Below are 95,986 nucleotides of genomic sequence, written 5' to 3'. Positions count from 1 at the left end.
GCTGGCCGGGGTCGGCGCGGCAGGGGGCGCACGCAACGCAGGTGGCGCCGGGGCGGGGCAAAAACGCACCGGCAATCGGCGCGGGCGGCCTTTGCCATCGCGGCCCGGCAAACTGGACGGGCGCAACCGTATCGATCTGGTCGCGACCCTGCGTGTGGCGGCCCCCTGGCAACCGATGCGGCAGCGCACCCAGCCCAACGCCAAGGGGCTTTTGATCCGGCCCTCGGATATCCGCGTCAAGCGGTATCAGGATCAATCCGACAGGGTGCTGATCTTTGCGGTGGATGCCTCTGGATCTGCTGCCGTGTCACGATTGAACGAGGCCAAAGGGGCGGTCGAACTGTTGCTGACGCAGGCCTATGCCGCCCGTGATCACGTGGCGCTTGTGACATTTCGCGGCACCCAAGCAGATCTGTTGCTGCCCCCCACACGCTCGTTGGTACAGACCAAACGACGGCTGGCAGGATTGCCCGGCGGCGGCGGCACGCCATTGGCGACAGGCTTACAACACGCGGCCCAATTGGCGATGCAAAGCCGCGCCAAGGGACTAACCCCAACCTTGGTGGTCTTAACCGACGGGCGCGCCAATATCGCATTGGATGGCAGCGCGGACCGCGCCCGCGCCGCCAGCGATGCCGACACCGTGGCGCGCATGGTCCGCGCCCAAGGGATTGATGCTGTGCTGATCGACACGGGCAAACGCCCGCATGCCGCGTTGCAGGCGCTCTCGGTTCAGCTGGGCGGACAATACATGCCCCTGCCGCGCGCCGATGCACGCACCCTCACCGGTGCCGTCAGCGCCGCATTGGCGCAGTAATCCATGCGTTGGCCACCCCCCCACGATTGGCCCCACGCAGCGCTATCGCGGCAAGTGATGTGCCGCCCGCATCGGTGGCATGTTCAGGAAACGGGGCGCGGCCCAACCATCTTGTTGTTGCACGGCGCCGGGGGCAGCACCCATACGTACCGCGGACTAATACCGCATCTGGCGCGCACCTATCATATCGTCGCACTGGATCTGCCGGGGCAAGGTTTCACCCAATTGGGGGCCCGCCACCGTTGCGGGCTGGACGCGATTACCGAAGATATCTGCCGCCTGTGTCAACAAGAGGGCTGGCATCCGCATGCTATCGTTGGGCATTCTGCCGGGGGCGCGCTTGCGCTAACCCTTGCGCAAGCGCTGCGTTCGGATCAAGGAGAACCGCCCCTGATCGTCGGCATTAACCCCGCCCTCGATACGTTTGACGGCATCGCGGGGGTCTTGTTTCCTGCCATTGCCAAACTGCTTGCGGCGGTGCCGTTTAGTGCCGGGGTCTTTTCAACGATCTCGTCCTCGCCGACACGGGTGCAGGCCTTGATCCGCAGCACCGGGTCTGAATTGGACACCACCGGGTTGGCCCAGTACCGTAAATTGGTCGCTGACCGCGACCACGTGGACGGCACGCTGCTGATGATGGCGCAATGGTCATTGACCGACCTGATAAGCGCCCTGCCCGATATCACCGCCAAGACATGTTTCATCACAGGCGAGAAAGACGGCACCGTGCCCCCGCGTGTTGCCCATGACGCCGCACAAAAGATGCCCAATGCGACCGTGGTTAACCTGGCAAGATACGGCCACCTGGTGCATGAAGAAGACCCCGCAACCGTCGCCAAACACATCTTGGATGTCCTGCTCCCGTGATCAAGTCGATAGTGTCGCCAGTTACTGAACGGTTGTTGCGATTGATCAACCCATGATCCAATGAACGACCCGTGTAGCACAGCCCGGAGGTGGCAAATCGAACAGTTTCAAAGGCGCGCATTATCCGACTTCTGTCGTCCTCCACGCGGATCATTGCTACGTGGGCTTGGTATCTCGTGTCGAGGTCTCGAAAAGCTCATGACCAAACGCGGCGTCGCCGTGGATCATGCGACACTCAATTGATGGGTTGAAATTGCGTAGGCGCCATCACCGACCATCTGCTGGTGTCAGTTGATTGATGTTCAGCAAATGCACTATCTCGATACCATTTTCGCGCAAGGCCGCCGTTTAAAAAAATGAAATGGTCCCACTAATTCGGACAGTTTTACGGCTCAGCTAAGATGTAATATGGTTTGCTTCATGCCGCTTTTTGGCTTCTTTCTAGGTCGAAGAGTGCGTCGTCTAGTGACCGTTTATCGAGGGCCGTGTGCGGTCGCTCAGAGTTGTAGAGCTCAATCCAGTCCTTGATCGGTATTCATGGTCTCGGGCTTGCCGTATTTGACGATGGCCTCGTTCAATGCCTCAACGCAAAAGCCGCCAGGCCAGCACCTTGCGCGTCACCCAATCGATGATCGCGACCAGATACAGGAACCCGCGCCGGACCGGAATATAGGCAATGTCGCTGCACCAAACATGGTTTGGTCGCGTGATCGGTAACTTTCTCAGCAAGTAGGCGGCAATCTGGCGGCTGCCAAAGAACGGGTAGTTCATAAACACACGGTCAATTTCACTTATCAAAGCCGACGTCTCCGCATTCACACCAAATGGCACGTAATACAGCGATGACCGGCTGATCTTCAGCAGCTTGCATTGCTTGGTCAGGCTCAGGTCGGTGCGGTCTCGGTTGATCATCGTCTTGCGTTCACTCGGGCTCATCGCTTCAGCCCTTGTGACAAAAAAAACAATTTCGACCTCCAACTTGCCAATCTTGGCGTGAAGTTCTTTGACCTAAGCCTCGCTGTCTTCCAATCGCCGTACCTTGTCAGAGAACACGTCAGTCAGCCCCCTCTCGGGATCATGCTTCGCATAACCCTGCCAGGCAGCGATCAATCGCCTGCCGTTTCCATGTCGTTACCTACGTTGGATGAGCTTTCTGCTTAGCCGCAATCCCCTGCGCCGTCTTGTCTTCACGAAGTGCTTCAAGCGCCACCGTAACTTTGAACTTGTCTAAAAAACTGCGTCTCTGCATCATTCGTGCATCCCGTCGTCAATGTTGGATACATCTTAGCACGCTGTCCAGTTTTGCCAGACACTTCAGATTTTGGGCTCAACTTTGTCGGTTTCGTCCTATCTGGATTGTCAAAAATGTCGTTTAACACGGTCTTTCTTGCTTAGAAAAAGAACTCTCAACGTTTTGATATTTCTGCCATTGCCAGTCGGTTAACAATTCAGAAATCGATTTTGACGGCAATGGTTTGCTAAATAAGAAACCTTGTACTTCTTTACACCCCTGATTTCGCAGCAGGTTTGCCTGCTCGACTGTCTCTACGCCTTCCGCATTTGACGTCATACCCATAGAGGCGCCAAGCTTAATAACTGCTTCGATAATGTTGTCAGCATCCGCGCAGAGACCCAGATCCATTGTGAACGACTTGTCGATCTTGATTTTGTCGAACGGGAACCGACGCAAATAGCTGAGACTTGAATACCCGGTGCCAAAATCGTCCATCGCTATTTTGACGCCCATGGCCTGCAAACCGGCCAAAACGGCTATGGTTTCATCTGTATGGCTCAAGAGCACCCCTTCCGTAATCTCTATTTCCAGACGACTGGGGTCTATGCCTTCGCGTTCGAGCGCATTTTTCACCGTGGCAACCAAATCACCCTGCCGGAATTGGGCCGGTGAAACATTCACCGCGAACGTCAGATCTGGCCACTCTTTGGCCTGCCTACACGCCTCGCCGATGACCCAATCCCCCAGTGGAACTATCAAACCGCACTCTTCGGCCAGTGGAACGAACGCATCGGGTGGGATCATCCCATCGTCCTTCTGGTTCCACCTCAACAACGCCTCAACGCCCTTTATCGTATTTGTGCTCAGATCGATCTGCGGCTGATAGTGCAATTCCAGCTCATTTTGGGTGATGGCCGTTCTTAGGTTTGCTTCAATCCGTTTGCGCGCGATCAACGCCTCATTCATATCGTTTTCGAAATATCGAAATGCGCCGCGGCCTTCCTCTTTTGCACGGTAAAGCGCCATGTCCGCCTGACGCAGCATCGTTTGGCCGTCCAACTTGTCGCCCGCGTTCCGAATTGAGATACCCACGCTAGCCCCGACGACAACTTCACCTGTTTCGAGAGCATACGGTTCCGAAAGTGACGCCAGAACACATTCGGCAAGGGCGGATGGCGCGCTTGTGACATCCACAAGTTTCTGGATAATCGCAAACTCATCCCCCCCCAGCCGCGCAAGCATATCGCCGCTATCTACACAGGCCATCATGCGGTCGGTTGCCTGTCGCAACAACATATCGCCCGCAGCATGGCCATGCACATCATTGACCTCTTTGAAATGATCAAGATCAAGACACAACACAGCCAACGCACCTTGCTGGCGGTCCATATCGTACAAAGAATGCACCAGCCATTCGTTGAACAACGCGCGGTTCGGCAGGTTGGTCAAAGGGTCATGACTTGCAAGAAACTTAGCTTGATTGGTTGCGCGCGCCAGCAGACTTAACGGAAAGGTGCGCAAAAAGAAAAACGTCACAAACGCGACGATCGACGTCGCCCCAAGGACAATCGCAGATGAATTGGTCAATTCAGCCAGACTATGGTTGATGGTGATCGCGCCCACCACACGCCCCGCATCATAGATTGGTTGCGTGGTTGTTATCATCGGGCTTCGAAGATGCTCTGGCCCCGATTGCGTGACGATTTCGCCATTGGCGTCGGATACCACCACCTGGTGGCGCGGCGCCGAATTTTGAAGGACCTCATCGATTCGAAGCGTTTCGAACTGCCACATAGACGGGTTGCGCCCGACCATCTGCGACAATGTGCCAGAATGTTGTTCCGCCTCGGATTCAACGTGGCCCTTTTCATATTGAACGCCATAGTAAAAACGCAACAAAGGCGGCGATAGCGCGACGATTAACGCAACAAACAAAGCCGCGAGCGTGGCACAACGCACCACCGCAGGCGTGATCTGCGCGCTCATAATTTCGGGGGAACCATTCACAGCGGGCTCACCGGGCAGGCAGATAGTCATGGGCGGCAAGAATGGTTTGCGCCTCTTGTGAAAAGATAAAGTCATAAAACTGCGCTGCAAGAGGCCTCGGATTGGAAGGCATCACAACAAACAACGTTTTGTCGAACAGCCCTGTTCCACCCGCGGGCTTTGATGCGGCACCTTCAACGGCAAGCCGTTTTAAACGCCTCTTTTCGGTCGCGATCTGGCCCAACGCCACCGCACCCAAAGAGCCCTCCAACTGCTCTAGCAGGTCGGCGTTCTCTTGGTCGGTGGACGCGACCACTGCCCCCGGTCTTTCGTATGCTTGGTCAATCGCCCGCGCCACGCTATCCGACAGGTTTTTCAACACTTTGGTGTCGGTTTCAGACTTTGGTCTCAGGACCGGTCTGACAGGTTGACCAGACGGCCATTGAACCACCTCACCAGCGTACATCCGTGCGAGATCTTCGGTGGATATTGCATCCGCATTGGTCTGCGACGACGTCACAATAACCAAGGACGTCGTGGCGTAAAGCCGCGCTTTGACACCTGTTTCGACCTCGGCCTCTTTCAATGCACGCGCGCTTAGCGACAGATCAATCGCGCCTGCGACCAAGGCCTTAACACCCCCCGAGCTCCCAAGGCTGGGCAATACGTCCACAGTAACGCCCGGGTTTTGTTGTTCAAAAGCCGCACCAAGCAGCGTCATGCCACCCAAGGCAACGCCGGTTCCACCGATGCGCAAAGTGTCGGCCTGCGCCATACCCTCCGTGCCCACCAATAAAGATGAAACAATCGCACCTAACATCGCAGCGCGGCATTTTTTTAACATGTATTTTCCCAGAGTTCTAATTGAACGACACTATGACCTATCTTCTCTTTACCGGTCCTTAAGCCCCCCAAATTTCGTCATAAAATACAGACAGTTTCTGTCAACAATTTATGACAGCTTGATCAATTTGTCCATGAACTGTTCATGCGCGCGTACTCGAAAAATGGGTGGTTGATCCGATTTTCCTTGGGACGCAAACAAGGAACGCGGCGCCGTTACGCCCTTTGTCGCCATTTTCCACCGTATCGTGCCCAACGACACGCAACAGGGCGGTGGGCAACGCCACGTTACCAACGACTGTCGCGGGCTGTGCCTGATGTAGCCCTTGTAGCACCAGTCGCATTCGACCTGGGTTGCGCCCTTACGGATAAGGGCGCAACATAAGCGCATAATCGCGCCCCAACACCGCAGCACAAAACAGCGCCACGGATGCGGCTATATCAAAATTCCACAACTGCGCGGATGGATTTGCCTGCGTGCATCAGGTCAAACCCGTGGTTGATTTCGTCCAATGTCAACTTGTGGGTGATCATCGGGTCGATCTCGACCTTACCTTCCATGTACCAATCAACGATTTTAGGAACGTCTGTGCGCCCTTTGGCCCCACCAAACGCTGTGCCACGCCAAACACGCCCGGTGACCAATTGGAACGGCCGCGTCGAAATCTCAGCACCTGCGGCAGCCACACCGATGATGATGCTTTCACCCCATCCCTTATGCGCGGCCTCTAAGGCCTGACGCATGACGGTGGTGTTGCCGGTGGCATCAAATGTGTAATCCGCACCGCCGCCTGTCAGCTCAACCAAATGAGCAACCAGATCACCATCCACCTTGGTTGGGTTCACAAAATCCGTCAGACCGAAGTGGCGGCTCATTTCTTCTTTGTCGTCGTTCAGGTCAACGCCCACAATCTGGTCCGCACCCGCCATGCGCAACCCTTGGATCACGTTCAAACCGATGCCGCCCAAACCAAACACCACACACCGCGCGCCGATCTCGACCTTGGCCGTGTTGATCACAGCGCCAATGCCTGTCGTCACACCGCAGCCGATATAACAGATCTTGTCGAAAGGCGCATCCTTGCGCACCTTCGCCAGCGCGATTTCGGGCACAACTGTGTGGTTCGCAAAGGTCGAGCACCCCATATAATGGTAGATCGGCGTCCCATCCAGCATCGAGAACCGCGTCGTGCCGTCAGGCAACAACCCCTGTCCCTGCGTGACACGGATCGCCTGGCAAAGGTTGGTTTTCCCCGACAGACAATATTCGCATTGGCGACATTCGGGGGTATAAAGCGGGATCACATGGTCGCCCGCCTCCAGTGTGGTCACCCCTTCGCCGACTTCAAGCACAATACCCGCACCTTCGTGGCCCAAGATAGCCGGGAATATCCCCTCTGGGTCATCGCCAGACCGGGTGAATTCATCGGTGTGGCATAGACCGGTCGCTTTGATTTCAATCAAAACCTCGCCGCGCTTTGGACCCTCTAAATTCACATCCATAATTTCAAGCGGCTTGCCTGCGGCAACAGCAACAGCGGCGCGGGTTCTCATCATTACAGGCATCCTTCTGGGTTATGTATAGGCGTATTACCTGAACTTTCCCTAAGGTTTGGGTATGATCGGGTCAAGCGGCCTGTTCTAACCGTTCGGAAATTGACTAAAAGTAATATCAAAATTGGGCTGGGTCGTCGGCCGGGCAACATTGGGGGCTACGATATCCGGCACCCACCGGGGCGGCATGGACAGAAACACGTGATGTTCCCCCAACCGCGCACCGTCAAATATGGCCACGTTTATCACCCCCGCAGGTCATACCACTGACACACATCATACCTTGGTCGCATGTCTTCAAACAGGTTCCGATACTACGCTTTGCCCATGCGACCTCAATCATTCACCAGCGCCGTAGTGACCGCCCTTGTCTGTTGGGTTTTCACCACATTGAGCGCTATGCCCGAGACCCTGCCAAGGGACATGTTGGCCCCTTACATCGTGCCACCCATGTCTTTAGGCGAGCCGTTGAATGATCAAGGCGTCTGGCAACTTTTAAACTCTGGCGGCGCCGATGCAGGCTATGTGTTCGAGACCGAACATATGGCGCCCTTGCCCGGCTTTTCCGGCGCTGCGATCAACCTGTTGGTGGTGCTTGATCTGGACGGGCGGTTCTTGGACGTGCAGTTGATATCGCACAACGAACCGATCTTTGTGTCAGGTCTGCCTGAAAAGCTATTTTATGATTTTTTCAAACAATATCGCGGCCATTCTATCTCTGATAGCCTCGTGGTTGGGTCGCCCTACGGCGGGGCCAGTGACGGGTCCGCGCTTGTGTATCTTGATGGGGTCACAAAGGGCACGGCTTCGGTGCGCATCGCCCATGAAAGCATCCTTGCTGCCACGCTGAAAGTCGCCCGCGAAAAGATGAGCGGGATCGCGGCCGGCCCCCCCGCGTTTCCCAATGAAACCTACCACGAAGACCTGACATGGGACGATCTGGTGACCCAGGGCATCGTGACCCGCAAAGTGGTCAGCAACCGCGATATTGATGCGGCATTTGCCGGAACCTTGTGGGAAGACGACGACCCAGAGGCCAAGGCCAACCCCGATGACCCCTATCTGGATCTGTGGGTCGTGGATCTGGGTGCGCCCTCAATCGCCGCTGCGGTGCTCAGCGAGGACGGCCTCAAAGAGCTGCGCGACTTTATGGCGATCTCCACCACCGACGAACCGGTTTTGGTGGTCGAAACAGCGCGTCACGGTTTGATCACCGCAGATTTCGTGCGCAACACAGCGCCCGATTTGATCAGCGCACAACAGGGTGGCTTTCCCATCGCGTTTCGGGATTCTGACATTTATATCGACCTCCATAAGGGCCTGCCCGATGCCTTGCACGATGGCACAGCCCTGATCTTGCGCACCGACCGGCGGTTGGGGTTTGACCCGACATCGCCGTGGGACCTGCGCATCAAAGCCCTGCGTGCGCACGGCTCGTTCCACCCCGAAATCGGGTCCATCACCGTGGATATCCCCCATGTCACGCCCGAACGGTTCTATGACCGGGTTGTGCCCGTCACACCCGCGCCGCCATGGGTGGATGCCCTGCGCAATCGCCAAAGTGACCTGATCATTCTGGGCCTGTTTCTGGCGGCGTTGATCGCGGTTTTGGGCCTGCGGTTGAACCGGTTGGCCGGTCACCGACATTTCACCGCGATCCGGCTGGGGGTGCTTGCGTTCGTGCTGGGGTTCGTTGGCTGGTGGGGTCAGGGGCAGCTTTCGATCGCGACGCCCTTGGCCGTGATCCGCACCGCACTCGAAGGCGGCTCCTATGCGTTTTTGCTCTATGATCCCTTTTCGCTGGCGATCTGGGCGGCGACGATACTGGGGTTTGTGCTGTGGGGGCGGGGCCTGTTTTGCGGATGGTTGTGCCCATTTGGGGCAATGCAAGAACTGGCCCACCACATCGGCCGCGCCCTACGTTTGCCGCAGATCGAACCCACCGCCCAATGGGATAACCGGTTGAAATGGCTGAAATACGTGGTGCTTGGTGCGATGATCGTGTTGTTGGTAACAGCGCCCGCGCGGTTGGACAAAGCGATAGAAATCGAACCTTTCAAGACCGCGATCACCACGTTTTTCATACGCGAATGGTATTACGTGGCCTATGCGGTTGGCCTGCTGATGTCGTCGATGGTGGTGTTCAAAGGGTTCTGCCGCTATATTTGCCCGCTGGGCGCGGTGATGGCTATTGGGGGCCTGTTGCGGGGGCGCCAATGGATTGAACGGCGCGCCGAATGCGGATCACCTTGCCAATTGTGCAAGGTAAAATGCAGCTATGGTGCGATCAAGAAAACCGGAGAAATCCAGTATTCAGAGTGCTTTCAATGCCTTGAATGCGTCACCATCCACGACGATAAAACCCAATGCGTGCCATTGGTCCTGGCCGCCAAGGGGCGCAATCTGGGGTTTGCGGCACAATGACACTGTCTCGGCGACGCTTCATGACGATATCGGCGGCATGTGCTGCGGCTCCGGGGCTGGCATATGCGCAAAACTGGCGCGGCCACGCCTTTGGCGCAGACATTTCGCTAACGCTCCACGGGCCGCAAGACCAAGCCGCCGACGCCGTGGAACAGGCCCGCGCCCTGATCATCCAGATGGAACGTTTGTTTAGCCTGTATGACCCAACGTCCACCCTTGTTGGCCTAAACACGACAGGTGTGTTGCATGCCCCCCCCGCTGCGTTTTTATCCCTGATGGGGGCCTGCGACGTGGCATTTGGACAGACGGGGGGGCTGTTTGACCCAACGGTGCAACCGGTATGGGCCGCGCTGGCCTCTGGTCGCGACCCGGCGCGGGCCCGTGATGATATCGGGTGGCACCGGGTGCGGTTTGACACCCGCAAAGTGGCGTTGGGTGCGGGGCAGGCGCTGACCTTTAACGGCATCGCCCAAGGGTTTGCCACCGACATGGTGACCAATATGCTAACGACGCTGGGGTTCACGCAGGCTTTGGTCAACATCGGTGAATTTCGCGGCATCGGCGGGCCGTGGACGTTGGGGCTCGACGACCCCATTCATGGGCGATTGGGCACCCGCCAGCTGCACAACGGGGCGATTGCCACATCAAGCCCCGCAGCAACGCAAGTGGGCGGGCACGGCCATATCCTGCACGCGCATGCGACCCCACAATGGTCTTCGGTGTCGGTTGAGGCGCCGTCTGCTACGGTCGCCGATGCGCTATCCACGGCGCTGGTTTTGGCCGACCGCGACCAGATCGCAGAGATCAAAGACCGCACACCAACCCAACGGGTTATTTTGGTCGATTTTGACGGAAACCTCAGCACCCTTTAGCGACAGCATTGGGCAGCAAAGGCCCGCGAAACACCGCGGGATTTCACTGCCCAATGGTCGATATTCACGCGGCGTGTTGAACAGCCCGGCCCGTCAGCACCTTGATCAAATGCGCGCGGTATTCCCCACAGCCATGCAGATCAGAGATCATATTGTCGGACGGAACAGATAGACCTTCCAACGCGGCGGCTGAAAAATCAGCGCCAAGCGCGGCTTCGGCCGCGCTCCAACGGTACACCCCTTCGTTAGACGCCCCCGTGACAGCCACCCGCACGCCGCGCGCATATTTTGCAACGAAAACGCCAACCAACGCGAACCGCGAAGCAGGTTGCGCAAACTTTTGGTAATTTGCCTTTTCAGGGATAGGAAACCTGACGGCGGTGACGATCTCATCTTCTTCGAGGGCGGTTTCAAACAGGCCCACAAAAAAATCATCCGCAGCAATTTCGCGCGTATTGGTAACAATGGTCGCGCCAGACCCCAATACGGCCGCCGGATAGCAAGCCGCAGGGTCGTTGTTGGCCACCGACCCGCCGATGGTACCACGGTTGCGCACCGCAGGATCCCCGATGCCAGCGGCCAATTTCGACACGGCGCCATAGGTGCGGTCGGTGGCGACATCAGCATGCACGGTTGCGCCGCCAATGGTCAAAACACCGCCTGTGGTTGAAATGCCCTGCATCTCGGCCACGCGCGCCAACGACACCAACGTAGACGGGCTTGCGAGCCGTGATTTTAGCGTGGGGATCAACGTCTGCCCGCCCCCCATCACCACCGCGTCACCGCCCAAGGCGCTTGCGGCATCAGCGAGTGTTGTGGGCCGCTCTATGTCAAATGCATACATGTGCTTATTCCTTTCAAGCGTTCTTCATGGCCGACCACACCCGGTGCGGGGTCAACGGCATATCAATATGAGCGACGTTTTTGCCTCCCGATTGCAGCGCATCCAGCACCGCATTGACCACCGTTGGGGGTGACCCAATCGCGCCGGCCTCGCCACACCCTTTGACGCCAAGCGGGTTGTGCGTGCACGGGGTGCCTTGGCTGTGATCCACGTTGTAAAACGGCAGGTCATCTGCACGCGGCATGGCGTAATCCATGTAGGATGCGCTTAGCAATTGGCCGGTGTCATCATAGGTCGTGTGCTCCAGCAACGCCTGCCCAATGCCTTGACCCAACCCGCCATGCACCTGCCCGGTTACGATCATTGGGTTGATAACATTGCCAAAATCGTCAACCGCAGTGAACCTGTCCACGCGGACCTTTCCGGTGTCGGGGTCGATCTCGACCTCGCAGGCATAGGCCCCGGAGGGGTAGGTGAAATTGGCCGGGTCGTAAAACGCGGTTTCTTCCAAGCCGGGTTCAATGTCTTCAAGCGGGAATTCATGCGGGATGTAGGCCTTTAGCGCGACCTCCCCGAACGACACGCTTTTGTCGGTGCCTGCGACGCAGAAAACACCGTCTTTTAGCTCGATATCCGTGTCGGAGGCTTCGAGCATATGCCCCGCGATTTTCTTGGCCTTGTCGATCACCTTCTCGGTGGCGCGCACCACCGCTGATCCACACACCGCCAAGGACCGCGACCCATAGGTGCCCATGCCAAACGGGATTTTTGACGTGTCACCATGCACAATGTCGATGGACGCCGCATCAATGCCCAACATCTCGGCGACCACCTGCGGAAAGGCCGTCTCGTGACCCTGCCCGTGACTGTGGGCCCCGACCATCACCGACAAATTGCCCGTCGCGTTCACCCGCACGGTGGCGGCATCATATAGCCCGACACGCGACCCCAAAACCCCCACAAGGTTCGATGGCGCGATGCCGCACGCCTCGATATAGGCGTTCACGCCGAACCCGCGCAGCAGACCTTTGGCCTCTGATGTGCTGCGCCGCGCCGCGAAACCCGCAACGTCGGCGATCTCTTCCATCTTATCCATCAGTGCGTCGTAATTGCCGCTGTCGTATTCAAGCCCTGCCGCCGAGGCAAAAGGGTATTGGTCCGGCTTCACGAAGTTTTTGCGCCGCAACGCAATCGGGTCCATCCCGATTTCCCGCGCCGCCTTATCAATGACCCGTTCGAGCGAATACGTCGCCTCTGGCCGCCCTGCCCCACGGTACGCATCCACGGGGGCGGTGTTGGTAAACACGGCCTTAACGTTCACATAAACATTCGGAACTGTGTAATTTCCCGCCATCAAGGTGCCATGCAAAAAGGTCGGCGTCGCGGTCGAAAAGTTCGACAGATAGGCACCCACATTGGCCATGGTTTCGGTGCGGAACGCAAGAAAGTTACCTTCGGCATCCAACGCCAGTTCGATCTTGGTCACATGGTCGCGGCCATGTGCGTCGGTCAAAAACGCCTCAGTGCGATCCGCTGTCCATTTAACCGGACGGCCTAGCTTTTTGGCAGCCGCCAGCACCAGCGCCTCTTCGCCGTAGTGGTAGATTTTCGAGCCAAATCCCCCCCCAACATCAGGCGCAATCACCGTCAGTTTGTTCTCTGGGATACCCAACACAAACGCCGAAATCAGCAACCGCGTCAGGTGCGGGTTTTGCGATGTCGTGTGCAACACGTAGTCATCGGTGGATTTATTGTATTGCGCGAGAGAACACCGTGGTTCCATTGCGTTGGGCACCAGCCGATTGTTGACCAAGTTCAACGTGGTGACATGGTGCGCGCCCTTGATGGCGGCGTCCGTGGCGGCGCGGTTGTCTTCGATCCACCCCCAATCGAAACACTGGTTCGTGCCTATCTCATCATGCACAAAATTCGTACCCGACAGCGCGTCTGCCATGTTGGTGACCGCGGGCAGTTCCTCAATATCAGCCTCAATCGCCTCGACGGCATTGCGCGCTTGCTCTACGGTTTCGGCAATCACGGCGGCATATGCATCGCCGACATGGCGCACTTTGCCATGGGCCAACACCGGGCGCTTGGGCTCTTTCATCGGTTCGCCATCGCGCGAATTGATCAGCCAGCCCGCAGGGTTCCCCCCCACTTCGACAAAATCCTCACCGGTGAAGATCGCCAACACACCCGGCATCGCGGCTGCGGCACCGGTGTCGATGCTTTTGATCACACCATTGGCCACGGTCGAGCGGGCAAACACCGCAGCCGTTTGGCCAAATAGTTTGATATCGTCGGTGTACTGGCCATCCCCTGCCAAAAATCGAACGTCTTCGCGGCGCAGCGTTGCGGCACCAATGCCATCATCTTTGGGCATGTTATATCCTCCCTTTTGTCTCGTTTTATTCCGCCGCGATGGCAGATACATCTTGCCCGGACGCCGCCAGGATCGCTTTGACAATGTTGTGGTATCCGGTGCAGCGGCAGATGTTGCCCTCCAGGTGTTCGCGCACCTCCGCCTCGGTCGGTTTGGGGTTTTCCTTCAACAACGCGACGGTCGTCATCACCATGCCGGGGGTGCAAAACCCGCATTGCAACCCGTGATGATCCTGAAACGCCTGTTGGACCACATTCAAAGAGCCGTCGCTGTTGGCCTGTCCCTCGATCGTGGCGACATCCGCACCCTCCGCTTCGGCGGCAAACATCGTGCAAGACTTAACCGGCTTGCCATCCACATGCACAACACATGCACCACATTGCGACGTATCACAGCCAATGTGGGTCCCGGTGAGTTGCAGGTCCTCGCGCAAGAATGAGGACAGCAAGGTGTTGCCCTCTATATCGCCTGAAACGGTCTTTCCGTTGATCGTCATCGTCACGGTTGTCATGAAATTCCTCCCTTTGAATTCTGGTCTAGGATGTGTCCAATGGCGCGCATCATTTCGTAAGCCCGCTCAGCCATCCCTTTTTCTTGTTTGGGTCTGTTGGCGCCTCGACGTTGGGCTGCGGCGCACCCACGGTGTCTGAAAAGGTGCTGAAAAACGCGTCGGCCATCTTTTTGGCAAACCCATCGATGATCCGGCTGCCCAACTGGGCCAGTTTACCGCCCACTTTGGCGTCGACATCATAATGCAAAACCGTGGCGTCGCCCTGCGGTTCCAGCCGAACGGCCGCGCCGCCTTTGGCAAACCCCGCAGCGCCCCCTTTGCCTTCACCCGACATTGTTAGGCTGTGAGACGGGGTCACATCGCTCAGCCGGACCGTGCCTTTGAACGTGGCCTTTACCGGGCCAACCTTTTGGACCACCGTTGCGGTAAAGCCCTGCGACGCAGAACCCGCCATCTCGGTGCAACCGGGTACACACGCCCTGAGAACCTCCGGGTCTAGCAATGCCGCCCACACCGTTTGAACATCTGCATTTATCGTTTTGCTATCGCTCAGGTTCATCGCGGCCCCCCTTGGTCACGCGATCAATCTAGAAAGACGCCATGCAACACACCATTGGACCAAATGTGTAAGACAAAAGTCTTAGATCAACGTTCTGGTGGCTGAAATGTCAGCCCATAGCGCGCGTAAATCTCTGCGATTCGGCCATCTTGCAGGGCAAAATTCACCGCATCATCAACGGCATAGGAAAGCGGACGATACCTGAAATTAACGGCGACACCCAGTGTCCATTTGCTAACCGCGAATCCTGCAAGAGGCGGCTGATGCACGGCGACATCCTCATCCATGGCATGTTCCAACTGCCCGCGCGGGCCCATTGCAGCCATGGTCGCACCACTGCCAAGCGCGGCCATCGCGCCCTTCATATCAGGGAACCGCTGGACCTTGCCCGCCAGTTGACCCCCCGCAAACGACGACAGGTAAAAATCCGCGATTGAATCGTTTTCGACGGCAACCGGGTCAAACCGAAAATACGCAGGTACAGGTTTTTCGTCTGGATAACGGGCCACATCATAGGCAATCGCAATCGATTCCGCAGCGTATTGGCCCGTGAACACAACCTGTTCTACCCGGCATTTGAACGCACTGTTATATGGCACCCGCATCATCACATTCGACACCCGCCCACCGATCAGCGCGCCTTTCCAGATGTTGTTGCGCAGATCCGCTTCTAGGTTCTCGCCCGACGCGACAAAATTGAACCGCGCCTCAACACCCAGATCCTCCGCAATAAGACGTGCGATTTCAATATCTACGCCGCGCGGGTGACCGGCGTCTTGCCAACTGTAGGGCGGGTAGTCTTCGTAAACCGCGAACAACATGTGCCCCTGATCCTGAAGGGTGTCCATGTCTTGGCCGACACTATCACGGCCCACATTTTGCGGTTTGGGTTGCGGCACGTGGTCGACGCACGGGTCCGCCGCCTGCACCTGTGTTGCAACAAACAGGCCCAACAGGCCGCCAAGAAGGGGTCGAAAATAGCGCAGCGTTCTGATCCTATTGAGTGGCGGAAAGCCCGACCGTCAGGGTTTCGGCGGCCGATTTATAGGCGGCCGGTGTCCCGTCTATTTGTTTGGCCGCACGAAACGCAACGGAATCGGCGACAGGCGCGCCTGACAGCGTATCGATCCCTTCGGCGATGTCTGCCAACCGCGCCACCAGCGCGTCAGGGTCGGCACCCGTTGCGTCGGTGGCATAGCCCGCCAATGCGTCACGTATCTCTTTTAGCTCTTGGGACACCTGCGCCATCGCGTCGCCGTCGGGGCGGGTTTCGATGTAGGTGCGGATGGCCCATGCCGCATCTTGCCCCAGCAAATCACCAAAAGCTGGCATCTTTGTTGTCCCATTTTGGGTGTACCCAACGCGGAACCGTTCTGCGTACCATTCGTCACCGTATTCCTCGGCCTCTAGGTATCGCAAATCCGGGGCCAACCCCCCTGAGACAACCTCAAGCCCATGACATCGCGCGCAATTTTGGTTGTAGCCAGATGCCCCAATCTCGATCGCTTTGGTCCAGATCTCATCGCCAACCTTGTCGGCGCGGTACGGATTTTCGATCAACCAATCCTCACCCGTGACCGGCAAACCCGCGGTATCCACAGGCTGCGGTGCGACGTCCCCATGCGCCAAAACACCCGAGCCGGATCCCAACATGACCCCCGCCGTCAACAAGGCCCCGATAGATTTGCGTGACATGCGTGCCCTCCCTAGGTGCTGTGTTGTCTCGTTTGTAGTCCAGCAGTCTTGGCGCGGGGTATTGGACTTTGGTTGCGGTCACCCCCCGTTTCCGACCAAAGTCTAATTCGACGCTATGCGCCGCGCTTGTTAGCCTCGCGCTATGATTGGGCCTGACATACTCCGAACCCTCGCGATGATGGCACTGTGTCTGACGTGCACAATGGCGCGGGCCGATATCTCCCTTGATGTCGGGTACCTACGTGTCACGGCCCCCGTGGCCCCGACCCTGTCGAACCTTGACCCAATTCCGCAAAACAACGGGTTGGCCGGCGCGCAGACCGGGTTGCAAGACAACCAAACCACCGGCAAATTTCTGGGCCAACGGTATCATTTGGCCACAGCGCACGTGCCCCAAGACGCAGACGTACTAGCCGCCGCTCGCAACATGTTGGCGACCTCGCCGTTTCTCATTCTGGATGCACCGGTGGAGACCCTGCTGGCCATTGCGGATTTGCCCGAAGCCAAGGGCGCGATTGTGTTCAATGTTTCGGCTGGCGATGTGTCCCTGCGCGATACGGCCTGCCGCGCGAATGTGTTGCACAGTCTTCCGTCAGACGCGATGCGCACGGACGCTTTGGCACAGATGTTGGTCAAAAAACGCTGGACCGATCTGGTGATGATCACCGGACCCCACCCCGCAGATACGGCCTATGCCACTGCGATGCGCGCGTCTTTGCGCAAGTTCGGCCTGACGTTGTCTGATGAGAAAGACTGGGATGCAAATGCCGATATGCGGCGCACGGCGTCTCAGGAGATCCCGCTTTTTACCCAGAGCTTTGGGGATTATGACGCCCTGATCATCGCGGATGAGGTGCATGATTTCGGCCGCTATGTTTTGTATAATACATGGGCCGCGCGGCCTGTTGTGGGGTCCGAAGGGGTATCGGCGCGCACCTGGTCGCCGGTGATCGAACAATGGGGCGCCAGCCAATTGCAAAGCCGCTTTGAGCAGCAGCATGCCCGCGATATGACGGGTTTGGATTACGCCGCGTGGGCCGCAATGCGCACCTTGGGCGAAGCCATGACCCGCACCGGTGCAAACGACGCCGCGACCCTGCGCCGTTATATTTTGTCAGACAGGTTTGAACTGGCAGGGTTCAAAGGTCGCCCGCTGACATATCGCACTTGGAACGGGCAATTGCGCCAACCCATCGCCATTGTGCACCCCCGCGCCCTCGTCGCCCAAGCGCCACTTGAGGGGTTTCTGCATCAGATCAACGAGCTCGACAGCCTTGGGCTGGACCGTCCCGAAAGCACATGCGAGGCATTCCAATGACACCTCTTTTCAACGTTTTGGTTTCGGCCACGGCCTGTGCGCTGATCGCATCTGCGGGGCACGCCGGGCAAATCTGGGTGACCAACGAAAAAGACGACACCGTATCAGTGATCGATACCGATACGCTTGAGGTGGTTCACACCTATGCCACTGGCGAACGCCCGCGCGGCATCACGTTTTCCAAGGATTATTCCCGCGTCTATATCTGCGCCTCTGACAGTGACGCGGTGCAAGTGATGGACCCCAACACCGGTGAAATCCTGCATGATCTGCCCTCGGGCGAAGACCCCGAGCAATTCGTGCTGCACCCCGACGACACGCATCTTTATATCGCCAACGAAGACGATGCGATCACCACCGTGGTCAACACCCAAACCCGCAAAGTCGTGGCGCAAATAGACGTGGGTGTTGAACCCGAAGGCATGGCCGTTTCCCCCGATGGTAAAATCGCGATCACCACCTCTGAGACCACCAATATGGCGCATTGGATCGACACCTCCACGCAGGCGCTTTTTGCCAATACCCTTGTCGACAGCCGCCCACGCCACGCCGAATTTGCCAAGGATGGCAGCCAAATGTGGGTCAGTTCTGAGATCGGCGGCACATTGACGGTGTTTGACACCGCGACCCAATCGGAACTGGCCAAGATCGAATTTGACGTGCAAGGCGTGCACCCGGACCGCGTGCAACCGGTGGGGTTTGAATTTTCCGCCGATGACACCCACGCCTTTGTGGCGTTGGGCCCGTCCAACCATATCGCGGTGGTAAACGCGACGACCTACGACGTAGAGACCTATATTCTGGTCGGTCGGCGGGTCTGGCATATGGCGTTCAACGCCGACAAATCGCAGCTCTTTACGACCAACGGCGTGTCGGGGGACGTGACGGTCATCGATGTGGCCACGCGAAAGGCGCTCAAATCCATCAAAGTCGGACGGTTCCCGTGGGGGGCAGCCTTTCGACCCTAACCTACCAAATGAGGTTTTACATGACGGCTGTTGTTTCGAAATATCTGATGCCCTGTGCGTTGGTCGCCTCCTTGGTCTTTGGGGGGGCGGCCAACGCCGATGGGTTTGGTGCGGCGGGGGTGCTATCGGGCAAAAACAAGCAAGATCTGCCCCCCATCACGCTGTCCGCAGGAGAGCCGATTACGCAGGGCCCTTGGACCCTAAAATCAGGTACGTACTACGAATTTGAAATCATTGGCGATGGCTCGCAAGAGCTGGCGTTGGTCGGCCCCGAATTTTTCCGCGCAATCTGGGTGGATGAGATCGTGGTGGAGGGGTTGGAGATCAGACCTCTTGGTCTGGACAGCGTTGAATTTGACGAAGCCGGCGAAATGGAGATCGGGTTTCTGGCGATCAAACCGGGCCGCTATCATATGAAAATACCCGGCTCTACAGGTGAAACGCAACGCATTGAAATCACTATTGAATGATGGGTCTGAGCGTTTCAGACTTGGGGTTTTCTTATGGCGCCAAAACAGCGCTGGACGGGGTTAGTTTTGACGTAAACGCAGGCCGGTTTTGTGCGGTGCTGGGCCCCAACGGCGCGGGGAAATCGACGTTAGTTGCGGTGCTGACACGGCTGTTGACCACACCTAAAGGCCGCATTCACATCGCGGGCCATGATCTGGCGACCCATCCGCGCGCGGCATTGGCCAAACTCGGCATCGTGTTCCAACAAAGCACGCTCGATCTTGACCTCAGCGTCTATCAAAACCTCGCGTATTTTGCGGCGCTTCACGGCATTTCGGGCCGCGATGCCGCGCGGCGTATTGAGGCCGCGCTAGATCGCCTTGGTATGGCCGACCGCGCAGGCGAAAAAGCGCGCGCCCTGAATGGCGGGCACAAACGCCGCGCCGAGATCGCCCGGGCCTTGCTTCACGCGCCCGAGGTGTTGTTGTTGGATGAACCCACCGTGGGTCTGGATGCCGCCGCGCGTGCCGATATTACCGATCATGTGCACCGTTTGGCCGACGCGGGCACAACCGTCGTTTGGGCCACCCATCTGACGGACGAAGTGCAAGACAACGACGACTTGGTGATCTTGCACGACGCCAAAGTACTGGCGGCCGGCACCGCCCACGACATACGCGCGGGCCAGCCCCTAAAAGACACATTCCTTGCCCTGACATCCCCATCGGTCCGGCCCGTATGAACGCCTATCTGACGTCGCTTAGCGCCATCGTGACCCGCGAAGCCTTGCGCTTCATTCACCAACGCGAACGGTTTATCGCAGCCTTGGTTCGCCCGCTTGTTTGGCTTTTGGTGTTTGCTGCGGGGTTTCGGGCCGCCCTTGGCCTTAGCATTATCCCGCCCTATCAAACCTATATCACCTACGAGACCTACATCGTGCCCGGCCTGTGCGGCATGATCGTGTTGTTCAATGGCATGCAGTCTTCGCTGAGCCTTGTCTACGACCGCGAGATGGGCTCGATGAAGGTGCTGCTGACCAGCCCCCTGCCACGGTGGTGGTTGCTGTTTTGCAAGCTCGTGGCGTCGACTATGATCTCTGTTTTGCAGGTGTATGCGTTTTTGGCGATCGCCGCGTGCTTTGGCATTGTGGTGCCGTTGATGGGCTATCTGATGGTGCTGCCTGCGCTTGTTGTGGCAGGGTTGATGTTGGGTGCGTTGGGGTTGGTGTTGTCCAGTTTCATCCGCCAGCTCGAGAATTTCGCAGGGGTGATGAACTTTGTGATCTTCCCGATGTTTTTCATGTCCTCGGCTCTCTATCCCCTGTGGAAAATGGCCGAAAGCTCTGTGCTGTTGTATAAGATTTGCGCGCTCAACCCGTTTACCCATGCGGTCGAACTAATCCGTTTTGCGCTGTATCTGACGTTCAATGGGCCCGCGTTGGTCTGGACAGCGCTGGCGGCAGGGGTGTTCACGCTGGTGGCCGTGTGGGGGTACACTCCCGCGCGCGCGCGCCTGCGTGGAGGGCAAACCCGTTAGACGCTGTGGCGCAAACACCGGGCACATTCAGATGTGCCACGCCTCTTACGACCATTGTTCAATACCGTGAATCCCCGCTTGGCAGAATACTACCCGTGGGGCCCACCGCACAAAATCTGCGTGTGGTGGCCGTTTGAGACATGCCCACCGACAGGGCTCTGGGAGGAGAAAACACCATGAATAGGTTTATCATAGCGGTATCAGCGGGCCTCATGGCAAGCACCGCGTTCACCGGCGCGCAGGCGGGTGGCGTTACAGAAGACATGCTTGCCAATGACGCCGCATCAACGGCAGACGTGCTGACCAACGGAATGGGGCGCCATCTTCAACGCCATTCGCCGCTGGAGATCCTGAACAAAGACAACGTCAAAAACCTGCAACCGGCTTGGGCCTTCAGCCTTGGCGGTGAAAAACAACGCGGTCAGGAAACCCAACCGATTGTGCATGACGGGGTGATGTATATCACCGGGTCTTACAGCCGCATGTACGCTATCGACGTGATGACGGGCAAAGAGCTGTGGCAGTATGACGCCCGCCTGCCCGAAGGGATCTTGCCGTGTTGTGACGTGGTGAACCGCGGTGCTGCGATCTACGGCGATAACATCTATTTCGGTACGCTCGACGCGCGCATCGTCGCGTTGAACCAAAAGACCGGCGACGTGGTCTGGAACAAAAAGATCGCCGATTACAAAGCAGGCTATAGCTATACCGCCGCGCCGTTGATCGTGGACGGGTTGATTATCACGGGCAATTCGGGCGGCGAATTTGGGATCGTTGGCGAAGTGCAGGCGCGCAGTGCCGAAACCGGCGATATGGTCTGGACCCGCCCGGTTATCGAGGGCCACATGGGCACGTTGAACGGTGAAGACAGCACCATGACCGGCACGCTGAACGCCACATGGCCGGGCGATATGTGGAAAACCGGCGGCGGGGCCACATGGTTGGGCGGGTCCTATGACGCCGACACCGACACATTGGTGTTTGGCACTGGCAACCCCGCCCCCTGGAACAGCCACCTGCGGGATGCAGGCACGCCAAAAGAGGGCAACACCGGCGACAACCTTTATGCCGCGTCGCGCATTGGCATTGATCCGGCCACCGGTGAAATCAAGTGGCACTACCAGACCACCCCACGCGAAGGATGGGATTATGACGGCGTGAACGAGGTCGTCGCCTACGCCGACCGCACCGGCAACAAGCGGTTCGCCACAGCTGACCGCAACGGGTTCTTTTATGTCCTGAACCGCGAAGATGGCGCATTTGTTTCGGCGGTGCCCTTTGTCAAAGACATCAACTGGGCCGAAGGCATCGACGAGACCGGCCGACCCATCTTTTCTGAAGGCAACCGCCCCGGTGACCCGACCAACGCCGCAGATGGCAAGAAAGGCGAGATTGTCTTTACGTCGCCGTCGTTCTTGGGTGGCAAGAACTGGATGCCGATGGCCCACAGCCCCAAGACCGGGTTGTTTTACGTGCCCTCCAACGAATGGGGCATGGACATCTGGAACGAGCCGATCTCGTACAAAAAAGGCGCCGCCTATCTGGGGTCGGGGTTCACCATCAAACCAAACTATGACGACCACATCGGCAGCCTAAAGGCGATTGACCCCGATACCGGCACTGTGAAGTGGGAATTCAAGAACAACGCGCCACTTTGGGGCGGTGTCATGACCACGGCGGGGGGGCTTGTCTTTACCGGCACGCCCGAAGGCGAATTTATCGCATTTGACGATGAAACCGGCGAACAACTGTGGTCGTTCCAGACCGGGTCAGGCGTTATTGGCCAGCCCGTCACGTGGGACCAAGACGGCGAACAATACGTCACGGTAATCTCTGGCTGGGGCGGGGCTGTGCCGCTTTGGGGCGGTGAGGTCGCCAAAAAGGTGAACTACCTCAATCAGGGGGGTCTGCTTTGGACCTTCAAGCTGCCCAAACAACTGGCCGCGAACTAAACCGGACCCATCTGTTGGATGACCCCAACGCGCGGCACTCTTTGAGGTGTCGCGCGTTTTTCTGTACCCAAGACCTTTTGACAAGTGACCCAAAGGCCAAAGTCGGCGTAGCATGTCTTTATGATATCAAATCCAGCAAATAAAACCGCGCCCCACGCGCCCATGCCGCCGCAAAGCTGGGCGCTGGTTGTTGATGATCACCCGCTCTTTTGTGATGCGCTAGAGCTGACGCTTAAGTCGATCGTTGACTACCGCACGGTCAAAACCGCCAATTCGCTGGAAAGCGCGCTGGCTCTTTTGCACGAGAACAACGCGCCCGGTTTGGTGATCCTTGATCTGAACTTGCCGGATGTTGATGGGCTAGACGGGTTGATCCGGCTCAAACGGCAGGTCGCAAAAACGCCCGTCGTGATTGTGTCTTCGATGACGGACAACTCCATTATCAGCGCCGCAATTGTGGCGGGTGCGGCCGGGTTCGTGCCCAAACATAGCCCGCGTAGCGTTTTCAAGGACGCGCTCGAGCACATCGAACGGAACGAAATTTACAAGCCAAGCGGGTATGTTGAGGGCAGAGCGCAGAGCGGCCACGACGACACCGTGTCTCGGTTGTCTTCCCTGACCAACCAACAAGCACGCATCCTAGAGCTGATTTGCGAGGGGAAGTTGAACAAACAAATTGCTTTTGATTTGACGATCGCAGAGACTACCGTGAAGGCGCATGTCACGGCTATCATGCGCAAGCTTGGTGTTCAGAGCCGCACACAGGCCGTTTTGGTCGCGCAGAACACCCGCTTTTCGAGCGTTTCGCCAAGCGATACGTAACCGCAATATCCTTTGGGAGGGGGAGTTGCGAACATGTTGACAGATGTCGAACCAAGTCCAACGGAGACTGTGGCGGACCCAGTGGTGCGCCCAATTGTGCTGACAGCACAGGTTCCGGCCACCGATCCCTGCCCGGTTGCGCAGATCAAACGTGACTTTGGCGACCAAGACCTCAGCCTTCTGACGCTGTTCATTTCGCCTGCGGCAGATTTCGACGCCGTGGTCGCCCAAGCGCAGCACGCCTACCCGGATACGGATGTTGTGGCGTGCAGCACCGCGGGCGAAATCGGCGCGTGCGGGTATGACGAAAACCAGATCATCGCGGTGGGTTTTCCGGCGGTGGGGTTTGCCACGACATCGTTGATGATCGAAGATATCGACCAGCTTACCCCGCAGCCGCTTGTGGACCGTCTCGTGCTAGAGCGGGTGAAATTGCAAAAGCAAAACAGGGACATGCCCAATGGATTTGCCCTGCTGGTCGTCGATGGGCTGTCACTGGCCGAAGACGCGCTGACGGCTGCGATATCTCCGGCGCTGCGTGATATGCCGCTTTTTGGCGGGTCGGCGGGGGACGGCATGGGGTTCCAGAAAACACTGGTATCCCTAAACGGCAAAGTCGCAAGAAACGCCGCCGTGTTGACGTTGTTTTGCAGCGCATATCGCACCCATGTGTTCAGCCTCGACCATCTTGTCCCCACCGAAAAACAGATGGTTGTGACAGATGCAGACCCTGCCCGGCGCATCGTCAAATCCATCAATGCAGAACCCGCAGCCCCGGAATACGCGCGGATCATGGGCAAAGACCCAAACCAGCTGGATCGGTTTACTTTTGCGTCGCACCCGGTGGTGGTGCGCATCGGCGGGACCCACCATGTGCGCGCCATTCGACAGGTCAATGATGACGGTGACCTTGTTTTCTTTTCCGCCATCGACGAAGGCATGGTGCTGACGACGGCCACGCCCCAAAACATGGTGGATCACCTGACCCGCAAGATGGCGGAGCTATCGGACAATGGCGCGCCGGCGCATATCATTGGGTGTGACTGTATCCTGCGCCGGATCGAGGCCGAACAAACCCAGATGACCCGCGATTTATCGGATATCCTTGCGCGCCATAACGTTACCGGGTTTTCGACCTACGGCGAACAAATCGGCCCCTTGCATGTGAACCACACAATGAGCGGCGTCGCGATCTATGCCCCTGATAGAAAACGCTAATGTCCCTGATCAATCCCAGTGACACGATTGAACGGCAAAACGAAAAGCTGTTGTTGATCGCCCGCTCGATGATGCGCCGGGTCGAACAAAAGAGCGAACAATCGGGGTTTGCCTACCAACAATTCGAACGTGCGGCATTGTTGGAATCTGAGGTCCGCGAGCGCACCGATGATCTGGAACGCGCGCTGGATCTTTTGCAGGAATCCAACACCCGGTTAGAGATCGCGAACAAAGAAACCGCGACCGCGCAATCAAACCTGACCGAAGCGATTGAGACCATCAACGAAGGGTTTGCGCTGTTTGATGCCGACGATGGGTTGGTCCTGTCCAACAGTCGGTTTTGCCGCGATTTGTCGGATGTCACAGACCGGCTGGTCACTGGGCTCAGCTTTGAGGCCTATGTCGCGCTGATCTCGGGCAGCCGCTATCTTGCGCTGCCCCAAGGTCAGACGCCCGCCGACTGGATCGCGCACCGGTTGAGCCACCACGGCGATGATCACGTGGTCTTTAACGTGCGCCTGAAATGGGACCGGTGGTTGCAGGTCAGCGAACACCGCACCTCGCAGGGCGGCACCGTGATTTTGCAAACAGAAGTCACGACGATCATCCGACGCGAACGGCAAGAACGCGCTAAAATGCGCGACAAACAGGCCGAAATTTTACAAGCCACGCTGGACCACCTGAACCAAGGCGTGTGCATCTTTGACAGCGCGCAGACGTTGGTGGGCTGGAACACCCGGATGGACGGGCTTTTTACATCGGCACCGCAAGCGTCCGCAGCTGGCATGAGCTTTGACACCCTGCTGCAATGGCTCCGCAAGGAGCTAACGTTTGACGCACGCATGGATGCCACCCGACTGCGCGATTGGGCCAACAGCCTCACCAAACGCGCCCCCATTACGTTTGAGGTGCTGCGCGGCGACAGGGAGGTTTTTTCTGTCTTTGCGCAGGAAATGCCCGACAAAGGGTTTGTGATCAGTTTCTCGGATGTAACGGCAGAACGTGCCTCCGCCCGCAGGTTATTTGAAATGAACGAACTCTTGGAGCAACGCGTTGACGACCGCACCCGTGAACTGGGTCTGGCGCTGGCCGAAGCGGAACGTGCGAATGCGTCCAAATCCCGGTTTGTGGCCGCCGCCAGCCATGATTTGTTGCAACCGCTGTCTGCTGCGAAATTGTTCCTGTCCTCACTGGCAGATCAGACCAGCCGCGACAGCGCCAAAAGCATCACCGACAAGGCAGAAATGGCGCTGAGCAGTGTCGAGCATTTCATCGGGTCCCTGTTGGATATTTCCAAACTTGATGCGGGCAAGGCGGTGTTTGACGTGCAGCCGTTGCATTTGTCGCAGATCTTTGTGCCCCTGCGCAACGAGCTGATGCCTTTGACCCAACAAAAGGGTATCGAGCTACGGGTTGTTGACACCGCGTTGATGGTCCAAAGCGATCCAGGGTACCTGCGGCGCATCGTTCAAAACCTGCTGACCAACGCGATCCGTTATACCGATCAGGGCCGGGTTTTGGTGGGGGTGCGCCGGGTCGGGCTGTCGGCCCGGATTGAGGTCTGGGACACCGGATGCGGCATTGCCCATAGCGATCAACAAACCATATTCCGCGAATTTGAACGCCTGTCCCCCACCACCGCCGATACCGGTTTGGGGCTGGGGCTGTCGATCGTCGAGCAAGCCTGCAAAGGTCTCGATCACCCGTTTAGCCTGTGGTCCGAACCGGGGCTGGGCAGCTGTTTTTCCCTGAGCGTGCCGATCCACCACGACGTATCGCCGCAAAAATTCGCCCAAGGCGGCACCCATACCACGCAACCAAAAGGCCTGCCCGATCGCCTGTTGATGTTGGTCGAAGACAACCCGCAGTTGGCCGAGGCCACGATCGCCATGATCGAAGGGTTCGGGACCACGGTCATCCATGCCAACAACGCGCAAGAGGCGCTTGATATTTTGCAAGACATCGAACTGGTGCCCGATGCGTTGTTGATAGACTATCATTTGGGGGCGGGGCACACAGGTACGGCGCTTTACCAAGATATTACAGCGCGTTACGGGGGGGTTCCCACTGCGATTATTTCGGCCGAACGGACAAAATCCCTGCGTGACACCTGCAAAGAACTAGGGTTGGATCTGGTGTCAAAACCCCTTGACAAAAACCGCCTTCGGGCGCTTTTGGGTGACCTTTTCAACGCCGAAACCCGCGACGTTTAGGGGCTTTTGCGGTAGGTAAGATCCGCCGCGTCACCCTGCGCATAGCCGTCTGCTAATTCGATCATCTTTTGATGAAACGGCGATTTGATGCACACCGGGTCGGTCGCAGACGCATCCCCCGCCACCGCCATCGCCTGACATCTGCACCCGCCAAAATCCAACGTCCGACGATCGCATGACCTGCAGGGTTCCTGCATCCAGTCTTCCCCGCGATAGGCCTGAAACGCGGCCCCGTGATACCAAATATCCGACAACGATTTGTCCGCCACAGTGTCGAACACCAACGACGGGATGGTCTGTGCCGCATGGCACGGCAACACCGTACCATCGGGCGTGATATTCAGTCCCGTCGTACCCCAACCTCCCATACATCGTTTGGGGTAATCACTGTGATAATCTGCAGGCACATAGTCGATGACCATCACGCCCTTCAGACGTTCACGGGCCTGCGCAACGATCTCGTTGGCCTCTTGGGCCTGGGCGCGGGTGGGCATCAACCCGGCGCGGTTGAGCAAGGCCCAGCCGTGAAACTGCACCACGGCGACTTCCATCCGGCGTGCTTTCATCGCCACGGCCATTTCAATTGCTTGCGGCAGTTGGTGCAGGTTTTGACGGTGCAACACCGCGTTCAACGTCAGGGGAAAGCCCGCCTCGACGATCCAGTGCGCGGCCTGCATTTTGCGTTGAAAACCGCCCTTATACCCGCCAATGCGGTCTGCCATTTCGGCGTCTGTGCCCTGCAACGACAGCTGAATATGGTCAAGCCCGGCGGCGTCCAGTTCGGCCAAACGCCGTTCAGTCAGCCCAATGGCCGACGTGATCAGGTTGGTATAAAGCCCCGCCTTTCGCGCCGCCCGCACGAGCTCCACCAGATCGCGGCGGGATGCAGGTTCGCCGCCCGACAGATGCAACTGCAACACCCCTAATTTGGCTGCCTGATCAAACACATCCGCCCATGTTTGGGTATTTAGTTCGCTGTCCTTTTTGGCCATCTCCACCGGGTTGGAACAATAGGGGCACGACAGCGGGCAACGGTAGGTCAGCTCTGCGAGCATCGCGATGGGGGGCGGGGGGTGTGCCATTACATCAGATCCAGAAAACGACGGTTCGCCAACCCGGTCAGGAACGTATCAACATCGCCCCTGATCTGCTCTATTGGGGCGTCGTATTTGTCCGCAAGCGCCCCCACCAGCACGCCAAAAGGGCACGCCCCGTCGATTTCCGTCAGGATAGCCAAACCGATGGGATCCAGATCAATGGTGCGTTCAGGGGCCAGCAACACCCACCCGCCGCGCACCTTGTCCTCGTGCAACCGCACCCCACGAGGCAGGACAGGGATGGCGTCTTGCGCAATCATGACGGCACACGCCCGGTGGTCAAATAGGTATCCGGTTGCCAGCCCCCCGGCGAGATCCGGCCCGGTGCGACATAGGCTGCGTGCAACGCATCCAGTTGCGCCCACAACACATCTGTCTTGAATATCAACGCTGCCGCCGCGGCATCTTGTTTTTCGGCGGTGTCTGCGTGGTCCAAGACCCAAGCCAACCCAAAAGCCACATCCTTGGGCGCTTCGGTCAACCGATTGCGAAAATAGGACAGGCTGCTGTCATCGGCAAAATCATAGTTGGCCAGCAGACCTTCGATACGGGCCGCGTGGATTTTTGGCGCAAATAGTTCGGTCAATGACGCCGCAACCGCTTCGAGCAAGGTTTTATCGCGCACAAACCGCACATACGCATCCACCGCGAATTTGGTCGCGGGCAACACACCCTGCGTGCTGGCGACGTAGTGGCGGTCTAGCCCGACCGCATCGGCCAACCGCAACCACCGTGCGATCCCGCCTTCGTTTTCGGTGGTGCCGTCATGATCTTCGATACGCGAACGCCACGCCCGGCGCAGGGCCGGATCTTGGACGCGGCTCATGAAGGCGGCATCTTTGATTGGGATCTGCGCCTGATAATAATAGCGGTTAATCACCCACGCGCGGACTTGATCTGGTGTGCACCCGCCCGAATGCAACAGGTCGTGAAACGGATGTTTGTCGTGATACCGCTCTGCCCCGATTTGGCGCAACCGACGTTCGAATTCTGCGGCGGTGGCTGTCATATCTCTAGCTCCATGCCGTCTTGGGCAATGGTCCAACCCGCCTGCTCTGCAATCGCCTTTTCGGCAGATCCCGGACGTAATACAGGGTTGGTGTTGTTCATATGCACAAAGACCTTCTGCGCGATCTGCACCCCGCCAAACGCGGCAATCGACCCATCGGCGCCGGACATCGACATATGCCCCATGCGTTGGCCGGTCTTTTGGCTTAACCCTGCGCGCACCATTTCATCGTCTTGCCACAAGGTGCCATCAAACAGCACCATATCGGCCCCCTCAACGCGCGCCTTTAGAGCAGGTCGCAGGGCCGCACAGCCGGGAACGTAGAAGACCCGTTTGCCTGCCGCCTCAAGCTGCACGCCCACGGTTTGTTCGCCCACCAGATCCGTTTGCACCGTTGCGCCTTCAAGGTACAGCGGCACCTTGCCCGGCACCGCAATCAGGCGCGCCGACACCCCGGCAACAAGGTCAAAGGGTTCGTCCAGCACAACCGACGTTCGGGTTACAAACGCGGGGTTTAGCGCATTGAAAATAGGGTTATCCGCGATAATCTGATGGATTTCAGCGGTGGCAAACAGTGTAAACGCCTGCTGTTCGCGCAGGGTCAAAAGACCCGCAACATGGTCGATGTCACCATTGGTCAGCAAGACCGACCGCACGGGCGATTTGCGCAAATCCGTCGGGTGCAAAGCCCGCGCTCGCGCCATTTGGTCGCGAATATCGGGCGATGCGTTGATGATCGCCCAGTCGGTGCCGGTGGCCGAAAACGCAACAGACGACTGCGACTGAGCCGGAATATCCCCCGCCCGCGCCAGATTGCAGTTTTGGCACCCACAATTCCACTGCGGCAGACCACCGCCCGCCGCTGCACCTAGAATATGAGCGCGGAATGTCATGCAAACGCTCCGCGCCAAATCGTTTTAGAACAAATCGCCGCCGTCGCTGTCGCGTTCGCCGTCGGGGCCGTACATGTTGATTTCCATGCCACATTCGATTTCACGAATAACCGGTTTTGACCATGCCATCTGAGTTCCTCCCTAAAGGTATAGTTCGCCTAACATACCTAATTTCAGCCCCTCGCGCGCGAATGTCTATGAGACCAAGGTGTTGGTCATGTCAGAAATCTGCCCAATAAAAGGGACGACCTACCGCGCCGTGGCCCCGAGACCTTGAAAAATCACCTCGCCATGATCGCGCAGATAGATCTGCAACCACGGTGTGAATTTGTCAGGCGTGCTGTCGACCTGCGCGCGCAAGTCATCAAACGCAACCCATGACACAGCCATCACCTCGTCGGGATCGGCGTTAACCGTCAGATCATCCGGCGCGTGGGCTACAAAAACATCAACGACCTCATGTTCAGTCAGACCACCGCCCACATCGGCGCGGTATTCAAGGTGGTGCCGGTGTGTGGGCGTCAAACCGGTCACGCCGATCTCTTCGTTGAGCCGGCGAATGGCGCAAGTCAACGGGTCTTCATCCCATTCGGGGTGCGTGCAACAGGTGTTCGCCCACAAACCCGGCGTGTGGTATTTGCCCATGGCGCGCTGCTGCATCAGCACCTCGTCACCGCGCAGCACAAACACCGATACCGCCTTGTGACGCAGCCCTTTGACATGCGCTTCTAGCTTTTCAACCGGTGTTAATGTGCCGTCTACCCAGGCCGGGATCATGATCGTCATACACGCGTCGGTGCCACAAGTCCGCTGAGATGCGCAAGGTTCTTGATGCCGATTTTCAGATGCGCCATGGGCCGGGCGCGCACCAGTTTCTTGTTCATATAGGCCTCGAATGTCAGACGTTGCACGTCGATGTCATGACACAGTGATACAAACCGTTCACGCCGTTCGTCGCTGCGGTAATAGGCGTTTTGCATCGACCCCAGCACCCGGAACACCATTTTGTGTTCTTTCATAAACAGGCTACGGGCCAAACGCAGGTCTTTGGCGCGCCCCGATGCCAACGTAGCAGCACAGGCCGTTGCGGCGACACGCCCGCCGACCATCGCATAATAAATGCCTTCGCCCGACGATGGCGCAACGACCCCTGCGGCATCCCCCGCCAACACCACGTCGCGCCCATTGTCCCACCGATCAAGCGGTTTTAACGGGATGGGCGCGCCTTCACGGCGCAGGGTTTCGCAGTCGGTCAGGCCAGCGCTTGCGCGCAAGGCCGCGGTCGCGCGTTTGAGATCTACCGATGAATTTTCCGTGCCCATTCCGACGCTTGCGCTGTCACCGTGGGGGAAGATCCAACCATAAAAATCGGGCGAAATCTCACCGTCGTAGATCACATCGCACCGCACCGGGTTGTATACCGCCGATTTGGGCGGCGCCTTGATGATCTCGTGGTAGGCCAGAACATACGGGATCTTGTCCCCGCCCGGCACCTCGGCGCGGCCCACCTTGGACCGCGCGCCGTCAGCGCCTATTACCAGTTTTGTTTCCACCCGGCGTTCTTCGCCGGTGGTTTTGTCACGGTAGACCACCGTCGTTGTGCCCCCGTTGCGTTCGATCCGCACAAACGTACCTGTCAGGCCAACGGCCCCGGCGGCCACCGCACGCGCGCGCAAGAACGGGTCAAAATCTTTGCGATCCACCATGCCGACAAACCCGTTTTCGATAGGGATATCAACGTGCCGACCGGTGGGCGAGATCATCCGCGCGGTGTTCACCTTGGCCAGCAATTGCGCATCACTGATGTCAAAATCCTGCATCAAACGCGGGGGGATCGCGCCGCCACAGGGTTTGATCCGCCCGTCCCGGTCAAGCATCGCAACGGTGTGGCCCGAATTCATCAGATCCAGTGCAGCCGTGGCCCCCGACGGGCCGCCCCCTACGATAAAGACATCATACATAGGTTATTCTCCCGGAACCAAAGATCTATGTGGCAGCGGTGGCCGGTCCATGACCCGCACTGCCATGAGAGCAGACGCCACAAAGAGCCCCGCCTCGATGAGAAACACCGTGCCGAAGGCGGCCGCATCCTGGCCGACACCCAGGCGCATAATGTCAACCAGTGCGGCGCCGGTCAGGCCGCCAAACCCTGCAGCCATCGCCTGTGCAGCACCCCACAACCCCATGCGCGTGCCTTCGCGGTCCGTGCGTCCCTGCCCGGCCAGCGCCATCATTGACCCGATCGCCGCGACCGCAAACACACCGTTGAAAAAGCCCAAACCCAGAACCGCAGGCACCAAAAGCGCCGCGCCGCCCGTTTGCCCCAACGCACAAAGCCCGCCCAACATCACCGCAGAGCCCAAGCACCCAAAGACGACCCATGCGCGCAGACTGCCGCGTTTGAACCCGGTGCACATCACGCCCACAAGGACCATGCCCATGAACACCCCACCGTTTTGCGCCCCCGATAAAGACGTGGATTGCCCCGGCGTGAACCCGAACACGAGACCGGCGTAAGGTTCTAAGATGAGTTCTTGCATGAAATAGGCGGTCATCGACAGAAAGACAAAGAACGTGAAATTGCGGGCTTTGCGTTCGGCCCAGATCTCGGCCAGTCCGGCGCGGAACGGCATGGGGGCCGCTTGGGGTGCCGCATCAACGCGGGCTTCGATGCCCAAAACCGCAAGGCACGTCAGCACAAACGCGCCGCCAGTTACGGCTGCGACGATCCGCAACAACAGCTCTGGCGCGTAGGGGTCAAGCAGCGCGCCAACAACGCCTGCGGTGATCGCGATGCCTGCGATCATCATCAGCCAAGTGATCGTGGCCGCGGCGGCCCGGCGCGCCGGTGCCGTCGCCGTGGCCAGCAGCGCCAGCAACGACGTGCCCGACGCCCCAACCCCCAACCCGATCAGCGCATAAGCCACGACCGAAATCACCAACCCCGTGGTGAACCGCGTTTCAAGAACCACAACCCCGTAGGCCGCCCCCATCGCACCCAACGCCAACGCGCCCATGCCCAGAATGATCCACCGGGTGCGGTGGCCGCCCGTATCAGACAGAAACCCCCAGTTGGGTCGCGTGATTTGAATGCCATAGTGAAGCGCCACCAACAGCCCCGGCAACACCGCAGGCAAGGCCAGCTCCACCACCATCAACCGGTTTAGCGTCGAGGTCGTCAGCACGACAATCGCGCCCAGACACATTTGCACCAACCCCAACCGTACAATGGCCAGCCAACCCAACGTCATGACAGCCCCCGCACCGCAAAGGCCGTGATCATCATGCCGCTGACGTATAACAATACACCCGTGCCATTATACCATGGTGCTTTGGCTTTGGGGTCTTTGAACATCACAGTCATCGCCCAAAACTGCACGATCAGCACTGCGGCGACCCCGGCCGCGTGCAACGGTTTGCCCCACAAGATCAGCGCCGCAATCACCGCCATTTGCGGGACGGCCATCACCGTACATGCCACCTTGGCCGCGCGGTCGGGCCCCAGCACAACAGGCAGCGAATTCACCCCCGTATGGCGGTCGCCCTCCAGCGCTTTGAAGTCGTTCAACGTCATGATCCCATGCGCGCCGACCCCATATAACACCGCCACGGTAATAACATAGAACGTAGGCGCGCCCGCGCTGAGGATCGCGGCACCGGTGAACCACGGCAAGGTTTCATAGCTAAACCCAACCAATCCGGGGCCCCAAATGCCGGACCGTTTCAACCGGACCGGTTCGGCGGAATAGGCCCACGCGGCCAGCACCCCGATGATGGTCGCGCCAAAACCCCACGGACCGAATTGCCACCCCACGATCAAGGACACCACCGACATTGCCAGCGCGATCCACAAACCCCACCGTCCCGGAATACGGCCCGACGGGATCGGGCGGTCAGGTTCATTGATGGCGTCGACGTGGCGGTCACACCAGTCATTTGCAGCTTGGCTCATGCCGCAGACGATGGGCCCGGCCAGGATAACGCCCAATATCACCACCCACCACTGCCCCGATGGCGCCACCCCTGAGGAGATCACGCCACATAGATACGCCCACATCGGCGGAAACCAGGTGATCGGCTTGATGAGGCGCAGCGCGGCTGCGGGGTCCGGAAAACGGCGTGAGTGTATGTTTTGCGTGACAATCATGTGTCAACTATGGATGACACATTGAGTCGGCGCAAGAGGACAGCGCAGGTTAGCCGTTTTTGCTCAGCAATCCGTATTTGCGCAGCTTTACGTAAAGGCTTTGCCGCGACAGGCCCAACATCTCGGCGGCAGCTACCCGGTTATTGCTCGTCAGGTTCACCGCTGTTTCTATGCACATCTTTTCAACAACATCCGTGGTTTCAGCCACGATATCCTTGAGCGAAGCAGACCCAACAAGATCCATGACATTGCGGGCGGGCTCCGCCGCAACCGGTGCGCCCGACGCACTATGAGGACGGTTGACCTCGACGTGGCTCACGTCGCGGATGACGCACCCCACGGCGGGCACGCCCTTGTCTTCGAGGTTGGCCGCCGAAATCTCTACCGACAGCCGCGCGCCCAGATCATTGACCAGCTTGGTTGCGTAGGTCCGCATAGGCCCGGACCGTTGCGGCTGATCGGTCAATACCGCCAGATCTATCTGACCCCGGCCCAGAAAATCGCCAAAGCTGCGCCCGATTACATCCGATAAATGCGCCGCGCCGATGATATCCAGAAAGCTGTCGTTGACAGAGGTGACAGCACCCCGGCCGTCCAGAAAAACCATGGCGTCACTGCCGGCACGGAACAGGGCAAGCGCGCGATCGGCGGCGTCATCGACGGGTTTGGCGGCTTCGCCATCGGCCGTGATGCGGCAGATCAGAACGCGCTGACCACCGGCCCGAAAGACCACGGGTTTGATCACCACCGAGCGCGCGGTTTTCTGCGTGCGCAAGGTCACGCGCCCACCGTCTTCGGCCATGGTCGCGTTCATCAGGCTTTCGGTAAGTTCCACCGTCGAGCGTTCAGAGAATTGTTGCGCAAAGGCGCTGCCTTTCAGGGCATCCAGCTTGATCCCCAACAAAGACGCCGCCGCCTCATTGGCATCATCCACGCGGCCAGATTGCACCGACACAAAGACGATCGCATCATCTGTGTTTGCCAACAGCACCCGGAACCGAACGTCGAATTCCCGACGCGCTTCGTAGCCTTGTTCTAGGGCGATCTGGGCCTGCACCAGTTGTTGCTGTGTTTCCGCGATAGGGCGGAGATCACGCCCTAACAAAAGTGCGGCGCCCTCTTGGCCAAACCGGTGAAATGTGTAGCGCACGGGGTACTGCCACACCGCATTGTCGCTGTGGTTCAATTCCAACGGCCTGTGCGGAACCTCGCCCTGCAGGAACCCTGCATGCGCGGCCTCAAACTTGGGAGCGGTCTCGCGGGTCAGGAAGTCAACAACCGGGCGGCCTTCCCAATGCTTGAGATTACCAAAGGAATCGCTGTGCTTGTTCAACACCACCGACAAAATGATGCCTTCGGACGAAATGACGAGCGCGATATCCGATGCCGCACCGATGATGCTGCTCAGAAATTCGGGTTCAATAAGTGGAACAGCACCGCTGCTCCAAAAGGTATTGCCGCTGGTTGTCATATCGAAATCGACGCTTTTCCGCGATGAGCGCAAAAGTTCACCGCATCCGTTGCAGTACTTGTCACTATGTCCACGCCTGTTTGTTCCTTCGGATCATCGATCTCGGCCAGAACAGCGCCCCCAAGCGCGATTACTGGCTGCTGGATCAACAAACTACGGATGACTTGCACCGTCTCGGCGGCAGTTTCAAGGGTTTCGAGGCGTGCGCATGAAATCATGACAAGATTGGGGCTTTCTGCCAACACCCGCGCCTGCAAAGCGCCAAAGGTTTCATCAAAAGACACCGTGACCTCACACCCCAGCCGTCGCAGTTGCGCCGACACGACGCTGGCGCCCAAAAAGTGCTGCTCTCCTTGCGGTAAAACAACCAGCACCCGCAGCCGGGCGTCATCGGGGGTCAGGTCAACATGCAACTGGCCCGAGGCCTCGCCCAACAGCGCCTGCAACCGCAACGCACCAATGGTCACATCCGCGAACCCGATCTCGTCCGCCACCCATTTGTCGCCAAGCGCGCAAGACGCTCGCGGAATATAAAGATCGATGACCGCGTCGAGCCCCAGCCGGTAACCACACAGCTCGTCGAGCAAAAGCACCGGGTCAAACGCCGCGCGCGTCAAAATCGCCCGCAATAAGTGATCCAACACAAACGTGCGCGCGCCATCTTGCCCAACGACTTGCCGGTCGCGCAGCACAGAAATAACCGAGGTGGCGAAGGCCCCCATACCATTTGTTCGATTGCGCTGAAGGCCGCGCATTTGTGATTGATCATCCTGCGACATGGCACCACCTAAACAGCCACTGACACCCGCAGACCGGAGATGGCCCAAAGCAGTGTCACTGCTGTGCATCAAATTTCGGCCTTACACGGCGCATTGTCAAATAAAATTGACACACACCGCTGGTCTTTCCTGTGACAGCCCGCGCCTAAATCAGGCTTTTCGCAACTAAATCAGTCGTATATGCCGTTTTTCAGCGCTGCGCCAATCCGAAGATGTCAATCAAATTTCATAGCAGTGTAAGTTTACGTTGACACTTTTCCAACAATGCCGCTACGCTCAATGAAAGGATTTGGGAGAGGTCTTTAGGGCAATGCACAGCCAAGCCGCAAGAAAATCTGTGCCAGCAGGGCTTTATACCGCAGAGGAACGACTGCGGCGTGATGCGACCGTCTGGACCCTGATCCAAGGCATTCTGGCCCCCCTTCAATTTGCGGTTTTCCTTGTCTCAGTCGCTTTGGTCGTGCGGTACTTGGTCACCGGGTCGGGCTACGACATAGCAACCGCCTCGATTGTGCTGAAAACCGCGCTGCTTTACCTGATCATGATCACCGGCGCGATTTGGGAAAAAACCGTTTTTGGTCAATACCTTTTCGCCCCTGCGTTCTTTTGGGAAGACGTCTTTTCCTTTGCCGTGATCGCGTTGCATACGGCGTATCTTTGGGCGCTGTTCTCAGCCGCCCTGTCGCCCGTATCGTTGATGGGTTTGGCGCTGACCGCATATGCGGCGTATCTGATCAACGCAGTGCAATTTATTCTCAAACTCAAGGCCGCCCGCTTGCAGGCCCAAACCGCACGCCCCCCATTACGCGAGGCCTCCGCATGACCGAATTGCCCCGCGTGCCCCTGTCCGCCGGATGCCGTGACGAGCCGATTCTCAAACAACGCGGCCAACGCGAGGTCTTTTGCGGCCTGACAGGCATCATCTGGCTACATCGCAAAATGCAGGATGCGTTCTTTTTGGTTATCGGCAGCCGGACCTGCGCGCATCTGCTACAATCCGCGGCGGGCGTGATGATCTTTGCCGAACCGCGCTTTGGCACGGCGATTCTCGAAGAGACCGACCTAGCAGGCCTGGCCGATGCGCAGACCGAGCTCGACAAGGTCGTCGATCAACTGTTGGCCCGGCGCACGGACATCAAACAATTGTTCCTTGTCGGGTCCTGCCCGTCCGAGGTTATCAAGCTTGACCTCAGCCGCGCCGCCGAACGGATGACCGAAAAATACGCGCCTTCTGTGCGGGTTCTGAATTTCTCTGGCTCGGGGATCGAAACGACCTTTACCCAAGGCGAAGACGCGTGCCTTGCGTCCATGGTCCCCGTGCTGCCAAACACCGACACCCGCCAATTGTTGCTGGTCGGGGCGCTGCCCGATGTCGTCGAGGAACAGGCCGTGTCGCTGTTGCGCGACATGGGTATCGGCCCCATCAAGGTCTTGCCGGCCCCGCGCGCAGACGCCGATCTTGGGATTGGCGACAATACCGTATTTGCCCTGACGCAACCGTTTCTTGGCGATACACATGCCGCGCTCGAACGTCGCGGCGCCCGCCATCTGCCCGCCCCCTTCCCTTTTGGCGAAGAAGGCACAACCGCATGGCTACGTGTCATCGCCAATGAATTTGGCATCGACGCCGATACATTTGACCGCGTCACCGCCGCGCCGCGCGCCCGGGCCCGCAAGGCCATCGCCCAAGCGTCACAGGCGCTGCACGGCAAATCCATCTTCTTTTTCCCCGACAGCCAGCTGGAAATCCCGCTGGCCCGGTTTCTAACCCGCGAATGTGGCATGCAGGCCATCGAAGTCGGCGCGCCGTTCATTCACAAAGGCATCGTTGGCCGCGATCTGGATATGTTGGCCCAAGGGCCCACCTTGTCCGAAGGCCAAGACGTTGATCTGCAACTTGATCGCTGCCGTGCCGCACGCCCCGATCTGACCGTTTGCGGTTTGGGGCTGGCCAACCCACTTGAGGCAGACGGGCTGTCAACCAAATGGGCGATTGAGTTGGTCTTTACGCCCGTGCATTTCTACGAACAGGCGGGTGATCTTGCCGGGTTGTTCTCGCGCCCTGTGCGCCGCGCGGATCTGCTGCGTCTTGAGGCCAGCGCATGACGTTCCGGTGCCCCCATACTACGTGCACCAGACGCGGGTCATGAAGCTGACCGTCTGGACATACGAGGGCCCGCCCCACGTCGGCGCGATGCGCGTGGCCACCGGCATGACCGGGCTGCACTACGTACTGCACGCGCCCCAAGGCGACACCTACGCCGACCTGTTGTTCACCATGATCGAACGGCGCGACCATCGTCCGCCTGTCACATATACAACATTTCAGGCCCGCGATCTGGGCTCTGATACGGCAAACCTCTTCAAAACATCGCTGCAAGATGCCTATGACCGGTTCAAACCGCAGGCCCTGATTGTGGGTGCGTCTTGCACCGCAGAGCTGATCCAGGATGATCCGGGTGGTATGGCCGAAACCATGGGCATCCCTGTCCCGGTCATCCCGTTGGAACTGCCCAGCTACCAACGCAAAGAAAACTTTGGCGCCGATGAGACGTTATTTCAGATCGTGCGCGCCTTGGCCAAACCCATGGACCGCACCCGCCAGATCAGCTGTAATCTGATTGGGCCCACCGCGTTGGGGTTTCGCCACCGCGATGACATCACCGAAATCACGGCGCTGCTGTCTGACATGGGCATCAGCATCAACGTCGTGGCCCCGATGACAGCATCCCCCGCGGATATCGCCCGCATGGGGGCTGGGCATTTCAACGTGCTGATGTACCCCGAAACAGCCGAAACAGCGGCGCGGTGGTTGGACCGCGAATTGGGCCAACCCTACACCAAAACCGTACCAATCGGCGTGGGCGCCACGCGCGATTTTGTCGCCGAAGTGGCGCAGATCACCGGTGTTGCGCCGCATCTCGATGACAGCCGGTTACGCCTGCCGTGGTATTCAAAATCGGTCGACAGCACCTACCTGACCGGCAAGCGTGTCTTTGTGTTTGGCGATGGCACCCATGTGGCCGCCGCCGCCCGCATTGCCCGAGACGAAATGGGGTTCGAGGTCGTCGGGTTGGGGTGTTACAACCGCGAAATGGCCCGCCCGATCCGCGCATTGGCCAAAGACTACGGCGTCGATGCCACCATCACCGATGACTACCTCGAAGTCGAACGCGTGATCGAAGCCTTACAGCCCGAAATGATCTTGGGCACCCAAATGGAACGCCACATTGGCAAACGTCTGGGCATCCCCTGCGCTGTGATCTCGGCGCCGGTGCATGTGCAGGATTTCCCCGCGCGGTATTCCCCCCAAATGGGCATCGAGGGCGCGAATGTGATCTTTGACACTTGGGTGCATCCGCTGGTGATGGGCCTTGAAGAACACCTGCTGCACATGTTTCGCGATGACTTTGAGTTCAACGATGCGGCGGGCCCGTCCCACCATGGCGGCCACGCGCCCAAACCGGATGCCCCCGCGCAGCCGGTCGAAACCGCGCCTTCGGGTGCAGATGTGATCTGGCTGGATGACGCCGAACGCGAATTGAAAAAAATCCCGTTTTTTGTACGCGGCAAAGCCCGGCGCAACACCGAAACCTTTGCGTCTGAACGCGGCGTTGCCGAGATCAACGTCGATACGCTTTATGAGGCCAAGGCCCATTATGCGCGATGAACAGGGCATAAACGGGCGCTTGCCCGGTTACCGCGTCGTGATCTTGACGTTAGACAATCACGCGGCCGGGCCGGCGGTGCGGGCAATGGATACGTTGGCGCGCGATTATCCGGGCTTGTCGTTGTCGGTGCATGCTGCCGCGGAATGGGGCGAAACCCCCGGCGCGTTTGAAGCGGCGCGTGATGCGGTGGAAACGGGCGATATTATCATCTGTAACCTGCTGTTTCTCGAAGAACATATCTGCCGCATCCTGCCTGCGCTTTCCGCGCGGCGCGACCACTGCGATGCCATGATCGGGGTGATCGCTGATGCCGCTATTGTCAAGCTGACCCGCATGGGCACGCTTGATATGATGGCGCCGCAATCGGGCACCATGAAGCTTATGAAGCGGCTTCGCGGGTCATCCAAACCGTCCAGTTCGTCGGGCGCGCAGAAAATGGCGCTGTTGCGGCGGCTGCCCAAGATCCTGAAATACCTACCGGGCAAAAGTCAGGATTTACGCGCCTGGTTTTTGACGATGCAGTACTGGCTGGGCGGGTCGGATGACAACGTCGAGGCGATGGTGCGGTTTTTGATCAACCGCTATGCCAAAGACACTGGATGGACCGCCGCCCCAGAGGCTGCAGCCCCCATCGAATACCCAGACGCAGGCCTCTATCACCCCGATCTGCCGGGGCGTATTGCCACCGATGCCACGCAGATCCCCCACCCCAAAGGCGCGGAACTGACGGTCGGGTTGTTGATGATGCGGTCTTATGTGCTGTCGTCTGATACGGCCCACTATGATGCGGTGATCCGTGCATTTGAAGCGCGCGGTATACGGGTGCTCGCCGGGTTTTCGGGGGGCTTGGATGGGCGCCCCGCAATCGACGCCTATTTCCGCGACGACAATGGTCCCAAGATCGATGCTTTGGTGTCGCTGACCGGGTTTTCGTTGGTGGGAGGGCCTGCCTACAACGACAACGCCGCCGCAGTTGACGTGTTGCAGGGGCTGGATGTGCCCTATATCGCCGCACACCCGTTGGAATTTCAAACGTTGCAACAATGGGCCGCCTCGGAGCAGGGGCTTGGGCCGATAGAAACCACCATGCTGATCGCTTTGCCGGAATTAGACGGGGCGACAACCCCCACCGTTTTTGCGGGGCGGCACGGCGCACAGGGCTGCACCGGTTGCGCCCATCATTGCGCGGCCCCGTCCGAACACAAAGCCATGGCGCCCTGTCCCGAGCGTATCGATGTATTGGTCGCGCGCGTCGAACGGCAGGCCCGTCTGCGCCGTTCTGACACATTCAACCGCACCGTCGGAATAGTGCTTTTTGGGTTCCCACCCAATGCGGGGGCCGCGGGCACCGCCGCCTACCTCAGCGTTTTTGAAAGCCTGTTCAACACGTTAAACCGCATGAAAACTGAAGGCTACGATGTAGATGTCCCTGATACGGTTGATGCCTTGCGCGCCGCAGTCCTGCAAGGCAGCGCGCAGCAATTCGGCCAAGAGGCCAATGTCGCCGCCCACGTCAGTGCGGATACGATCGTCGCCAACACTCCTTGGCTAAACGAGATCGAGGCGCAATGGGGCCCCGCGCCGGGCCGTGTGCAATCAGACGGGCGCGGCGTGTTTGTGTTGGGGTGCCAGTTTGGCAAGGTGTTTGTTGGGTTACAGCCCGCCTTTGGCTACGAAGGCGACCCAATGCGCCTGTTGTTTGAACGCGGCTTTGCGCCAACGCATGCCTTTGCGACCTTTTATTTATGGTTAAAAAACACATTACGGGCCGATGTTTTGCTGCATTTCGGAATGCATGGGGCGTTGGAATTCATGCCCGGCAAACAGGCAGGCCCAAGCGGCGCAGACTGGCCCGACCGGTTGATCGGAGACCTGCCCAACGTTTATCTTTACGCGGCCAACAACCCGTCCGAGGCGACATTGGCCAAACGCCGCAGCAACGCCGTTACAATCAGCCACCTGACACCGCCTTTGGCAACGGCGGGCCTGTACAAGGGCCTGGCCGAGCTAAAAGACAGCCTGACGCGGTGGCGCGGCACATCCCCCGGCGCATCAGAACGCGCCGAATTGGAAACCCTGATCGCCCAACAAGCCGCAGCGGTGGATATGGATGGCACCCCCGCAGATGCCCTGTGGATCAAGCTGCTGGAAACCCAAGACGCGTTGATCCCCGATGGGTTGCATGTGGTGGGCCAACCGCTGTCTGACGCCGCGCGCGCCGAATACCTGCGGATTTTGCCCGATATCGATGCCGACACCCGCGCGCGCGCGGATCACCTGTTGCAACGCGAAACGGAACTGGATGCGCTGATGGCCGCGCTGGCGGGGCATTTCACGCCGCCGGTTGCGGGCGGCGATCTGATCCGGTCCCCCGAAATCTTGCCCACCGGGCGCAATATTCACGCGTTTGATCCGTTTCGGATGCCCACTGCATTTGCCTGTCAGGATGGCGCCAAACAGGCGCAACTGCTGCTCGATACCCACGACAGCCTGCCGCGTACCGTCGCCTTGGTGCTGTGGGGCAGCGACAACATCAAATCCGACGGCGGCCCGATTGCGCAGGCGCTGGCGTTGATGGGCTGCGTGCCCCGGTTTGACAGTTTCGGCCGGATTTGCGGCGCAGATCTGACACCACTAGATACCCTTGGCCGCCCACGCATTGACGTGATCATGACCCTATCGGGGATCTTCCGCGATCTGCTGCCCTTGCAAACGCGTATGTTGGCCGAAGCGGCACTGAAATGCGCCACCGCCGATGAGCCGCCTGCGCAAAACTATATCCGCGCCCATGCGTTGGCCTACGCAAACAAAACCGGCTGCACCATGGACGAGGCCGCATTGCGGGTCTTTTCCAACGCCGAAGGGGCCTATGGGTCAAACGTAAACGGGTTGGTGGACAGCTCGGCGTTTGGGGACGAAGACGAATTGGCCGACGCCTATGAAGCCCGCAAAAGCTTTGCCTACGGCACCGATGGCAAAGCAACGGCAAATTCGGCGCTGTTGCAGGCGACCTTGGCAGAGGTCGACGTGGCCTATCAAAACCTCGAATCCGTCGAGTTAGGCGTGACCACGGTGGATCACTATTTTGACACGTTGGGCGGCATTGCCCGCGCGGTGAAACGCGCCAAGGGCACAGATGCGGCCGTCTATATTGGCGACCAGACCCGTGGCGCCGGCAAGGTCCGCACCCTGCGTGATCAAGTTGCCCTAGAGACCCGCGCCCGCAGTCTGAACCCCAAGTTCTTTGAAGGGCTGCTGAAACACGGCCCCGAAGGCGTGCGCCAGATCGAGGCAACTGTGACCAACACATTGGGCTGGTCGGCCACCACTGGTCAGGTCGATCCATGGGTGTACCAACGGATTTCCGAAACCTTTGTGTTGGACGCCGAAATGCGCCAGCGGTTGGCAGATCTGAACCCCACCGCATCCAGTCGTATGGCCAACCGTCTGCTGGAAGCCAACGACCGCAACTATTGGTCCCCGGACGCAGAAACATTGGCCGCCCTGCAAGAGGCCGCCGATGCATTGGAAGATCAGCTCGAAGGGGTCGCGGCGCAATGAACATCGCATCACGCGCAGGGGCCTCTGACGGCTATATTTTCGCAACAATCACGGGGTGTGCGCCCCTGGAAGGACGTTTGCTATGAGCCCACTGGACAGAACACCCCCCAGCCTGCGCGGGCAGGACGGCGAAGGATCGGTGCAGGTCCATCAAGACAGCACCGCCAAGATCGAAGGCGCCAAGGTGTTTTCTGTCTATGGCAAGGGCGGCATCGGCAAATCGACGACATCATCCAACCTGTCGGCGGCCTTTTCGATGTTGGGCAAACGGGTGTTGCAGATCGGCTGTGACCCCAAACACGACAGCACATTCACCCTGACGGGCATGTTGCAGCCCACGGTGATCGATATCCTCAAGGAGGTCGATTTCCACCCTGAAGAACTGCGCGCCGAAGATTTCGTGTTTGAGGGGTTCAACGGTGTGAAATGCGTTGAGGCCGGTGGGCCGCCTGCGGGCACCGGGTGTGGCGGATACGTGGTGGGGCAAACGGTCAAATTGCTCAAACAACATCATTTGCTGGAAGACACCGATGTGGTGATCTTTGACGTCTTGGGCGATGTGGTCTGCGGTGGGTTTGCAGCCCCCTTGCAACATGCCGATCGCGCGCTGATCGTCACCGCCAATGATTTCGACAGCATCTACGCGATGAACCGGATCATCGCCGCCGTGCAGGCCAAATCGGCCAACTACAAGGTGCGCCTTGCGGGGTGTGTCGCCAACCGGTCACGCGAAACCGACGAGGTCGACCGGTATTGCAAAACGGTGGGGTTCAACCGCATCGCGCATCTGCCTGATCTGGACGCCATCCGCCGGTCGCGCCTGAAAAAGAAAACACTGTTCGAAATGCCCGACGACGAAGAAATCGTGCACGTGCGCAAGGAATACATCCGGTTGGCCGAAACCCTATGGAACGGCACCGAGCCCTTGGCCCCCGCCCCTCTGCCCGACCGTGATATTTTCGAATTGCTGGGGTTTGATTGATGCGCGACGCTGCTTTCATTCATACGACGGGCGATGATGCCCCCTCGCGGGCGCAACCGGGCTATGACGCCACCCGCGACCGGGTCGAAACCTATTTCGACAAGACCGCGACCCGCACATGGGAACGGTTGACGTCGGATGCGCCTGTCTCAAAAATCCGGCAGACGGTGCGGGCAGGGCGCGACCAAATGCGCGCCTTGCTGTTAAGCAGATTGCCCGCCGATCTGACGGGCCAACGGGTGTTGGACGCAGGATGCGGCGCAGGCCAAATGACCGCCGAATTGGCCGCGCGCGGCGCCGAGGTACTGGCCATTGATATCTCGCCACAACTGGTTGAAATTGCACAACGGCGCCTGCCCGAAAACCTGCGCCACCGGGTGCAATTTTCCTCTGGTGACATGCTAAACCCGGGCCTGGGGCGGTTCGATCACGTGATCGCCATGGACAGCCTGATTTATTACGATGCCGCCGATATTGGCGTGGCTCTGGCCGGGTTAGAAAAACGCACGCGCGGTGCGATTGTCTTTACCGTTGCCCCACGCACCCGGTTGTTGATGGCAATGTGGCATGCAGGCAGGCTCTTTCCCCGGTCAGACCGTAGCCCCGTGATGATTCCCCATGCGCATGGGCCTTTGGCGCAGATCGCGCGCACCAAAGGCGTGCGTGGCCTCATCCGGCCCGTCGACCGGGTGACATCCGGGTTCTACATTTCGCAGGCCATGGAGGTGCGTGGATGACGACGCGCCTGCGATCCCTGTCGCTGCGGGCGATGCCCTTTGCCGATGCGGCCAGCGCGGACTTGCCAATGGCGCAACTGTTGCGGTTGTCGCTGTTTCAGGTGTCGGTGGGGATGGCGTCTGTGCTGCTGCTGGGCACGCTCAACCGCGTGATGATCGTAGAACTAAGCGTGCCGGCGATGATCGTTGCCATGATGATCGCACTGCCGGTGCTGATCGCGCCGTTCCGGGCGCTGCTGGGGTTCCGGTCGGACACGCATAAATCCGCCATTGGGTGGAAACGTGTGCCCTATATCTGGTTTGGGTCGCTGTGGCAGTTCGGTGGCCTTGCGGTGATGCCCTTTGCCTTGCTGGTTCTGGGCGGCGATGTGGTGCATGACGTCCCCTTTGCAGGCGAAGTGCTGGCCGCATTGGCCTTTGTGATGACGGGTTTGGGCATGCATATGACCCAAACGGCGGGTCTGGCGCTGGCGTCTGACCGCGCGACAGATGACACCCGCCCGCGCGTGGTTGCGTTGCTTTATGTGATGTTCTTGGTCGGCATGGGCGTGTCTGCGCTCATCATGGGCGTGTTGCTGACCGATTTCACCGCGCTAAAGCTGATCCGTGTGGTGCAGGGGGCGGCTGTCGCTGGGGTTGTGCTCAACCTGATCGCACTGTGGAAACAAGAATACATCCGCCCGATGACCCGCGCCGAACGCAGCGCGCCACGTCCGTCTTTTTCAGACGCATGGGCCGATTTCATGCAGGGCGGCCGCGCCGGGCGCCTGTTGCTATGTGTCTTTGTCGGCACGATGGCGTTCAATATGCAAGACGTGCTGCTGGAACCCTACGGCGGCGAAATCCTCGGGTTGTCGGTGTCGGCCACGACCCTTTTAACTGCGCTTTGGGCGGCGGGTGCCCTGTTGGGGTTCGCGTTGGCGGGCGGGCGGCTGGCGAAAGGGTCCAACCCCTACCGTCTGGCCGCTGCGGGTATCGTGGCAGGGATCTGGGCGTTTTCGATGGTGATCTTTGCGGCGCCCATGCACACCAATACGCTGTTTTTTGCAGGCGCTGGCCTGATCGGCTTTGGCGGCGGGTTGTTCGCGGTGGCCACACTGACCGCCGCGATGACCATGCCCGCAACAGGCACCGCAGGGCGCGGCCTTGCCTTGGGCGCATGGGGTGCCGCACAGGCCACGGCGGCGGGGCTGTCTATCGCCGTTGGCGGTGGGCTGCGCGACTGGGTTGGTCATGCCGCAACAACCGGCCAGCTGGGCGAGGTGCTCAATACACCCGCGACGGGGTATTCTTTTGTCTACCACGTCGAAATTGGCCTGCTTTTTATGACGCTTGTGATCTTGGGGCCGCTTGTACGTGACAGTGGCCCGCTTACCCCAAAAGAAACCGGCACCCGGCCCATGGGTCTTGCCGATTTCCCAACATGACCCCGTTTCAGAAGGAAACAACATGACTGCAACATTCTTTGGCGAAGTTGACCTGGCCAGTATCGTACTGTGGTTGTTTTACTTTTTCTTTGCGGCCCTGGTGATCTGGATCCAGCGTGAAAATATGCGCGAAGGCTACCCCTTGGAAGACGACGAAGGCAACCCGTCGTCCAACCCCAGCATGTGGCCTCTGCCCGAAGACAAAACGTTCAAATTGCCCCACGGCCGCGGTGAGGTCACCGTGCCCAGCGGTCAGGCCCCTGAACGCGCAGATATCGCGTTGAAACGCACAGGGTCCGGCAATGGGTTCCCGCTGGAACCTACGGGCGATCCAATGTTGGATGGGGTGGGCCCCGCAGCATGGGCGCCGCGCAAGGATCACCCCGAACTGGACGGGCATGGCCACCCCAAAATCGTGCCTATGTCAGGTGCCGAAGGGTTTGTTGTGGCGGCCGGTCGCGACCCGCGCGGGTTGCCCGTGATGGCGGGTGACGGCGAGATCATTGGTAAGATCGTCGACATGTGGCTCGATGAGCCCGAGCAATTGGTGCGCTATCTGGAACTGGAGCTCGATAGCAAATGGGGCGCTGGCACGCGGTTGTTGCCGATTACCTTTGCGCGCATCCGGTCAAACCGGGTGAGCGTGCATGCCCTGCATGGCAAACATTTCGCGACGGTGCCTACCATCGCCAGCCCCCGTCAGGTGACCTTGCTCGAGGAAGATAAGATCTGTGGCTACTACGGGGGCGGCAAACTGTTTGCTGGCACCCGCGCCGAACCCAAGCTCTGACCCACCAAAACCCGGATAGAGGTACGCGCCATGTCCCACGATGATTTTGAGATTGAGCCCATCGAAGGGCTGCCCCAAGAGCCCCCCAAGGGCGAACGCATCCTGTGGCAAGGCCGACCCGACTGGGCCCGTCTCAGCATTGAGGCCTTGAACCTGAAATGGGTGATGGGGTATTTCGCGGTGCTGACCATCTGGCGGTTTTTATCAATGGCGGATCTGTTGCCGCTTGGGCGGGCGATCGGATCAGCGGTGCCATTTGTCATCTTGGGCGCCGTGGTGTGTGGGCTGCTGATGGCAGTGGCCTACCTACAGGCCCGTGCGACCGTCTATACCGTCACTGATGCGCGGGTTGTCATGCGCATTGGCGCGGCCCTGACGGTGACGTTGAACCTGCCCTACCGGCAGGTGGGCAATGCGATGCTAGATTTGCGCAAAAACGGCACGGGCACCATCGCGTTGGAAACAATGGGCGACACAAAGCTTAGCTATCTGGTGTGTTGGCCGCATGTGCGCCCTTGGCACATCCGCCAGCCACAACCGGCGTTGCGGTGTATCCCGCAGGCCGACAGGGTTGCCCGGTTGCTGGCCGATGCCGCGCAGGCGCGGATCGCCATCCCCCAAGTTCAGCGCGCGGTTCTGCACCCCGCCGTGGCTGCGGAGTAACCCGATATGACCCCCCAAACACACCCCCGTATTCATGCAGCCCCCAACGACATGGTGCCCCGCATCATGGTGCGCGCGATGTTTGGGCTGGTAGGGGTGGTGCTGGCATTGGTCAGCGTTGCAACCCTGACGGACCGGCCTGTGCAAAACACACCACCTGTGGCGGCTCTCCTCACCGAACGGGCGATTATTCTGACAGGCGATGCCTCAGGGGCCGCGCGCGTTTTGGATGCGCAGGGCGCGCTGATTGCTGATTTCACGCCTGAAACAGGCGGTTTTGTCGCCGGGATCGAACGCGTCATCGCACGCGAACGCAACAAAATAGGCGCAGCGCCGACCGGCCCCGTCATCTTACAACTGCGCGCAGGCAACCGCCTGTCACTATACGACCCCGCCACCGGATGGACCGCCGAGCTTATGGGCTTTGGTGCATCTAATTCCCGCACCTTCGCCAGGCTGCTGGACCAACCCAAACCTTAGGAGGAAGCCACCTATGGGACTACTGACAAAAGACGTTGAACGGGCCCCCTGCACCGTTGAGATCAGCCACAAGTTCGAAAGCCTGCATGCGCATGTCCGCTTTGACAATGGCGCGGTCATCTATCCCGGCGACGAGGTCAAAGTGCACGGCGACGAGATCATAGCCCCCTTTGGCGAGATCGTCACAGAACAGCGCGAAGCCACAATTTTCCGCGCCAGCAAGCTGGAGCGTCTCTGGACCCGGCTCACCGGTGATTTAGAGGTCATGGAACTGTGCGAATTCTCTTTCTCTGAGGAGGTCACACTATGAACGTCCAGACCCGTCGCCCCGCGAATGCGCCCCACACCGCCGATGCCACCACCGTCGAGGAAAGCCTGGCCATTCAGGAAGAGCAATCCAAGTTCGACAGCACAGACGCCACCGATGTGGCCATGCAAAACACCCTGCTGACGCCGCGGTTTTACACCACCGACTTTGACGAGCTGGACGCGATTGACGTGTCATCCGTGCGCGAAGATTGGGACCACCTGATTGATCAGATGGTGTCCGACCCCAACAAAGGCCATTTCAAAAAGAACGAAGACTGGGATCACGTGGATTGGGACGGGATGGAACCCGAACTGAAGAAAGAGTTCATCGACTTCCTGATCAGTTCTTGTACCGCCGAATTTTCGGGCTGTGTTTTGTACAAAGAAATGAAGCGGCGCGGCGCGAACAAAGACATCACCCAGTTGTTTCAATTGATGGCACGTGATGAAGCACGGCATGCGGGGTTCATCAACGATGCCCTGCGCGAGGCCGGTGTGGCCGTGAACCTAGGGTTTTTGACGCAAAAGAAGAAATACACCTATTTCCGACCCAAGTTCATTTATTATGCCACGTATCTGTCTGAAAAGATTGGGTATGCGCGGTATATTACGATCTTTCGGCACCTTCAGGCGCACCCCGAACACCGGTTTCATCCGATTTTCAAGTGGTTCGAAGAATGGTGCAATGACGAGTTCAGCCACGGCGAGGCCTTTGCCCTGCTGATGAAAACTGACCCAAAACTGACCTCTGGGATGAATGTGTATTGGATCAAGTTCTTTCTGACCGCCGTATATGCCACGATGTGTGTGCGCGACCATCAGCGGCCCGCGTTTCATAAGGCCCTTGGCGTCGATCCTGATTGGTACGCCCATGAAGTTTACACCAAGACGTCAAAGCTGACCCAACAGATCTTTCCCATTACATTGGACATCGAACACCCCCGTTGGCAGCCGACGTTGGTGAAACTGCAAAAGGCCAATGCAGATCTGGCGGCGGCGGCAGATCAAGGGCGGGTTTTTGCGAAGATTGGGGCACAAATACGGGCAGCGACGGCGTTTGTGTCACTGATCACGATCCCTGCACGCAAACATCAGGTGCCCAGTTCGACCCGCATGGAGCCCGCGTATTGAGACGTAAAGCCGGCATAAACTGCGCGGTTGTACCGGGTCGCGGGGCCTTAGATAGCGCGCAATCCCAGACCCGCCGTCGATATCAGGCCGCCGTGCGCGACGCTGCATTGGGGCATGCTGCATGATGTCGTGGATCCCGGCCTTGTTTGCGCTGTTTGTCTGGTGGTTTTCCACCGGGGTGATCTTGTGGGTGGTCAAATCGGCTGATCGCAAGGGGGTGGTCGCGCGGCGGCGTGCTGTGCTGCTGGGGCTGCCGTTTTTGGGTGTCGGAGTGGTTGGGTTTTGGGCAACATTGCAGGACGTGTCTGCCGTTGGCGCCTATCTTGCATTTGTTTCAGCCTTGGCGATTTGGGGCTGGATTGAACTGGCGTTTTTGACCGGTATCATCACCGGGCCCAACCTACGGCCCTTGCCCGACCATACCGCCGAATGGGAACGTTTCATTCGCGCGTGGGGGACGCTTGCCTACCACGAGATGCTGTTGGTCGGAACATTGATCACCATGTTTTGGGTGGATTGGAAAGCTGATGCCCAGACGCAATTTGCGACCTGGACCTTTGCGGTGCTGTTCTTTGCCCGCATATCCGCCAAACTGAACCTGTTCTTGGGTGTGCCGAAAATCAACATTGATTTTCTACCCGAAGCCTTGGCGCATTTGCCCAGCCATTTTCGACATCGCGCAATGAACTGGCTGTTTCCCATGTCGGTGTCCGCGCTGACCTTTGCGGTCGCCTGTTGGCTCGAACGGCTTTATGCCGCCGATACACCCAGTGCGATCGTGGGATTTACCTTACTGACCGCCATCACCGCCCTGGCTTTGCTAGAGCATTGGATGATGGTCCTGCCGATCCCAGACGAAAAACTCTGGCGCTGGATGCTTCCCGCGCCCAAACCAACCCAAAAAACGACGCAACACCAAGGGGGACATCATGGACTTTGATGCACTGTTCCAGGCGCAGCTGGACGAGTTAAAAAACGACGGAAACTACCGCATTTTTGCGGAGCTCGAACGCAAATCAGGGGCCTTCCCCAGCGCCAAATGCCACGACGCCGACAGCCCCGACGACGTCACAGTGTGGTGTTCAAACGATTATTTGGGCATGGGCCAACACCCCGCCGTCACACGCGCCATGAAAGACGCCATCGACAATTGCGGCGCAGGGGCGGGCGGCACGCGCAACATATCTGGGACCAACCACAATCACAAATTGCTCGAAGCTGAATTGGCCCACTTGCACGGCAAGCAAAGCGCGTTGCTGTTTACGTCTGGGTATGTGTCCAATTGGGCGGCGCTCAGCACGTTGGGCGCGCGGATCCCTGATTGCGTCATCCTTAGCGACGAATTGAACCACGCGTCGATGATCGAAGGCATCCGCCATTCGCGCGCCAACAAGGTGTTGTGGCGCCACAATGACCCCGAAGATCTGGATCGTAAATTATCGGCCTTACCGGCGAATGCCCCCAAGATTGTCGCCTTTGAGAGCGTCTATTCTATGGACGGCGATATTTGCCCGATGAAAGAGATCGTCGAGGTGGCCGAAAAGCACGGCGCGATGACCTACCTGGACGAGGTGCATGCGGTGGGTCTTTATGGCCCGCACGGCGGCGGGATTTCGGAACGCGAAGGTTTGGCCGATCGCATTACTTTGATCGAGGGCACATTGGGCAAGGCCTATGGCGTTTTGGGCGGCTATGTCACTGGCTCTGACGCGCTGTGCGATTTCATCCGGTCCTTTGCGTCGGGGTTCATTTTTACCACCGCGTTGCCCCCTGCGGTGGCGGCAGCCGCGCAAGTGTCTATCCAACATCTGAAGCAGTCAGATCACGAACGCATCGTGCACCGCGAGAGGGTCGCGTATCTGCGTAAGCGCTTGGATATGGAAGGAATTCCGCATCTGGACAACCCCAGCCATATCATCCCTGTGATGATCAAAGACCCCGTCAAATGCCGCATGATCGCGGATTATTTGATGCAACAATACGGGATCTACGTGCAGCCAATCAATTACCCCACCGTGCCCAAGGGCACAGAACGGCTGCGGTTCACGCCGTCCCCTTTGCATAGCATTGATGACATCGAACATCTGGTGATGGCGTTGAAAGACCTTTGGAAGCAATGCGCAATTTCTCACGCAGTCGCATGACCATCCGAACGCGACTGTTGACTCTTGGCGCGATACCCTACGTTGTAATTACAGCAACTCAGGAGACAGTGATGATAAGACCCTTTGCAGCCATCATAGCAATCAGCTTTGCAGCCCCCGCCTTTGCGGAGGGTGACGCAGCAGCCGGTGAAAAGACGTTCAACCAATGCAAATCATGTCACATGATCGTGGCCGATGACGGGACCGAGGTTGTTAAAGGCGGCCGTACTGGGCCAAACCTTTATGGGGTCATCGGGCGTGTCGCTGGATCGTCTGATTTCCGGTATGGCGACGATATCGTCGCCGCAGGCGAGGCGGGTCTTGTCTGGGATGAAACAAACCTGGCGGAATACGCAGCAGACCCGCGCAGCTTCCTGCGTACATATCTGGACGATTCCAAAGCAAAATCGCGCATGGCGTTTAAGCTGAGAAAAGGCGGGGCAGATGTTGCCGCCTATTTGGCTTCGGTCGGCCCGCAGGGCTGATCCAGACGGATCTTTACGTGATGAAAGCCGCCCACTGGTTTGGGCGGCTTTATTATGTGCACACCCCGCCTCAGCGCGTGACCAGCGTGACGACACGCGCCTGATGGCTCGTGCACTGAACCGGGATGACATGATCGCGAAACCGCAAGGTGATATGGTGCGCACCGACATCTGACACAGATGCCTCTTTGAAGTCAGGGATGTCGGGCAGATCTGCAGACAGCGCCTTGAACGCGGCCTCTTTTGCCGAAAACGCGAGGGTCGCAAAGTGTCGCAAGCCCATGTCATTGGGGCGGGCGGCGTATTCGGCGGGGTGAAGCACCACATCAGCGACCTGCTGCATCACGTCGTCGCAAAACACCGCTTCGCAATCCACCCCGACCCGCGCGTGGTTCTTGCTGACGACAGCCATGGCAAGATCGCCCGCATGAGAAATCGACCCCGCCCAACCATGGGGCCAAACCGGTGCACGCCCGGCCCGCCCGACGGCGCCTGCGCAGCCCGCATCGCGCAAGGCCAAGGTGGCACATAAACGCCCCGCCAGAAATTCGCCGCGCCGTTTTGGGACGGCAGCATTCAGGTCAGCGGGTAGCGCGACACGAACGACCCCACCCGAGGATGCGTAGTGCAGATCAGGTTGCGTTGAGGCGTCAAAATGGCACCACCGCCAGGCCAGCCCGGCGCATGTGATCCACGGTTTGCGTGAGACAACGCGTGTCATCGGGTGCGCTGCGCGATGGCCGCGCGTTGGTGTGACCACCGCCACCCCATGGCGACCGCCTTGATGAATTCTTCAGCAAGAAACGCCCACCAAACACCGACCACCCCAAACCCCAACGGCGCGCAAAGCCACCATGCCAAAGGCAACCCCACACCCCAGCTCAAGGTTTGGCTCACCAGCACCGGCCACCGTACATCTTCGATCGCGCGGAGGGCATGAAACAGCACCATATTCACCGCAAAACAAGGTTGCAGAAAGATCGTCAGCCACAGCAGTTGCTTGCACAGGGCCACGACTTTTGGGTCGTCCGTAAACAAACCGATAAAGAGATCGGACCCAAGGTAGATCAGCCCCGCGCACCCCATTGCCAACCCCGCCGTGACCCACGCCGATTGCACGCCAATATCGAACACATCGCCAAACCGTTTGGCCCCCAAGCGGTATCCGATCAGAACCTCAGTGCCTTGGGTAACGGCCATGATCACGAGGGTCAAAAATGACATCGCGATCATCACATAGGCGCGCGCCAAAACCGGCAATTCACCCTGCGTTGCGATAACGCTAACCAACACGATCTGGTAAAAGCTATAGGCGATAAAATCAGACACACTGGGCAAGGCCAACCGGGTCATTTGGCGTATCATCGCGCCATGTTCCATCACCCGCGACGCGACCAGCTTTAGGCCCAAAACAGACGTCACCACACAGGCCAACACGACCGCAAAGAGCACCCGTGTGCTGAGGTTTGCGACCCCGGCGCCCTGCGCGCCCAAAGCGGGCAAGCGGCCCGGTCCGATCACAAACATATACCCCAGTGCCAGATACAACACCGCGCCAAAAGCCCCCAAAACCATCACAATTTCGCTGCGCCCATAGCCGCGCAAACAGGCAACGGCGGTATTGCCAAAACACAAAAACAACAGACCGCCCGCCGAGATCATAAGGTAGTCAAGCGCGCCTGCCTCCAGCCCCGGATCCAACGGCATGGCGCGCAAAAGGACCGGCCCAACCAGCACCATCGCCACGCTGAGCACAGCGCCCAACACAAGGTTCGCCATGCATGCGACCTCTGCGGTCAGACGTGCGGCTGCGCCGTCCCCGCGCCCCAAATGTTGCGTGATCAAGATGACCGCGCCAATGCCCATCACGGCTGAGAGTTCCATGGCCACGCGAAATACCAACCCCGCAATGCTAAGGCTGGCAGCGGTTTGGGGGGCGTGCGCGCTCCAGATCATCATCTCGGCGGCCATCACGGTGAACATCACCAACGACTGCAAGAACAACGGATAGCTCAGCTGGAACAGCGACCGGTTGGTGGGGTCACTCTTCGTCAAAACTGACCAAATCCGACAGGGCATCTAAATCGATATTCATGTCATCGGGCATCGCATCTTGGGACGGGTCTTCAACAGCCCGCACATGGGGCGCTAACGCTGCGATCGACGGATAGCGAAACAAGTCACGCGGGTCGAACACAAGCCCAACATCCGCCGCACGCGATGCAATTTGCACTGCGCGAATGGAATCGCCCCCCCGTTCGAAAAACGTATCATCCCGGCCCGGAGCCGCCCCCAACACATCCGCCCACAAGGTCGCCAGCTGACGTTCGGTGTGCCCCATCGGCGCGACATATGCGCCTTCTTTGCGCGCATCAGGCGCGGGTGTATCGGATGCGGCTAAACGCGGCACAGGCTGCGGTGGATCACATAAAACAATGGTCCCATCTGGGTTCAGTCGCGCAATGTGATCTGTCACAAAAAGGCACGTTTCAGCAGCGTCTAATTCATGTGGATCGGCCCATGTATTGGGTTGAAACCGCACAGCTGTGGCACCGGGATCATTCAGATACCCCCGCGCAAGACCCGCCCCGCCCACAGCCAAACGCCCCGGCATCCCCGGTGGTAAAAGGGCGCCTTTCGGCCCTAAAATAATCGCTCTCACGCCCGGCGCGGGCATCAACCCACCACCGCGACGCACAAACGCGCAGAGCAATTCCGGAATCGACACCAAATTGGCACGCGGGTCGCTGATGTCTCCGAGGGTCACGCGCGTGGTTTGGTCAATCAAAATGCCGTTTTCTGGCCCATCCCACGTGCAGGGCAGACCAGTTGCATCGCCAATGGATTGCGCCAAAACGGCGCCAACCGTCCCCTGTTTGCACCCGGTTTGAATGCTCGAATATACGGTGAACCCGGCGGCAATCTGGCCCAGATGATCCTGCACCCTACTGTCAAAAACCGGCACGCCGGGGGTGGGCGCGACAAAGGTGATCACGCCGCCGTTTGGGCTTGTTGACACCGGATGTGTCACGGGCGGATGCACTACATTACGGTCCGTTGGACTTAACAGCGGCACGTCACACAGTGGGGTGTCTTCTGCCTCGCACAGGCCGGTTAACAACGTCTCAAACCGGGCTGCCAAGTCTTGGACACGGGCCTCATCGAACAGGTCGCGGGCGAATGTAAAATGCCCCCTCAAACCGTGTTCAGTTTGGAACATCTCCAATGCAAGATCAAAGCGCGCGTGTTGGGTCGCCGACGGTAACGCCTGCCATGACAGTTTATCGCCCAAGGTGCCCGCGCGGGGGGCTGATGCCATGGAAAAGAACGTTTGAACCAGTGGCGCGTGGGCCTCGCTGCGTGGGGGTTTCACCATATCGATCACCGTTTCAAACGGAAGATCCTGATGCGCATGCCCGGCTAAAACCGTATCGCGGACATGGGCCAAAACCGCGCTAAATGCCGCCGCCGGGTCAGGCCGAATCCGCATGGCCAGCGTATTCACAAAAAGCCCGACCACATCGTGAAATTCAGATAGTTGGCGGTTTGTCACCGGGGTGCCGATGATCAAATCGGTATCGCCACTATGACGGTGCAAGAACACCGCATAGGCCGCCAGCAGCCCCATGAACGGGGTCACCCCGTTTTGGCGAAACAAACGGTCTAGGGCCTTGGATTGGGCGGGAGCGACCGAAATCTGCACCTGCCCCGCGTCGTTTGTGCGGATATCGGGGCGCGCGCGGTCCGTTGGAAGGGTGATCAAAGCGGGCGCCTGCGCCAATTGCCCGGCCCAATAGCTGCGCTGGGTGCTCAGATCCAGTGCGTCCTGCCAATGCGCGAAATCACTATATTGCACAGGCGGCGCGGGGGCGGGTGTATCGCCACGGTAGGTGTTTTCCAGATCGGCCAGCATCAGGCCAAACGACCATTCATCAGCCAAGATATGGTGCAGCGTCAGGACCAACACGTGGTCTTCGGCGGCGCATTTCACCAACCGGACACGCCACGGTGGTTGGCGTTCCAATTCAAAGGGTCGCGCGGTTTCTTGGTGGCGGACGGCATTCAACTGCGCGTGTTGTTGGGCCTTGGGCGTGGTGCTCAGGTCGGTGTCTTGCAGGGGGGGCGTATAATCGGGGCGTATTTCGACGCTGGCAAGACCATCGAGGGCCGGGAAATGCGTGCGCAACACGCTGTGTCGGGCCGCCACCGCAGCAATCGCACGTTCCAATGCGTCGCGGTTCAGCGGGCCCGACAGACGCAGGCTAAGCGACAGATGATAGGCCGATTGTTCGGGCTGCAAGCGCGCCATCAACCACACCCTGGTTTGGGCCGCAGAAATCGCAGGCGTGGGCGATGCGATCACAGCTGGCAGGCTGCGCGTGCGGTCTGAATGTGCCACCACCGTGCAAAATGCGCCGAATTGCGGCGCGTCAAACAGCACCCGCAACGACAAATCAACGTCCAGCAGACGCCGCACCTCGCTGATGACCCGCAAGGCCGACAATGAATGCCCGCCAAGCGCAAAGAAATCATCCTGTGCGGTGATCCCGGCAACCCCCAAGGTGTCGGCCCAGATAACCGCGATCAGCGCGTCTTGTTCCGTCAGATCAACGGGGCCTGCGGTGTTGGGTGTGTCCGGGGCAGGCAGCGCCTTGCGGTCGATTTTGCCATTCGGGGTCATGGGAAAGGCATCTACGGCGACAAAAACCGATGGGATCATATAGGCAGGCAGGGCCCCGGCCAAGGATTTGCGCCGCTCTGAGGTCGCCACCTGCGCACCATCGCCGCGCAGATAGGCCACCAGTTGCGCGGCGTTGCCCTGCCCACGGACGACAACAACCGCTTGGGTGATGTCAGGCAAGTCCTCGAGGTGTTTTTCGATCTCGCCCAGCTCGATCCGGTAACCGCGTAATTTGATCTGGTCGTCCAAGCGGCCCAGAAATTCCAATGTGCCCACTGCCGTCATGCGCATCTGATCGCCGGTGCGATAATACCGCGCGGCGCCGTCGTGCACGAACTGGCGCGCGGTCAGGTCAGGGCGGCCCAGATAGCCGGGGCTTAGCCCCAAACCACCGATGCATAATTCGCCCGGAACGCCGCGCGGTACCACGCGCCCTGATGGATCGCGCAGCATGAATGTGGTGTTGTCCAACGGGCCGCCAACCGGCACTTTGGCACCATCCAGCAGGGCGGCTGTGACCTGCAACGCGCCCGACCAAATCGTGGTTTCGGTGGGGCCGTATAGGTTCCATAATGCGCCCCCCAACGATAATAAATCCTTGGCCAGCGCACTGTCCAAGGCCTCTCCGCCCGACAGCATCTTTAGCCCGCGCCGCCCGGCCCAGCCGCTGTCACGTAGCACGCGCCACCCTGCTGGGGTCGCCTGTTTGACGGTGATATCGTAGGTGTCCAGCATGTGGGCCAGACCCTTGCCATCAATCGCCGCCCCGCTGGGTGCAATCACGACGGTACCGCCTGCCACCAACGGGCCAAAGAGTTCCAGCGCTGCGATATCAAACGCAACGGTCGTGACCGCAAGCAGCCTGTCTTGCGCCCCAAGCCCCGGCGCGCGCACCATCGACCCCAGAAAATTCGCCAATGCGCGATGCGAAATAGGGACCCCTTTGGGCCGCCCTGTGCTGCCCGACGTATAAAGCACATAGGCGATGTCGGTTGGTGCGACATGGTCAGGCAACGGACCCTTGCCCGTGCAAGACGCCACCATGAGGGTAGGAATAGGCAGCTGCGGGTCAAGCGCGCGCTGCCCCACGGCATCTGTGAGCACCAAGGCGGCACCTGCGTCGCCGAGAATATACGCGATACGGTCCGCCGGGTAGATCGGGTCAAGCGGCAGATACGCGGCCCCGCACCGCCACACAGCGATCAAAGACGCCAGCAAATCTGACGTTCGGTCTTGGCAGATCGCGACGATATCCCCGTGCCGCACGCCCTGCGCCCAAAGAGTTGCACCAATCTGGGCGGCGCGGGCCATCAACGCGCCATATGACAACGCAGCGCCATCCGGGGTGCACACGGCCAGATCGTCGCCTTGTCGGGGCAACAGCATGTCCAGCACGGTGTGGTTCACGGTGACAACGGGCCCTTGACCCATCGCACCCAGATCCGCCTGCGCGGTTGCATCCAACAGATCCAATGCGCCCAGACGGGTGGGCGCAGCGCGAACAATCTGCGCCAGCACCGCCTGCAAATGATCCGCCAAAGCATCCAACGCGTCATCGGGGATCCGCGCGCGATCTGCGGTCAGGCATATCTCAATCTGCGCGCCCGGTAACACCTTTAAAACAAGCGGGAAATTGGTTTGTTCAAACAAGCCCGTTTCCATCAATTCCAACAGGTTACCGTCTCGTTTGATGGTGGATTGTATGTTGTCTGGGTAGTTTTCAACGATCAGCAAGCTTTCAAACAGCGGCGTGTTTCCATCCAACCCCGCCCATTTCTGAATGTCTGACAGCGCCGCATGACCGTAGGTTTCACGCGCGATCTGATCGCGTTGAATACCCGCAAACCACGCGATGATGTCACAGTCATCGGCCACATCCAGCGTCACGGGCACCGTGTTCAGAAACAGCCCGACCATCGTCTCTGCGCCGGGCAAATCCGCCGGGCGGCCCGACAGTACCGTCCCGAATGTAACACGCCTCTGCCCCGAATAGCGCGAGAGCACCAGCCCCCAAACGCCTTGCAGCATAGTCGCCAAGGTCAACCGGTGCTGTTTGCATAGCGCCTCAAGCGTTTGGGTCAGCGGCGCATTTAGCTGTACGCGGTGATCGCGCGTGCCTGTTGCCCCGGTCGCGGCACGGTCAACCCCCAAGGGGGTGGGGCCTTCGAGGCCGGTCAACGCTTGCGTCCAGTAGGTTTGCGCGGCGACTACATCGCGGGTCTCGCGCCACTCAAGATAGGTGCGAAACGGGGGCGGCACGGCGCGTTGGGGGGCCCCTGCCATCGCCGCCAATACATCGCGTACAACCAGCGCACTGCACCAGCCGTCCAACAGAATATGGTGGAACGTCCAAACGAAAATATGCGTCTGCGCATCCAGCCGGATCAACGCGAACCGCATCAGCGGCACGGCATTCATGTCAAACCCAATCGCGCGGTCCTGTGCCAACCACTGGGTCAAATCCCTGCCCGGTTCTGCCGACCAATCATGCACCTGCCAGTCCGGATGCACCTGCGCGTGGATGGCAAACGCCGGATGATCAAGGCTGTCCCAATGGCACTGCGCGCGCAACATATCATGGCGCGCGATCACATCATGCCAGGCCGCGCGAAACGTCTCGCTGTCCAGCGCGCCGTGCAACCGGCCCCAATATTGTTGCACATAGCTGGCCCCAGACGGGTCATACAGCGTTTGAAACAGCATGCCCGCCTGCACCGGCGTCATTTCGAAAACATCCAGAATGTCGGTCATGCGACGTCTCCTTTGGTCAATAGCTGTGATCGCAGTTTATCGAGCTTGCTGCCCGACCGCGCGACAGGCGGGCGGGTGATTTCACTCAGGACCTTGGCGGCCAGCCGCGATACCGTTTCCCCGCGCAACACGCTTGGGTCGTGGTCCCAGCACATTGCAACGCGGCCCGCCGTCTGGGTGACACGCACCGTCAGGGCGGCACCGCGCAGGGTCGGCAGAGGTGGTGTTTGGTGCCATGTCCCGTCGATCACCGGCACGTCGCGCCACGACAAAACCGCAAGCCCCTCCGGCAGGTCGCAAGGGTCAACGCCCTGCCCCGGTGCCGACGACAACGCCGCGTGCACGGCACCCATTGCCGCATCATGGTCGCCCGGTTTGGGCAACGTCAAAGGCACCGCGCGGGTAAATTGGCCCGCACTGGCCATCGCAGGTTCCTCGATCAGAACCACATCGCTAGCGCCCTGTTGCCATTGCGCCAGAACCCGCAATATCGCCGCCGCGAGCAACCGTTTTGGTGCGTCTGGGCCCGCACCCGCGGCTGTCCGCAGATCTGTGGTTTGAACCTGTTGATGCACGGGCGCCCTCACGCCCCCACCCCCATCATGACGCAAGGGATGCAGGGTGCAAGCATCCACAGGCGTAGGTGTTTGCAACCACTGCATATACTCGCTGGGCTCCGTAGCTTGAGGCGTCGCGCCTGCCAAAAGCACCGCAAGATCGCGCACGACCAATGCCACCGATGCGGTATCTAACAGCGCGGCGTCTACGGTCATTTCGACATGATCCCCAACCTGCCGCACGGCCCAATGGGTGCTTTGCGCGCGCGGCACCCATCGCTGCCCGTCCCGGTCCAACCCAAGCGCCGGATGCAATTGCGTCAACCGCTCAAGCGCCGCGGGCACCGCATCGGCACCGCATTCTGGCAGGGGGAGACGCAACGACCAGGCGCCTACCGCACCATTGGCTTGCCACACACTCATAGGCGCGTCTGTTGGCGCAGCAGGCTGGCACACTGCGGCCTGCGCGCGGATGGTTTGGTGTTCAAACAGCATGGTGGGCTGCAAGTCCAACCCTTCGCTACGCGCCCGTGAGGCAATCTGCATAGCACTCACTGAAGTGCCGCCAAGATCAAAGAAATTCGCATCAATGCTGATGTTATCCTGCGCCAGAACACCCGCCCAAATGGCCTGCAACTGGGTTTCGGTCTGCGTTTCCGGGGCACTATACACATGTTTTGGCGCATCAGGTTTGGGCAACCGCGCCCGGTCGATTTTGCCATTTGGGTTTAGGGGGAAGACGTCGAGCCAGACAAAACTGGCCGGGATCATATAGCCGGGCAGATCCACGGCCAACGTTGCGCGCAGGATCTGAGCCTCTTGGTGCACACCCGATACATAGGCCACGAGCCGGTTGTCAAAGGGCGTGACAAGCGCCTGCGATATGCCAGGAAGTTGCGTCAAAAGGGTCTCAATTTCGGCGGGCTCAATACGGTGGCCGTTTAGTTTGATCTGGTCGTCCAACCGCCCCAAAAACCGGAACGTGCCATCGCGGTTGCGCGCGGCCCTGTCCCCGGTCAGATACATCCGCGCGCCCCCAAGCGTGGGGAACCGCGCTGCCGTCAGGGTCGTATTGCGCCAATACCCGGGGCTTAGCCCCGCGCCGCCAATCGCCAATTCACCGGGCAGATCGGCAGGCAGCACCTTGCCATATTGATCGACGACATGCAGGGTGGTGTTGGCCAGCGCACCCCCAAACGGGATATCGGCATGGGTCAAATGATCGGGGGCCAGATGGTCGGGGGTCAGACGCAACGCGCCCGACCAAATTGTTGTCTCGGTCGGCCCGTACATGTTCCAAAGGGCCCCAACCCGTGGCAAAAGAGCCGCCGCAAGATCATGTGAAAGCGCCTCGCCGCCGCATAGTGCCGTCAGTGTCGGCGCGCCTTGCCAGCCATGATTGACCAACAACCGCCACGTCGCTGGGGTCGCTTGCATATGGGTGACGTTTTGCGTGTCCAGCGCGGCAATAAGCGCGGCGGGGTCCGTTGAAACAGTGCGGTCCGCCAAGACAACCCCTGCGCCACAGGCCAGCGGGGCGAAAATTTCGAGCACAGAAATATCAAACGCTACGGTCGTGACCGCCAACAGACGGTCGCCGCCGCGCAGGCCCGGTGTCTTGAGCACAGATGCGACCAGATTGGACAACGCATAGCGCGTGATCGGCACGCCTTTTGGGGCACCGGTGCTGCCAGACGTAAAGATCAGATAGGCCAAGCCATGAGGGTCAGGCACGCCAAGGTCCGCCTGTGGTGCGGTGTGGTCCAACGTCGTCGGATCCAGCATTGGACATGTTGCGTCAAACGGCGTGTCGCATAAAACCAACGCGACATCGGCCTTGTCCAAGATCATGGCGCGCCGGGTTTCGGGGTGATCCGGGTCCAGTGGGACATAGGCTATGCCCGCCTGAAGCGCCGCCACCATCGCCACCACAAGGCCCGGCCCACGGCGCAGGCAAATCGCCATGCGCGCCGCTTTGTCTTGCAGTTCAGGGCGGGCGCGCAGTTGGCGGGCCAATGTGTTAGCAGCCTGCAACAGCGCCCAGTAATCAAGCGTTTCGTGCGACGCCAAATCCGTGATCGCAGGTTGGGGATTGGCCTGTTGTGCCGCGATCAACGACCACAGATCAGGGACCACACAGGCAGGGCCCTGGTCTATCAGCGTGGGCGTCACGGCGGCGGGTACGAAATCTAGGGTTTCAATCAATGCCTCTGGCCGGGCAACCGCATGCGCCAGCAGGGTTTCGAATTGTGCGATCATATCCGCAATGCGCGCAGCCTCAAACACCGCAGTCCGGTATTCTGCCACAATCACAAACCGATCATCGCGCGCCACCATATGCCAACTGAGGTCAAACTTGGCCTCGGGCACGGGTACCACATGCTGCGTGATGCGCACATCCGGATCGCCCAGATCAACCGTATCGCCGTTTTGCGCACCATAGCCTGATTGCAATTGAAACAAGCACTGAAACAGCGGGTTTTGCCCCGCAGCCCGGTCTGCCCCCACGGTCTCGACGACCCGCGCAAAGGGCAGATCTTGGTGTTCAAACGCCCGCGCGAGCCCCGCGCGCACCACGTCGACCCAGTCGCAGAACCGCATGTGGGGCGACAGCTGGTTGCGCAACACCAAGGTGTTCATAAAGAGCCCGATCACCGCATCCGACCCCGCGCGCAACCGCCCCGCCGTGGGCGTGCCAACGGCGATATCCACGCCGCCGGTTTGACGGTGCAGCAACACCTGAAACGCCGCCAACAGCACCATAAACGGGGTGACCCCCAAGGCCTGCGCCAACCGTTTGATATCGGCGGTAGCCGCATGCGACATCTCATGCACGGTGGTGTCCGCGCGCCGGTGCATCTGCGTGGTGTGCCCCCCCAGATCTTGGGGCGCAAGATCTGCAAGCTCGCGGTGCCAAAACGCGGTTTGGTCGGCGGCCGCGTCGCCTTTGCACCATGCATCTTGCCCCAACACGTGATCTGCAAATGTTGTGTTCAACGGCGGCAGGTCTGGCGCCTGACCGTCCCGCAGTTTTTGATAGCAATGCGTGAGGTCAGCCAAGAACACCCCGCGCGACCATCCATCTGCGATGATATGATGGAACGCAAAATAGATACGGCACCGTTGCGGCCCACCCGGATGCAGCGCCACGCGCCACACTGGCCCCGTCGCAAGGTCAAAGGGACGCGCAGCAAACGCCCGTTCGGCTGCATCTGTATCGTCATCTGCAGGCAAAACCGAAAACGGCAAAACCATCGTGTCATCAATGGCTTGCCACGGCACACCGTCTTGGTCGGGGAAGGCACTGCACAGGGGGGCGTGCCGGTCCATCACCGCTTGCAGGGCGCCGCGGAGGGCGCCAATATCAAGCGCCCCTGCAACATCCCAACAAAACGCAATGGAAAACGCGGCGCTGTCGGGGTGCACCGCTTGCATCAACCAAAACTGCATCTGCGCCGGTGACAATGGCAGACGGTCAGGCACGGCCACAGCCGCAGGCGCGACGCGGTCCCACGCGATACCCGCCGCCTCGATTTGGGTGCGAAACACCGCCTGTTGGTCCGGCGACAACCCGGCGACACGCACCTTCAATGCAGCAATGCGGTCTTCCATCAGGTCAGGCAAACGTCGGTTCGGGTGCGGCCACCGCATTGGTCGCGGCCAGTTCGGCGATTTGGGGCAAGCCGCCCATAACCAACGCCGGGTCTTGGACAAAATCGATGAGACAAGCGATCTCATCCACACCGGCAGCGGCAATCGCATCGACCATCGACTGACAGGTTTGCGGGCTGCCGATCAAGGCACGGCCTTGCATGAACCCTTCGACCCCAAAGTCCAGCAGGCTTTCAAGATCCGCATCGCTGAAGTCTTCGAGTTTCACGTCAAGTTTCATGCCCTTGGCCAGCCCATCCAGCAGATGGTAATGCGTGCGCAGGTAGTCTTTGAACGGTTCGGTCACGTTCGTACGGGCCATTTCTGGGTCGCCGTCCAGCAGTGTATGCACCATCAACGTCACCTTGCCGCCATCCGGGTCATGGCCGTTTTGGTCCAGCGCGGTGCGGTAGGCTTTGATCTTGGGCGCCAGATCTTCGATCGTTTCGCCCAGCAGCGAACACAGCACATTGATGCCCCGCCGCCCCGCCTCGATAAACGTTTCCGTCGACTGACTGGCGACCCAAAACGGGATGCGCGGCTGCAACGGTCGCGGTAGGGTTTTTGCCTCAACGATCGTGCCGTCCATGTCTTCGAATTCGACAGCCTCGCCCGCAAACAGACGTGTCACCTGTTCGTAACTTTGCCACAACAGGCTGCGACGATAACCGTAGGGTTCGCGCGACAAGACAAATTCCTGCATCGTCCAGCCCGACGCGATGCCGATCCCCACACGCCCCCCCGACAGGTTATCAACCACCGACCATTCCTCGGCCACGCGCACCGGGTGTTGCAACGGCAAAACCTGCGACCCCGACCGCAGTTGCACGTTTTTGGTCACCATCGCCAAGGCCGATGCGATCACGGACGGCGACGGGTATAGGCCACCAAACGCGTGGAAATGCCGTTCGGGCAACCACACCGCGTGCAACCCGTTTTGGTCGGCAAATTTGGCGCTTTCGATCAACAGGTCATAGGCGTTTGTGCTGCGACGCGAACCGTCACCATCAAAGTAAAAGAGGCTGAATTTCATGTGCTTATCCGATATATTAGGCGGGGCTTCAGCCCACGGTTTCTTGTGTTGGGGTGCGATCCAGCGCATCAAGCAATGTCTCGAGCGTGTCCGTTTCGGTTTGCGCGATCTCAAGACTGGTGCGGATGACAGAGGCGATGCCCGCGGCTGTTGGCGCTTCGTAAAGCAGCGTGCGTACGGGCAGTTCGATCTGGTATTGGCGCCGCAGTTTGTTGATGATTTGGATGGCCAGCAACGAATGGCCGCCAAGCTCAAAGAAGTTATCTTCGGCACCAACGTCCGCCACCCCCAGAAGGTCTGACATTGCGGCGGCCACGGCGCTTTCGTAGCTATCGCGCGGTGCAATATAGGCGGTGGTGCGCGTGTGGTGCGCTGGCGTCGGGGCCGTTTGCGGGGTCATTGCCATACGCAACCGTGTGGTAAGGTCACTCGGGCAAACCACCGCTTGCGCCAGACCCGGTTGCGCCAAAATCGCGTCGCTGATCTGCCACACCTCTGCCCCGCTCAGGACCCGCAACTTGGACATGCTGTGCACCGACTGCCCCATGGAACCCGTTTCCGCCATATCCCACGCCACGCCCCGCCAAACGGTGCCGCCTGCGCGGTTTGCATCAGCGCATGCGGCATCAACCCATGCGTTCGCCGCCACATAGCCCGCAAACCCGTGACCACCGGCCAAGACTGACAGCGACGATTGCACCAGACAAAACGCAGGCGTCCGTGTGCTGATGACCGCGCGCAGGGCCGTGAGGCTGGCCTTTTTATGGGCAATCATATGGGCAATGGCCTTGCCGTCGGCCTCGGCCAGCGGCAGGTGAAACGCGTCGCCCATCGCGGACGTGTGGATCACCCCCGATATCGCGCCCAGTTGCGCCTCGGCCTTGGCGATGGCGGCACCAAGGGCATCCGCGTCGCTGATATCTGCGGGCATCACCAGTATATCGCGCCCGACTTCGCCCATGTCACGCAACGCGGCGATCATCTGGCCGGTCGGGGTGTCGGCGCTGTTTGCCGCGTACCAATCCTCCCAGTCTTGGGGGTTGGGCAGCCCGCGCCCGACCAAAATCAGCGGGGCCTGCCAAGCCGTACGCAGGCCGCGCGCAAAGGCCAGCGCCAAGCCTTCGGTCAAATCCCCGGTGATCAGGATGGGCCCAGCCGCGCGCATGTTGGTCGCGGGGGGCAGCGGCGTTTGCCTGTGCCCCAACGCCCACAGACGCCCGCCGCGCCGGGCAAAGCGCTGGCCCGTTGACCAAGGCAGCGACAAGGCAGCGACAAGGTCGCCTAAATCGTGAACGTCAAGATCAATCGCACGGGTTTTGACGCCGGGCAGTTCTTGACACAGCACTGGCAGCAGGCCCAACACCATCGCGGCATCCGGCGACAGGGCCTCACTGCCCGTGACGTCCTCCATGCCTGTACCCAACAGCGTAATTTTGGGCCGCAGGTCGGTGGATGCCAGCGCACGGGCCAGCGCAAGCGTGCCGTCAAACAGCCCCGACGATTGCGCCCCAAGACCCCACGCAACCGCAATATCGCGCACCGCAACGCCACGCGCCTGCACTGCCGCGAAAAGCTGCGCGTAGTGGGCCGGGTTTGCCGGATCAAGGGCGTAGCCTTGCGGCGTTTCTTGAAAGTCACCCGTTGTGTTTTGCGACACCAATATCGCGTCTTGCCCGAAGGGGCCCTGCAGATGGTCCGCCCCAAAAACAAGGTCAGGTCCGGTGCCTGCCGCAAGGACCGGGACGCGCGACCAGACCGGTTGGTAGACCCAATCTTCGGGTGTGTCAGACGGCGCGGCTTGGTCTGGTGTGGCCTCCGTTGGCGACAACCAAAACGGGCTGCGTTCAAACGGATAGGGCGGCAATGAAATCCGGCGGGCATCGCCATGGCGCAGCGCGGACCAATCCAGCGGGACGCCCGCGGCCCAAAGATCGCCCGTTGCGGTCAAAATTTCAGCCCGCCCGTTTTCAACGCCGCCCCCCGGCATCGAAGCCACCCCGCGCCCTTTGTCGCGCAGGGTTTGGCGGGCCAGACGGATCAACCCGCCACCTGGCCCGATTTCTAGCAACATCGGCGCTGTGAGTTCGCCCAACTGGCCGATCCCTTCGCCAAAACGCACCTGTTCGCGCAGATGCCGCGCCCAGTACGACGGGTCGGTGGCATCCTGCGCGCCCAACCAATCCCCCGTCACATTCGACATCATGGGAAGGATCGGCGCGTTCAGGTGCACCCCGCGCAGAACATCGCGAAACGGGGCCTGTGCCGGGGTCATCGTCGCACTGTGAAACGCGTGCGAGGTTGGCAGCACCTGACATCCTAAGCCGCTGCGTTCAAACCACTGCGCCAGTTCGGCCAAAGCCGCGTGCGGGCCCGACAGGACAACGCTGCGCGGACCATTCACCGCGGCGATTTCGACCCCGTCGGGCAGGCTGTTGCGGGCCTCTTGTTCCGACATCATGACCGCCAACATGGCCCCCGGCGCGCACGCCTGCATCAACGCGCCGCGCGCCGCCACTACCGCGCAGGCGTCGCGCAGATCAAACACCCCCGCCACGGCTGCAGCTGTCAGTTCGCCCAGTGAATGACCGATCATCGCCTGTGGTACGACGCCCAGACCCATCCAATGCTGCGCCAGCGCGTATTCCATCGCAAACAAAGCCGGTTGGCCAACCGCCGTTTGGTGAATTTGTGCGGCATCCGGCGCATCAGGGTCCAACAGCACCCGGCGCACCAGATCTGCATCCAGCAGATGCGCCAAACAGCCGTCCAACGCGTCACGAAACATCGGTAAACCCGCATACAGGTCCCGCGCCATGCCCGGACGTTGACTGCCTTGGCCAGAAAACACGAAAACGGTCTCGGGCGGGGGGCCCATTGACGTGGCGTGCACAATCGAGGGGCTGCGCAATTGCGATATGGCCTCTTGCGCGGTGTGCGCGACGATCACATGACGATGTTTGAGCGGTTTGCGCCCGTCTTGCAGGGTCATCGCGACATCCTGAAGATCTGGCGCGCCTGTTTCTATCATGTCGGCCAACCGGGCGCGCAGGGCATCAAGGGCCTCTGGCGTATGGGCCGACAGGGGCAAGACCTGCATTGCGGCGGGGGCCACGCGCGCGGCGATACGGGGCGGTTCTTCGATGATCAGATGCGCGTTGGTTCCACCGATGCCAAACGCGCTTAGCCCCGCGCAGCGCGGGCGCTCAGGGTCATGTGGCCAATCGCGCCCCTCTGCGATCATATCAAAAGCGCCGAAATCACACCTTGGGTTAGCCGTTTCGAAATGCGCGGTGCCGGGCAGATGACCATGCCGGAACGCCAGCAGGATCTTGAACAAACCGGCCATACCGGCCGCCGCATCCAGATGGCCGGTGTTGCCCTTTACGGCCCCCAAGGCGCATCTGCGCCCCGCCTGCGCCAACCCCGGACCATAGGCCGCATTCAGCGCCGTCAGCTCGATTGGGTCGCCCAGTGCGGTGCCCGTGCCATGCGCTTCGATATAATCGATATCGCGGGCCGTCACCCCTGACGATTGCAATGCTTTTGTGATTGCCGCAGATTGCCCCGACACACTGGGCGCCGTCAGCCCGACCTTATCGGCGCCGTCATTGTTGACGCCCGCCCCCAGCAACACGCCATAAATGGTATCGCCATCCCGTTGCGCGTCGCCCAGACGTTTCAACGCCACAACCCCGACACCATTGGCAAAAACCGTGCCCTGTGCGGCGGCGTCGAACGGCCGGCAGGCCCCATCGGGCGACACGATGCCATCTGCGTGGTATTGATACCCTTCAGCGCGCGCCTGATGAACCGCCACAGCCCCCGCCAGCGCCACATCACAGGCCCCGCGCCGCAACCCATCCATCGCCTGATCAATCGCCACCAGCGCCGTCGAGCACGTGGTTTGCACCCCGATGCTGGGCCCCTTCAGATCCAGATGAAACGACGCGCGCGCCGCCACCATCCCACCGATATTTGCCAACCCCGCATCAAACGGGTCGGCCCGTCCGGCTGCGCGCAAAATATGGCTCGATAAGGACGCACCGGCGTACACACCCACGCATGTGTCCGGCCGGGGCGCCCCATAGCCCGCGTCGTCCAGCGCATGCCACGCGGTTTCGAGGAACAGGCGCTGTTGCGGGTCCATCAGCTCTGCTTGGCGCGGGGCATATCCGAAAAACGCCGCATCAAAGCTGTCGCAGCCATCAGGCCCACCCCAAACCGGCACATACCCGGGTGCGTCCATGTCAGACGGTGCCCGGCCTGCGGTTTCCATGTCTGTGGGGGTGACCGCGCGCAGGCCGCTACGCCGCGTGGCCAACAGCTCCCAGAACGCCTCAAGATCATCGGCACCGGGCAGCCGCCCCGCCATACCCACAACTGCAATTTTGTGGTCAGACGTCGATTGCAGATCCTCGATCTTTTTGCGCGCTTGCCCAAGCAATGACAGCATTTCAGGCATGGTGATGTCAGAAGTATCCACGGCGCTAGAAGCCTTTCGTTAGGAATTTACGGGGGTGCCCAACAATGCCCGCAACGCGGCAACATCATCTGTGGGCAGATTTTCAGGCGCAGGCATGGGCCCAGACAAAAGCGCCATAACGTGGTCACACAACGACGCAGGCGTCGGGTGCGCATAGATCACCGTGGCATCCAAAGGCACATCCAACGCATGTTCAAGGGCCGCCACCAACGTAAGACTGCCTGCGGAATCAACGCCCAGTTCAAAGAACCCAACCTGCGGATCAACCTTGGTTTGTGCCCCCGTTGCGTTGGCCAGTTGGTCACATATATGGGTCAACAACCGCGACCGGCGCACGGGGCGGGGGGCGGATGCCAACGCGCGCGCCACATGCCCGCGCGGTTCTGACGGTGCTGCGATGTGCACGGGTTGCGGCCCTCTATCGGCCACAACGCCGGGCAGATCCTGCGCGCATATGGTGCGTTGGATTTTACCGCTTGGGGTGATCGGTAGGCTTGTGGGGCGCAAAAACCGAATGCGGCGGGGGGCCAGCCCGTGGGTCTCGGACAGCGCGGCGTTGATCGCCTGCACCATCGCGTTGATATCTGGTGCGCGATAGGCCGCGCGGGTTACTTCACACGCCAGCCCAACACCTTCGCCCGCCGCGTCATGGTGCATGTAGGCCGCCACACGTCCAGGTTGCACCTGCGGGTGGGCGGCGGCCACCGTGGCCTCAATGTCGTGGGGGAAATGGTTCGCGCCCCGGATGACGATCATCTCTTTGATCCGCCCGGTGACAAACAAATGCCCGTCATGCAACGCGCCCAGATCGCCGCTGCGCAGCCACCCGGCGTGACCCTCAAGGGACTGGTCAAACACATCCACGTTGGCGTCGGGCCGGTTCCAATATCCCGGCGACACCTGCGCGCCTTTTACCCAGATCTCTCCGACATGAGAGGTTGGCATCCGCGCACCGGTTTGCGGATCCACAATCGCCACCTGCGTCCCACGCAACGGCACCCCGCTGGACACCACCCTGCGCCCTGGGCCGGGCACAAATAGACCTGCGTTAAACGCGGCCTCTTGCAGGTCGATCTGCGGCGCGTCCGGGGGCGACACACAAACGCCCACCGTGCTTTCGGCCATGCCGTAGCACCCCACGAAGGCGGATGCCTTCAACCCGCACGGCACAAACGCATCAAGAAACCGCTGTGTTGTGTCTGGGCGGATGGCTTCGGCGCCTGAAAAAACAACCCGCACCGATGATAAATCAAGCGTTTCCGGCGTGGCACGCCGTGCCATTTGATCAAACGCAAAATTGGGCCCGCCCAAGACCGTCGCGCCGATCTGACCGACCAGCCCCAAAAACCACATCGGGTCGCGTAAAAACGCCGCCGGAGCCACCAGTGTCGTCTGCATCCGCGTGTAAATCGGCAGCAGCACGCTCGAGATCAGGCCCATATCGTGGTACATCGGCAACCAGCTGAGCAAATGATCATCCGGGCGATAGCCAAACCCCTCGACGATCTGCCCCAGATTGGCCGACACCATCGCGTGGGTCACAACAACCCCCTTGGGCGCGCCGGTGGATCCGGACGTGTATTGTAAAAACGCAATGTCGTCGGGTGCTATGCGCGGCGGCACAAAACCGCCTGACGATGGTAATACAGATTGCGTAGGGTCCGCAGACACCAAGGCCTCGCACGGCCCTAGGTTTTCGGATTGCGCGACGCGGCGCACCTGGCTTTGGATGCACGGTGCGACCAAGATCGCCCGCGCGCCCGCGTCACGGTAAATGCCCAACCAGCGCGCATTGTCGTTGCGTCGCGGCGCAGACACCGGCACCGCGACAACCTCTGCGCAAAAGCACCCCAACATCGCCGCGACAAAGTCCAACCCTGCGGGAAACATCAACAAAACACGGTCTTTGGGTCGCAAACCCATCGCCAAAATTTCGGCGCGCACACCCACTGCGCGGGCGAAGACCTCTTGCCAGGTCCACGCGCAGGCCGGCGACGTTGGCGACATAAATTGATAGGCTGTCGCGCCGCCATCGACGCCGGCACGCGCCACAAGCATGGCCGCAAGGCCGCGAAACGGGGCCGCCGGGCTAGGGGCCGCACCTTTTGAGATTTTCTGTGGCTCTGCCATTCCCAAGACGCATCCTTTGGTCTCAACCCAAATGGGCGAGACGGCCTAAAAGATAATGCTGGCGAGACTGGCGAATGCTGGATGCCGCTAAATTCGGGGTTGTATTATTACGCCCTACTGTTTTAGTCAAGTAATATGCGTGCATGTAGGCAGTCACCTTACCACCAATCTGCGCTCTTTCCATTTCCAGAATGTAAGAGCCATGATCGACCCAAAAACCGACCCTATCGCGCCCGTCGTGCGGCCCCTGCAAATCGATGTGCATCAGACAACCGTGTCCGACGCCCAGAGGCTTTTGGCGCAGTTGTTCCAGCACGGTGTTCATGTGTCTGCCGATGGCGACACACTGCGGTGTTCTGGTGCCACCGAGGTTTTGCAGGGCGCGTTGGCGCATCGCATTCGCGCGCTTAAACCGCAGATTATCGCTTTTTTACAGCAAAGTACCGGGGCGCCCACGGTTTCTATTCCGGCGCTAAACCAGCCTGACCCGCCCCTCAGCCCCGCGCAAAAACGTCTGTGGGTGTTGGAACATCTCGACCCCGATACCGCGCACCATATCCCCTTTGCGCTGGAGGCGCGCGGCACGCTGGACCGAGACGCGCTGCGTGATTCGTTGTTGGGACTGACCCGTCGCCATACCGTCTTGCGTCAACAAATATTCCACGATGCCACAACGACGATCACCACCGATACCCCGGCCCCGATCACCACCCAAGACGTGCGCACATGGGACGACGCCAGCCTTGACGCCTTGATCGAGGCAGACTTCAAGCGCCCGTTCGATTTGGCCACTGCCCCGCCCCTGCGTGTGCATGTTTTGCACCGCGCACCAGACCTGCATATTTTGCTGTTCACCCTGCATCACATCGCCGCGGATGGGTCTTCTATTGACGTCTTGATGCGCGACTTTGCCGCGCTTTATGGCGAGGCTGTTGCCGGTTTTGCGGCTGATCTTCCCGACTTGTCGATCCAATATGGCGACTATGCGGTCTGGCATCTGGAGCAAGAAACCAGCCCGGAACGCGCCGCACAACTGACGTTTTGGCAAAGCAAACTGGGCCGTGATTTGCCCGTGACACGCCTGCCCACCGACCATGCGCGCCCCACGATACAATCCCTTGCGGGGACCATCCATCCCTTTGAAATTGATGAAGGTTTAAGCAACGACCTCAGGGCATTGGGGATTGCCCAAGGCACCACGGTTTTCACTGTTTTATTTGCCGCTTTCGCCGTTTTGGTGCACCGATATTGCCTGCAACAAGACCTGATCATCGGCACGCCCTCGGCCAACCGGTCCATGCCGGATCTTGACGGGCTGGTGGGGCTGTTCGTGAACCCCCTGCCAATCCGGTGCACCGTGGACCCGCAGCAGGGGTTCGACACCATCGTGAAAAGCATCCACCGTGATCTGCTGGACGCGCAAACCCATCAGGACGTGCCGTTTGAACATTTGGTCGACCGGTTTCAAATTGATCGTGACCCCGGTGCCAGCCCGTTGTTTCAGCTCAAATTCCAACTGGATCGCGCCCCGCGCGAGACCATGGATTTGCCAGGTCTCAAACTGTCGCGGCGCGCCTTTACCACCCGCACCGCCCGGCATGATCTCAGCCTGAACCTGACCGAAGGGCGCGCCTTTACCGGCCACTTTGAATACGCCACCGCCCTGTTTGATGCCGCAACGATTGACCGGCTTGCCGGGCATTTTCGCGGCCTTTTGGGGGCCATCGTCCGCACCCCTGGCACCCCTGTTGGACATCTGGAATATCTGCCTGTATCTGAACGAAAACAACTGCTTGAAACGTGGAACGATACCCAAACCCCGTTGGACCCGGCGTTGCGGTTTGCCCAAATCTTTGAGGCCCACGCGGCGAACCAACCCGGCGCCATCGCGGTGCATCACGTCTCGCATGGCGCCGACGCGACGCTGACATATGACGCGCTGAATGCCCGCGCCAATCAACTGGCCCATGCCTTGCGCGATGCCGGTGCCGGGCCCGAAACAATTGTCGCGATCGCCCTTGATCGCGGCCCCGATCAGGTCGCCGCATGGTTGGGCGTGCTGAAATCAGGTGCTGCGTACCTGCCCCTTGATCCGGCCTATCCACACGCTCGGCTAGACGTCATGTTGCAAGATTCTGGCGCGTCTATCTTGCTGACAAGTCGCGATTTTCCGCAGATCGACGGCCCCAAGCGGTGGGATTTAGACACCCATTGGCCGCAAGGGCCCCGCACCAATCCAACCGCGCTGACCAATCCCGATGATCTCGCCTATGTGATCTACACGTCCGGTTCGACCGGACGGCCCAAGGGGGTCGAGATCACCCACGCCGGGCTGGCCAATCTGACCTTGGACAAGCTGCGTCGCTGTGACGTGACCCCCAGCGCGCGGGTGTTTGGGTTTTTCAGCTTTTCCTTTGACGCCTCGATCCCCGACCTGATCATGAGCCTCGGTGGTGGCGCGACCCTGCTGACTGCCAGCGTCGAAGACGTACTGCCGGGACCGCGCATGGCGCACTTACTGCGCGACCATCGTGCCACCCACCTGACCATCACGCCCTCGGCGCTGGCGCATGTGCCCTCAGACGACTTGCCAGACCTGCGGATGGTGTTGGTGGGCGGCGAAGCGCCGTCAAGGGCGTTGATCACCACATGGTCCGAGGGGCGTATTTTCATCAACGCATATGGCCCCACAGAATGCACGGTGAACGCGTCTATGGTGCTGTGCGGCAACGGCCATCCGACGACCCCGGCGTTGCAGGCCCCCGCGAACAAACAGCTCCATGTGCTTGACCGCAATGCGCAATTGCTACCCATCGGGTGCCCCGGTGAATTGTGCATCGGCGGGATCGGTCTGGCGCGCGGGTATCGTGGGTTGCCCGATAAAACCGCGCAGGTGTTTATCCCTGACCCGTTCCGCCCTGCCCCCGCGCGGGTGTACCGCAGTGGCGATCTGGCCGTGCGACTGCACGATGGGCGGATCCGGGTTTTGGGGCGCATCGACGACCAGATCAAGGTCCGGGGGTTTCGGGTTGAGCCCGGCGAAATCGCACGATGCTGCGAGGCGGTGCCCGGCGTGTCCGATGCGGTGGTTATTGCGCGCGACATCAAGGGTGTGCAGCGGTTGGTCGCCTATCTTGTCGCTGACGGTGCGCGGCGCGATCAAACCGCCCTGCGTGAGGCGCTAAAGACCGAATTGCCCCGCCATATGATCCCCGATGCGATTGTGTGGATGGATGCTTTGCCGTTGACGATCAATGGCAAGCTTGACGTGACCGCGTTGCCGCACCCCACCAGCCACGCACCACACCACCGCGCCCCAGAAACCGAAACCGAAACCGCGCTCGCCGCGATTTTCACTGATCTGTTGGGCGTGGGCGCGCCCGACACGCAGGCCGATTTCTTTGACCTCGGCGGGACATCCCTGATCGCCACCCGGCTGGTTGCCGCCATCGAAGACCGGTTTCACCACAAACTGCGCGCGCTTGCGTTGTTTGAAGGGGCCAGCATTCAGGCGCTTGCGGCCCGGATCGACGGCACCTACAGCACGACCCCCGTCAGCCCATGGCAAAATGATCTGGATCTCGACGAAACATTGCGCCCCCCAAACCTCATTGCAGTGCCCGCACACCTCCCCGATTGCATCTTGATGACAGGGGCAACTGGGTTCGTCGGCGCGCATATTTTGGCGGAACTTCTGACCAACCCAACCCAACACGTGATCTGCCTGACACGCGGCGATTCAGCGGCCAAAGTCGAACAGGCATTGCGCCAATATGACCTTTGGATGCCAGCATTTGACCACCAGATCACGGCCATATCTGGCGATCTCGCGGCCGCAGGGCTTGGCCTTGACGCGAACACCCGCGCGCATCTGGCGGGCACAATCGGCGCTGTCGTCCATTGTGGCGCGCAGGTTCACCATCTGACCCCCTACACCAACCTGCGCCAAACCAATGTCACCGGCACCGTTGAAATCATGCGTATGTGCTGTGATTTGGGCGTGCCGCTGCACTATGTCTCAACGCTTAGCGCGCTCACGCCCGGCGACGCGCCGTTGGACGAAACCGCGGGTGCCGCCACGCGGCCCGCGCCAGATGGCGGGTACAACCAATCCAAGTGGGTCGCAGAGCAGCTGGTGTCGCAAGCCGCCGCGCGCGGGCTGCCCGTGACCACATATCGGTTGGGGTCCATCGGGCCCAGCATGCGCACCGGGGCCTACAACCGCGCAGATATCCTTGTGCGGCAGGTGCAGGGATACGTGGCCTCGGGGCGCGCGCCTGCGGGGGACGCCCGGATCAACCTGCTGCCCGTCGATTATCTGGCGCGCGCGGTCTGCCACCTGGCCGCCACCCCCGACCATTCCGGGCGGGTCTTTCACATGCAGCACGCGGTGGGGGCGTCTTCAGACGTGCTCTTTGATGCGCTCGCAAAGGCCGGGGTCGCCCTGACCCGCGTGCCTGCGCACGACTGGCAAACCCAACTGGCCCAGATCGCCCGCACCCAACCGGACCACCCGTTGTACCCGCTTGCCGCGCTTGGTGGTCCGCAAGGGTTTACTGGAGCGGTGTGGCCCTATGCCTGCCCCGCCACCCGTACCGCGCTCACGGATTTGCCCGAACCAGACCTAACCCCAGACACCCTGCGCACCGCATTGGCCGCCGTTTTGACCGATGCGCCCATAAGGACCATGCCCGCATGACAGACGCCGAATATGACTATGACAGCTGGGCGTGGCTTTATGACCGCACCCTTGGGCCCGACTACAGCCGCCGCAAAATGGGGTTCTTTGACCGCGTCGTTCTGGGGGATCTGCCGCCCGGCGCACGGGTGCTGGATCTGTGCTGCGGCACCGGCCAAATGATGGCGCATATGCACGCGCGGGGGTTGGCGGTGACGGGTTTGGATATGTCCCGCGACATGCTGGCCTATGCGCGCAAAAACGTGCCCGGCACCGAATTGATCGAAGGCGATGCGCGTGATTTTACCCTGCCTGATCCAGTTTCAGCAGTGATCTGCGCCAGCGCATCATTGAACCATATCGCCACCCGCGATGATCTGGCGCAGGTGTTTCGCGCCGTGGCTGCGGCCCTAAAGGACGGCGGGACATTCGTGTTTGATATCAACCACCCCGCCCAGATGGCCCGTCATTGGACGGGCACCCCCGCAGCCGGTGACATCCGCCCCGATTACGCGTGGATGATCACACCGCGCTATGACGCAGCCGCCGCAACGGGCAGTTTCACTGTCGATATGTTTCGCCGGTCAACGGCGCGGCCCGTGGCCCTTTGGGCGGCGGTGGTGTCTGCGCTCATGCGGCGTCGTTTCATGACGGCCGCCAAACTAGCCCGCCTGCACCGGATGACGCGCCACCACCCCGGCTGGGACCATACCAGCGTGACCTACCCCGTGCACGCGCATCCCATCGAAACCGTCTTGGAACTGCTCAAAGGCGCGGGGCTGCACGCACGCGCAGAAACCCTCGCAGGGGGCACCCAGATCGGCGCCGACAGCGCCGCGTGTTTCATCGCCCAAAAACCCGGATCTGTTGCAAAGGACGCCGCATGAACGCCCTGCCCCCGCTTAGCACCGCCGAAGATATCACCGCGCGCACCGTCGCCGATTTTACCGCACACACCCCCGGCTCCAAGGCTTACGCCGAAACCAGCCGCCTGGTGTTGGCCGATAAAACACCGCTGGCGATGCCGTTTTCACCCGCCTTAAAAGAGGCGTTTTACCCCATCGTTTCAGACCGGTCTTCGGGCGCGCGCCTGTGGGATATCGATGGCAACGCATACGTCGATATCCTTATGGGGTTGGGGTGTAACATCTTGGGCCACAACCCTGATCCGATCCGCGCAGCTCTCGAAGACCGCATGGTGCGCGGCGTGCAAATTGGTCCCCAATCCGAGATCGCAGGCGAAACCGCCGCGCTGTTTGCCAAGCTGACAGGCCATGACCGGGTCACCTTTTCCAACACCGGCACCGAGGCCGTGATGACGGCCATCCGCATCGCCCGCGCGGCAACGGGGCGGCGCAAAATCGCCATTTTCACCAACGCCTATCACGGACACGCCGACCAAACGCTGTTCAAGGCCAAACGGCTCGAATATATCCGGCGTGGCGCGTTGCAGCGCGCCCATTCGGGGCCTCTCAAGGCGTTGAAACCACTGCTGGAACGGCTGATGATCACCCGCGCTGTCCCCAGCTTTGCGGGGGTCGCGGCCCGCCTTGGCGCCGATGTGATGGTCCTAGAATACAACAACCCACGCGCGTTGGATATCTTGCGGCGTCAGGGGCATAAACTGGCCGCCGTGTTGGTTGAGCCCGTGCAAAGCCGGACGCCTCAGGTGCAACCGCGCGCGTTTCTGCATGGCCTGCGCGCGGTGACACAAAAGACCGGCACCGCGTTGATCTTTGACGAAATGATATCGGGGTTTCGGGTCGCCCAAGGCGGTGCGCAGGAATTTTTCGACGTACGCGCAGATCTGGCAACCTACGGCAAAATCGCAGGCGGCGGGTTGCCCCTATCGCTGATCGCCGGGGACGCGCGGTTCATGGATCACATCGACGGCGGCGCGTGGCAGTTTGGCGACGCATCGCGCCCGCAGGTTCCCACAACGTTTTTCGCAGGGACCCATTGCCGCCACCCGCTGTCATTGACAGCCGCCCTCGCGATGGCCCGTGAATTGGATGCCCGCGGCCCCGCATTGCAGACCCAGTTGAATGCGCAAACCACACAGCTTGTGCGCGCAACAAACACCGCGCTGGCGACCGCAGGTGTGCCCATTCAATTCACGTCGTTCGGGTCGTTTTTCGCGATTGATGGCAGCCAAAGCCGCCTTTCGCCGGATGCGGGCACGCTGCTGTCGCTTGTGGCCCTGACACGCGGGCTGCACATGCGCCCCGGTGATCGGGGCGGATTTTTGTCAACGGCACACGGCCCGGACGACCATGAATTTATCCAGACAACCCTTGTCGATGCGGCGGTCCATCTGGAGGAGGCCGGTTGCATCACCCGCGCCGGAGGCCACCCATGACGCCCACCCACCCAACATTTATCGTCACCACAAACGAAGACGGGCGCTATGCGATCTGGCCCCAAGATCGTGCGTTGCCATGGGGTTGGCATCCATCAGGGTACACCGGCGGGCATGCGGACTGTGTGCGCCACATCGAAACGGTCTGGACGGACCTGAACATTTCGGCCTTTGCCTGGGAGGGATCATGACCCTTGAAACCGACGTCTTAAAGTCAGAATGCCAACCTGCCGCGTCTGTGCCTGATGCCAATCTGCTGCTGTTGCCGCTGCCCGGCGACCTGCCCGCCGAATTGACCCTTTCACCCGAAGGCCGCGCGCAAATGACGCGCAGCTTGGACGCATTCCACGCCGCCTTGCATATCACCGACCCGCACGACCGCGCCCACGCGGTGACCGCCCTACACCGCGCGCTGCCCCCCGTGCAGACCCAAACCGCCCACGTAGACGACACCAAGATCCCCGCGAAACCGCACGAAGTGGTCGATTTTGACCGCTGTTTCAACGTCGCACGGGTCGCCAGCAACGCACCTGCACAGCTGCTGTTGCGCGGCCTGTTGCACACCGCCGCCGCCATTTTGGACCTTGCGGCACAGGCCCCCGACCTGCCCCCAGACAGGGTGGCACAACAAACCGACGGCTTTGCCGCCTATGCGGACCTCTTGGCGCGAATATGTCAATTAGATGTGGGTAAATCACCATGATGCCCCCCAAACCGATTGATATTTGGCAAGAGTTCCATTGGGCGTTTTTCCTCGATACCCAAGGGTTGATCTTGTGCATGAAACGTCTGGGTCTGATGTTGGACCGGCACAACATCAACGGCGCGCGCGTCGAACTGGACGCCGCCGCGCAGATCATGACCGCCTCTGGGGCCGCGATGGCGCTGGCCGGCAGTTTCACCCGCGAAAGCTACGAGACCCAAATCCGCGAAACCATGATGCCCCCCCATGTGGCGTCCGAAGGGTTCAGTGGGCTAATGTCATGGGAACACGGTATTTTGGTCAATATCTGGCGCGGGTTGCGGCCAAAGTTCGCCGGGCTGCCTGCCGAATTGCGCCCCGCCCATGACCGGTTTGTGGCCGCCTATAAAACCATGGCTGATGGGCATGTGAATGTGTGCAGCCGGTTTGTCGGCGAAAGCGCGCATTCGTTGCGATATGACGACCGCGATGCCGTCCAAAGCCTGCGCCGGTTCGGTGACGCCCGGCGGCGGTTGATCGCGCCCGAAGACCGCGAAAAGGGTGCGCATCCATGAACCAGAAAATACAGGACGCCTATCCCGTTTCCCCCGGACAGGTCGGAATATTATTTCAAAGCCTCAGCGCCACCACCCCCGGTGCCTATGTCATTCAGATCCGCATAGAGATCTCCGGGCACGTCGACCCCGACCGCGAAACCCAAGCCTGGGAGGCGCTGATTGCGCGTCACGACAGCCTGCGCACCGCCTTTGTGTGGAAGGGGCAAAAACAGCCGCTTCAGGTGGTCGGGCACCGGGCCAAACTGCACCTCGCACACGTGGATATTTCGCATATGCCCACGGCGACGCAGGGCGCGCATTGTGACGCGTGGATGCGCGATGACCGTGCCGCTGGGTTTGATCTGTCGCGCGCGCCCTTGTTGCGTGTGTGCCGGTTTACCCTGAACAACGACCGGCATGTGTTGGTTGTGACGTTCCATCATGCCATTCTGGACGGCTGGTCTATCCCGCTACTGTTGCGCGATTGGATCACGCTTTACGCGGGGCAGACGGTGCCCCCAGCAATCGCGTTTAAGCGTCACATCGTGTGGATCCAAACGCGCGATGTACCCGCCGCCACCGCGTTTTGGCGCACAGAACTGGCGGGCAATCCTGCCGGGCAATGGCACCTGCCCGCCCCCGCATCGCCCCCGACGCAACCACGCCACCAACACACGCAACACATCGACGCGCCGACGGTCACCGCCGTGATCGACGGGCTGCGCCCTCATGGTGTCACACTGGCCAGCGCCGTTCAGGGGCTGTGGGCGCTGATACAATCCCGCGTCACGGTCGAAAAAGACGTGGTCTACGGGTTGGCCCGCGCCGGCAGACCCGCCGCACAGGTCGGTGCGACCCAAGCGGTGGGCATGTATGTGAACACTTTGCCCATGCGCATCCGGGTCGATGACGACCTGCCCGCCGCCCAATGGTTACACCATTTGCAATCACGGGTGCAGGCGCAGGCCTCTTACGAACATCTGTCATTGGGGCAGGTGCAAACGGCCGCGGGTTTGCGCCGGGACGCGCCCGTGTTCGACGCGGTTGTGATCTTTGAAAACTACCCCAGCGACCCGAGCCTTTTGGGGAAACCTCAGGGTTTTTCAATCACATCCATCGACGTGCAAGAACAAACCAGCGCGCAATTGGCACTTTTTGTGATCCATGCCGAAACCCTGACGTTGCGGCTGGTGTATGATGGCGCGCGTGTTGACGAACACACCGCCGCGCGCCTTCTGACAGACCTGCGCGACGGGTTAGATGCCCTCGCGCGCGACCCACAGGTGACGCTTGGGGCGATCCCAGTCGCCAGCAAACCGGCCCCAAAACGCCCCCCCCTTGCACCGCAACGCCCCACGGTCACGTCAGACACCAACACGCTTGGCGCGATTTGGCAGGACATTCTGGGTTTGGCAAACCCCCCGGACGACGGCGCGCATTTTTTCGACCTTGGGGGGCATTCGTTGAATGTTTTGACCCTGCAAGACCGGATCCGCGTAGACCTTGGTCTGACCGTCGAAATCCCCGATCTGTTCCACCACGCGACCCTATCCGCACAGGCCGCCCATCTTTTGACACAGACCGCGCCAGACACGCCCGATGCAGCGCGCCAAACCCAAATCGCAACCCGCCTCAGCGGCCGTGCTCGTTTGCAAAACCGGCGCACCCGCACCACCCAAAAGGAACCCGCAAGCCATGCCCCATCCCGCAGCTGACCCCACCGGATTGGAAATCGCCGTCATCGGTTTGGCCGGGCGTTTTCCGGGTGCGCCCGACATCGACACGTTTTGGGCCAACCTCAAGGCGGGCCGCGAGACGATCACCGCGCTTGACCCCGATGTGTTGCGCGCGCGCGGCGTCCCCGACGACACCCTGAACGCGCCGAACTTTGTGGCGCGCGGTGCTGATATCGACGGGGCAGATACATTCGATGCAGAATTTTTCGGATACGCCCCCGGCGAGGCCGAAATTCTGGACCCACAGCAGCGGATCTTCCTGGAATGTGCGTGGCATGCAATGGAAAACGCAGGCTACGGCGCAGGCACCGATACCGCCAATGTTGCGGTCTTTGCCGCCGCTGGGATGAACGGATATTTGCTTAACCTCTACGGCAACGCAGGCCTGCGCGACACGGTCACCCCCTATGAAATTTTCACCGCGAACGACAAAGATTTTCTGGCAACGCGCACGGCCTTCAAACTGAACCTGCGCGGGCCTGCCGTGACGGTGCAAACCGCGTGTTCGTCATCATTGGTGGCGGTGCACATGGCGGCACAATCGTTGATCGCAGGCGATTGCGATATGGCGTTGGCCGGTGGCGTCGCCTTGTCGCGCCAAGATGGATACCGCGCGTTGCACGGTAGCATTTTGTCGCCCACCGGGCAGTGCCGCGCGTTTTCAGAGGACGCCGATGGCACGGTAACCGGCAATGGCGTCGGGGTTGTGGTGCTCAAACGGTTAGAGGACGCGCTGGCCGACAAAGACCGTATTGATGCGGTCATCCGGGGCTCTGCGATCAATAACGATGGCGCGGGCAAGGCCAGTTTCACCGCCCCCGATGTGATGGCGCAGGCGCAGGTCATCGATGCTGCATTGCTGGCATCCGATGTCACGCCCGACACCATCAGTTACGTCGAAGCGCATGGCACAGGCACCGCATTGGGTGACCCTGTCGAGGTCGCGGCCCTGACGCGGGCGTTCCGGCGGGGCACCGATGCGCGCGGGTTTTGCGCATTGGGGTCGGCCAAAACCAACATCGGCCATCTGGACACGGCGGCGGGCATGGCCGGGTTGATCAAAACCGTGCTGATGTTGCGCCACCGCATGTTGGTGCCATCGTTGCATTTTGGAACGCCCAACCCCCAGATCGATTTCGCCAGCAGCCCCTTTGCCGTCAACACCGCCCTGCGCGATTGGACCGCACAGGGCCCCTTGCGCGCAGGTGTCAGTTCGTTCGGGATAGGCGGAACCAACGCGCATGTGGTACTAGAAGAACCACCGCACAGGCCCCAGTCGCCAGACGTGCATGCGCCACAGGTGTTGACCCTTTCGGCTCGCACGCCCACCGCATTGGCCGCGTCTGCAGCGCAACTGGCCGACCATCTGATGGCCACCAAACCCGCGCTTGGGGACGTGGCGCTGACCCTCGCTCAGGGCCGCAAAGATTTCCGCTGGCGCCAGTGCGTGAGTGCTCAAACCGTTGATCAGGCCGCCGCAACCCTGCGCAGATTGGCGCAACCGGGCGCGCCTGTCCCACCCAACGCCGTTGCCCCGGTGTTTCTATGCCCCGGACAGGGCAGCCAACACGCCGGCATGATCGCGCAGGTCTACGACACCGCCCCGGATTGTGCCGCGCTATTGGACCGTGCCGCGACACATCTGGGCCGTGATCTACGCGACGGTGACCTGACCCGCACAGACATCGCGCAACCTGCACTTTTTGCCGCAGAATACGCGCTGGCACAGTTTTGGATCGCACGCGGGGTGACGCCATCTGCGCTTTTGGGGCACTCCTTGGGAGAGCTAACAGCCGCCTGCATCGCGGGGGTGTTCACCTTCGAAGACGGGCTTGATCTGGTCGCGGCACGGGGGCGGTTGATGCAAGCCGCAGCGCCCGGCGCGATGGTGGCCGTGGTGCATCCAGACCACCCCCTGCCCGATATAGCCGATGTTGAAATCGCCGCGCGCAATGGGCCCCGCCTGACCACGCTGACCGGGCCGGTCGCCGCCATCACCCACGCGGTGGAGGTTCTGCAAAATGCGGGGCTCGGCGTCACGCAGCTTAGGACGTCGCATGGGTTTCATTCCCACGCGATGGGTCCTGCCGCCGCAGAATTCGCCCAGATCGTGGCGGGCAAAACACTGTCTGCGCCGGGCATTCCCGTCTTGTCGAACGTGACCGGCACATGGCTAACCGACAACGATGCGGTAGATCCGGCCTATTGGGCGCGCCAGTTGCGCGACCCTGTGGCGTTTGGTGATTGCGTTGAAACCGCGCAAACCATTGAAAACCCCGTTTTTATCGAAATCGGACCGGGCGCGACGCTATCCAATCTGGTGGCCCATCAAAGCACCGCCCCGACCCTGCCCGGATTGCCCGCAGATGCGCCCGGTGCCGCGATGGGTGCGGCATTGGGGCAGGCATGGGCGTTGGGTGTGCCCGTCGCTTCCGCGCATTTGGCCCCTCACGACGGCCAGCGCATTGCCTTGCCCGGGTATCCGTTTCAACGCGACAGGTATTGGGTCACCGCCGATGCCACCCCCCCGGCGGCCGCGCCGGACGTATCCCCGCAAGAGCCGCAGATTTACCTGCCCAACTGGCATCGCACGGCCCTGCCCCGGACAACCGCAAAAACCGGGCGGCGGTGGCTGGTGTTGGACGACGGGCGGGTTGGCCGTGCCCTTGCGCAAACGTTGGAACGGGGCGGCGATGACGCCTACCGCGTCACCCAAGGTGACACCATGTCAGAGCCCGGCTACCGCCATTTCACCTTGCCGCCCCACCAGAGCCGCGATTTGCAAACCATCCTGTCGGCGCTTGCCACACGGGGTACGCCGATCAGCGATATGGTGATCTTGTGGCCGGTCGACGACACGCAGACGGTAAAATCCATCATGCAGGCGCTGGTCGCCCATGGCCAAGACCTGCGCGTGACGCTCGTGACTACGGGTGCCGCGGATGTCACCGGCACAGAAGATCTGCGCCCCGATCTTGCCCGGCTGCACGGTGTGGTGCAGGTCGCCGGACAAGAATGCCCCGCCTTGGGCTGCCGTGTGATTGATCTCGACCCCGCCGAGCCTTTGACGCCAGCCGGGCTGGCGCCCGTGCTGCGCGATGCGTTGGTTCAGTCAGATGCGGCGATGATGGCGCGCCGCGCCAACCGGTTCTGGACATTGCATCATAGCGTTCAAAACTTACCCGACACCCCGGACCCTTTGCGCAAAAATGGCGTCTACGCAGTGATCGGGCATGTAGCGCAGGGGATCGGGCAGGTCTGGGCCGCGCATATTCCGCCCCATGCGCGGCTGGCGTTGATTGAAACGCCCGATGCCGCACCCCTGCCCATCGAGGCCAGTGACCGGGTGCTGAAATTGACCGCCGATTGTGGCGACCCCACAGCGCTTGCCGCTGCTCTTGATCAGGTGAAAACCCATTGGGGACGGCTGGATGGCATATTCCTGAGCACACCGTTCAGCGATCAGGCATCAATGGCCCCGCTGGCGCTGTCTGGGGCCGATCAGGCCGCCCGCGTTCAGGCCAGTTGCATCGCGCCGGTCGCAGCACTGGCGCAGATCACCGCAGATCACCCGGTGGGGTTTGTCTGTTTGCAATCCTCACTGGCGTCGGCCATCGGCGGCATGGGGTTGGCCGATTACGCAGGCGGGCATCATCATACGGACGTCGCCGCCGCCCTATATGACCGCACCACCCGCACCAATTGGATCGCGATAGGCTGGGATATGCTGGCCGGGGACGGCACCACAAATGACCACGCCCTTAGCGCGGGTGACATCTGGGCCCTTACCGGGCGTATTTTGGGCGCGGGCCTCACTGGGGCCTGCACCGTCTCGCGCAGCGATGTCGATACCCGCCGCGCCACATGGTTGAACACCACACCCCAAACGGCGGCGTCTGACACAACATCGCACGCCAGAACCCGCCCCGACCTTGAGACCCCATTTGTCGCCCCCCGCACAGCGACCGAAACACAGGTTGCCCAAATATTGGGGGGCCTGCTGGGGCTTGACGCTATCGGCGTCGACGATGGGTTTTTCGAATTGGGCGGCCATTCCTTGCTGGCGATCCGCGCCATTGCACACCTACGTGATACCTTTCCCGTTGCGCTGGAAATGGGGGAACTCTTGCGCGACAACCCCACCGCCGCCGGGATCGCGCGCCTGATTGAACACAAGATGGCCGCCGACGATGATCTGGCAGATCTGCTCGATGAGGTGGGGGACCTATCCCAAAGCGCGCTGGATGCGCTGCTCACCGAAGAGGCTCTGTGATGGTCAGCCTTGGCGACAAACTGGGCACGCTTAGCCCCGCGCAACGCAAGCTTTTACTGCAACGTATGGCGCAGAAAAAGCAGGGCGTAGGCCGCATACCACAGCGTATGTCAGACGGGCCCGCACCGCTGTCATTCGCGCAACATCGGTTGTGGTTCATGCAGACCGTGGCCCCCGAAACCACCGCCTACAACATGGCGACGGTGCTGCGCCTGCAAGGGGCGTTGGATGTGGGTGTCATGCAATCCGCGTTTGCACAGCTTTGCGCCCGGCATGACACGTTGCGGACGCGGTTTGACATCAACACCGCCGGTGAGCCCCAGCAAATCATAGACGCCACCCCCCAGATGGCGATGATGGACGTCAGCACCGACAATGCCCCCGATGCCGCCGCCCAAGATATCTTGGACGACATCGTCGCACAGCCCCACAGGCTGGATGCGCCTCCCGTGCGCGCGGGGTTGATCCGGTTGGGCCCTGACGACCATGTCGTGGCGATCGGGCTGCACCATATCGCAGCGGACCGTTGGTCTTTGGGGTGCATGGCACGCGAATTGGCCGTGATTTATGCTGCGTTAAGCCAAGGTCGTGCTGACCCCTTGCCCCCCCTCCCAATCCAGATGGCTGATTTTGCAGATTGGCAGCACAAAACCCGCGCCACGGCCCTAGACGACCAGCTTGCCTATTGGTGCACCCAACTGGATGGCGCGCCGGTGCTGGATCTGCCGCGCACGCCGCGACGTGTGGCGGATCTTGGCAAAGGCGGCGGGGTGCATGCCTTTGAACTGCCAGCCGACCTGACGGCAACCGCCCGCGCGGCGGCGAAACAACATGGAGTCAGCCTGTTTGTGCTGCTCTTGGCGGGGTTCAACCTGCTGTTGTCGCGCTATTGCGACAGCGACGACATCGTGCTGGGCAGCGATGTGGCCAACCGCGACCGGGCGGAAACGCAAGGGTTGGTCGGGCCGCTGGTCAACACGGTGGTTCTGCGCACCGACCTCAAAGGGGCCGCGAATTTCACGCAGGTTTTGCAACGCACGGCGGCCTGTTTTCACGCAGCCCTCGCACATCAAGACGTGCCGCTTGAGCACGTCATAGAAGCGCTAAACCCCACACGCCAACCGGACGAGATTTTACCAGTGTTTCGCGCCAAATTCGACCTGCAACAGGCCGACCGTCTGCCGTCACAGGTGCACGGGCTGCGCCTCAGCCGGTTTCCCTACGCCGAAGGGGCCGCCAAATACGAACTGCGCTTTAACCTAGAGGACGACGGCACGCATCTGCGCTGTCGTGTGGAGTATCGCGCAGATCTGTATGATCCGGACGTCATTGCACGCATGGCACGGCATTTCACCACGGTTTTGGCAGCGGCGCTGGCCGATGACACCGCCCCCCCCGCCCAGCTAGAAATGCTGTCACAAGACGAGCACGCGGCGCTGTTCACGTTGGCCGAAGGGCCCGCGGTGCCCGACCACGCCCCCACTCTGCACCGCGCGTTTGAGACACAGGTGGACAAGACACCAGACGCCCCCGCCCTGACCCATGGCACCACCACGCTTAGCTACGCCGACCTTGATGCCCGCGCCAATGCGGTGGCCGCTGCGGTGTCAAACACAGGCCTGCCGCCGAATGCGCGCGTGGGTTTGTGCATGCACCGCACACCCAATCTGATCGCGGCTGTTTTCGGGATCCTAAAGGCCGGGTATGCGTATGTCCCGTTGGACCCTGCCTACCCGCAAGCCCGCATTGACCTCATCGCCCAAGACGCCGACCTGACGCTTGTGGTGACCGACGGCAAAACCACCGCCAAATTTGACCACGCGCTTGATGTCACACATGCGTCGCCCGCCCCACGTGGCCCAATGCGCGGTGCGGCCAGCGATTTGGCGGTCGTGATCTATACGTCGGGGACAACCGGCACCCCAAAGGGCGTCATGCTGGAACATCGCAACATCCTATCGCGGGTTGCATGGGCGGGGCAGCATTTCGACGCCGCTGATCTTGGCGGTGTCTTGGCGGCCACGTCTGTGTCATTCGATCTGTCGCTGTTTGAGATCTTTGCCACCCTGTCGCACGGCGGGCATTTGGTGTTGGTTCAAACCCTTCTAGACCTACCGCATTTGCCCGCAGAGGCCAGTGTGACGTTGGTCAACACGGTTCCCAGTTTGCTGCGCGCCTTGGTCAAACATCACGACCTGCCACCCACCCTGCGGGCCATCAATCTGGCGGGCGAATTCTTTCCTCCCGCGTTGTTGGATCACTTGCAAACCCTTCCACATATTACAAAAATCAACAATCTATACGGCCCCACCGAAGACGCCATTTATGACGCAGGCAATCCCGTACAGCACGAGCCCGAGCGCCCCATGCCGATCGGGCGTCCGCTGCCCGGATCGCGTATTCACATCATGGACCGCCACGGCGCGCTGCTGCCCCACGGCGTGGCAGGCGAGCTGTGCGTCGCGGGCGTAGGCGTCGCGCGCGGATACCTGAACCGGCCCGCATTGACGGCTGAAAAATTTGTCCCTGATCCATGGCATCCCGGCGCGATGATGTACCGTTCGGGTGACCGGGGGCGGTGGCGCGCGGACGGGCGGATCGACATTTTGGGCCGTCTCGACACGCAGATAAAAATCAGAGGCCAGCGGATCGAAATTGGCGAAATCGAAAATACGCTCGAACGCCATGACACCGTCGCCGAAGCCATTGTGGTGGCGACAAGCGACGCCGCCGACCCTGACCGCCAGATCGCCGCGTTTATCGGGGTGCGCGCCGGGCAAAGCGTCACGCAAGAGACCCTGCGCGGGTGGCTCCAGACCCAATTGCCCGCCCATATGGTGCCGCAACTGTGGTCGGTCATGGCTGATCTGCCGCGCATGCCCAATGGCAAAATCGACCGCAGTGCTTTGATGGTTCCGGGGGGGACGCGCACCGCCAAAGACCCCGCCGCAACCCCAACCGAAACCCATGTCATAGCCTTGTGGTGCGAGGTTTTAGACAACCCCGAGATTGGCGCGCAGGATGATTTTTTCGCCGCAGGCGGGCATTCACTCATGGCGATGCGGTTGCTGGTGCGGTTGCAAGATGCGTTTGGCATTACGCTCTCGCTTGGTGAAATGTTCGACGCGCTGACCCCGCGCGCGCAGGCCGCTCTGATTGACGCACGCCTGACCGAAACCACCGATGCACCCGCCCCAGCAGACGCCACCACCGGCCTGACAGATGCCGAAGTTGAGACGCTTTTGTCTCAGATGTCCTCATGAAAGAGACGCCCCCCGTGACCGATATTTCCAAGATGGATGCCGCGCAAAAACGCGCGCTTTTGGCGGCCAAACTGGCCACCCCCCCCAAAGGCCCCCGGCACGCGCCGCTGAGCCTGGCGCAACAACGTCTGTGGTTCATCGACCAGATGGATCCGGGCCGTTCGGTCTATACGATTTGCGTCGCGTTGCGCATAGAAGGGGATCTCGACCAAACCCGCCTGACCACGGCCCTTGATCAAATTTACGCCCGCCATGACAGTCTGCGCACCCGGTTTGCCGACCGCGACGGCACGCCCGTGCAGATCATCGACCCGGCGGCGCCCCTGCCTCTCGACCACCGTGATCACCGCGATGACGCCGCCGGGGTTGATCCCACGCTGCGCGTTTTTGCGCAGCAATCGTTTGATCTGGAAAACGGGCCGTTGGTGCGGTGTTTGCTGGTGCAGACCGGCCCTGCGCAGCATATATTAACGCTGGCGGCCCATCATATCATCGCTGATTATCGGTCTCTGCAAGTCATAATCGAAGACTGTGCAGCGCTGTATTGTGGCCTTCCCCTGCCTGCTTTGACCCATCAATACGGCGATTACGCGCTGGCCCAACGGGGCCGCGTGGCCCAAATGGACACACAATTGGCGTTCTGGCGCACCACGTTAGACGGGCTACCAGCGCGCACCGACCTGCCAACAGACACCCCGCGCCCGGCCAAGCAAGATTTTGCAGGCGCGCGCCTTCACTTTGACATCGCGCCAGACGTCACCCGCCGCATCGAAGCATTTGCCCGCGACCACCGCGCAACACCTTTTATGGTGTGCCTTGCCGCCTTTCACATCTTGCACAACCGCTATAGCGGCAACGACGATATTTGCATCGGCACCACGGTGTCCAACCGCGACAGCGCCCATTGGCAGGGGCTTGTGGGGTATTTCGTCAACACATTGGCCATCCGCACCACGGCAAATCACGGAGACGATTTTGTGCAATTTCTCGCCCGCCTGCGCGACGGGTTTCTGGCCGGGATGCGCCACCAAGACGTGCCATTTGAACAGGTCGTCGACGCGTGCGTCACCCAGCGCAGCATGGCGCACAGCCCGTTGTTTCAGTCCATGTTCAACCTGCACGAAAAGCAAGATCTGGCGCACAGCCTGCCCGGCCTGACCCTAACGCCCTATCCGCTGGGGGGGCATGTGGCGCGGTTTGATCTGGCGCTTGATCTGTTTCATGGCGATCAAATCAGCGGCGTGTTGGAATACGCGACGGGCCTGTTTTCGCCAGATACGGCGGCGCGGATGGCCCAAGACTATGCCCACATCCTAGAGGCCGTGATGGCGGCACCCACACAGCCCCTGCGGTCGATCCCGCTTGAAAATGAAGCCGACCGGGCCCAGACCGCCCGTATCAACGACACAGCCGCCCCTATTCCGACAGGCGGATTAGCGCATCTGCTGTCAGAGATGGCACAGCGGCAGGGCGAAAAAACCGCCCTGATATCGGGTGATACCGTGCTCAGTTTTACCGCGCTGGATCACGCCGCCGGGCGGCTTGCCGCGTATCTGGCACCCCGTGTCGCGGCCCAACAGCGCGTTGCGATCTGCCTGCCTCGGGGGGGCGATATGGTCGTGGCTATGCTTGCGGTCCTACGGCTGGGTGCTGTCTATATTCCACTGGACCCAACCCACCCGGCCCCGCGCCAACGCATGATCTTGAAAGACGCCGCACCCGCACTGATGTTGGTAAACGGTGCGGCCCCGTTTGAAACCGATTGCCCCACCTGCGACATCGCCGCCGCGCGCCCTGACATTGACGCCTGCGCGCCGATCCCCCCCCGCGCCGTTGCCCAAGACACGTTGGCCTATACGATCTTTACGTCCGGCACGACGGGCCGCCCAAAGGGGGTGCCCATTCGCCACGACAGTTTGGTTAACCTGCTGACGTCCATGGCGCAAACGCCCGGCCTATCCGACAATGACACCTTGGTTGCGGTCACGACCTCTGCCTTTGACATCGCGGCGCTGGAACTTTTTGGCCCACTGCTGGCGGGGGGCACAGTGGTGCTGGCCTGCGGGCATGACGTGTTGGACGGGCGCGCGCTGTCGCGGCTGATTGCGCATCACGCGGCCACGGTCCTACAGGCCACCCCCGCGACATGGCGCCTGTTGTTGGAAGACGGGTGGCAGGCCCCGTTGGGTTTCAAAATGCTCTGCGGGGGCGAGGCGCTTGATCTGGCGTTGGCAAACCACCTCTTGGACGGGCACGGACAGCTGTGGAACATGTACGGCCCCACCGAAACCACCATTTGGTCGACCTGCGCGCAGGTGACCCGCGCAGATATCTCCGCCGGGCGCATCCCTTTGGGCGCGCCGATTGCCAACACCACCCTGCACGTGCTGGATGCCGCGGGCCAGCGTTGCCCGCCCGGCGTGTCGGGCGCATTGATGATCGGGGGCGCGGGCCTTAGCCCCGGCTATCTGGACCGCCCCGATTTAACGGCGCAGCACTTCATCGACGATCCTGCTGATCCCGCCACACGCCTGTACCGCACCGGAGACATGGTGCGCAGGCATCCCGACGGGACCCTTGCCTACCTTGGGCGTATGGATTTTCAGGTGAAACTGCGCGGTTTCCGGATTGAACTGGCCGAAATCGAAACCTTGGTGGCCAGCGAACCAGCCGTGGAACAGGCTGTCGTGGTTGTCGAAGGCACAGGCGATACCGCTCAGCTGGTCGCCTATATCCGGGGCGCCGCGCTTGGCGATGATATCGACACCCGCCTGCGTGTGCGCGTGGCGGACGGGCTGCCCAGCTATATGGCCCCGGCCCACTACATCACGCTGGACCAATTCCCCCTGAACGCCAATGGCAAGGTCGACCGCAAACGATTGCCACGTACCCAACCATCTACGACCACCCCCAACGCGCGCCCACAAACCGGCACGCAAACGTTGCTTGCGCAGCTTTGGGCCGAGGTACTGGGCGATGCAGCGGTGACCCCAGACACCGACTTTTTCGCGGCAGGCGGGCATTCGTTGTTGGCCATGCGCATGATCGCGCGGTTGCCGTTTGAAGGGTCGCGCGCGTTGCCGTTGCGGTTGTTGTTCGAAGCCCCCCGCCTGAAGGATTTTGCAATGGCACTCGACCACCACGCCCTTCTGACCGGCACGCCCCCTGACCCGATCCCGAATTTGGCAGACACCACACCGCGCCCGTTGTCTTATGCCCAAGACCGCCAATGGACCCTGTGCACACTTGACCCCGACAGCGCCGCCTATAACCTGCCCGCAGCCGTTCGGGTTAACGGCGATATCGATGCCCAACGTCTTGGGCACGCCTATGGTTTGTTGACCGACCGCCACGAGGTGCTGCGTTGCACCTATCCGCAGGTCAATGGCCGCGCGACCGTACGGGTGCACCCCAAAGGCCCGACCCACGTGCCCGTCACCGACACAGACGCCACCGCACTTCAGAACATATTGCGCGTGCAGGCCGCGCGCCCCTTTGATCTGGGCACCGGGCCGTTGATCCGGTTGCATCTTTACCGGCTCGCGCCACAAGACCACGCCGTGTTGCTGGTGTTGCATCACATCAATGCCGATGCCGTATCGGTCGAATTGCTGTTGCGCGAATTAATGAATATTTATCAAGCCATTGAACGTGACGCAAATCACCGCCCCACGCCATTGCCCATCAGCTATGCCGACTATGCCGCATGGCAAAAGACGCAGGATTTTTCGGGCAGCAAACAGTTCTGGGTGGATCACCTGACCGGCGCGCCGCCGTTGCTGGACCTGCCTCTCGATTTTCCGCGCAAAGCCCATCAAACCACCACCGGCGGCAGCGTCGATTTCGCCGTATCGGGCGCCCCTGCGCAGGCGCTCCGAGATCTGGCAGCGGCGCAGGGCAGCACCGCGCATATGACCTTGATGGGTCTTTATGCCGTGTTCCTCAGCCGATATTCCAACAGCAGTGACATCGTGCTGGGCACCCCCGTCAGCCAACGCCCGCACCCCGATCTGGACGCGCTGGCGGGTATGTTTGTCAACACGCTAGCCCTGCGTCTGGACGTGGATCCGCGCCACACCACCACCCAGATTATACGCGATGTGCGCCAACGTTGCCTTGCCGGGTTTCAACATCAAGACATGCCCTTTGAACATGTGGTAGAGGCGCTTTCCCCAGAGCGCAGCTGGAGCCACGCGCCTATTTTCCAAGCGATGTTCACGTGGAAATCCCGCCCCGACACCGCTCAAGGCCATGATGCCATCGCATGGCAGCCGCTGACGCTGGCCGCGACCACGTCAAAGGTAGATCTGACCCTCGCAGTTTTGGACCAAGGCGATGATTTCGCGCTGCGGTTTGAATATAACACGGGCCTGTTTCGGCCAGACACGGCGCGCCACTTCGCGCTGAGCTTTGAGGCGCTGGTTCATGCGGCCCTCGCGGCGCCAGATTGCCCGGTATCGCGCCTTAGCATGCTGCACCCCGATCAATCCGCCGATATAGCGCGCTGGAATGATACCGGATCGGCCACCTATGACGCGCCCGTTGGCCTGCACGCCAAGATCAGCGCCCGCACGCATACCCACCGCGATCAGCCCGCCGTGCGCCACCACACCGGCGACATGACCTATGGCGCGTTGGACCGACGCAGCGACACATTGGCGGCACATCTGCAATCCACCGGGATCGGCAAGGGTGACCGCGTCGGTATCGCCCTTGGGCGACACCCCGATATGATCACGGCGATGGTTGCTGTCTTGAAAACCGGTGCGGCCTATGTCCCGCTGGACCCGGCCTACCCGGCCGATCGCATCGCCTATATCCGCACAGACGCGGGGCTTGCCCTGACCCTAACGCATGATGCAACGGGCGATGGGCTGATGCCGTTGGTGGGCTTTTTCGATGGCACGCCAGACGTCAAAGACACCCATGGCGGGCAGTCCCAAACGCCCAGCCCTGTCACAATCGGCCCCGATGATATCGCCTACCTGATCTACACGTCCGGCTCTACCGGTACCCCCAAGGGGGTCGTGCTGTCACATGGGAATGCGCACGCGTTGATCCATTGGAGCACGCAGACCTTCACCCCACAACAGATGCGCGGTGTGTTGGCGGCGACGTCGGTGTGTTTTGATCTGTCGGTGTTCGAGATCTTTGCCACATTGGCGTCGGGCGGCACGGTGATGTTGGTCGATGATCTGTTTGCGTTGCACGATGCGCCCTTCCGCGACGACGTCACCCTGATCAACACCGTCCCCAGCCCGATGGCCGAATTTATCAAGCTGGGGCCCCTGCCCGCCGCCACGCAAACGGTTTGTCTGGCTGGCGAACCCCTGCCCCCTGCGTTGGCCAAACGCATCTACGCGACAGGGACCGTCACACAACTATGGAACCTCTACGGCCCGTCCGAAGACACGACCTATTCAACCGCCGCTTTGCTGCCGAAATCTGGCGAAACCTGCACCATTGGCGCGCCCGTTTTTGCCACCCGCGCGTATGTGTTGGACGATGGATTGAACCCACTGCCCCCGGCCCTGCCGGGTGAGCTTTTTCTGGCGGGTGCGGGCGTCAGCCAAGGCTATTGGAACCGCCCCGACGATACCGCAGCACAGTTTTTGCCCAACCCGTTCGACACGGATGGCACAGCGCCCATTATGTACCGGACGGGCGATAGGGTCAGGCGTGCGCCAGACGGCACGCTAGACTACATGGGACGCGGTGACCGGCAGGTCAAAATTCGCGGTTTCCGGATCGAACCCGGCGAGGTCGAAACCGCCCTGACCGACATTGACGGCGTCACCGCAGCAGCTGTTGATGGCTGGCACACCGGCGATACCCCCCTGCGCCTGACCGCCTGGGTCGAAGGCACGGTCGCCCAACACGACATTGTGGCGGCCTTGGGACAGGTCATCCCTGCCCACTGCGTGCCGACGCTTTTTGTGATCAGCGACGCGTTGCCACGGTTGCCCAACGGGAAACTTGACCGCAGCGCCCTGCCCGCGCCCACCCAAACCGCCACGACGCCCGTGCACCATATCGCACCGGGGCTCGAAGCCGATCTGGCCGCCATATGGCAGCGCGTTCTGGGGCGCGGCGGCATCACCCGTGACGATAATTTCTTTCGCATCGGGGGCGATTCCATTCTGGCCATTCAGGTGGTCGCCGAGGCCCGCGATATTGGTATGCCGCTGTCCCCACGGGATCTGTTTCAACACCCCAGTATCGGGGGCTTGATAGCCGTCGCTACCACGCGTACGCCACTGCCGGGCACCAGCGACCCCATGACCGGCCCGCAACGGCTGACCCCAATCCA

66 protein-coding genes are annotated in these 95,986 nt (G+C 60.3%); 38 read left to right on the top strand and 28 right to left on the bottom strand.

Annotated elements, in window-relative coordinates:
• Positions 1-817 (top strand): VWA domain-containing protein (locus tag ABJH13_RS01210; RefSeq protein ID WP_348404385.1); only part of this gene is annotated, 817 nt, incomplete at its 5' end.
• Between the two features lie 3 nt (positions 818-820).
• A complete protein-coding gene (gene bchO / locus ABJH13_RS01205) occupies positions 821-1,684 on the top strand; it encodes an alpha/beta fold hydrolase BchO (RefSeq protein ID WP_348404384.1) in 864 nt (287 codons plus the stop codon).
• Positions 1,685-2,266: 582 nt separating this feature from the next.
• On the opposite strand, the gene ABJH13_RS01200 is transcribed toward bchO, so the two are convergent.
• From ABJH13_RS01200 to ABJH13_RS01185, 4 genes are all read right to left on the bottom strand, one after another.
• Positions 2,267-2,620 carry a DDE-type integrase/transposase/recombinase gene (locus tag ABJH13_RS01200; RefSeq protein WP_348404383.1) on the bottom strand — a complete coding sequence of 118 codons (354 nt, stop codon included), beginning with the start codon at positions 2,618-2,620 and terminating at the stop codon, positions 2,267-2,269.
• Positions 2,621-3,056: 436 nt separating this feature from the next.
• On the bottom strand, positions 3,057-4,712 hold the full coding sequence (locus ABJH13_RS01195; protein WP_348404382.1) for a bifunctional diguanylate cyclase/phosphodiesterase: 1,656 nt from the start codon (positions 4,710-4,712) through the stop codon (positions 3,057-3,059).
• A 220-nt stretch (positions 4,713-4,932) separates the two neighbouring features.
• Complete coding sequence (locus ABJH13_RS01190; protein WP_348404381.1) at positions 4,933-5,748, bottom strand: substrate-binding domain-containing protein; 816 nt, start codon at positions 5,746-5,748, stop codon at positions 4,933-4,935.
• Between the two features lie 440 nt (positions 5,749-6,188).
• Positions 6,189-7,301: an S-(hydroxymethyl)glutathione dehydrogenase/class III alcohol dehydrogenase gene (locus tag ABJH13_RS01185; RefSeq protein WP_348404390.1), complete on the bottom strand. Its 1,113-nt coding sequence runs from the start codon at positions 7,299-7,301 to the stop codon at positions 6,189-6,191.
• Positions 7,302-7,700: 399 nt separating this feature from the next.
• On the opposite strand from ABJH13_RS01185, the gene ABJH13_RS01180 reads away from it, so the two are divergent.
• On the top strand, positions 7,701-9,725 hold the full coding sequence (locus ABJH13_RS01180; RefSeq protein WP_348404380.1) for a 4Fe-4S binding protein: 2,025 nt from the start codon (positions 7,701-7,703) through the stop codon (positions 9,723-9,725).
• Positions 9,726-9,745: 20 nt separating this feature from the next.
• Positions 9,746-10,597, top strand: a complete 852-nt coding sequence (locus ABJH13_RS01175; protein ID WP_348404379.1) for an FAD:protein FMN transferase — start codon at positions 9,746-9,748, stop codon at positions 10,595-10,597.
• Positions 10,598-10,661: 64 nt separating this feature from the next.
• On the opposite strand, the gene ABJH13_RS01170 is transcribed toward ABJH13_RS01175, so the two are convergent.
• From ABJH13_RS01170 to pedF, 6 genes are all read right to left on the bottom strand, one after another.
• Entirely contained in the window at positions 10,662-11,441 is a 780-nt protein-coding gene (locus ABJH13_RS01170; RefSeq protein ID WP_348404378.1) for an FAD binding domain-containing protein, read from the bottom strand.
• Positions 11,442-11,454: 13 nt separating this feature from the next.
• Positions 11,455-13,824 (bottom strand): xanthine dehydrogenase family protein molybdopterin-binding subunit, encoded by a 2,370-nt coding sequence (locus ABJH13_RS01165; protein WP_348404377.1) that lies wholly within the window; start codon positions 13,822-13,824, stop codon positions 11,455-11,457.
• Positions 13,825-13,849: 25 nt separating this feature from the next.
• Positions 13,850-14,335 carry a (2Fe-2S)-binding protein gene (locus ABJH13_RS01160; RefSeq protein WP_348404376.1) on the bottom strand — a complete coding sequence of 162 codons (486 nt, stop codon included), beginning with the start codon at positions 14,333-14,335 and terminating at the stop codon, positions 13,850-13,852.
• 49 nt (positions 14,336-14,384) lie between these two features.
• The gene (locus ABJH13_RS01155; protein ID WP_348404375.1) at positions 14,385-14,894 is read right to left on the bottom strand and encodes a carbon monoxide dehydrogenase subunit G; all 510 of its coding nucleotides are present in this window, start codon (positions 14,892-14,894) and stop codon (positions 14,385-14,387) included.
• Positions 14,895-14,980: 86 nt separating this feature from the next.
• On the bottom strand, positions 14,981-15,847 hold the full coding sequence (locus ABJH13_RS01150; RefSeq protein WP_348404374.1) for a transporter substrate-binding domain-containing protein: 867 nt from the start codon (positions 15,845-15,847) through the stop codon (positions 14,981-14,983).
• Between the two features lie 43 nt (positions 15,848-15,890).
• Complete coding sequence (gene pedF, locus ABJH13_RS01145) at positions 15,891-16,547, bottom strand: cytochrome c-550 PedF (protein WP_348404389.1); 657 nt, start codon at positions 16,545-16,547, stop codon at positions 15,891-15,893.
• A 184-nt stretch (positions 16,548-16,731) separates the two neighbouring features.
• On the opposite strand from pedF, the gene ABJH13_RS01140 reads away from it, so the two are divergent.
• From ABJH13_RS01140 to ABJH13_RS01100, 9 genes are all read left to right on the top strand, one after another.
• Positions 16,732-17,907 carry an ABC transporter substrate-binding protein gene (locus ABJH13_RS01140; RefSeq protein WP_348404373.1) on the top strand — a complete coding sequence of 392 codons (1,176 nt, stop codon included), beginning with the start codon at positions 16,732-16,734 and terminating at the stop codon, positions 17,905-17,907.
• On the top strand, positions 17,904-18,875 hold the full coding sequence (locus ABJH13_RS01135; protein ID WP_348404372.1) for a YVTN family beta-propeller repeat protein: 972 nt from the start codon (positions 17,904-17,906) through the stop codon (positions 18,873-18,875). The genes ABJH13_RS01140 and ABJH13_RS01135 overlap by 4 nt, the downstream gene beginning before the upstream one ends.
• 47 nt (positions 18,876-18,922) lie before the next feature.
• Positions 18,923-19,345: a hypothetical protein gene (locus ABJH13_RS01130; RefSeq protein WP_348404388.1), complete on the top strand. Its 423-nt coding sequence runs from the start codon at positions 18,923-18,925 to the stop codon at positions 19,343-19,345.
• Positions 19,342-20,067, top strand: a complete 726-nt coding sequence (locus tag ABJH13_RS01125; RefSeq protein ID WP_348404371.1) for an ABC transporter ATP-binding protein — start codon at positions 19,342-19,344, stop codon at positions 20,065-20,067. The genes ABJH13_RS01130 and ABJH13_RS01125 overlap by 4 nt, the downstream gene beginning before the upstream one ends.
• Positions 20,064-20,861 (top strand): ABC transporter permease, encoded by a 798-nt coding sequence (locus ABJH13_RS01120; RefSeq protein ID WP_348404370.1) that lies wholly within the window; start codon positions 20,064-20,066, stop codon positions 20,859-20,861. Before ABJH13_RS01125 ends, ABJH13_RS01120 begins: the two co-directional genes overlap by 4 nt.
• Positions 20,862-21,037: 176 nt before the next feature.
• A complete protein-coding gene (locus ABJH13_RS01115) occupies positions 21,038-22,813 on the top strand; it encodes a PQQ-dependent methanol/ethanol family dehydrogenase (protein ID WP_348404369.1) in 1,776 nt (591 codons plus the stop codon).
• Between the two features lie 120 nt (positions 22,814-22,933).
• Complete coding sequence (locus ABJH13_RS01110) at positions 22,934-23,635, top strand: response regulator transcription factor (protein WP_348404368.1); 702 nt, start codon at positions 22,934-22,936, stop codon at positions 23,633-23,635.
• 33 nt (positions 23,636-23,668) lie between these two features.
• The gene (locus ABJH13_RS01105; RefSeq protein WP_348404367.1) at positions 23,669-24,853 is read left to right on the top strand and encodes an FIST N-terminal domain-containing protein; all 1,185 of its coding nucleotides are present in this window, start codon (positions 23,669-23,671) and stop codon (positions 24,851-24,853) included.
• The gene (locus tag ABJH13_RS01100) at positions 24,853-27,066 is read left to right on the top strand and encodes a PAS-domain containing protein (RefSeq protein WP_348404366.1); all 2,214 of its coding nucleotides are present in this window, start codon (positions 24,853-24,855) and stop codon (positions 27,064-27,066) included. Before ABJH13_RS01105 ends, ABJH13_RS01100 begins: the two co-directional genes overlap by 1 nt.
• Here the strand turns inward: ABJH13_RS01100 and pqqE are convergent.
• From pqqE to ABJH13_RS01045, 11 genes are all read right to left on the bottom strand, one after another.
• Positions 27,063-28,148 (bottom strand): pyrroloquinoline quinone biosynthesis protein PqqE, encoded by a 1,086-nt coding sequence (gene pqqE, locus ABJH13_RS01095; protein ID WP_348404365.1) that lies wholly within the window; start codon positions 28,146-28,148, stop codon positions 27,063-27,065. The genes ABJH13_RS01100 and pqqE overlap by 4 nt on opposite strands.
• Positions 28,148-28,423: a pyrroloquinoline quinone biosynthesis peptide chaperone PqqD gene (gene pqqD, locus ABJH13_RS01090; RefSeq protein ID WP_348404364.1), complete on the bottom strand. Its 276-nt coding sequence runs from the start codon at positions 28,421-28,423 to the stop codon at positions 28,148-28,150. The genes pqqE and pqqD overlap by 1 nt, the downstream gene beginning before the upstream one ends.
• Positions 28,420-29,172 (bottom strand): pyrroloquinoline-quinone synthase PqqC, encoded by a 753-nt coding sequence (gene pqqC / locus ABJH13_RS01085; RefSeq protein ID WP_348404363.1) that lies wholly within the window; start codon positions 29,170-29,172, stop codon positions 28,420-28,422. Before pqqC ends, pqqD begins: the two co-directional genes overlap by 4 nt.
• Positions 29,169-30,065, bottom strand: a complete 897-nt coding sequence (pqqB, locus tag ABJH13_RS01080) for a pyrroloquinoline quinone biosynthesis protein PqqB (protein ID WP_348404362.1) — start codon at positions 30,063-30,065, stop codon at positions 29,169-29,171. The genes pqqC and pqqB overlap by 4 nt, the downstream gene beginning before the upstream one ends.
• Before the next feature lie 24 nt (positions 30,066-30,089).
• Entirely contained in the window at positions 30,090-30,194 is a 105-nt protein-coding gene (gene pqqA / locus ABJH13_RS01075; RefSeq protein ID WP_348404361.1) for a pyrroloquinoline quinone precursor peptide PqqA, read from the bottom strand.
• 120 nt (positions 30,195-30,314) lie between these two features.
• Positions 30,315-30,851 carry an isopentenyl-diphosphate delta-isomerase gene (gene idi / locus ABJH13_RS01070; protein WP_348404360.1) on the bottom strand — a complete coding sequence of 179 codons (537 nt, stop codon included), beginning with the start codon at positions 30,849-30,851 and terminating at the stop codon, positions 30,315-30,317.
• Positions 30,848-32,026, bottom strand: coding sequence for a geranylgeranyl diphosphate reductase (locus ABJH13_RS01065; protein ID WP_348404359.1), 1,179 nt, complete (start codon positions 32,024-32,026; stop codon positions 30,848-30,850). Before ABJH13_RS01065 ends, idi begins: the two co-directional genes overlap by 4 nt.
• Positions 32,027-32,029: 3 nt before the next feature.
• Positions 32,030-33,316: a BCD family MFS transporter gene (locus tag ABJH13_RS01060; RefSeq protein WP_348404358.1), complete on the bottom strand. Its 1,287-nt coding sequence runs from the start codon at positions 33,314-33,316 to the stop codon at positions 32,030-32,032.
• Complete coding sequence (gene chlG / locus ABJH13_RS01055) at positions 33,313-34,212, bottom strand: chlorophyll synthase ChlG (protein WP_348404357.1); 900 nt, start codon at positions 34,210-34,212, stop codon at positions 33,313-33,315. Before chlG ends, ABJH13_RS01060 begins: the two co-directional genes overlap by 4 nt.
• 49 nt (positions 34,213-34,261) lie before the next feature.
• The gene (ppsR, locus tag ABJH13_RS01050; RefSeq protein ID WP_348404356.1) at positions 34,262-35,683 is read right to left on the bottom strand and encodes a transcriptional regulator PpsR; all 1,422 of its coding nucleotides are present in this window, start codon (positions 35,681-35,683) and stop codon (positions 34,262-34,264) included.
• Entirely contained in the window at positions 35,680-36,462 is a 783-nt protein-coding gene (locus tag ABJH13_RS01045) for a hypothetical protein (RefSeq protein WP_348404355.1), read from the bottom strand. The genes ppsR and ABJH13_RS01045 overlap by 4 nt, the downstream gene beginning before the upstream one ends.
• Before the next feature lie 310 nt (positions 36,463-36,772).
• Between ABJH13_RS01045 and bchF the strand changes: the two genes are divergently transcribed.
• From bchF to ABJH13_RS00970, 15 genes are all read left to right on the top strand, one after another.
• A complete protein-coding gene (gene bchF, locus ABJH13_RS01040; protein ID WP_348404354.1) occupies positions 36,773-37,285 on the top strand; it encodes a 2-vinyl bacteriochlorophyllide hydratase in 513 nt (170 codons plus the stop codon).
• Entirely contained in the window at positions 37,282-38,568 is a 1,287-nt protein-coding gene (locus ABJH13_RS01035) for a ferredoxin:protochlorophyllide reductase (ATP-dependent) subunit N (RefSeq protein ID WP_348404353.1), read from the top strand. Before bchF ends, ABJH13_RS01035 begins: the two co-directional genes overlap by 4 nt.
• Before the next feature lie 40 nt (positions 38,569-38,608).
• Positions 38,609-40,132 carry a ferredoxin:protochlorophyllide reductase (ATP-dependent) subunit B gene (gene bchB / locus ABJH13_RS01030; protein ID WP_348404387.1) on the top strand — a complete coding sequence of 508 codons (1,524 nt, stop codon included), beginning with the start codon at positions 38,609-38,611 and terminating at the stop codon, positions 40,130-40,132.
• On the top strand, positions 40,122-43,694 hold the full coding sequence (locus ABJH13_RS01025) for a magnesium chelatase subunit H (RefSeq protein ID WP_348404352.1): 3,573 nt from the start codon (positions 40,122-40,124) through the stop codon (positions 43,692-43,694). The genes bchB and ABJH13_RS01025 overlap by 11 nt, the downstream gene beginning before the upstream one ends.
• Before the next feature lie 82 nt (positions 43,695-43,776).
• The gene (bchL, locus tag ABJH13_RS01020; protein ID WP_348404351.1) at positions 43,777-44,676 is read left to right on the top strand and encodes a ferredoxin:protochlorophyllide reductase (ATP-dependent) iron-sulfur ATP-binding protein; all 900 of its coding nucleotides are present in this window, start codon (positions 43,777-43,779) and stop codon (positions 44,674-44,676) included.
• Positions 44,676-45,413, top strand: a complete 738-nt coding sequence (gene bchM, locus ABJH13_RS01015; protein WP_348404350.1) for a magnesium protoporphyrin IX methyltransferase — start codon at positions 44,676-44,678, stop codon at positions 45,411-45,413. The genes bchL and bchM overlap by 1 nt, the downstream gene beginning before the upstream one ends.
• Positions 45,410-46,840: an MFS transporter gene (locus ABJH13_RS01010; protein ID WP_348404349.1), complete on the top strand. Its 1,431-nt coding sequence runs from the start codon at positions 45,410-45,412 to the stop codon at positions 46,838-46,840. The genes bchM and ABJH13_RS01010 overlap by 4 nt, the downstream gene beginning before the upstream one ends.
• A gap of 22 nt (positions 46,841-46,862) precedes the next feature.
• Entirely contained in the window at positions 46,863-47,630 is a 768-nt protein-coding gene (gene puhA / locus ABJH13_RS01005; protein WP_348404348.1) for a photosynthetic reaction center subunit H, read from the top strand.
• Positions 47,631-47,660: 30 nt separating this feature from the next.
• Positions 47,661-48,293, top strand: a complete 633-nt coding sequence (puhB, locus tag ABJH13_RS01000) for a photosynthetic complex putative assembly protein PuhB (protein WP_348404347.1) — start codon at positions 47,661-47,663, stop codon at positions 48,291-48,293.
• 6 nt (positions 48,294-48,299) lie between these two features.
• Entirely contained in the window at positions 48,300-48,773 is a 474-nt protein-coding gene (gene puhC / locus ABJH13_RS00995; RefSeq protein ID WP_348404346.1) for a photosynthetic complex assembly protein PuhC, read from the top strand.
• Positions 48,774-48,786: 13 nt separating this feature from the next.
• A complete protein-coding gene (locus ABJH13_RS00990) occupies positions 48,787-49,083 on the top strand; it encodes a hypothetical protein (protein WP_348404345.1) in 297 nt (98 codons plus the stop codon).
• Positions 49,080-50,213, top strand: coding sequence for a magnesium-protoporphyrin IX monomethyl ester (oxidative) cyclase (gene acsF / locus ABJH13_RS00985; protein WP_348404344.1), 1,134 nt, complete (start codon positions 49,080-49,082; stop codon positions 50,211-50,213). The genes ABJH13_RS00990 and acsF overlap by 4 nt, the downstream gene beginning before the upstream one ends.
• Before the next feature lie 121 nt (positions 50,214-50,334).
• A complete protein-coding gene (gene puhE, locus ABJH13_RS00980) occupies positions 50,335-51,153 on the top strand; it encodes a putative photosynthetic complex assembly protein PuhE (protein WP_348404343.1) in 819 nt (272 codons plus the stop codon).
• A complete protein-coding gene (gene hemA / locus ABJH13_RS00975) occupies positions 51,143-52,357 on the top strand; it encodes a 5-aminolevulinate synthase (protein WP_348404342.1) in 1,215 nt (404 codons plus the stop codon). The genes puhE and hemA overlap by 11 nt, the downstream gene beginning before the upstream one ends.
• Positions 52,358-52,428: 71 nt before the next feature.
• Positions 52,429-52,842, top strand: a complete 414-nt coding sequence (locus ABJH13_RS00970; RefSeq protein ID WP_348404341.1) for a cytochrome C — start codon at positions 52,429-52,431, stop codon at positions 52,840-52,842.
• Between the two features lie 70 nt (positions 52,843-52,912).
• Here ABJH13_RS00970 and ABJH13_RS00965 read toward each other — a convergent pair whose 3' ends face one another.
• The 7 genes from ABJH13_RS00965 to ABJH13_RS00935 are packed head-to-tail and all read right to left on the bottom strand — an operon-like array spanning position 52,913 to position 72,128.
• Positions 52,913-53,563, bottom strand: a complete 651-nt coding sequence (locus ABJH13_RS00965; RefSeq protein WP_348404340.1) for a 4'-phosphopantetheinyl transferase superfamily protein — start codon at positions 53,561-53,563, stop codon at positions 52,913-52,915.
• The gene (locus tag ABJH13_RS00960) at positions 53,560-54,897 is read right to left on the bottom strand and encodes an MATE family efflux transporter (RefSeq protein ID WP_348404339.1); all 1,338 of its coding nucleotides are present in this window, start codon (positions 54,895-54,897) and stop codon (positions 53,560-53,562) included. Before ABJH13_RS00960 ends, ABJH13_RS00965 begins: the two co-directional genes overlap by 4 nt.
• Entirely contained in the window at positions 54,884-60,274 is a 5,391-nt protein-coding gene (locus ABJH13_RS00955; RefSeq protein WP_348404338.1) for an amino acid adenylation domain-containing protein, read from the bottom strand. Before ABJH13_RS00955 ends, ABJH13_RS00960 begins: the two co-directional genes overlap by 14 nt.
• On the bottom strand, positions 60,271-64,482 hold the full coding sequence (locus ABJH13_RS00950; RefSeq protein WP_348404337.1) for an amino acid adenylation domain-containing protein: 4,212 nt from the start codon (positions 64,480-64,482) through the stop codon (positions 60,271-60,273). Before ABJH13_RS00950 ends, ABJH13_RS00955 begins: the two co-directional genes overlap by 4 nt.
• On the bottom strand, positions 64,448-65,515 hold the full coding sequence (locus ABJH13_RS00945) for an LLM class flavin-dependent oxidoreductase (RefSeq protein ID WP_348404336.1): 1,068 nt from the start codon (positions 65,513-65,515) through the stop codon (positions 64,448-64,450). The genes ABJH13_RS00950 and ABJH13_RS00945 overlap by 35 nt, the downstream gene beginning before the upstream one ends.
• Before the next feature lie 28 nt (positions 65,516-65,543).
• A complete protein-coding gene (locus ABJH13_RS00940) occupies positions 65,544-69,998 on the bottom strand; it encodes a beta-ketoacyl synthase N-terminal-like domain-containing protein (RefSeq protein WP_348404335.1) in 4,455 nt (1,484 codons plus the stop codon).
• 18 nt (positions 69,999-70,016) lie between these two features.
• Positions 70,017-72,128 carry an AMP-binding protein gene (locus ABJH13_RS00935; RefSeq protein ID WP_348404334.1) on the bottom strand — a complete coding sequence of 704 codons (2,112 nt, stop codon included), beginning with the start codon at positions 72,126-72,128 and terminating at the stop codon, positions 70,017-70,019.
• 202 nt (positions 72,129-72,330) lie between these two features.
• Between ABJH13_RS00935 and ABJH13_RS00930 the strand changes: the two genes are divergently transcribed.
• The 10 genes from ABJH13_RS00930 to ABJH13_RS00885 all read left to right on the top strand — a co-directional run.
• Positions 72,331-76,827: an amino acid adenylation domain-containing protein gene (locus ABJH13_RS00930; protein WP_348404333.1), complete on the top strand. Its 4,497-nt coding sequence runs from the start codon at positions 72,331-72,333 to the stop codon at positions 76,825-76,827.
• On the top strand, positions 76,824-77,693 hold the full coding sequence (locus ABJH13_RS00925; RefSeq protein ID WP_348404332.1) for a class I SAM-dependent methyltransferase: 870 nt from the start codon (positions 76,824-76,826) through the stop codon (positions 77,691-77,693). The genes ABJH13_RS00930 and ABJH13_RS00925 overlap by 4 nt, the downstream gene beginning before the upstream one ends.
• On the top strand, positions 77,690-79,165 hold the full coding sequence (locus tag ABJH13_RS00920; RefSeq protein ID WP_348404331.1) for an aminotransferase class III-fold pyridoxal phosphate-dependent enzyme: 1,476 nt from the start codon (positions 77,690-77,692) through the stop codon (positions 79,163-79,165). The genes ABJH13_RS00925 and ABJH13_RS00920 overlap by 4 nt, the downstream gene beginning before the upstream one ends.
• Complete coding sequence (locus tag ABJH13_RS00915) at positions 79,162-79,356, top strand: MbtH family NRPS accessory protein (RefSeq protein WP_348404330.1); 195 nt, start codon at positions 79,162-79,164, stop codon at positions 79,354-79,356. The genes ABJH13_RS00920 and ABJH13_RS00915 overlap by 4 nt, the downstream gene beginning before the upstream one ends.
• Positions 79,353-79,868 carry a hypothetical protein gene (locus ABJH13_RS00910; protein ID WP_348404329.1) on the top strand — a complete coding sequence of 172 codons (516 nt, stop codon included), beginning with the start codon at positions 79,353-79,355 and terminating at the stop codon, positions 79,866-79,868. Before ABJH13_RS00915 ends, ABJH13_RS00910 begins: the two co-directional genes overlap by 4 nt.
• Positions 79,865-80,422, top strand: coding sequence for a hypothetical protein (locus ABJH13_RS00905; RefSeq protein ID WP_348404328.1), 558 nt, complete (start codon positions 79,865-79,867; stop codon positions 80,420-80,422). Before ABJH13_RS00910 ends, ABJH13_RS00905 begins: the two co-directional genes overlap by 4 nt.
• Complete coding sequence (locus ABJH13_RS00900; protein WP_348404327.1) at positions 80,419-82,119, top strand: condensation domain-containing protein; 1,701 nt, start codon at positions 80,419-80,421, stop codon at positions 82,117-82,119. Before ABJH13_RS00905 ends, ABJH13_RS00900 begins: the two co-directional genes overlap by 4 nt.
• A complete protein-coding gene (locus ABJH13_RS00895) occupies positions 82,100-86,413 on the top strand; it encodes a beta-ketoacyl synthase N-terminal-like domain-containing protein (protein WP_348404326.1) in 4,314 nt (1,437 codons plus the stop codon). The genes ABJH13_RS00900 and ABJH13_RS00895 overlap by 20 nt, the downstream gene beginning before the upstream one ends.
• Positions 86,413-89,676 (top strand): amino acid adenylation domain-containing protein, encoded by a 3,264-nt coding sequence (locus tag ABJH13_RS00890; RefSeq protein WP_348404386.1) that lies wholly within the window; start codon positions 86,413-86,415, stop codon positions 89,674-89,676. The genes ABJH13_RS00895 and ABJH13_RS00890 overlap by 1 nt, the downstream gene beginning before the upstream one ends.
• On the top strand, positions 89,673-95,986 hold a 6,314-nt coding region (locus ABJH13_RS00885), incomplete at its 3' end, for an amino acid adenylation domain-containing protein (protein WP_348404325.1). The genes ABJH13_RS00890 and ABJH13_RS00885, both read left to right, overlap by 4 nt.

It is taken from the genome of Roseobacter sp. (genome assembly GCF_039970775.1).
Taxonomy (GTDB): domain Bacteria; phylum Pseudomonadota; class Alphaproteobacteria; order Rhodobacterales; family Rhodobacteraceae; genus Roseobacter.
Note: the sequence above shows the minus strand (reverse complement) of the source record. Positions and strands in the feature narration are given on the sequence as shown.

Coding starts and splice junctions, on each gene's coding strand:
- ABJH13_RS01180 (WP_348404380.1), top strand. CDS start 7,701: ATGCCCGAGACCCTGCCAAGGGACATGTTGGCCCCTTACATCGTGCCA.
- hemA (WP_348404342.1), top strand. CDS start 51,143: ATGGACTTTGATGCACTGTTCCAGGCGCAGCTGGACGAGTTAAAAAAC.
- puhC (WP_348404346.1), top strand. CDS start 48,300: ATGACCCCCCAAACACACCCCCGTATTCATGCAGCCCCCAACGACATG.
- ABJH13_RS00990 (WP_348404345.1), top strand. CDS start 48,787: ATGGGACTACTGACAAAAGACGTTGAACGGGCCCCCTGCACCGTTGAG.
- ABJH13_RS00935 (WP_348404334.1), bottom strand. CDS start 72,128: ATGGCAGAGCCACAGAAAATCTCAAAAGGTGCGGCCCCTAGCCCGGCG.
- ABJH13_RS01025 (WP_348404352.1), top strand. CDS start 40,122: ATGCGCGATGAACAGGGCATAAACGGGCGCTTGCCCGGTTACCGCGTC.
- ABJH13_RS01105 (WP_348404367.1), top strand. CDS start 23,669: ATGTTGACAGATGTCGAACCAAGTCCAACGGAGACTGTGGCGGACCCA.
- ABJH13_RS01110 (WP_348404368.1), top strand. CDS start 22,934: ATGATATCAAATCCAGCAAATAAAACCGCGCCCCACGCGCCCATGCCG.
- ABJH13_RS00930 (WP_348404333.1), top strand. CDS start 72,331: ATGATCGACCCAAAAACCGACCCTATCGCGCCCGTCGTGCGGCCCCTG.
- pqqD (WP_348404364.1), bottom strand. CDS start 28,423: ATGATTGCGCAAGACGCCATCCCTGTCCTGCCTCGTGGGGTGCGGTTG.
- puhE (WP_348404343.1), top strand. CDS start 50,335: ATGATGTCGTGGATCCCGGCCTTGTTTGCGCTGTTTGTCTGGTGGTTT.
- bchF (WP_348404354.1), top strand. CDS start 36,773: ATGCACAGCCAAGCCGCAAGAAAATCTGTGCCAGCAGGGCTTTATACC.
- bchO (WP_348404384.1), top strand. CDS start 821: ATGCGTTGGCCACCCCCCCACGATTGGCCCCACGCAGCGCTATCGCGG.
- puhA (WP_348404348.1), top strand. CDS start 46,863: ATGACTGCAACATTCTTTGGCGAAGTTGACCTGGCCAGTATCGTACTG.
- ABJH13_RS01115 (WP_348404369.1), top strand. CDS start 21,038: ATGAATAGGTTTATCATAGCGGTATCAGCGGGCCTCATGGCAAGCACC.
- ABJH13_RS01195 (WP_348404382.1), bottom strand. CDS start 4,712: ATGTGGCAGTTCGAAACGCTTCGAATCGATGAGGTCCTTCAAAATTCG.
- chlG (WP_348404357.1), bottom strand. CDS start 34,212: ATGATTGTCACGCAAAACATACACTCACGCCGTTTTCCGGACCCCGCA.
- ABJH13_RS01035 (WP_348404353.1), top strand. CDS start 37,282: ATGACCGAATTGCCCCGCGTGCCCCTGTCCGCCGGATGCCGTGACGAG.
- ABJH13_RS01045 (WP_348404355.1), bottom strand. CDS start 36,462: ATGTCGCAGGATGATCAATCACAAATGCGCGGCCTTCAGCGCAATCGA.
- ABJH13_RS01135 (WP_348404372.1), top strand. CDS start 17,904: ATGACACCTCTTTTCAACGTTTTGGTTTCGGCCACGGCCTGTGCGCTG.
- ABJH13_RS00955 (WP_348404338.1), bottom strand. CDS start 60,274: ATGACCGACATTCTGGATGTTTTCGAAATGACGCCGGTGCAGGCGGGC.
- ABJH13_RS01160 (WP_348404376.1), bottom strand. CDS start 14,335: ATGACAACCGTGACGATGACGATCAACGGAAAGACCGTTTCAGGCGAT.
- pqqB (WP_348404362.1), bottom strand. CDS start 30,065: ATGACATTCCGCGCTCATATTCTAGGTGCAGCGGCGGGCGGTGGTCTG.
- ABJH13_RS00970 (WP_348404341.1), top strand. CDS start 52,429: ATGATAAGACCCTTTGCAGCCATCATAGCAATCAGCTTTGCAGCCCCC.
- pqqC (WP_348404363.1), bottom strand. CDS start 29,172: ATGACAGCCACCGCCGCAGAATTCGAACGTCGGTTGCGCCAAATCGGG.
- ABJH13_RS00950 (WP_348404337.1), bottom strand. CDS start 64,482: ATGCGGTGGCCGCACCCGAACCGACGTTTGCCTGACCTGATGGAAGAC.
- ABJH13_RS00905 (WP_348404328.1), top strand. CDS start 79,865: ATGATGCCCCCCAAACCGATTGATATTTGGCAAGAGTTCCATTGGGCG.
- ppsR (WP_348404356.1), bottom strand. CDS start 35,683: ATGACAACCAGCGGCAATACCTTTTGGAGCAGCGGTGCTGTTCCACTT.
- ABJH13_RS00945 (WP_348404336.1), bottom strand. CDS start 65,515: ATGAAATTCAGCCTCTTTTACTTTGATGGTGACGGTTCGCGTCGCAGC.
- ABJH13_RS00925 (WP_348404332.1), top strand. CDS start 76,824: ATGACAGACGCCGAATATGACTATGACAGCTGGGCGTGGCTTTATGAC.
- ABJH13_RS00900 (WP_348404327.1), top strand. CDS start 80,419: ATGAACCAGAAAATACAGGACGCCTATCCCGTTTCCCCCGGACAGGTC.
- bchL (WP_348404351.1), top strand. CDS start 43,777: ATGAGCCCACTGGACAGAACACCCCCCAGCCTGCGCGGGCAGGACGGC.
- ABJH13_RS01065 (WP_348404359.1), bottom strand. CDS start 32,026: ATGTATGATGTCTTTATCGTAGGGGGCGGCCCGTCGGGGGCCACGGCT.
- pqqA (WP_348404361.1), bottom strand. CDS start 30,194: ATGGCATGGTCAAAACCGGTTATTCGTGAAATCGAATGTGGCATGGAA.
- ABJH13_RS00965 (WP_348404340.1), bottom strand. CDS start 53,563: ATGACACGCGTTGTCTCACGCAAACCGTGGATCACATGCGCCGGGCTG.
- puhB (WP_348404347.1), top strand. CDS start 47,661: ATGTCCCACGATGATTTTGAGATTGAGCCCATCGAAGGGCTGCCCCAA.
- ABJH13_RS01120 (WP_348404370.1), top strand. CDS start 20,064: ATGAACGCCTATCTGACGTCGCTTAGCGCCATCGTGACCCGCGAAGCC.
- ABJH13_RS01185 (WP_348404390.1), bottom strand. CDS start 7,301: ATGAGAACCCGCGCCGCTGTTGCTGTTGCCGCAGGCAAGCCGCTTGAA.
- ABJH13_RS01130 (WP_348404388.1), top strand. CDS start 18,923: ATGCCCTGTGCGTTGGTCGCCTCCTTGGTCTTTGGGGGGGCGGCCAAC.
- pqqE (WP_348404365.1), bottom strand. CDS start 28,148: ATGGCACACCCCCCGCCCCCCATCGCGATGCTCGCAGAGCTGACCTAC.
- ABJH13_RS01060 (WP_348404358.1), bottom strand. CDS start 33,316: ATGACGTTGGGTTGGCTGGCCATTGTACGGTTGGGGTTGGTGCAAATG.
- bchM (WP_348404350.1), top strand. CDS start 44,676: ATGCGCGACGCTGCTTTCATTCATACGACGGGCGATGATGCCCCCTCG.
- ABJH13_RS01175 (WP_348404379.1), top strand. CDS start 9,746: ATGACGATATCGGCGGCATGTGCTGCGGCTCCGGGGCTGGCATATGCG.
- ABJH13_RS01190 (WP_348404381.1), bottom strand. CDS start 5,748: ATGTTAAAAAAATGCCGCGCTGCGATGTTAGGTGCGATTGTTTCATCT.
- ABJH13_RS01100 (WP_348404366.1), top strand. CDS start 24,853: ATGTCCCTGATCAATCCCAGTGACACGATTGAACGGCAAAACGAAAAG.
- ABJH13_RS00895 (WP_348404326.1), top strand. CDS start 82,100: ATGCCCCATCCCGCAGCTGACCCCACCGGATTGGAAATCGCCGTCATC.
- ABJH13_RS01155 (WP_348404375.1), bottom strand. CDS start 14,894: ATGAACCTGAGCGATAGCAAAACGATAAATGCAGATGTTCAAACGGTG.
- ABJH13_RS00920 (WP_348404331.1), top strand. CDS start 77,690: ATGAACGCCCTGCCCCCGCTTAGCACCGCCGAAGATATCACCGCGCGC.
- ABJH13_RS01165 (WP_348404377.1), bottom strand. CDS start 13,824: ATGCCCAAAGATGATGGCATTGGTGCCGCAACGCTGCGCCGCGAAGAC.
- ABJH13_RS01170 (WP_348404378.1), bottom strand. CDS start 11,441: ATGTATGCATTTGACATAGAGCGGCCCACAACACTCGCTGATGCCGCA.
- ABJH13_RS00890 (WP_348404386.1), top strand. CDS start 86,413: ATGGTCAGCCTTGGCGACAAACTGGGCACGCTTAGCCCCGCGCAACGC.
- ABJH13_RS00915 (WP_348404330.1), top strand. CDS start 79,162: ATGACGCCCACCCACCCAACATTTATCGTCACCACAAACGAAGACGGG.
- bchB (WP_348404387.1), top strand. CDS start 38,609: ATGAAGCTGACCGTCTGGACATACGAGGGCCCGCCCCACGTCGGCGCG.
- ABJH13_RS01010 (WP_348404349.1), top strand. CDS start 45,410: ATGACGACGCGCCTGCGATCCCTGTCGCTGCGGGCGATGCCCTTTGCC.
- idi (WP_348404360.1), bottom strand. CDS start 30,851: ATGACGATCATGATCCCGGCCTGGGTAGACGGCACATTAACACCGGTT.
- ABJH13_RS01140 (WP_348404373.1), top strand. CDS start 16,732: ATGATTGGGCCTGACATACTCCGAACCCTCGCGATGATGGCACTGTGT.
- ABJH13_RS00910 (WP_348404329.1), top strand. CDS start 79,353: ATGACCCTTGAAACCGACGTCTTAAAGTCAGAATGCCAACCTGCCGCG.
- ABJH13_RS01125 (WP_348404371.1), top strand. CDS start 19,342: ATGATGGGTCTGAGCGTTTCAGACTTGGGGTTTTCTTATGGCGCCAAA.
- acsF (WP_348404344.1), top strand. CDS start 49,080: ATGAACGTCCAGACCCGTCGCCCCGCGAATGCGCCCCACACCGCCGAT.
- pedF (WP_348404389.1), bottom strand. CDS start 16,547: ATGTTGGGATCCGGCTCGGGTGTTTTGGCGCATGGGGACGTCGCACCG.
- ABJH13_RS01200 (WP_348404383.1), bottom strand. CDS start 2,620: ATGAGCCCGAGTGAACGCAAGACGATGATCAACCGAGACCGCACCGAC.